Source organism: Mesorhizobium sp. P160187 (assembly GCF_057766425.1).
On record NZ_JBYMDX010000002.1, the window covers coordinates 173015 to 286128 of the forward strand.

Below are 113114 nucleotides of genomic sequence, written 5' to 3' on the forward strand. Positions count from 1 at the left end.
TCATCGACGCTGGTTTCGCCGAACCTACTGTCAACGATTTCCGTAAGGAACTGCAAAAGGCCAACCGCGAGGAGGTAGCGCTGCTCGAGGGTTCGGCACGCCAGACGCTTGCGGCGACAATCGGCGCGGAAATGGCCGAGGGCATGGTCGCCAGTGCCAAGGGCCGTCAGGCAGCGCTCGATTCCGGCGACCTCATCCCCTCGCATCTCAGGGGCCGCCGCTCGACTTAGGTGTGAGCTTTAACAGGCTGCTGCAAAAGTCGCATTTGGCTTTGTTTTATGATTCACTTTCGTCTGCTTAGTTGGCTTTTGACCGCTTTGTAAGCTTTGTACACTTGTCGTTTCGCAATTCGAAACGGCTTGTCTGTCGTATTCTCCGAAGTCATCCTCTCTTTCCAGTTGTTCCACAATACGACCACCTGATACGACCCCTTTGCTCCGGCCCATTACAGCGCCTTCAACGCTCATACGGGCCGGTCCGCCCCAGTCTCCTGCATCGGTACTCTCGCCTTGCGATTTGGCCCGCTTGAGCTTCTCCCTTTGCATCAGGAGCCTGGTTCCTGCATTTCCGCGTGAAAGCCTGTGGCCGACTCTCGCCCCCTCAACGCCGGTCGCCGCCCGCCCTGTCATCAGGCCCCGGCGGGCTTGTTCCAGGATGACGAGACGGTCCTGGTTTCGGCGACACTTACGTTCATAACGAGGCGTCTTCGAAGGGTTCACTTTCGTTCGTCTTTCGGACAGCCACCTGCTCGGATCTCGTCCAAACTTTTCATCCAACGCTCACCACCACGGCTCTTTACCGCAGCAGCTTGGACTGTTTGAGACCTGCTCCTGAAAGCCGTTCCCGGAGGGCCGTCCCCCATCATTCACACAGCTTTACGCTTCGGTCTCAGTTCATGTTGAACTCCTTCTGCTACTCTGCAGCACACTCTCGTCGATGAACACGAGCTTCGCCGGATCGAGATCGGGCTGGCCGTCGAACCAGTCCCGGAGCCGCTTCAGGACGTCGGGGCGTCCTGCTCTAGTGCGTGCGCACACTTTTTTTGAATGTCCAGCCGTGGCCGCGAAGCCAGCGCTCAAGGCGCTGCGGCTGATCCGCACCGAATGCTCGGCGCTGAGCCGCTCGTTAAGCGTGATGTCCTTGCGCTCCTCGATCAGCCCGACGATGAAGGCTTCATGCGCATCGGGGCTGGAGGCGCGGCGGCGGCCCTGCGGGCGTGGCGCCAGTTCGCCGATCTTCGCCCGCGCAATCCAGCGGATCGCGCTGGACACTCCCACGCCTAACCGCGCCGCTTGCCGCCCCGATATGCCCTCGTCCGAAGCCTTCAAGACTCGCGACCGAAAATCCCGGCTCAATGTTCTTCCCATCGTCCGCCTCAATGGAGGTGGATGTTGAATCAGCACAAAACGCACCCGTCACATCACAATCGATTCATCGATCACAGGACGTGCTCTAGTACTACTGTTGCGGATGCCCATGCCGTTTGTAGTGACAGATGGTGGCGCAGCCTGATGTCGTCGTCGCCATAACGGCCAGGCGATGATGACGGGCTGGATTGGGGCGAGGAGATAGTGGATCTCGGGGACGCTCGGGACGAGCTTATATGGCGATGCCATCCGTGCCCAGGACCGAGCCTCGCAATGATCAAGTCCGAAATCATCCTTGGCGTGCTCAAAACACTCCTCGACCGCCCAGCGTAGGCCGGCCACTGCCGCCAATTCGGCCAAGGAGGAACCGGGCGGAGCGAAGACCATGTAGTAGGCTTTTTCTCCGGATGTCGATCGCTTGCGGCGGACCAATGCTCAAAGCCGCCTTTTGAGGTCCAAGGGCGGCGGATGTGTGCCCAGTTGTAGCGCCGAGGCCCTTTGGCACCTTCACCTGCCGTATGACAGACCCAGTCCTCTGGCGCGAGCTCGCTGGCCAGTTCCTCGGGCGAGGTTCCCTCAAACCGACGATCCCCTCCACGGCGCATGAAGTGAGCGCCTCGAACCGCCAAAACATAGGGCTGCTCGCGAGCTTCCAGCATCCGGCGAAGGCTGCTGTCCGCCCCGTAGACAGCGTCGCCCAGAACGTAAGCGCACGGGACGCCGGCATCGAGCGCCGCCACGACCATGGCGCGCGCCATCTTTGGCTTGGTCGCAAATTCGACCGTCTCCAGATCGACGCCTTGGCACATCGCGCCCGATCCTTTGTCCAGCTCTCCGGCAGGTAAAGGCGACGATCAACCAGCGCTTGGCCGTAGCGGCTCGCGTAAGCCAAGAACACGCCGATCTGGCTGTTCTCAATCCGTCTCGCCGTTCCCGAGTACGCGCGAGGCCTGCGGAGCGATCGCCCTTATTCACAAATCCTGTCTCGTCGACGATCAGGACGCCATTCTCTGGCCGGTTCGTCGGTTCGGTTCTTCGGCCGCCCAAGCGGCCGAGCGGGGCTGAGATCCGCTCCCACCTGCGCCGCCTCGTGCGGGCGATCGGAGCAATTGGCCGAACACCCGGATCCTGATCTGGGCCGACGGACATTATTGTAGTCCACCGGTCATCGACTGGTGCCGCGCCAACAGTGTCGACTTCATCCTCGGCCTGGCGCTCACCACGCCGCGGCGCAAGCTGTCTCGGATCTGGAAGCCGGCACGCTGGTGCGTTTTGAGGCGTCGGCGAAAACGAAAAGGGCCACCGCTTCAAGGAGTTCATTCACAGCGCCGCCAGTTGGAGCCGCGTCGAGCGCACTATCGCGCGGGTCGAGGTCGGCGCCCAAGGTGCCGATACCCGCTTCGTCGTCACCTAGGCCAAGGCGCTCTACGAGGATGCCTACTGCCGGCGCGCCGCTGCCGAGAACCACATCAAGTCGTGGAAGACGCATCTTTCCGCCGACCGCACATCCTGCACCAGACCGACGGCCAACCGGAGCTTGCGGGCCGCGGTGCCGAGGCGCTCGAGCTTTGCCGTCGCCCAATTCGACACGCTGCGACTGCGCCTCATCAAAATCGCCGCGCGGGTGGTCGAGATGAAACCAGATCCGCCTGCACCTGCCGACATTGTGCCCCGATCAGCGTATTCTGCGCATCGTCCTCGATCGCACCCCCCCAACTCGCGACATAAAGATGGGGCGCAGACGCCCCGAACCGAACCCGCCGACTGCAAACCTGCAGACCCCGCCCGCCATCACGACGGATCACCGCCGGCGCCTGACGAGGCTTGCCAAAAACACCGCAGCGGCGGCCAGATCGCCGCTTTAGGCCACCAAAGCTCATCGCCGTGCATCAAGGCGGCTAGACTAGTTCGTCCTGGTGGAATAAAGAGCGCTTTCCGGCGAAGACGGGATCACCCGCGCGCACAGGACCCAGTCCTTCACAGCCTTTGCCTCAGAAGCGAGGTCGACCGAACGGTTGCTGACGACGAAGAATGCATACCCAGTTTCCCAGTTAGCGGCAAGCGCGGGGACAAGCAATCCTTCGCTCAGCGGATAGTCAATGATGTGCGTCCATCCCAACGCAATTCCCTGCCCTGCGATGGCTGCTTGCACCACCAGGCTGTAATCGTTGAGACGGAGGCCCTCACCGCCGTCTTCGAATTCAACTCCAAAATGGGCAAACCATTCCTTCCATGCCGGCCGCGGCCGGTGAGGCTCATCCAAGTGAATGAGTGTCCGCCTGGTGAGATCTAGCAAATCACGCGGCAGGCCGCATTGCGTCAGGTAGGTGGGGCTGCAGACCGGGATAAGGTTCTCGCCGCCGAAACGGAACGCGCGGTAGTTTGGCCAATCGCCCAGCCCACGACGGATGCCTATTAGATAGGGGTCCGGCCCCAAATCGGTGTCGCGATCCGCCGTCTGGATGCGGATTTCGATTTCCGGATGCTGCGCCCGAAAAATGGGCAGTCGCGGGATTAGCCAGTGGCTGGCGAACGCTGTCGAAGACGACAAGACAACATGCTTGTCCTCAGTTGTACGCCTAACAGCCTCGGCCGATCGGGCAATATGGCCGAGACCCATCGCAACATCGCTGTAGAAGCGCTGGCCGGCTTCCGTCAAAGCGACCCGTTTGTGCTGCCGCACGAACAGGTGAAGGCCAAGGTCCCCCTCTAGGTATTTAATGGCCGAGCTCACAGCGGCTTGGCTGACGCGAAGCTCTTCGGCCGCCTTGTGAAACTCAGATGCCGCCCCGCGGCCTCAAAGGTGATCAGGCCGGTGGGGCTCGGAATGCTTAAACGAGGCATTGCATAACTTCCACTTATGCCAACATCAGAATAATTGCGGTTTACCCAGACGTTTTTACCAATCAAACTTATAGAAGGAAAAGAAAAAGGGAAGACGTAAAAGCATGTCCGAGCCAGAGGCGCCGACAACTCGAGCACGAGGCCGCTCGAACCGACGTACTCCAGCCGGGGGGCACGAGGCAGCGGCTGTCCTCGCCGGCGTCGAGCGTCGCATTCGGCCCTACGATTTGCTTTCCGAGGAAGGCCTGCTGTCAATCGAAGACGCCGCCGCAGTGATTTTGGAAGAAATTGGCATTGAATTCCGCGACGATCCGGAATCGTTAGACCTGTGGCGGGCCGCAGGCGCCCAGGTCGATGGCGAGTTGGTGCGCTTTCCACGAGGGATGCTTGGCCCGATTCTGAAAAGTGCACCGTCGACTTTCACGCAGCATGCCCGAAACCCGGCGCGTTCCCTGAGAATCGGCGGCCCGCACGTCGTGTTTGCGCCAGCCTACGGGTCACCTTTCGTGCGGGATCTGGACGGTGGACGCCGATACGGTGCGCTCGTCGATTTTCAAAACTTCGTCAAACTCGCCTATTCCATCCCTTGGCTGCACCATTCGGGCGGAACGGTATGCGAGCCAGTCGACATTCCGGTGAACAAGCGGCACCTCGATATGGTGTCCGCCCATCTGCGCTATTCGGACAAGCCTTTCATGGGCTCGGTCACTTCGGTGGAACGGGCCGAAGACTCGATCGAGATGGCCCGCATCGTCTTTGGCCGAGAGTTCGTCGACCAGAACTGTGTCATCCTTGCAAATATCAATGCCAACTCTCCGCTTGTTTTCGACACTACCATGACAGGCGCGCTCAAGGTCTATGCCCGTGCCAACCAGGGGGCGGTGATCGTGCCTTTCATCCTGGGCGGCGCAATGGGTCCGGTCACAACGCCCGGCGCCATCGCCCAGTCGCTTGCCGAGACCATGGTGGGCTGCGCCCTGACCCAGCTCGTGCGCCCTGGTGCCCCCACCATCTTCGGGAACTTTCTGTCATCGACCGACCTGCGTACTGGGTCACCAACCTTCGGCACGCCGGAACCGGCTTTGGGATCGCTGGTTGTGGGCCAGCTCGCCCGGCGGCTGGGCCTGCCGCTGCGTTGCTCGGGAGCGTTCACGTCGTCAAAGTTGGCTGACGCCCAAGCTATGGTGGAAAGCGCGGTCGCCATGCAGGCCGCGGTCCAGTGCGGCGCCAATTTCATCCTGCATTCGGCAGGTTGGCTCGAAGGCGGGCTGACTATGGGCTTCGAGAAGCTGATCCTGGATGCCGACTTCTGCAGTGCTCTGCATGTCTACATGGCAGGCCTCTCCGTCAATCCCAATCAGCTGGCACTCGACGCTTTCCGCGAGGTAGGGCCGGGGAAGCATTTCTTCGGATGCGGCCACACAATAGCGAACTACCGAACGGCGTTCTGGGAATCGGAAGTTGCTGATAACAACAGCTTCGAACAATGGCGCGACGCGGGGGAAAAAGATGCCCTGGTGCGCGCGAACGCGCGCTGGAAGAAGCTGCTTGCAGAGTACGAGGCGCCCCCTCTTGATCCGGCCATCGACAATGAGCTGGCCGATTTTTGCGCGCGGAAGAAGTCCCAGCAAACGGACCAGTGGTACTGAGGGAAGACATCATGGAATTGCATGCAAAAGTCGTAGTCATCGGCGGCGGAGTCGTCGGCTGCTCCATCCTTTATCATCTGGCGAAACTGGGATGGCACGATGTCGTGCTGCTGGAGCGTAGCGAGCTCACCTCGGGGTCGTCGTGGCATGCCGCGGGGGTCATCCACACCATCAACTCCGACCCGAATATCGCCCGGCTGCAGGGCTACACCATCAACCTGTACAAGGAACTCGAAGAGCTTACCGGCCAGTCCTGCGGCATCCACCGGCCCGGCGGCATTTACCTTGCATCCACGCCCGAGCGGCTCGACTATCTCAAACAGGAGCGCGCCAAGGCCCGCTATATGGGCCTCGAGACGGATTTTATCTCGCTTGAGCACGCCCGTGACCTCAACCCGCTGATCGATCCCTCCAAATATCTGGGGGCGCTGTTCGAACCGATGGACGGACACGTCGATCCGTCAGGAGTGACGCACGCCTACGCCAAGGGCGCCCGCCATTACGGCGCGAAAGTTCATCGCAATACGCCCGTGCTCGAAACAAATCCCCGGCCTGATGGAGGCTGGGACGTCGTGACCCCGACCGGAACGATCCACGCCGAGATTGTCGTCAATGCGGCTGGCCTTTGGGCGCGCGAGGTGGGGAGGCTCGCCGGCATTGATCTGCCCGTGCAGCCCATGGAACACCATTACCTGATCACCGAAACGATCCCCGAAGTCCGCGACCACGGCAAGGAAGTTGCCGTCACAGTCGACTACGAAGGTAATGCCTACACACGGCAGGAGCATGACGGGCTTTTGCTCGGGACATACGAGTCGAACTGCGTACCTTGGGCGGTGGCTGGAACACCGCTCGATTTCGGGCATGAGCTGCTGCAGGACGATCTGGGACGAGTCACCGAACGCTTGGAAATGGCGTTTGACCGCATGCCGGCGCTCGGCCGCGCCGGAGTAAAAAAGGTCATCAATGGGCCCTTCACCTTTGGTCCCGACGGCAACCCCCTCATAGGTCCCGTCCCAGGCCTCAGGAATTACTGGACGGCGGTCGGCGTCATGGCCGGGTTCTGCCAAGGGGGCGGTGTCGGGCTCTGCATGGCAGAGTGGATGGTACATGGCGAACCGTCGATTGATGTTTGGGGGATGGACATAGCGAGGTTTGGCGAGTTCGCGACACGTGACTGGGGCACGATTAAGTCGGCCGAAAACTATTCGCGCCGGTTCATCCTGACCTATCCTAACGAGACTCTGCCGGCAGGACGCAAGCAGAAGACTACCGCTCTTTATGACCGGCTCGTTGGCAAGGGAGCGGTCATGGGCGCGTCCTACGGCCTCGAACATGCACTCTGGTTCGCGCGATCACCTGTCGAAGCGGTCGAGACCCCGACCTTCCGCCGCTCGAATGCCTTCAGTCATGTGGCGGAAGAGGTTCGCGCAGTTCGCGAAGCTGTAGGCTTCATCGAAATCGCAAACTATTCCAAGCATGAGATCAGTGGACCGGGGGCGGAAGCCTTCCTCGACCGGATGCTGGCAAACCGCTTGCCGCAGCACGGCCGCATCGCGCTGACGCCGATGCTGACGCCGAAGGGCAAGCTTTACGGTGATCTGACGGTCGCCCGGCTCGACAACGAGACCTTCTACCTGTTCGGATCCGGCGCAGCCCAGAACGTGCATCGACGGTGGTTCGAGATGCACGTTCCGCCAGACGGCGTCGCGTATCGGAACCGAACTGACAAATTTCACGGAATAGCAATTGCCGGTCCGCGCAGCCGCGAGCTCTTGGCGCGGCTGACCCGAGCCGATGTCACGAATACAACACTGAAGTTTCGCGATATCCGGAATATGGTCGTCGGGAATATCCCGGCCATGGTCGCTCGCGTCTCCTTCTCGGGCGAACTCGGGTATGAGATCTACTGCGCGCCCCATTTTCAGCTCGCCTTGTACGAAGCTCTGGAGCGGGAGGGCGCGGATCTGGGGCTTCGCGCCTATGGCGGACGTGCATTGATGTCCATGCGGTTGGAAAAAAACTGGGGTGTCTGGACGACGGACTTTCGCCCCGATTTTACCGCCGCGGAATCTGGCCTCGACTCCTATGTCGCATTTGATAAGCAGGCCGACTTCGTTGGCAAGGCGGCAGCGCAGGCTGAGCGCCAGCATGGACCGAACAAGAAGCTGGTAACGCTAGTGGTCAAGACGGAAGACCTTGACTGCGTCGCTGACGAGCCGATTTTCCACGACGGCGTATGTGTCGGTTACGTCACTTCCGGTGGCTTCGGCCATACCGTCGGGAAGAGCCTCGCAATGGGTTACGTGCCGGCGGCTCTCGCCGGTGACGGCACGAAACTACAAGTCGAACTTCTCGGTCATTTCTACGACGCCGAGGTCACGGCCCAAGCCCTGTATGACCCGGACGGTACAAAAATGCGGGCCTAAATCAGGATGTCGAAACATCAAACTTGGCAGCGGCGCTTACTATCTCAGCCCCAAGGCCCGGCGACAGGGAAGCCGTCGCGTTGACCTTCCTCAACTCCAGAGCAACAGAACATGCAGATCCGATCGATTACGGCGACCCCGGTCAATATCCCGCTCGAAGCGCCAATGTGGTGGACCGGCGGTCTGTATCCCGGCACCTCCAAGACGATCGTCCAGGTCTTTACTGACGAGGGCATTGTCGGATTTGGCGAGGCGCCAAGCACCGATGTGGTCGAGATGATTACCGCCATGGGCGAGGCCCTGACAGGTCTTGACCCGCTCGACATCGCGGCCTGCGAGCGGGTTTGCGTTCCACCCTGGCAGATTGTTCAGAATACGGATGATTCCCGGGTGGTGAAGGCGTTCGGCGCGATTGAGATCGCGCTTTGGGATATCCGCGGCAAGGCATGGAATCAACCGCTCTACCAACTTCTGGGCGGCAAGGTGCGCAGCAAGATTCCCTTCACCGAGTATTTCGGCTTCCGACCGGGCCGCGAGCAAACCGCGGAAGCCGTAGCCGACTATTGCGTGCGGATGAGAGAAGAGCATGGCAGCACGTTCTTTGAAGGCAAGCTCATCTTGGGCGACCCGGACCTTGAGATCGAGACGGTGAAGGCGCTCCGCGAGAAACTCGGCTGGAAAGCCATGTTGCGTCTCGACTCGAACATGCAATGGTCGTTGACGACCGCGCGGCGTGTGCTCCGGGAACTCGAACCATTCAACATCCGCAACTACGAAGATCCGGTCGCTACATTTGAGGAAATGGCGGCACTTCGACAGCATTCAGCCATTCCTTTTTCGACGCATGTTCCAGATATTCGCCGTGCGGTCGCACTCGGCGCGCCAGATTTTATCGTCACCAATTTTGCGGTGCTCGGCGGCATCGGCCGGGCAATCCGCTTTATCGGGGCCTGCGAGGCAATGGGGGTCGGCTTCTGGTGCTATTCGGGCGACGCTGGAGTCTGCACGGCCGCATATCTGCACGTCTCAGCGGCAACCCAGTGGATCAGCGAGCCGAGCCAGTCTCTGTTCCGCTGGCAGGTGGGGGATGTCATCGAAGGCGGACCATTCCGTCAAATCAACAACGTGATTCCTGTCCCCGAGGGTCCCGGTCTAGGAGTCACTATCGACGAGGCGGCGCTCCGTCACTGGAGTAGCCATTTCGCCGATCATGGTCCGATCGATCATTTCAATGACCCGCTATCTCCCATCCGACACCGCAGGATACCGCTAAACTAGTTCCCGTGCATAGTGTGCTGCAGCAAGCATAAGGAGGTTCAATGTTGAACTGACAACATGATGAGAAGCTGCGTGAAAGATGAGGGTACCCCTCGGGATCGGCTTTCAGGAGCGGGTCTCAACCAGCCCAAGCTGCTGTGGTAGAAGAGCCATGATGGTTAGGTGTTTGATCCCAGGCTTTGATGGCGCATACTTTTCGTCCGAATCAAAGGATGCGCTATGGGCCAGGTTCTTCATGGGAGCGCCACGACGACAGAGGCGATCCGTCGAGCGATACAGCATAGTCAAGAGAGCCTGAGGGCGCTGGCGAAGCGCTACGGCATCAATCAGAAGACGGTTAGGAAGTGGAGGAACCGGACGTCGGCCGCCGATCTTCCGACTGGCCCCAGAGATCCGAAGTCGACAGTGCTATCGACTGAGGAAGAGGCGGTCATCGTCGCCTTTCGGCGTTATACGCTGCTGCCACTGGACGATTGCCTCTATGCTCTCCAACCGACGATCCCGCATCTGTCGCGGTCATCCTTGCATCGCTGCCTGCAGCGTCACGGGATAGGCAGGTTGCCGGATGTCGAGGGCGACAAGCCGGCAAGGAAGAAGTTCAAGGCCTATCCAATCGGCTACTTCCATATCGACGTCGCCGAGGTCCGAACCGAGCAGGGCAAGCTGCATATGTTCGTGGCCATAGATCGGACCTCGAAGTTCGCTTTCGTCGAGCTGCACGAGAAGGCAACGACAGCGGTCTCCGCCGATTTCCTGCGCCATCTTCTTGATGCTGTCCCTTACAAGATCCACACAGTGCTTACCGACAACGGCATTCAGTTCACGACCCCAGGTGCCGGCGGCTCGGCCGTTCCGCTGATCAAGGAAGCCATGGCGGCGGGAGAAATCATATGGGCGCACGCCTTCGAACATACTTGCGCCAAGGCCGATATCGACCACCGAACGACAAAGCCAAGGCACCCATGGACCAACGGCCAGGTCGAACGCATGAACCGCACGATCAAGGATGCGACCGTCAAACGCTTCTACTACGAGAGCCATGACCAACTGCGCCAGCATCTCGCCGATTTCGTCTTAGCCTATAATTTCGGCCGTCGACTGAAGACCCTCAAGGGCCTCACGCCCTTTGAATACATCTGCAAAATCTGGACAAAAGAGCCCGAACGATTCAGGCTCGATCCAACCCATCAAACCTTGGGACTAAACAGTTAGGGTTGGGTCAAAAGCCGCGGACATGATCTGGGGCAGCTGACTGGTGACGATCGTGGCCCGGCGTTGTTGCCGTCGCGGGAGTGGTTGGAATTGGGAGTCGGCGTAGTCTCCGGGGTGATTAACCTCGAATCATCCGGCGTTGGAGCGCCGGACAGGAGACCACGCCTGACAAAGGACTAACATGAATGCCGAAGCCGTTCATCCTGGGGATGAGGCGACGAACTATCTTTTCGACAACTGGTTTGATCTGATCGAAGTTGGCCTGCGCGAGCGGGTGCGCGGCTTCATCGAAACGATGCTCGAGACGGAGCTGGAAGCGGTGCTTGCCCGTCCCCGTTACGGCCGGCAACGGACCGACCGCGGTGATGAGGGAGCAAGCCAACTGAAGGTTGCCGGTCTTGGCGAACAGGTCGCCGAGCTTCTTTAACTGGGCCGTCTGCTCCGGATAGCGATCAAACATCGTGACGATCCGGTCGCCATCGTGCGCAGCTGCACGTAGAACATCCGTTAGGCGAAGGGCGACACGCAGTTCTCGCGCCCGTTTGCCGGGAGCCCAGGCCTCGGGTGCCAGGTCGGCTCTGAGCAGAAGTGCCAGCACCTCGCATCGATCTTATCCGTATTGATCTTGGCGTCGGCGATTGCCTTGAGGTCCTCCCTTCCATGCGGTCCGATGGAACCGCAAACACCGCTTGCTAAATGCGCTGCCAGACAATCTAAGAGACCTGTGCGCGGGTGTCTCTGGACTGGTGTGTTGATCTGTGAGTCTCCAATCAGTACAATGGATTGAGGGATGCGATGCCACCTCGGCGCATTTTTCAGCAAAAGCTTGATTTTGATGTTGATCGCGGCCAGCATTCGTCTTTGGATGCGCTTGCCAGACTGATTGACTGGGTGCCGATCGATCAGGCCCATTGTGTGGTTTCCTGCTCTGCGAAGGGCGAGTCTGCCTGGGCGCCAGAGGCCTTGTCCAAGGCGATGTTGCTGTCGATCTGGTACAACTTGTCCGACGTCAGCGTGTCAAGGCGCTGGACGACAGAGATCGTTCCCACGGTTCTGCGGGCTTTCGGTTCAAGAGCCAACACCTGAGCGAACGGCTTTCGTGCGTTTTCGAAGGGCCCTTGTGGCCCATGGTCTGACAAGACGCTGTTCGACGAGATCACCCGCCAGCTCAAGGCCAAGGCGATTCAAATGAAGGCCGGTACACTTGTCGATGCGGCAATCATCGCCTCGGCCAGTGAGGATGACGAAGAGGGCCATTGGGTCAAGCATAAGGGCCGACCAGCGGTCCATGGCTTCAAGGCCCATGTCGGTGCCGACACCCAATGCAGCTCTGGTCGAGGAGATCGCCATCACGCCCGCCAACATCGACGACGGCAAGGCTTGTCCCGATGCTCTGCCTGACAACCCCGCCGAGATGCTTGCCTATTCGCGGCAACCATTTTGGCGACGCGGTGCGTGCCAAGGGTGGGACGTCACGCATCGTCGCCTCCGGTATGTGGAGACGGGATGAAGCCGAAACACTGGCACGGCTTGGGGCCTGGAACCCAACTAATCCACTGCATTCGTGGCCGGATCGAAGATTTTCGGAACCTGGAAACGAAGCTCCTTCGCCGGATGCGATGGCTTGCAAAGGCAGGCGTTCAAATTAGCCACACCGCCATCGCATGCGATATGAAACGCAGCTTGAAGGTCATCGTCATCCCTATGGCTGGACAGCAGCAAAAACACCCTTGACGCTTGCACGAGAGCGTCAGAAGACACAGCCGACGACGTCGGCGCTGATATCAGTGTGCCCTTTACCCTGGAAGCCGAAAAGAACAAACAAAAGCAACGCATAATGCTTCCGCGCACAGGCCTCTTAAGACGGCTGGGAGGGTTCCGCTGGGAGCTTGGTCGAGCTTGGCGACACGCGCTGGTGCGTCGAAGCCAGTGACGCCGCATGCCTCGGGACTGTTTCCAAAAGCTGCTGCGCAAATATCTGCCACCGTGCCGACTGACGACATCCGCATCCAGATGCTCGGCTCACCGACACAACTCACGATAGGAGCCGTAAGCGGCAATGCCGCACATACGAACTGACGCGGGGCGATGGGCAACGATCGTTCCTACCGGGACCAAAAGAATGACGGCACGTACTTCATTGGAAAGGGGATAAAATTGCAAACAACCCAATTCCACGAAATCTGCATTGCAGCGAAGGCAGTATTTAGACGGACATCGTTCCTCGGCCAGCGCTAGGTTTAGCCCTTGGATATTTCTCTAGGGAGATCGCTCTTGATGCGATTATTTGCTGCAACGCTTGGTACTGAAACTCATAGCTTTTCCCCGATGCCGACCGGCATTGCAGATTTCAAAGAGGGAGCCTTTCTTCGTCCCGGCGAGCTTCCCGAAGAGGCGCCAATCTGGTGTGCCGAGCCCTTGTGGGTCGCTCGCCGTAGGGCGGAGGCTGACGGCTTCACTTTGATCCAAGGTAGTTGTTTCTTTGCTGAAGCTGCGGGCCCGACAAATCGCCAAGATTACGAGTTCATGCGCGATGAGATCCTAGATCAGGTTAAAGAAGCGCTGCCTTTGGACGGCGTACTGCTAGGTCTTCACGGCGCAATGATCGCATATGGCTATGACGACGTGGAAGGCGACCTGCTAGAACGGGTCCGATCACTTGTAGGTCCCAAGTGCGTCATTGGGGTTGAGCTGGATTCGCATTGCCACTTGACCATAAAGCGCGTCAACGTCGCGGATATCATAATTCTTTACAAGGAATACCCGCATATCGATCAGGTCGAGCGTGCTCACGAGCTACTCGACTTGGTTCTGCGAACCATCCGAGGAGAAATCGAACCGGTAATGTCATTGTTCGATTGCCGGCAACTTCATTGGTATTTGTCAGAGACACCGCGGATGCGAAAACTTATAGATCGGATCCAGGATATGGAGGGCAAAGGCGGTGTACTGTCCGTTTCCCTTGGTCATGGGTTTGCGCTTTCAGACGTACCTGAGATGGGGAGCAGAGTCCTTGTCGTTACGGACAACGATAAAGCAACAGGAGATTTGCTTGCGAAGGAAATTGGCGTGGAATTTATTTCCATGCGAGCAGATGCGCCCGATGCACCGATGTCAATTGCCGATGGCGTCACCTCTGCGATTTCTATGGTGGGTGCTCCCGTTGTCATAGTAGATGACCACGACAACGCCGGTGGCGGAGCTAGTTCAGACAACACAGATGTTTTGAAATATCTCATTGAAAATCGAGTGGAAGGCGCTGCTCTAGGTCCGTTGTGGGATCCTATCGCTGTGCGCCTCTGCTTTCAAGCGGGCGTGGGTGCCAGCTTTCCTCTGCGTATTGGTGGAAAAATCGGTATTATTTCAGGAGTGCCCATTGACGCGAATGTGTCGGTAATTGGACTGAAGCGGAAATGCTGGCAATATAGTGGCCCCACCCGAGCCTCGCTCGGCGACTGTGCCGCAGTGCGCATTGGTGGAGTAGATGTCGTGCTATCCAATGAACGAACGCAAGCGCTCGGTCTAGAGTTGTTCACCAACGTGGATATTGATCCCCTGTTGAAGAAGATCATCGTGCTAAAAACGAGCACCGCGTTTCTGCCGGCGTATGGTCCAATCTCTCAGAAGGTGATTTATGTTGCCAGTAGCGGATTGTTAGGCATGGGGGTCAAGGACCTTCCATACAAGGCTGTGAACCGGCCTATTTGGCCGTTAGACTATAACGCCACTCCGACCCTTCTTATCTAGAGCACGTCCGGTAATCGGTGAACTCGATTGTGATGTGACTGCTGCGTTTTGTGCTGGTTCAACATCCACCTCGATGGAGGTGGACGGTGGGAGGAGCATGGAGTGAGGATCTTCGGTCGCGGGTCTTGAAGGTCGGCGTGAGAGTGTCCAGCGCGATCCGCTCGATTGAGCGGGCAAAGATCGGCGAATTGGCGCCACGCCCGCACCAATGCCGGGATAGAGGTCGACCTGCGTGTGGCGACATGGGATTGTCAGGAATTCCGTGCGGGCGGGCGGTTGAACATTACGGCATTTTCTAGTCTTTCTCCGATCGGTTCAAGATCCGGTAGAGCAACTTGGTTGCCGCATCGCCTCTATTGAGTTCGTAACCGGTATGATCATGAGGGTGCCATCTGGTCCCCTGCTAGAGATGAGCGATTTTCGGCGTATGGTGCGACCATCCGGGACAGGGGCACCGGGAGCGCGCCAAGTGCGGGCAGGCCGATGTATTCGATGAGCTGCGAGCTCGCGTTAGTAGCTGGCCGCCCCTGCGACCTGCGAGGTTGCGCCGAGAGCGCGTATCCGTAGGTGTCGCGTCGCCGCCGGCTCCCGAGCGTTTGAGGAGGAGCGGATGAGACGAGTGATTGGAATGGACATCCACCGCACCTTTGCCGAGGTGGTGGTTTGGGAAGACGGCCAGCTGCGCCGTCACGGACGGGTCGATATGACCCGCTCGGGACTGAAAGGGTTCGGCCGCAGTTTGCGACGGACCGAGGAGGTTGTCGTCGAGGCCACGGGCAACGCCATGGCGGTGGTGCGGGTTCCGTCGCCCTTCGTCGGCCGGGTGATTGTCACCAATCCGATGCAGGTGAAGGCGATCGCCCATGCCAGGATCAAGACGGACAAGATCGATGCCGGGGTTCTGGCGCAGCTCCATGCCAGCGGCTTTCTGCCGGAGGTGTGGGTTCCCGACGAGCGGACCGAGCGGCTTCGCCGTCTCGTCGCGCGGCGCAATCAGGTCGTGCGGCATTGCACGCGCGTGAAGAACGAGGTGCATGGCATCCTGCAGGCGCACCTCGTGCCGAAGTGCCCGCATGCCGATCTGTTCAACAATCGCGGTCGCGCCTGGCTTGAGCGGCAGGTGCTTCCCGACGACGAGCGGGCTGCTATCGCTCGCCACTTCCGCGAGATCGACCGCCTGGCCGAGGATCTGACTGACCTCGATCGCGACATCTCCCGGGAAGCGGTTGATGATGTACAAGTCCCGCGGCTTTAGCAGGCTGTTGAAGAAGTCCATTTGCGGGCGATGAAGTCTGCTTCGTCGCCGCGTTGGAAGCAGATTTGTCCGTTGATAGAGCCGTCTGGCTGGATTTCAGCCCAGCCAGTGCCTTGGGCCTCGTCCATTTCGTCATTGCCTTGCCAGGAGAAGGCGACGTTGTTGCCGTGGCCCGCGCCGAAGATCTGCCCCGTAACGCAGCCGAAGGCGAATTCGCCGGAGCCATCGGCCGCGAATTCAATGTAGGCTGGCTCCATCATGTCGAGATAGTCCTCGACATAGTCGGGCATCTCAACGATCCGCCAGCGGGCCACGATGCTCATGCCGGGGCCGCCAGCAGCTTGGGCAGGCGGATCAGATTGTAGGCCGCCAAGTTCAAGGTGAAGGCAGCATTCACACGGGCGCATCCTCGCAGCTTAACCTTGGCCATGCCGGCCGAGGCCTTGATCCAACCGAACACCTCTTCGATCCGCTTGCGGCAGCGCTGGCTGACATCATAGCCCGGATGGCGTTTCGTGCGGTCATCGATCGCCGTCACGCGAGGCTTGCCGGTTTTGCTCAGATGGCCGTCGATGGCGATGTGCGGTGTGACCTTGCGCTCACGCAGATCCTTGACGAACTGGCGGATATCATAGGCTTTGTCGGCGCCCAGCGTGATGCGCCGCCGCGACGGTCTGCGGTCCAACATGGCGAGCGCGGCATCACGCTCACCCGTGCCTGTCGCCTGGGTAATGCCGCCATCGACCGCCAGCCCATGACGGTTCTCCATTAGCGCATGCCCCAAGTAGCACAGCCTCGCCGGCTGACCATCGCCCTTCTTGTAGAGCCGCGCTTCGGGGTCGCTCGTGCTTTGGTGTGTGTCGTTAGAGCGCTTCTCCTTATGGAAGCCCCGTTCGGCGTTGCGGCCAGCACCGTCCGGGCCGTTGTCGCCGCCATCCTTGCGGCGGAAACTCTTGATCGAAGCCCAAGCCTCGATCAGCGTGCCGTCCACCGAGAAGTGATCCGACGACAAAAGCCGCTTCACCCTTGGCTGCGCTAGCACCGCGCGCAGAAACTTTGCCGCGATCTCACCTTCCAACAGCCGATCCCGGTTCTTGGTGAAGCTCGAATGATCCCAGGCCGGCTCGTCAACACCAAGCCCTACGAACCAGCGGAACAGAAGATCGAACTCCATCCGCTCCATTAATTGACGCTCCGAGCGAATGCCGTAGAAGGCCTGCAACAGCATCGCACGCAGCAACCGTTCCGGCGCGATCGACGGGCGGCCGAGCCCAGGCGGATAAAGCACCGCAAAATCGCCGTGCATCTCCACAAGAGCCGTGTTGACGATCTCTCGGATCGTCCGAAGCGGATGATCTCGCCGCACCCGCGCCTCAAGGTCGACATACGAAAACAGCGAACCTGTCCGCTCGTCCAATCCGCGCATCCGCAAATCCCCATTCTTCCGGGGAGCAGTGAATCACGCCACTAACGCCTGCGCTAGCACTTCTTCAACAGCCTGTTAGACGATCACCGGCGTCAACGCCATCGGCGCGAGCGGTATCATCGCCGCCGTCGGGGACATCCGGCGGTTCTGCGAACCACAGAAGCTGGTGAGCTACTTCGGCCTCAATCCGCGTGTGCGCCAATCCGGTCTTGGCATCGCCCAATATGGCCGGATCAGCAAACATGGGCGTTCCATGCCCGCGCCACGCCGGTCGAGGCCGCCTGGGCGGCGGCGAGGCGCCCGGACCGCTCAGGCTTTCTTCCTGCGCATCCGCAACAAGCGTGGTCATCAGGTCGCAGCCGTGGCGGTCGCCCGCAAGCTCGCCGTGCTGATCTGGCATCTGCTGACAAAGGAGCAGGACTACTTCTGGGCTCGCCCGGCGCTGGTGGCGGCAAAGCAGAGGCTGCTCGCTCTCAAGGCCGGCGCGCCGGGCGAGCGCGGTGTCCGTCGCCGCGGTTCGGCTTGCGCCTACAAGGTGAAGGAGTTGCGAACAGCGAGAAAGCCGCGGCCGAGAATGCCGAGCGTGCCTACGAGTTGATGGTTCGGTACCAGGCGCGAACGCACTCGATAAATTGTCTGGAGTTCAACTGCTCCTGGCTCTCGAGTTCGACGAAGCGCGTTGACGGTCGTGGTGGCGGCCTCGGCGATCTTCGGGCGAGCATCGTCTGGGATAATGCGGCCATGGAAAGCTTCTTCTCTCGCTCAAGACAGTGCGCACAGTTTACAGGACCCGAGATGCCGCCGGGGTCGATGTCTCGACTAGTTTAGATCGAGCGCTTCTACAATCCCCGACGGCACTCGACACTGGGCTATCTGAGTTCGAGCAACGAGCCATGTTAGCTGCTGCGGCGCCGATCGGCGTCTCTCATAGGCCGCCCAGCGTTGCTCCCGAGTGCATGTGCAGGTTTTGTTCTGGCCCGGATACGAGGCTAAATGGCTTGAGACATCGAGTGGCTTGGGTGTCGGGGGACGAGCCGCCGATTGCGTTCCAGAGCGCCAAGACATTTCAGACCACGCGGCTTGGTGCGCCTCGCATTTCAGCAGCCGTCCCGTTTTGACGCAAATTTTCTCACCCAAGTGGTAGCATTCCCAGTATGTCGCCGCCAATTGTGGCATCGGCAGACGCAACAATTGGCGAATCAACCGCCAATGGCTCTAAAAGGGGAATTGAAAGATGACGATTTCTCGACGCAATCTCTTCAAGGCGGGTATCGCCGTCGGAACGGCTTTATCGTTCCCGCCGGTCTTGCGGGCACAGACATCGCCAAGCGCCGACCGGACAGTCCACATGGTGAAGGGTGATTTGACCATCTTCGATCCGGTTGTGACCACGAGCAACTTAACCTTGGACCATGCCTTAGCCGTTTACGATACGCTGTTCTCAAACGACTCCACGTTCGTGCCGCAACCTCAGATGGTGGGAAAGTGGGGCGTTTCGGATGACAAGAAGACCTATACGTTCGAGTTGAGGGATGGCTTAGGCTGGCACGACGGCGCCTCTGTCACGGCGGCCGATTGTGTTGCGTCGATCCATCGTTGGGGGGAAGTCAAACCCGGTGGGCAATTACTCATGACGCGTGCAAGTGACATTTCCAAAAAGGACGAGAGGTCGTTCAAGATAGTTTTAAAGGAGCCTCTCGGGTTACTTCCCACTATTTTGTCTCAAGATCTGTATATAATGCGAGAAAAAGATGCCTCTACACCGGCAACCGACCCAGTGAACGCGAACATCGGATCAGGGCCTTTTGTCTTCAATCATGCCCTGGCGAAGCCCGGGGTCAGTGTTGTCTATGACCGGAATGAAAACTATGTGCCACGCAGCGAGTCATCTAACGGATTCGCTGGCGGGAAGATCGCAAAGGTCGGTCGCATCATCTGGGATGTTATCGCCGACCAGCAGACCGCTTTGGCGGCTTTGCAGGCGGGCGAGATTGACTACCTTGAGGCGCCACCCGCCGATCTTTACCCTGTCATAGACAGTGATCCGAATTTGGCGCTGCAAGTTCTCAATGCATCTGGCTGGGCTTATTTCCTGCGTATGAATTGTCTGCAAAAGCCGTTCGACAATGTCAAAATGCGCCAAGCAGTGCTTCACCTTGTAGATCAGGAAGCTTTTCTTCAGGTTATTTCCCCCGGCCCTCAATTCGCGAGTACCGTCAAGTCATTCTTTGGCGGCGGTAACCCCGTATCTAATGACGAAAATACCGGATGGTTCAAAAAGGGAGGCAATCCGGAGAAGGCGAAGCAACTCCTTAGCGAGGCTGGTTATACAGGCGAGAAGGTTATCATTCTGCAGCCGACAGACTGGGCAGAGGCAAGCAACACCTCGCAAGTTTTGGCGTCCGAGTTGCGGAAGATCGGCGTTAATGCTGAGCTTGCCGCGATGGATTGGGGTACGCTCGTCACACGCCGGGCAAATAAAGGCCCAGTCAACGAAGGTGGCTGGAGCATCTTTATTACAAGTGAGTCCGACTTCTCGCGGGGGGATCCGATAGGTACAGCTGATCTCTCCATGAATGGGGAGAAAGGTTATTTCGGTTGGCCGAGCAGCGACGAATATGAGGTTCTTCGCGCGAAATGGGCCGTTGTCCAAACGATGGAGGAGCGCAAAACGCTCGCAGGCAAAATGCAGCAAATTGCTTGGGATCTCGTTCCTGAGGTCCTTCTAGGGCGGGTTGTTGCCCCAATCGCACGCCGCCAGACGCTTAACGGCCTTATCGGCATGCCGGATTATGTTCCGATGTGGAACATGCAGAAAGCCTCTGCCTGATGGGTGCGTACATCCTTCGCAGATTGGTTTCGACCATCGCCGTCATGGCGATGGTCGGGATCTTCGTCTTCCTGCTTCTCAGGCTGGCGCCAGGCGATCCAGCGGCGATCATCGCCGGCAAGTCGGCCACGGCGGAGATAGTCGCCGGCATCCGCGAAAAGCTGGGCCTGAACGATCCCATGCCGGTTCAGTTCATACGTTGGGTGCGCGACATGCTCAGCGGCGATTTCGGCACCTCGATCTTTGCCGGACGACCGGTTCTCGAGCTCATGTCGCAGCGGCTTGAGCCGACTCTATCCCTATCGATCTTGACGATGGTCCTCTCGGTGACGGTGGGGGTCTCATTCGGCATCGTTGCCGCGTGGCGAACAGGCGGGCTCGTCGACCGCCTCCTCGCCGCCTTTTCGGCACTTGGTTATTCCGTCCCTGTCTTTGTCATCGGTTATTTTTTCATATATTTCTTCGCCATCAGGATGCATTGGCTGCCGGTCCAGGGATACGTCCCGATCGATGGTGGCCTCGGCCCTTGGTTTGTGCACCTGATCCTGCCAACCGTAGCGTTGGGGCTCGGCTACATTGCGTTCATCGCGCGGGTTACGCGGGCGAGCATGCTTGAGGTGTTGTCGGAAGACTACATGCGAACGGCCGCCGCCAAAGGCGCTTCATCCTATGCCATGCTTTTTCACCATGCCTTGAAGAATGCCGGCGTCCCGATCCTGACCGTAATCGGCATAAGCTTCGCCTATCTGATCGGCGGGGTTGTCCTCACCGAAACGGTGTTCAACATACCCGGTATCGGTCGTCTGGTCGTCGATGCGATCAACAATCGCGACTATCCCATAATCCAGAGCGTACTCATCCTGACTTCGGGTCTGTACGTCCTTATCAATCTCGCGGTCGATCTGGCCTATACGCTTGTCGATCCACGGATCCGGTACTGATATGAGCCTCATCTTCGCACCAGTTGAATCCGTGCCGATGCGTCGGCTCCAGCTATCCGACCTTCCACGCCTGGCAAGGCGGCACCCGCTGGTCCTGGTCGGCGGCGGCCTGTTGGCGCTCCTGATCATTCTGGCGCTCGCCGCCCCCCTTTATGCCGGAGATCCGGTGAACATGGATCCATTCAAGCGCCTCCAGCCGCCTTCCGCCGAGATGTGGTTCGGGAGCGACAATCTGGGCCGGGACGTGTTTGCCCGAACGATCTTCGGTGCCCGAATATCCCTCATGGTCGGATTGCTGTCGGCGGCATGCGCGGCTCTTGCCGGGGCTCTGATCGGTGTTATCGCCGGCTACAGCCGCAGCTTCGACAACGTCGCCATGAGGGTCATGGACGGCCTGATGTCGATCCCGACCATTCTGCTGGCGATTGCGCTCATTTCTCTGACAGGTCCCGGCATCGGCATCCTCATCGTCGCGATCGCGATCCCCGAGACGCCAGCCGTCGCGCGGCTTGTTCGTTCGGTGGTTTTGGGTGTTCGCGAGCGTCCCTATGTGGAGGCCGCGATCTGCGGCGGTGCGCGCCTGCCCAAGGTGCTGTGGCGGCATATCCTGCCGAGTACCATTCCTGCGCTGATGGTCCAGGGCGCTACTGTATGCGCCAGTGCGATCCTGACGGAGGCGGGGCTGAGCTTCCTCGGCGTGGGCGTGCCGCCAGAGATTCCGAGTTGGGGCAACATGATCGCCAGTTCGCGCCTATACCTCGCCATCGCCCCATTGACGATCTTCGCCCCCGGAATCTGCCTTGCCGTCGCGGTGCTTGCCGTCAACCTGCTCGGCGACGGCCTGCGCGACCTGTTCGACCCCCGCGCGAAGCGGAGGCGCTGACATGCAGATGCATCAAACCATAGGGAACGATGTGCTTCTCGACGTTCGAAACCTTGAGACCCACTTTTACGGCGAAGAAAGTGTCACGCGCGCCCTGGGCGGCGTCAGCTTCCAGGTCATGAAAGGCGAGACGCTCGGCGTCGTGGGCGAGTCGGGCTGCGGGAAGAGCGTCACCGCTCTCTCCGTCCTTCGCCTGCTGCCGAAGCTGAGCGCCAGGACCGTCGGCGGCGAGGTTCGCTTCCACGGGCGCGACCTGCTTGAGCTGTCCGATCAGGAGATGCGAAAGGTCCGCGGCGACCAGATCGCCATGATCTTCCAGGAGCCGATGACGAGCCTGAACCCGGTCTATACGGTCGGTCACCAGATCGCCGAGGCGGTTCAGATCCACACCAAGGCCTCGCGGTCCGTTGCCATGGCAAAGGCCGAGGAGATGCTGCGTCTCGTCCGCATCGCGGACCCCGAGCGTCGCGTCAGCAACTATCCTCATGAAATGTCGGGTGGCATGCGCCAGCGCGCAATGATCGCCATGGCTCTTGCCTGCTCACCGGAACTGTTGATTGCCGACGAGCCGACGACCGCGCTTGACGTCACCATCCAGGCACAGATCTTGCGTCTGATCGTGGATCTGAAAGAGCGCACGGGAACGGCTGTCATGTTCATTACACACGATCTGGGTGTTGTGGCGGAGACATGCCAACGCGTGATTGTCATGTATGCTGGCCGCATAGTCGAGCAAGCGAACGTGATAGATTTGTTTGCTCGCCCGGCGCATCCCTATACTCAGGGTCTCATGCGATCGGTGCCTGACCGGCGGCGTGGCCGACAGCGCAGCCTTCCGGAAATCCCCGGCATCGTGCCGAGCCTGCGCGAACCCATTATGGGCTGCAGCTTTGCTCCTCGCTGCCCGTTCGCGATCGATATTTGCCGCGAGAAGACACCCATCCTAAGTGATGTCAGGCCGGGTCACGCTGCGGCTTGCTGGCGCGCCGAAGAGGTGATAGCCGCATGAACGGTCCTCTGCTGAAAGTCGAGAGTCTGACGAAGCATTACCCGCTCGGTGCGGGAATCTTCAAGAAAAGCATCCCGATGATCCGGGCGGTGGAGGATGTATCCTTTTCCGTCGAGGCGGGCGAGACGCTCTGTATCGTCGGCGAATCCGGTTGTGGCAAGTCGACAGTGGCGCGGCTCCTGATGCGGCTCGTGGAGCCGACGGGCGGGCGCGTGCTGATCGATGGGACCGATATTGCCGGTTTCAAGAAGGACGCGCTTCACGCGTGGCGTCGTCGGATGCAGATGGTCTTTCAGGATCCCTACTCGTCACTCAACCCGCGCCTCACCGCCGAACAGATCATCACTGAACCCGTCGAGAATTTCGAGCGCCTCAGCCGCAAGCAACGCCAGGCACTTGCCGCGGATCTTCTCCGAAAGGTCGGAATGTCGCCCGAGATGATGAACAGGCTGCCATCCGAATTGTCGGGCGGTCAGCGCCAGCGGCTCGGCATCGCACGCGCCCTGTCGCTTAAGCCCTCGCTCATAATCGCCGACGAAGCAGTCTCAGCCCTTGACGTATCCGTGCAGGCACAGATCTTGAATCTGCTTCTGGATCTCCAGCAGCAGATGGGCATTGCCTTCGTCTTCATCTCGCATGACCTTAGCGTCGTGGAGCATATCGCGCATCGCGTCGCGGTCATGTATCTGGGGCGGATCGTCGAGCTTGCGCCGTGCGACGCGCTCTTTGCCAAGCCAGTTCATCCTTATACCGAGGCGCTGATCGCGGCAGCTCCGGTTCCGGATCCGACGCAGGTTCGGCTGGACGCACCGGTCGAGGGCGAAGTGCCAAGCCCCATCAATCCGCCGAGCGGATGCACGTTTCATCCGCGCTGTCCGCTCGCGGTCGAGCGTTGCCGCATCGACGTGCCGCCTTTGGTGCCGATGGCCGACGGACGGATCGTAGCCTGTCATGTGCGCGCTCCAGCTACAGACATCCCGAGACACCTGGCTGAAGCGAGCGATTATCCGCCTACTAGCGTGGCTCGGTTCTGATCCGGCATCGCGTACCGGCGTTTCGGCGGTGAAATGCAAAGGTTAGTATTCGGGCGGCAACAGAGCGCGCTCCCGGCGTCCGGTCGTGTCCATAAGACTTCGAGGTTTTGTTATGTCGCCAAAAACGGTCGGAATTATCGGCGGGCTCGGTCCCATGGCCACCGTCGCCTTCATGAATTCGGTTCTGGAGCATACGCCGATAAAGAGCAATCGCGACCATCTGCACATGATCGTCGACTGCAATCCTAAGGTTCCTGATATTAACGCGGCCATCCTCGGCACCGGGCCGAGTGCGGCCGCTGCACTTGCCGCGGGCGGTAGGCGCCTCGAAACAGCTGGGGCCGATTTAGTAGTTATGGTTTGCAATGCTGCTCACGTTTATGAGGACGAATTGCGACGGGCAGTTGCGGTTCCCTTCATCAGCATGATCGAGGAGACAGTGAGAACAATCCGATCCGATACGCCGCAGTGCAGGCGTGTAGGATTGCTGGCGACAGACGGCTGCCTTAGGTCTAACCTTTATCAGGAACGTCTTGCCAGTGTTGACCTAATCCCGGTTTTACAAACGGACGATGAGCTTGGCCGGTTGATGCTCGCTCTCAGCCGGATCACCGCTGGCGACATAAGTCACGCAATCCGATTCGAGATCCTGGGCCTCATCGATGCGTTGGCAGAGCGGGGAGCGGAAACCGTCGTCCTCGCCTGCTCGGAAATCGCCCTTGTCGGCCTGGATGCAGGAATCGATGTACCGGTGATTGATCCTTGCCTTGTGTTGGCTAAGACGACCGTTCGTACGGCGCTAGGCGGATAATAACGCCGCGCCGCTTGTTAGTCTAAATATTCCCTCCGAAAAGCCATGTTCCCCGCGGTCACGAGCTGCAGCCCCATGGGCGCCGCGCCGTCACATGCTATGAGGAAAGCGCAAGGATTGCGCAATGGGTTTTAAAAGGTCGGTAGCTGGCAATATAGGGCGGATCATCCTCCGTGGCGAGTGGATGAGGTGCCCGTTTCTCCTTCGGTCGTCATGGAGGAGAAACGGGTGCGTCGGCGCCTCTGTGCTTGGTATTTGGGATGTATTTGGGGTGAGGCAGTACCGACTCAAATGCGCATGTCGCGATCAAGTGGGAAGATTGGCCGCGGCACATTCTGATAGGGCAGTTTTTCCCAATTCGGTGTGGTGAGAGCGCCACTATCGCAAACAATGACTTTGCCGGCAATTGCCTCGAAGGCAGCGCGGAAATGCTGCATTGACTTCAGGCCGACTACAGTCTTAGCGGCGGGATCAATCCCAAATGCACGAAATTGCTGCAGGTCCAGTATTTGAGCTGGCTCGCTCACCACGAGAATGTCGATTCCCTTGACGCGCAAGACTGCAGTTCGACCCCATGAAAAACTCAATCCGCCTTGCATCTCGCCGTCGCAAGTATAGGAACCATTGCTGATCAGGCAAATCTCGCCTTCGATTTCCAAGGGCCCCCCTCCGAAGCGCGGATCGAACTTACCGCCCAGCTTTACCTGCACACGGTCGCCCACTGTGTGGCCATGCAGCTTCTTAGCTGTTTCTGCATCAACCATTGGTCCAAAGGCCGCGTCGGTAATTCCGGCGTCCATCAACGCGTTCAACAGATTTGTCGAATCGCCATAGCCACCACCACCGGGATTGTCAGCATAGTCTGCTATGATTAGGGGGCCTGCACCCCGCCCGTAAGCCTTTGCGAAATCCGCCGCCTCCTCGACCGAGATATAGGAATTCAAAACTTCAAAACGCTTTTGCCATATATCATCGGCGATCGCCTCAGCGAAGGCGCGGTGCTTGGCCTCGTTGCCCTCATAGGTTATCGTGACCGTCGGTCCGATCTCGCGAATATCGGCTTCGGCGAACCCGGTATTGATGCTGACTGCGAAGACACCAGGCTCTTTCTCATAGGCAATGGATTTGGCTATCCTATCGACCATCGGACCGACATCGGTGCGGCCGCAATTCACTTCTTCCAACATTGGACGGTGTACCCGCAATGTGCGTGGTCGAATTTCTCCCTTCATAGTGCGGTGAAGAATCGCGCTGGCATGCCGACCGCACTCGCGCATATCTAAATGGGGATAAGTCTTGTAAGACACGATTATATTGGCAAGCTCACACATCTTCCGCGTCACGTTTCCATGGTGATCGAGCACGATTGCAATAGGCATGTCCGGTCCGACCACTGCACGCAGCCGCTCCAGCAACTCGCCTTCTCCGTCCTCGCAAAACTCGGTGACCATGGCGCCATGTAGCGCAAGCAGGATGCCATCCAACTTCTCCCTGTGTTGACCGGCGGCTTTTACGATGGCTCCGCCCAAGCGATCAAAAGCATCACGAGTTACGGCACCGGCCGGTTCGGCGGCAGCGCTCAGAACATGCGTTTGCTTCCAACCGAAGTCGCGCGCGCAGTCGCAAAAGCCGGCCAGCTCGGTATTAACTTGGCCGCGCTCCTTGATGGCGTCGTCGCCGAGATAGACGAAGTACCTCTTGAATGCCTCGTAGCCGGTGGGGTTCTTGTTAAAGGTATTGGTCTCGTGGCTGAACTCGGCGGTAAGAACACGGTATGACATGATGAAGCCCTTGTTCGCATATTCCAAATTACCGAGCGCAGCTCTAATAGATGCGCTCGAATTCCGAAGGTTAAGGTCGTCCCCTACCGCTTAAGTATCGTCGAACAGATTTGGCTCCTGCCAGGTGCATTTCGAGAACGATGGTCTCGCTCGCCCGAAGGTCTCGGGGCCCCGGCATGAGCAGTCCGTCGAGGCTCGCCGCCGCAGGTTCGAACTCCCCCGCCGGCGATTGCAGCTGCGCGGCTACCGGCGATTGTTCGCTTGGGCCCTGAGGCGAACCACACTGGCCTTCCCGGAGTCGGGCTAGCTATAGGGTGGTATGCTATCTGCAAGTCACGCGCTCTTTGAATCAAACGATCCGGCTTAACGAAATGGCAGAGCAGATTTTGCGACTTCTTTGCAATAAAGGCACCATTCGCCCCACCTCACAGCGCCTCCGGCATGACGCAGCTTCGACCGCATGCTCTAGAGCAGTCGACAATCATCGGCTCCAGATGATTGCGGCGGCGAGAGACATGAAACATAGCGGATGGTCTGCAATCGAAGCGTGTGCGAAGCGCCGGAAGAGTTCAGCTTGTTGAAATATCGTTCGACGAGATAACGCCGCTTATAGACCGATGCGCTGAACGGGAAGCTGCCTGTCCGGGTTTCCTCGACGGGATGTCGCCCATGTCTTGCGCTCTGCCGCCAGCACTCGAATGACATTGCTGTCGTTGGCGCAGTCCGCGAGCAGGATCGCATCGGGCTGGAGAGCGTGCTGGCAAAGGCGGAAGGAGCTGTCGATCATGATGATCTCGCCGTCATATTAGCGGTCGTCAAGCTGTATTCAATTTCTTGTTTGCAGAATCCGATTGATGCGTTTTTATCAACTCGAGCACTCTTTTGAAGCGCGTTTTGCGTGTGCAGCGTCTCTTTGGTCACATTCTATGCGCAGAGACTGCGATTACTTCTGCGCGGCCAACTTGCACGTCTGGGCGGAAAAATTTGGCTTAAGTCTGCCGGTGTGGACAGGCTGGTAATTTATATCGCGTCCGAGTTAGGGGAATTGTACCGACACTCTACGTGCCGACCTTCGAAGGCTGAAGAGCCTTCAACGCGGGGCTGCAGGATGACCGGGTGCCTGGACCGGCCAACCCAACACGGATTGAAGGATTGAGAAATGACACTTGCAGCAACCGAACCCACAATGGATTTGCCGGTCGTCGAGGAGCGTCACCGAGACCGCCGGCGATACCCCAACGGTGTGGCTTTCATGGACGGACAGTATCTGCCGATGTCCGAAGCCAAGATTTCCGTTCTGGACTGGGGTTTTCTACACTCCGACGTTACTTACGATACCGTCCACGTATGGGACGGTCGATTCTTTAGGCTCGACCAGCACCTCGACCGCTTCTTCCAGAGCATGAAGCGGCTGCGCATGAAACTGCCCTATGATCGGGCCGAGATTGCGGCAATCCTTGCGAACTGTGTCTCCCTATCGGGACATAACTCCGCTTATGTTGACATGATCTGCACGCGTGGTGCATCGTCAACTTTTAGCCGTGACCCCCGCGAAGCCGAGAACCGCTTCATAGCTTTCGCGTTGCCGTTCGGGTCGGTCGCCAACAAGGAGCAACTCGAGCGCGGCCTGCACATCGCAATTAGCGACACTGTGCGCATTCCCCCGACCTCGATTGACCCGGCGATCAAGAATTGCCACTGGCTGGACCTTGTGCAGGGGTTGTTCGAGGCATACGATTATGGCGCGGAAACAGCGTTAGTCGTCGATACTAACGGCAACATTGCTGAGGGGCCCGGCTTCAATGTGTTCGCCGTCAAGGATGGCCGTCTCAGGACCCCGGCACACAGCGTCCTACCCGGCATAACGCGCCAGACTGTTTTCGACCTCTGCAGTGAACTTGGCATGTCCGCCATGGCCGACGATGTCGGGCCCGGCGAGATTAAAGCTGCGGACGAGGTGTTCATCACCTCAACCGCCGGCGGGATCATGCCGGTGACGCGAATCGATGCCGCATTGATCGGAGACGGAAAAGTCGGATCTGTCACGCGGGAATTGACTAGCCTTTATTGGAAGAAGCACACCGATCCTAGCTGGTCTACTTTAATTTCGGCCTTAGTTTAATGCAAGATTTTCACACGTTGCTGATGCCGGCTCCTGTCCGCCTCAGGGAGGCAAATAAAAGGCGATCAACGCAGATGAACTGCTAGGAAGAAAAACAGGTAGTTTCTTCCATGGTCTTTAGAGAGCGTCGCAGGGGCGGGTCACTGGTTGAAACGATGGGACGTGGGCCGGCCCGTGCATGGGACGAAACGACATCTGTGCCGTATCAGTCGCTGCCGTCTCTGCCAGATCGCGCTATAGCAACGCTTCCTCGAAGGGCTTCAGGCCGAATTGCGCTCCGACGCATACCGACCTAGATAACAGCGCCGTCGAAGCACGTATCGCCCTCCCAAGGCGCATGGCCCGGCACGGAGCTCAGTCTCCGGCCGGGCCTTCAACCCTGAATGGCTGCGCATTGGCCGGCCCGTCTTGGCTCCTTTGTGAGGGGCCAGAACTCACTGCAGTTTAGCTATGCAAAATGCTTTTCATAGATTTGTAGAGCAGATCGCAGACAGCGCTGACGCGACGGGCCTGCGCAACGCTCTGGGCGAGATTGCCTCTTCGCTCGACTTGCCGTCTTTTGCCTATCTTTTCCCTTTGCCTGGCAAGGGCCGCAAGGTGCGCCTGATTTCCACCTACCCTCAATCCTGGACATCTCACTACCTTCACAGTCGGTATGAAAAGATTGACCCGGTAATTCATCAAGCGCGTGGTGGTCAGGAACCATTCAACTGGGATGCGCACGGTGCTGATCTCGAACTATCGACGCAGCAGCGACAATTGATGGATGAGGCGACGCAGTTTGGCATTCGCTGGGGCTTCACGATCCCGATCCATGACAGCACCGGTAGTTTTGCAGCACTGACCTTCGCCTCCGATGAAAGGCGACCACCGTTCTTTCGCGTGATTAATCGATACGACCGCGCGCTCGAACTCATCGCGATCTTCTTCCATCTTCATGCCTGTCGCAAGCTGGCCGACGGCAGGACCGTGGATGGCGTTACCCTATCTCGAAGGGAAATGGAGTGTCTGAAGTGGGCGGCTCGGGGCAAGACGGCGTGGGAAATCGGCCGCATCTTGGGAATCAGTCGGAGCACCGCAGCCTATCATCGGGATAACGCCAGGAAGAAGCTTGGCGTGAAGACGGCTATTCAGGCAGCTGTTCGGCTTGCACTGTCGCGGCCATCTCTCTTCACCTGATCTCCAAAACCTGGGCACATACACAGGTTGTTTCAACTCCGGCCTTTGCCTTCAATCGCAGGTGCTATCCATGCGAGGAGAAGGCCATCATGTTGCAGTTGATCACGCCGGGTTGTTACGCTGAGTTCAGCGATGAGCTCGAACAGATGCATCGCTTGCGGTATCGCGTTTTCAGGGATCGACTTGATTGGGACGTTTCGTTCAGCGGGGGCTTTGAGGTCGATCCGTTCGATGCGCTTCGTCCCCACTACCTATTGCTGGGTGAGCCCGACGGACGCATCGACGGCTGCGTGCGCCTGTTGCCGACTACAGGACCGACGATGCTGCGTGATAGCTTCTTCGCTCTTCTTGCCGGCTGTCCAGCGCCGGAAGATCCGCGTGTTTGGGAAAGCAGCCGTTTTGCGCTTGATCTGCCGCCTTCCGCGCCCAAACAGGCGGGCATCGCAATTGGCACCTACGAGCTGTTTGCCGGAATGGTCGAGTTTGGTTTGTCACGCGGCCTGCGCAGCATCGTCACCGTAACCGATTTGCGAATAGAGCGGATCTTGCGTCGCGCCGGCTGGCCACTCGAACGGCTGTCCGATCCGCAAACAATTGGCAACACTCGTGCCGTTGCCGGATATCTCGACGTCTCGACAGAGAGCTTGGAAGCCCTTCGCCGCAATGGCGGGCTCAAGGGCCCGGTCCTGTGGACCCCGGTCATGAAGATCGCCTGAGCTTCGGGATCCAATCTTCCTTGGAAATGGTGCAATGAACGAGACGAGACTTGGCCGTGCGTGGCCAGACTGGCAAGATGATGACTCCTACGGCTATGTCGAGCAGCTGACCAGCCGAGGCTGGGCCTGGGAATTCCTCAGGCGCAATCCGGACTTCCAAAAGGATCTGGCGAACGCGCTACGCGGTGCCGAACGCACGAACGCCCGGTCCATGGACATTATCAGCCTGGCTTCGAATACTGTTGATCTCTCGCGCTGGGGACTTCTGTTTTGCGAGCTCAAAAGGAACTGATGCGAGCGTTTTTTGGTGCCCCTGCCAATGTCCGCATGTTTTGCCCGTTGTGGCCGAAACGGCGGCGCGGCCGCGCGGGGTCGACTTGCTTGATCTCGCCCGGCACTCCTGCCGCATCTCCATGCTCGTCACGCGGGACGGGCATCAGCACATGCTGGTCGAGGACAGTGGCAGGAGCTTGCAGCTGGCTGCTTCCGGCGTCAGCATCCTCGAACCTGTGCGATTGACATCCTCGGTCCTCTGGTCGCCAGAGGAACTGAAGCAGCGCCTGAACGCGTTGGAATGTCTGAACAGCCTCTGTTGGACCGGCAGGCTGCAATCAGGATTCTTTCCGACCGAGCCCCGTAGCTCGCGGTTGCGCCGAGTCTTGCATGCCCTCGACGGCTTCATCGCTGGCGTATCACACCGCGAAATCGGCCTTGCTCTCTTCGGCAGAGCCCGTGTCGAGCAGGACTGGGCCGACCCCGGTGACCATCTTCGAGACAGCGTCCGCCGTGCAGTCAGACGCGGGCGCTCGCTAATGAACGGTGGTTATAAGGGTCTTCTTCTATAACGCCACCATCAGGCCTTTTGACGGCCAGAGAACAGCTCCTTGTAGCCCGCCACGACCAGCCAGTGGGCGCGCGCGAGATGGCTGCGAACCGCCCTTTGGGCGCGCGCGGGCTCTTGCACCGGATCGATTCCCAATATCGCCTGGGCCATCTCTTCTTCGCTGGCATTACCGGCGCATGCATCTAAGAGCTTCAAATATGTCGTGAAGTGCTCATCGTCGTAAGCGGTCAGGCTCTCCGCCCATGGGACTTCGTCGGCAACAGCAGGTTTGAGCAATCTGTCTACCATGTCATCTCTCGCCGTAAGACCTATCCCGCGCCGCGCAGATCTTCGACCGCACAATATCCTAAAATGGGATAATCCGAAACTGGGATTAGTCCATGAGCCGGTTCCTTCTTGGCCCGGTTCGTCTGATGCCGAAATCACTTCGATCAGCTCGCCAGCGCCGGCTGCTACAACGGCTGATTGCGGCACGCAAAACCAAAGGGGCCACCCAGACCCAGGTTGCTGATATGTTGGGCCGCCCACAATCCTTCGTGGCCAAGTACGAGGGTGGTGAACGTCGGCTGGACGTCATTGAGTTTCTCGACGTCGCCGAGGCTCTCGGTATCGATCCTTGCGAGCTTCTGGCACAATTGCGTCGCGCTCATGACCTGTAGATGCGTGCGCTCTGTTGGCTGCCAAACTTCACGATTCCCGTCCTTGAGTTCACGGCTCAGGGGATTTGCCCTCGCGAAATGATGCCGTGCAGCCGCTCGCCCTTTGTTGTCTCTGATCTTTGTAGAGAATACTCCGTGGTGAAATGCTCGACAAGAGGGTGGCTTCTCGTGCATGGAAATCCGAGAGGTCTTTGCCCGCAATCTGCGTAGGCATCGCCAAAAAAAGAAATTGTCGCAGGAAGCGCTGGCGCATGAGGCTGGCGTTGACCGAACATATGTCAGCGCACTTGAGCGCTCGGTCTATGCCGCCAGCATTGATACGGTGGCGAAACTCGCCAGAGTCCTCGGAGTCGATCCGGCCGATCTACTCAACCCTCATTCTGAATAAATCCGGAAGCGGGGACGAAAACGCGGTTGATGAGACTCGGCCAGGAGGTTTTCCAGGCATTCATGCTCCGACAGGAACGCCCGCGCCTGACGACGTACACCTGGTGCTCGTGAACCGAGCCCGCTTTACTTCGGCAAGCTCAGGCGGTCTCGGCCCGCCCCTTGGCGTGGGCAGCCCTTTGGGCTGCGACGGCCGCCGCCCTTGCGGGCGGCGCGGTTTGTCTGTTGGCTTTCCCGGAAGCGGGACAATGGCTTCTTCAAGGGTCGCCCGTTCAGGGCCGGCGGAAAAAGGGCGCACAAGGCGCGTCCTCATTTCGATCGACTATCAGCAGCTGCCTTCACCTTTCGTTGTTAGAAGCGGTAGGTGACACCTGCGCCTATCAACCAGGGATCGAGCTCCGCCTTTCCCGTCTGCTTCGCGCCGTCCACAGTGACGTCGAAGTCTGGCTTGAGGAAAAGCTTCTTCACGTCGAAATTGACGCCCCAATGCTGATCCACCATGTAGTCGAACCCGACCTGCAGCGCGGTGCCGAACGTGTTATCAACCTTGAGAGCATCGGCACTGCCGGCATGCTGGTTATAGAATATCGTGTAGTTCACGCCGGCGCCGACATAGGGCTTGAAAGCGCCGAACTTGGTAAAATGATACTGCAATGTGAGCGTGGGCGGCAGCAGCCAAACCTTGCCGACATTGCCCAGCGCGCCGATCGCTCCTTGGCCCTCAATGTTGGCATAGGTGGTGCCAAGGATAAGCTCCGTGGCGATGTTGTCCGTGAAGTAATAGGAGATATCGAGTTCCGGCGTCACAGTGTTCGAATACGAAAGGCCGGAGCCGGGCTCTGCATTGACGTAGCCCGAATCCTCAGTAATGACCCCCAACGCGCGCAGGCGGACCTGCCAAGGATTTGGCCATTCCGTGACCGCGGCTCCAGCCTGCGGGACGCTCGCGGCTTGCGCAAGCTCGGCCGTCAAGGCCTGCTGTCCCATCAGAATCAGGACGATGGCCGCTGTTACGCCCCGCGCCACGCCCATTCGCTTTCTCGCCATGATATTCTCTCCTTGCTCTTCAGAAATGATGCACTGAACTACGAAAACTCTTGCAAATTGCGGATTGGCGGAGCGCTCATGCGCAGTGTGCGCGGGACCGCGCACATACTATTTGCGCCGTGCTCGCAATCATCGACCTGTACTCACTTAGAAGTGAGCGGGATAACCAAAGGCCTGCAGCTTTGCGACCATGTTACGCGCGTGGCCCGGGTAGGCGCGTTCGGCCACGCTTCGTGGTGGCGAGCAGGATCTGCGTAGGCGGCAATGGTGGTCCCGGCCCCACAGTGAGGGCGGATTTCCGGCCGTTTTGCCAGAATTGTAGAGGTACTGACCGCGCCGCACGAACACGGGAACCTTGTCAGGACGTTCGAAGATCGCTGTCAGCGCGTCGTGGTGGGGATTGAACTGTGTTCCACCGAACTGCCCCAGGGTCCTGGCCGACTGGCTGGCGGCCCAGGCAAGTGTCTGTTCTCCTTCGACATCTTCGAGCCAAAGATAGGGATCATCGTCCGGGGCATTCAGCGTTGGTTTGAAATCAAATACGGTCATCTCCGGATAACGTGAAGTATGGTGTCGAATGGAAAATAACCGCAACGTCCTGTCGGCTCGTAAAGGCCCGGTTTCGCAGCTGCGACTGCATGTTCGGCGGGCTCGATCATGGCATGATTTCTCCTCAGTCCTTGCCGCAGCGCGTTTGCGGATAGTCTTGCACGTGTCGTGCCAAACGAGAAAATCATTTCACAACAGTGACATGGCTCTGACTGCCGTGTGCCTCATGTCGACTTTGTCGCAGACCCGACAACGAGTGCAGCCGTGACCGCCCTGATAGAACCTCCTGTGCGAGCTCGGTGGGCACTGCGGAATAGCAGTGAAGCTCACCGCGAACTGGCCGAGCTTCGGATCGACATCGGCGACGGGGCGATTGACGACCACGACGTTGCCGGTGTCGGGCACGGCACGGCCTGAGGAGCTCCGCGGCGGCGATCATCGAATGACTGCGTTTACGAGGGCTCCCATTCCTGGCCGGCCGGTAGGCGCCAAAGACTGCTGCCTCATCCCTCCGCCTGGATTGAGCCGCAGGGATGGAATGGCGTCGTGCTTTGGATCGGCAGAATGGTCAACCAATTCTGTCCGGCTATCGGTACAGAGATTCATTGATGCGCTTAGGCCGGGCATGCGTCCATCCGCGACCACCTGAGCATGAGCATCGATCCTTCACCAACATAGAGAATTGCTTCCCGATGAGAGAGGCCTCGCGGCGGACATGAGTTTGCGTCACAGTTCATGATCACGGCCTCCGAGGATGTCGGGATCGAGCAAGTGCAACGGCATTTGATAGGCGAAGGATCTGGCAGCTTTTGCAACCGCCGACCTCGGTGGGAGAAGGCATATCGCAACCGGCAGAGACACCAGATTGTGACTGTCCGTTCATGAGGCTGGTCTCCATAGAGAAGTATTCTGATGCAGAAGGTGCCCGATTAGCTATTCGGAAAAAGGCGACATCTGGAGTGCGCCCCTGCGGGTGGACAGAGATCAGGCCCCTGATTTGCCAGTGTGCCGGATGTGTTGATCCTCGAACTGCTTTGGGCTGAGATATCCCAGCGCCGAATGGAGCCTGCGTTTGTTGTAGACCTCGTCGATGAAGTGGGGAAGGTGTGCTGCGACTTCCTCGAAGGTTTCGAGCACCATCGGGTAGATCGCCTCGACCTGCAGCGTTTTCATGAAGCTCTCTGCCTTGGCATTGTCATAAGGGTTGCCCCTGCGGCCCATCGAGCCCGCCAGACCATGGCTGGCGAGAAGCTGCCGGTAGGCCTTCGGCGGCACTGGGAGCCTCGATCGGAGTGATGAACGCAGCCTGGCGGCGGCATTCTGCGCTCGACTGCGGCGCTTAAGGCAGCCATCGTCAGGCGGGCGTCGATGGATCGGCCAATGGCGTAGCCGACGATCATGCGCGACCACGCGTCGAGAACGACGGCGACATAAACGAAGCGGGGGGGCAGCGCGACATAGGTGATGTCGGCCACCCAAAGCTGGTTCGGACCCGTCGGGACGAATTCCTTCGCCAGGTTGGAGAAGATCGGGCTGTCATGATTGCTGTCGGTGGTGGCGACGAATCGGCGCCTCATCCTGGGCACCAGATCATGCTCGACCATCAGGCGGCGGATTTTCTTGTGGTTCACGACCACGCCTTGCTGACGCAGCGCCGCACCCACGCGGCGATAGCCGTAGAACTCGAACTCGTCGCAGATCGAGACCATCGCCTCGACGATGGCGGTGTCGTCGGCTGGCCTTTCGGGACGGTCATAGAAGCTGGAACGCGCCATACCCATCAGCCGGCAGCCTTTGGCGACACTGAGACCACGGGGCCGGTGATGACGGACGTAATCCCGCTTTTCGGCCGCGGAGCGCTTTTCAGAGCCCCCTTTAGAAACTCCAGTTCCAGAGCCTGCTTGCCGACAAGTCGCTCAAGCGCGGCAATCCGCGCCTCGTATTCCGTGATCAGAGCTGCCGAGGCCACATCTTCGTCAGGCCGCCTGCTTCATACTTGCCAACCCAGATCCGGATCAGTGTGCGGGTGATGTCGTGCCGTTGCGCCAAGCTGTGAAACGTATCGCCCGACAGATATTCCTGAACAACCTGACGCTTGAACGTGATGCTGTAACTGCGGTGTCTTGCCATGGCTCTCTCTCCGAAAACCCGACAGCACTGGTAAATCCCTCAAACCCAATCTGTCCACCCGCAGGGGCGCACTCCAATCCGAAGTGCAAATCGGGCGCCTCCCTGAAGCGTCCCCCTCAATGTCGGATTTCGGACAGGATCGTAAATCCGCCAAGCCATTGTTTAATAAAGTTCCTTCTCTGGCACGGCCCATGCATGGGACTCTGCGAACGCATCAGCGAGACGTCGTCCATGATCATGCGCACCGAAAATGCCGTCGCCGTAGTGAACACCGCGCTCTCGCCTGCAATTAGTGGGAAGACTCTATAGGAGGAAGCAGTGGAGTTATCTTGCGTTGGGATCGGTGCTGGCCCGTCCAATTTGAGCCTTGCGTGTCAGCTATACGAGCAAGTTGGGAAAGGGGCGGTGTTCCTGGATCGGCAGGTCGACTTCCGCTGGCATCCAGGCAGTGCATTCGATTCCTCGGAGCTCCAGGTCAGCCACTTCAAGGATCTGGTCACTCTAGTGAATCCGCGATCAGCCTACACTTTCGTAAACTTCCTGCACGAGAACGGCCGTCTGTATCACTTCCTGAACGCACAGTTCGGAGCCGTGCTCAGAGTGGAGTTCGAACAATACCTGAACTGGGTCTTCCACAGGAACCCACTTGTGCGTGGCGGCGAGACAGTGCGCGAAATCCGCTTTGACGGCGAGTTTCGGGTGCGGACGGATAAGGCGGTTCTCGGCGCCAGAGACGTCGTGGTCGGCATTGGCAAGCAGGCGCAAATTCCGCCTCAGTTCCAGGGTTGGACTGGACGCAACCTGTTCCACTCATCTGTTTTACTGCACATCCACCCTGAGGTGCGGAGAAAGCATGTCTGCGTGGTCGGCGGAGGACAATCGGGAGCCGAGGTGATGTTGCATCTTATCGGCCTGCCGAAAGAACGGCGGCCTGCCTCGATCACTTGGGTCTCGCAGCGCGAAAACTATCTGCCTCTGGACAACAGCCCGTTCACAAACGAGTTGTTCATGCCCTGCTTTTCGGATCGTTTCGCGGCGATGAGCGAGTCGCAGCGTAAGCTGCTCCTGCGGCGTTTCGTGCTTGCCTCGGACGGCATTTCAGAAAGCACGTTGCGCGCGATCTATCAGGCGCTCTACCGCCACTCATTTTTCGAGCCAAACCGATCCGACATCACACTGCGGCCGGGCTGCACCGTCTCGCACTGCATCAACGCCGGCGCGGGTCACAGGCTGACCCTGCAGCACCGCATGGTCGAGGTCGAAGAAGTCACGGCGGATATCGTCATGCTGGCCACCGGTTACGAGAACGCGATGCCAGACTTCTTGGAACCCATCGCGCACCGGCTGGAGCATATCGACAATGAATTAGCTATTCGCGAGGATTTTTCGGTGAGCTGGGACGGACCGCGTGACAGACGCATCTTCGTACAAAACGCGAGCCTCGGGCAGCGCGGCCTGGCCGATCCGAACCTAAGCCTGCTGGCCTGGCGCGCGCGCCGCATCCTCGATAGCCTTCTTGGGCGCGCGCCATGCGCGAACCCCGAGCATCCTGGCTTCATCAGCCATACGTCGGTCGAGAGCTGGCCCGCCCCCGTAGCCGAAGAAATGGGCAGCGGGATATGACTCGTAAACTTCTGATCATCGGTGGCATCCTGGGAATGATGTCCGCCTCCGCTGCGAAGGCCGGAGGCTTCTCCGAAATCATCGTGACCGAACAAGTTCTTGGACCACGCGGCGCATCGCATTATTCTGGGGGCGTGCATTTCCCCTACGGTTGTCAAGGTCGTACCAGGTCCCGCACTCGAAAGAGCGCCGTGGTCTTGGGGGCCATGGCTGGGTCGGCGGTCAGCGGATGGTGCCGGCCTTTAGCGATGCGTGTCGTGGCTGGACCGGGTGAAGCGGTTGATCCGGCCCAGTTTACCGAAGCCCTGGACCCGGCCGAGCATGACATAGGCAGTCTCGCGCCGAGCTTCACCGGACAAAATCCGTCGGAGCGGAACGCACTTAGCATCGCCGTCCCACATGCGTGGGCGTCTTCGTGGACCCCAACTAGCCAGCGCGCGACTACCCTAATTGGGGTCCGACCAACCAGTCTTTCCAACAGGGGGCTTTTCGCATGTTGACTGATACACAAAGAGACAAGTGGCAGAAAGACGGATACGTCAGGCTCGAAAGCTTCTTTGCGCCAGCGGCTCAGGAAGATATCTCTAATTTTGTCGAAGATGTGTCACGCTGGGATGTCAGCGATGATAAATGGCTCATGTGGTTCGAGAAGACGACGGACAATCGAAAGATCATCTCCAAGATCGAGAATTTTCTCGACTTCCATGATCCATTGTGTCGTTTGCTCTTAGAAGATCAGCGCATAAAGTCAGCAGTCGATGATTTGCTTGGAGAAGATTCGCGCAGGCTCAAGGAGTTGCTGATTTTCCACTACCCCGACAGCGGCGGCTATCTGCCGCATCAGGACATTTATCACATTCCACACAAACTCCCCGACCGGATGGTCCATGCCGTGGTTGCCATAGGTATCGACGACTCCGACCCGGAAAACGGCGGGCTTTTCTTCAGCCCCGACAACCACAAAAAGGGGATCTTTCCCATGGATGCCGGTGGGGTGATCTATCCTCAAGTCGCCGAAACGTTCTCCTGGGAACCCGTAGTATGGAAGGCTGGCGACATCTTCATCTTCGACGATTACGCACCGCACTACTCACGACCGAACAAAAGCAATCGTTCTCGGCGGACACTCTACTTGGTGTTCCAGCGTGCCTCAACCGGTGGGCCGACCCGCGCTGAATATAACGTGCTTAAGCGCGCCCTTAACCCGCCCGAGGGCAAAGTGGCCGATCTCGACAATCTCAAGCCCCCAAATGGGATCTTCTATCGCGATTGAGCTCACGCAGCCAGGCGGAGGCATGCACACGAAACTGATCGACCGCTCAAAAAATGCGCGGACGGTATGGCGGTCTGATTTGCGAGCGCGGAGCATCGGACGCTTTGGCACGTGGATTGTGGAGGTGGTCGCAGGCGGTCTTCTGTGTGCCTACAGCCCGACTAGCGCCCCCCTTTGGTCGCCCGCCTCCCGGCCCAGAGCTGCACTATCCTGGCCGGGCCGCCAACGGGTCGGACTGCCGTTTCTCTCCATGAAGTGCACTTGAGGCTGTTCGTTGGCAGCCGAAGGTCCGTCCCACTCTTCAACAGCTTAGGTTCGTTGTCATGCGCAAATACACGTTTTCTCGAACGGAGCTGTCGCGAGCGTTCGGTATCGACACGGCCACGCTCGGAACGGGCAGCGCTCGCACGGGGTTTTCGTTCGGAAAGGTTGGACCCGGGGTCACATCCGAGCCCCATCGGCACGACGAAATCGAGGCCTTCGTGGTCCTGTCTGGTGCGGGCAAGGTCACCACCGACCTTGGAGAAATCTCGGTCGAGGCCGGCGACGTCGTCCTGTTCCATCCTTTTGAAGCGCATGTGCTGCGCAATGACGGGAACAAAGACCTGGATTTCGTCGATGTCTACTGGCGAGACGGCGAGGCCGCCCTTGATGCCGCTGCAAAGACCACGGCTCCACGCGGGCCGACCTTCGTCTTCTCCGCGCCGCCAACGCCAAATGGCGATCTGCATCTGGGGCATCTTTCTGGCCCCTATTTCGGCGCCGACGTCTATACCCGTTTCCTGCGCATGAAAGGAGTCGAGGCGTATCACCTGACCGGAAGCGACGATTACCAGAGCTACGTCGCGACACGCGCCGCTACCGATCAATGGACGCCTGCAAACGTGGCGCGCTACTACTCCGATGAGATTCGCGCCACGCTTGCACTTCTCGATTGTGACGTCCACAGCTTCCAAGCCACAATGGGCGATGACGGTTACCGCGAATTTCAAGCTGCGTGTTTCCGAACTCTTCTGAGCAGCACGGCGGTAGATCTGCGCCAGAGCCCTGCGCTTTTCGATGCTGTGACAGGCCACTATCTTTATGAGCCGGATGTTAGAGGCCTCTGTCCCGATTGCGGCGGCTCCGCCGCCGGCAACATCTGCGAGGAATGCGGCGCCCCAAACCTTTGCCACGACCTGGGTGCAGCGCGGTCACGGGAGTCTGCCGAAGCGCCGCTGGTCGGCTCCCTCCGCCGTCCGGAACTTGCCCTGGACCGCTGCTACGACAATATCGACCGGCATCTAAGGGCATCAGGCGTTCCGCTACGCATCTTGGATGTCTTCGCGCGCCTACGCCAACGCGGCGAATTTTCAGTACCCATTACCCACCCCTCGGACTGGGGCCTGCCGGCCGAAGGGTTCCCGGGGCAAGTGATCTGGGTCTGGCCGGAGATGGCCTTCGGTTTTCTTTACAACATCCAGGCGCTCGGCCGCTCGCTGGGTCGCGACTGGAAGGCGGAGGTGCCCGGCAGCGATTGGCAGATTGTCCATTTCTTCGGCTTCGACAATTCGTTCTACCACGCGCTACTCTACCCCGCTCTTTACGCCGAGGTCTTCTCCCACTGGACGCCGCGTATCCACTATCACGTCAACGAGTTCTACCTGCTCGACGGCAAGAAGTTTTCAACCAGCTGCCGCCACGCGGTCTGGGGCAAGGACGTTCTGAGCCCAAAGACAGTCGACGTCGTGCGCCTCCATTTGGGCCTGACACGCCCGGAAGGGGAGCGGACGGATTTCACGCTGGACGGGCTGCGCCGCACCGAGAAGGAGGTCTTCCAAGGGATTTGGCTGAACTGGCTTGATGCGTTGGACCAGGAAATCAAGCAGGATTTTGCCGGCCGTGTACCCGATGCAGGCGACTGGAGCCCAGTCGACCGCGCCTTCTTTGCTCGAATAGAGATCTATCGCGCGGCGATGGAGCGGGCATATTCGGACGAAGGCTTCTCGGTCCGGCGCGCGGCCACTCAGGTCTGCGAATTCGTGCGGGATTGCGTGATGTACCGTCGGGCGCGAAACTATGCGGCGGCGCGACGTTTCTATCCCGCCCGCAATCGGACTTCGCTAGCTCTTCAGACGGCGGCCGCTGCGATCCTGGCACTGACACTCGCTCCGCTGATGCCCCGATTCGCCAGAACGCTGGCGCGAGGCATCGATGGCGTCTCAATCGAAACATGGCCCCGGTCCGTCCAGCGCCTTGCGCCCGGGACGCGCTGTGATCTCGGACCCGTGTTGGTGTTCTACGCCAAATCCGGCAATCCTCATCTTGATGAGGAGGAAGCACTATGAGCCCAAAGATGCATCGGTGAGCTATCCCAATCTCGACCAGATGCGAGGCAATCAAAGCCGATATGCCAAATATCTTGACTCGCTGCCGCTGGCGACCGAAGCCGCTATCAAACGATAAAGACCAGATTAGCGGACCTGAACCAACGCGTCGTCGACAACCCTGACCTGCGCCTTGGAGGACCGGCCGGCCGATCGCTTCCCAGCCCTTGCTGTTCGTGCCGCAAATGCTGTGTGGGCTCGACTGCGCTGACCATCCTCTTCGGCATCGGGATTTCCGTCCTCCAGCCGGCAAAGGCTGTCATGCGGTTCGACCCGCTTGGTCAAACTGGCGCCCTGGATCGTGCGCCGATCACCAATGCGAATGCCTGCCTGATGGTATCTTCGGTTCTGTCCGAGCCTGTACCGGCGCGGCCGTCGGCCGAAGAACAACTGAGCTACTGACAATCGGAATATGGCAGGTCAAATTCTGCCCACGAAAACCAGCGTTCACGAAGCTATGGTTCACAACCATACCTGCGCAACGACAGCCCGTCGCCTGTAGATAGTCGGCGAGGGCCACTAAATCGCAAGCGTATCCTCCGTACATTGCGCGCCGTCTTCGCCGACATGCAGACGCTTGTCTCGTCGAGAGGCGCTCCTCAGGATTGCGTGTTGCTCGGGTACGGAGCCGCCCCTCAGTTCCCGATCGATTCCTACAATTCACATATTTGGAGATCGCTCGCTAGGTTACCCCGTCTGTGAACCCTTCAAGCCGATGCTTCAGATGCCGCCCATGCAGAGATATTTCATTTCGAGGTAGTCCTCGAGGCCATGGCGGGATCCCTCCCGCCCGATCCCGGACTGTTTTATCCCACCGAACGGCGCCGCTTCCGAAGACATCCGGCCGGTATTTACCCCGACCATTCCATATTCCAAGGCCTCGGCGACACGCCAGACACGCTTCAGGTTAGAGGCATAAAAATAGGCCGCGAGGCCGTAGATCGTTTCATTGGCATCACGCACGACCTGATCGGCATCTTTGAAGCGAATAATGGGTGCGAGCGGCCCGAATGTCTCTTCGCGCGCGACGGTCATCTCGCTGGTGACACCGGTCAGGACCGTTGGTTGGAAAAACGTGCCATTCGTGCCGATGCGTTTGCCCCCGCATCGAATTGCGCCGCCTTTAGCTACGGCATCGGCAATATGGGATTCAATCTTGGCCAAAGCTTTCTTGTCGATGAGGGGTCCTATGTCCACTCCGAGCGCGAAACCGTCACCAACTTGAAGTTGGCGAGCTCGTTCAACGAATTTCTCGACGAACTCGTCGTGAACGCCCGACTGGAGGTAAAGGCGGTTCGCTGAAACGCAGGTCTGGCCGGCATTGCGGTACTTCGCCTGGATGGCACCGTCCACCGCCGCATCGATATCGGCGTCATCGAAAACGATGAAAGGTGCATTGCCGCCGAGCTCTAGGCTGACTTTTTTGATCTGGTCTGAGCACTGGCGCATGAGCAAGCGCCCGATCTCAGTAGACCCGGTGAAGCTGATCTTGCGGACCTTGGGATTTGTGCAAAGTTCGCGGCCGACCGCGTCACCTTCGGATGCGTAGATCAGGTTGACGACGCCTTCGGGAAAGCCTGCCTGATGGGCGAGGGCGAACATTGCTCCAGCCACCAGCGGCGTCTGTTCAGCGGGCTTGAGGACGATCGTGCAGCCCGCCGCCAGGGCTGGCGAGATTTTGCGCGCCACCATCGACGCCGGGAAATTCCATGGTGTTATCGTGCCGACGACCCCGATGGGCTGCTTGATCACCAGCATTCGGCGGTCCGTCGATGGTGCGGAGATCGTCTCGCCATAGACGCGATTTGCCTCCTCGGCGTACCATTGCAGATACGCCGCAGCATGCGATATCTCCGACTTGGCCTCGGCAAGCGGCTTGCCCATCTCCGCGGTGAGAATTGCAGCGAGATCGTCGGCGTGGTCGATGATCAACTGATGCCATCGCCATAGAACGTCGCTGCGCTCACGTGCGGTAAACCCTGCCCATCCAGGCTGCGCGACATAGGCCTTGTCGATCGCAACGCATGTCTCCTCGACATCCATGTCGGGTAGTTCTGCCAGCACTTCGCCGGTCGACGGGTTGAGGACCTTGAAAGTCCGCTCGCTCATCCGCGTGCCAAGTACCGGCAGGCGATCAATCGGTCCAAACAGGTCAGGGAATCTCAGGTGACGGATCATCGGCAGGCACAGAGGCAATATCCGATTCCTCCTCAACGCAGCAGGTGTCCATAGCAGGTGCGGTGTGTATTCCGGACGTAAGGTTCCTTATAGGGCCTCGGCCATACAGCTAGCAGACCACGGTACCCAAGTGGGAGGGAGAATATCTGAATTCGCTACAAGACGCCGAGCGGTTCTACTAGTCGGGCTCGGCGGTCGGTTGCGCGGTGGCAGGTCCGGCCCGTGCGCAACCTTTCCATAGGTCTTCGCTGTCAGCGTTCACTGTCTCAGCCTCTGCGTCGCCGGCCACCACCAGCACGGCGTTGTTCGGTATTCGTTGGAGATCGTGAATGCGTCGGTGCCGTTCAGCTTCTCCATCTCCTGCCTCCAGCCGTTGACCGGAATGCGGTAGGGCTGATTGGCCGCAACGTCGCGTTGACCTCCTCGTCCACCAGACCTGAGGGTCCGCCTCTCTGCGCCAACGGCGCTCCTCCAGGATCACGTTTCGCTCGGTCTCGATATCATCGTCGTTCAGAATGAGGTTGAACATGCGATCGGCCTCGAAGCCCATCATCTCGCCCAAAGCGATTTATAAGCAATGAGGGCGGTATTGTAGCCGCTGACTGAGACGGCTCCGTCGAACTCGCTGTCGGCGCGGTTGGGCGTCGCCCTAAAGATCAGACGCTCGAGGGAAGGGGCAAGTTCGGGTTTGCCCGGTGGCTCGTCGGCGCTGCGGACCTTGTGCCAGATCATATCAGTGACGATTTGCGCGGAGTCATGTCGACTGTTCCATGCCATCATCGAGCAGGAAATCCGTACTCTTGCCGCCGTCGGTGGCGGCCATAGCCGGAGCGGTCGTCGCCAGGGCCAGGGCGGTGGCAGTGAACGCCTTGCGCAGCCAGGGGGCGATCGATTGCTCCGGTTGGAAAGGCAAGTTTCGAGGCAGTGATTTGTTCCTCATTTTCATGAACGGGCTGCGTCTTCGATCCCCGTGGGAGGATCGCGGGCAGGCCGAGCCAGATGAATCATACGGCCAGGGCTCACTCGAGCCTCATCTTGGGATGGGCCCAGAGACCGGCGGCGGTGTTCTTGGGGGATGGTCATTGGAGGGATTTTCCTTGATCCGCGACACCTTGCGGACGACCACGCCCAACTCTCGGCTATGACTCGGACAGGCCTAATGGCCTGCCCACGTTGCATTGTAGAAGAAGGAACAAGTATATGACGACTGGAACGGTAAAGTGGTTCAACAGCACCAAGGGGTTTGGATTTATCCAGCCTGACAATGGCGGTCCGGATGTTTTCGTCCACATTTCCGCTGTCGAACGCGCGGGCCTCTCGACCCTCGCTGACGGCCAGAAGATCAACTATGAGATCGAGCAGGATCGCCGCACTGGCAAGTCCTCCGCTGGCAGCCTCAGCAAAGCTGGTTGAAATTTTCTCCTGCGAAGTCGCAAGAGTGGGCGTGTAGGCCCGGAAGTGCTCACTGCCGCTCGATAGGGCAGCAGATTGCTGCATGGGTCGCGAATTCCTCATGAAACAAGTTGTTGGAAAGGAAGGCGGGGTTGACCCCCCCCGCCTTTTTTATGCGACGCCCAGATTAGCCGACGGCTGCAACGCTGCAGAAGGAATTTCAATTGCCGCAATCAAGCCGCGACCTTCTTGCGAGTTCGCTTCGTTGGCACCGGCGCTTCCGGCTCTTTCGGCGCTTTCGGTTTGCGGCCGAGCCCCATCGTTTTGGCCAATGACGAACGCTTCGCGGCGTAGTTCGGCGCCACCATGGGATAATCCACAGGCAGGCCCCATTTGGCCCGATATTCACCCGGCGTCAGCCCATAGTGGGTCGACAGATGGCGCTTTAAAGATTTGAATTTCCTCCCGTCCTCAAGGGAGATAATGTAGTCCTGTGTCACCGACTTCCTGATCGGGACTGCGGGCGTAAGGGCAACCGGCTCTTGTGCAGAGACACCTCCGGCCGTCGCTCTCAGAGCCGCATGCACTTGGCCGATGAGGGCAGGGAGATCCCCCACCGGGATCGGATTGTTGGAGACGTAGGCCGACACGACATCGGCGGCAAGCCCAATGAGGGTGTCGACGTTTTTTCCGGCTTCTTCTGTCATGAAACTCTCCAGGCGGTGAAACATAGTCAGCGAAGCGTCGCTTCATAGGGCCGGTTGCCGCTGAAAGCAACAATGTCTCTGACTGCGTTATTGCCAATGCTCGTCCAGAAGCGACATCGATGCGCCAAATTTCGCGTCGTGACCGCTGAGCCACTCGTTGTTGGCGACCCTGCCGAGGTGCGTGGCGCGTGCCGCTCTAACTGTGCGCTGAAGTTGCTAGTAGCCTCGAGGCCAAGCGCGCTATTTTTGTCTCGCTTTGCTTCTTTGGACTGTGAAATCGAGCGATAGTAAATCGCTTGATGGTGGGCGTCAGGGACGATGGAACAAACGTTCATTGGCAATGGCCAAAGATGTAAGTTCATCGCCGGTGAGCCGCTCTGCAAGGGGGCTGGGAACCGCCGCTGATAAACCAAGGACATCAATGAATTTCGAGGCGTTTCTTAGCCTGTCCTGGAGAGACGGCAATGGCTGCGGATGACACCTGTTCCACGATATCAAACAGCGCGGCGACACGGGCAGCTTCTCGAATCTGGAGCGGCTTCTCGCACGCTGGCGCCGCGCCGAGAGGCCGGGCGAGGACAGTGAGTCGCCTGCTTCAACCATAAGCATCAACCAGCCAGCGACGCGTCCTCATACGGAATCCCTTGACCGGCCGTGTGAACTCGCCGGTACTCGCCCCGGCCCTCTGCACGAAGCTCGGGATGTGCTGACGATCAACCAGGCCACAAAGGTCGACGTCCTGAAGCAGGGATCACATGAGTTTGCCACTATGCGCAGGCTTGCCATTCCGCGGCATTTTGCGGGGCCTGTGAATTCGGCAAGCTCGACACTTCGTGGCGTCAACTCCGGGCTCGTCGCCATCACGCGTTTCGGTCTGGTCCTACGCCGTAACGTTGACGCCGTTCGCGATGCCATTGAAATGCCGTGGAAAAACGGCCAGGCGGAAGGGCTGATCAACCGCCTGAAGACGATCAAACGTACCATTAGGCAGAGCGGGCTGCGAGCTCCTTAGGCACGCATGCTGCCACTCAGCCGGCCCGATCACCACACGAAGCGAGGAAGAACCTAGTCAAGTGCAAAGCGGCAATTGTGCCTCGACAGCAGGTCCCGGAAGGTTTATGCTGCCCAATGTTACCGCAATCCGGAATGGCGATTGAGTACCTTCACGAGTGAAGGGAGTGGAACTGCTTTGTCGGCCAAATTGTTGACGGAACGCCCGGCGCCCATTGTTGCTACATGTCTAGATTCTTGGGGCGTTTTGGATGATGCAATCCACCAACTCACTCCAAAGGGCAGTGGAATCTGGAACAATGTCGCTTTTGTACGCACGACATCATTCGTGCCCGATTGGCATATTGTCTTTAACTCTGCTTCTCTTTTTGGGCTGCCTGTTGATATCGAGGCGAGCCCAAACAGGATAATTTTTGCAATCGGCGAACCGCCGACGAAAGCTCATCGTGCATTTCATGAAGGGCAGGGGAAAAATACTATCGTCCTGACGTCTGACGCAGAGCTGGTTGCTCGGCAGAATGCAGCGCGCCGATTCGTTTTGTCTCCACCGATCACTCGGTCTTGGTCTGTAAACAAGACATATGACCAACTTCTGGTCAGCGAAGTCGTGGATAAGCCACTTCGGCTCTCATGGATTACCAGTAACATCGCCCTGCTTAAAGGACATCGGTATCGGCTGGCGTTTCTGGAACGGCTAAGAATGGAGCTCGATTTTGACCTGTTCGGCCGAGGTTTTCGGCTGATTGGAGATAAATGGAACGCACTCGCACCTTATCGTTACAGTATAGCTTTCGAGAATACTCGTGCTGATTACTATTTTACAGAGAAGCTTATGGACTGCTTCGTCGCTGAAACAATGCCGATCTATTACGGCAGCCCGGCAATCACGAGGTTCTTCCCTTCGGACTCTATGGTTCTGATTGACCCAGAGGACAAGAACGTAATCCAAAAAATTCAAGAAATCATCGACTCGGACCTCTGGAAGGAACGTCGCGGCGCAATAAGAGAGGCGAAGCGGTTGGTCCTCGAGAAATACAATACGTTTGCTTATCTCGCGGGCTTCATCGAAAGCGTTCAGGATAAACCCTTACCGCCGGAAATTATACACATCGATTCGCCTGAAGTTGATTTTGCAATAGACGAATGAAGTACTCCAACGCGCGCTTCGCGTGCCCGGCGGTTGGTGGTCTGGCGAGATCGGTACGGAACGCTCGGCGGAGAATGCCTGCTGCGCAGACGGGCCGGCACGGGCGCACGAGGTCATGCGCCCCCGGCTGCCGCTGATCAGACGAACTGGGGAAGGCCAGGAACGGAATTGAGGACCTCGTCCACGAGTTCGTCGCCGGCATGTTCCTTGGCGCAGGCGATCGTCTCGTTGGCGAGGCCGGCGATCTTTGCCATGCTGAGACCCTCACTCATCAATTGCTGGCCGAGCCCCATAAGGCCGCCACCCTCTGGGTCGTCGCCATGATACTTCGCTACTAATTCCGAAGCTCCCGGAATGGCCTCGATCATGCGCGCAACGGGACCGTCGGCCGCGTGGCTTTGCAGGAAACCCAGCATTAACCCAACGCCCTTCTCTGCGAGAGCCGGGCCGATGCCGGCACCAGTGGCGATGCGCGGTAAGAATTCTTCCATGCAGGGTCTCTCTCTCTCTTTAATGAGGTTTACACGGGGCCGGTCCGGCGCCCAGCGCCCTTGGCCGAACCACAATTGAACTCCACAAAAATAGGCCGGCGGAGGTGCTATTGCGCGTAAAACCGCCTCTGTCAACGCAAGCTGCGTCGGACGTGCGTGTTTCGCAAACCGAAGATCATTCCAATTCACATCATTAATGGCAACCGCACAGTTTGCGGTGGCTCGCCTATGGGCTAATGCCCCGCGTCCCGTCAAATGATGACGACAACGTGGTCATCGCCTAGGATCTGTGGATCAAGGTGTGAGGCAGTTACAGCTGGTGGACCTGCTCAAGCGCCGCGCCGGCACAAGGGCTAGATTGGCGATACTGCGCGTATTGGCCATGTCTTTCCTCGCGTGATGGGATGTTCGTAGAAGCGGAGCTATATGCCGGTGTGACGATCGACAAGGCGGACCGGCTATTCCGATAGGACATTCCATACTGTCGCATAGACCGTCGCTGCTTAGGTATTGAAACCGCCATCGCTGGTGACATCACAATTTGCAGTCGGCGGGTGTCCACGCAATCAGCAGGTCAGGAGGAACGAATGAACCCTGAGGTTTCAGAAGCTCACTTTTCGCAAGCCGTGCAGCGCACATCGTGCAAGTGATTGCCAGTCTTGCGGATGCTATCGACTTTCTCAACGATGGAGGGAAGATCGCAGTGACCGAATCTACGAAGCCGCCCCCAGGGCGTGCTTTGATGCATACAACGTTTGCGAGCAGGGATACTCCTCCTCCCTGAAGTCCAATCGAGAAGAGCGATCAGTTCCAAGAGGGTTCCAGCTCAGCCGCGAAAACCGGTGTCAGACCCCGATCCTCTCCCTCAGCTGATCTAGCTCAGGGCGTTCATGAGCCGCAGATCGCATAGTGGCTGCGTGCACGACGCAGGAAGACCATTTATGAAAATCCTATTCAGAACGATGGCTGTCACCTTGCTGGCACCCACCGCCTTTGCTGCGGATTCGATCCCCACCGACCTCAGAGATACGGCATTGGCCACCTTCAGGGCTTTGCCATCCACCACGCCGACAGTCGCCAACAACCCGGTCACCCCGGAAAAGATCGCTCTCGGCAAGGCACTGTTCTTCGATCCACGCGTCTCGGCGTCAGGCGTTTTGTCGTGTAACTCGTGCCACAACCTGGCCACCGGCGGCGACGACAATCACGAAACCTCGATCGGCCATGGCTGGCAGAAGGGACAGCGCAACGCGCCGACTGTACTGAACGCTGTCTTCAACATCGCCCAGTTCTGGGATGGTCGTGCCGCAGACCTGAAGGCTCAGGCGAAGGGACCGGTCCAAGCCGGCATCGAAATGGCCAATACACCGGGCCAAGTCATCGCCACGCTCAAGTCCATGCCGCAATATGTCGAGTGGTTCGATGCAGCTTTTCCGGCTGAAGCCGATCGGGTCACCTTCGACAACTTCGCCAAGGCAATCGAAGCCTTCGAGGCGACACTGGTCACACCGGCCCCGTTCGACAGCTTCCTGAATGGTGATGAGGTTGCCATGACTTCCGACCAGAAACAGGGCCTGGCGCTTTTCATGGACAAAGGCTGCTCGTCCTGCCATGCCGGCATCAACGTTGGTGGGGAAGCCTATTACCCATTCGGCCTCGTGGAACAGCCCAGCGCCGAGATCCTGCCGGACAAAGACAGGGGACGATTCGCGGTCACCAACACAGCCGATGACTACTATGTTTTCCGTGTGGCGCCGCTGCGCAACGTTGCACTCACCGCGCCATACTTTCATTCGGGCAAGGTTTGGGATCTGAAACAGGCCGTCGCCATCATGGGGACCACCCAGCTTGGCGTAGTACTGGCGGACGAAGAAGTTGACCTGCTTGTTGCCTTCCTCAACTCGCTGACCGGAGAGGCACCCGAGGTCGCCTATCCCATCTTACCCTCCGAAACGGCGACAACGCCCCGGCCTGTAACGCAGATCTCAGGAAAATAAAGGGCCAACTGGCTGCGGACGTCGCAATCGAAAATGAATGCGGCTTTTACTTGGGCCACACGAATTGCCACGTCCATCTCCGAATTGGCGGGAGGCTAGCAATACCCGAAACCTGCCACTTCGCGTACCCATCCGGTGAAGACCGCAGGTAGCTCAAGCCTGTTCCTAAAAGTTTGATCGGAGCGCCACGACTAGTTCTGCGACTCTATCGCACAGTTTCGGCATCTTGCGATCGGACAGCGCCATGTCCTCTGTGGCGATTTTGAAGAGATAGCCGGCGATGTCTTTTGCCGTCGCGTTTTCGTGGATCAGCATCCCGAGCACGACGTCGGCATAGTCGTCATATTCGTCCTTAGCTTCGGGAATGCCAGATATGCCGATCGGATCCCAATCGCGAAGCAATACATCGCGAACAAGAGCTCGGTTTTTGTCAGGCTGATCTCTGTCGGTTTTGTGAGCCATCAGAGCCTACGCAGCAACGGCTTTTACTGACGATGCCACCCAATTCCAGGGGAGCAATTGCTCCAGCCTGGAGATCGGCATGTCGGCGATGTGGGCGAGAACATCGGCCAGCCAGGCCTGCGGATCGACGTCGTTGAGCTTTGCGGTGGTGATCAGGGTTGCCATGAAGGCGGCCCGATCACAACCAAGCTTTCCTGCCGAGAGCGAAACCACGCAACGCCCGTTCGGCGGCGTTGTTGGTGAGACAAATCCGGCCGTCGCCGAGGAAGGACGTGAAGCCATCCCAGCGCTTCAGTATGTAGTCGATAGGCTCGGCAACCGGAGAACTGCGCGACAGTTTGGCCCTCTCGGTTCGCAGCCAGGCCTCAAGTTCGGTGGCGAGAAGACGGCTTTCCTGCCGGCGTCGTTGCAGCCGTTCGTCGGCGGCAAGCCCGTTGATCCCGCGCTCGATGTCAAACAGCGCGTCGATGCGCTTGACGGCCTCGAGCGCGATCGGTGAGATCGGCGCGGCGTTCTTGCCGCGTTTGGCATTGGCGGCGATGTCGGCAAGCACGAAGAATTTACGACGCGCATGTGCCTTATCTGTTGCACAAGATAAGGCACATTATCCAGGGCGAAGTTTTATCTGGAGTTCTGCCGCTCAGAAGCTGGGTTCTGGCGAAAAAGCCGGCGGTGTTTGTCGACATAAAATCAGAGCGACTGGAGGAAAGAAAGCAGGTCTGGCTTCGGCTTCCATGGTTTGGTCTCGACGGGCTCGAGATCGGCATGTTTCCAAGGTCTGCAGCGCATCACGCTTCATCTTCAGGTTAGTGGCTATGTAGCGGCTCGTGGTCGCAATGCTGGCGTGGCCGAGATAGTCGCGGATTACGGTCGCGTCAGTGCCCGACTGCAGCAGCGCGGCGGCGCAACTGTGGCGCAAAACGTGCGGCGTAACACGATCACGTGCCAGGGTCGGCCGATCCTGGGCTGCTGCTGAGACATGCTTGGTCAGAATGTAGGCCACTCCGTCGCGGGTCAGGGGCTGACCGTGACGGTTGACGAAAACATGCCGCTGATCCTCAGCTGTCATGCCGTGCAGGCGGCGCAGTGCATCGGCCGTTTGTGACCATATCGGCACGAGCCGTTCCTTGCGACCCTTGCCCCGTAGACGAACCTGCCGTGGTGGCATCAGTTGCAGATCACTCCATAGCAGGCCGGTCACCTCGCTGACCCGTGCGCCGCAATTGTAGAGAAAAAGCAGCAGCGTATAGTCGCGCCAGCCTTGGCGGGTCCGTCGATCGGGGGCCTCGATGATGGCCGAATATCGGGAGCTTCAAGGTAGTGGCCAGGTCGAAGTCGCGCCCGCTTCGATGGCAGCGCCAGCACCTGTGTGTAACGGACCGCATGGTCAAGGTCGTTGCGCAGAAGGTGCTTGAAGAAGCTGCGCAGCGCGGCACGGCGGCAGTTGCGTGTGGCGGCGGAATTGGACCTTGTGGTCTCGAGATGATCCAAAAACGCAGCGATCATATTGGCGTCGAGATCGTTCAGCCTGAGCGCGGCGACCTCGCGGTTCTGACGCTGGGCCGCAAACAACAGCAGCAGCTTGAGCGTATCGCGATAGGCGCGGATCGTGTGCGGGCTCGCGCCGCGCTGACGGGGCAGATAGGTGGTGAAGAAGGATTCGACGAGGGCGAAGAGCGCCTGTGACGCGGCCGCCGAGATAGGCTACAGCAAGGGCACTTGGCGTGTATATCGACGCCTTCCTGTGCCCACATCGTGAGGCGGTGGACCGCGAAGGCATGACGGAACTGCGTATTCCAATGAGACCGGACAGTGATTCCGAAACGAAACCGGACGCTTATGGAGTGCACCCCCAGACTGAGACAAGGAAAATCGCGGACAGTTTCCCCGCAAGGAGAGGAAACTGGGGCATGGCCGGACGGCAAAGAGTTATTGATGATGACCAAAAGCTGGAGCTTCTCCGGCGCATGGAGGCGGGCGAAACCGTCAGCAAGTTGGCAGATGAGGTCGGTATCAGTCGGCAACGACTTTACGAGTGGCGTGATCATCTGAGGCTTCATGGTAATCTGAAGTCACGTCGGCGCGGCCGGCCGGCCAGGACAGCAGGAGTTGATGGGGCCGCGCAGCTGCAGAGTGCAGTCGATGTGCCGTCACCTCAGGAAAGGCACTGAGCAAGGCCAGGCGCCGGATCAGGGAACTGGAGCAGAAGGTCGGGCAGCAGCAGCTCGATCTCGATTTTTTTTCGCGAAGCCTTGCGGCACTTCGAGGAAGATCGGCGTCGGAGCAGCGCTCCGGCGAAACGGGATCTTCAAAGTCATCGAAAAGATGATGACCGGCCTTTCGCAAGGCGAATTCAACATCGACAGAATGTGCTGGCTCGCTGGTGTCAGCCGCGCGAGCTATTACCGTCACTGGCTGGATTCGGCCCCTCGTCGGGCCGAGACGGGTTTGCGCGATCTCATTCAGAACCTGGCTCTCGGCAACATACACTACGGCTATCGCCGAATTGGAGCCCTGCTGAGGCGCGAGGGGTGGCAAGTCAATCACAAATGCGTTCTACGGATCATGCGTGAAGACAATCTGTTGTGCCTGCGCGCTAGACCCTTTGTGCCTGTGACGACCAACTCCCGGCATGGTTGGCAAGTAGTGCCGAACCTCGCGAGGGGAATGATCCTCAATGGCGTAAACCAGCTATGGGTTGCCGATATCACCTTCCTGCATCTGGCCGAGGAGTTTGCCTTCCTTGCCGTTGTCCTTGACGCGTTTAGCCGCAAGGTCGTCGGATGGGCGTTGGATACGCATCTTAGAGCAAGCCTTGCCATCGAGGCTCTCGAGATGGCGATCGCTGATCGCCAGCCCGTACCCGGGAGCCTCATCCATCATTCCGACCGCGGGGTTCAATACGCGTGCGGGGCCTACTCCGAACTTCTGCATCGCTGCGGCATCCAGGCAAGCATGAGCCGTGTCGGCAATCCTTACGACAATGCGAAGGCGGAGAGCTTCATGAAAACCCTGAAACAGGAAGAGGTGCAAGGTCTCGCCTATAAGGATGCAGATGATGCCCGCAAGCACATCGGTGCTTTCATAGAGACCGTTTACAACACGCAGCGCCTACATTCGGCGCTCGACTACCTCAGTCCGGAGGAATACGAACAGAAGCATTCACGCGGGCGACAGATGGAAAAGGCTGCATAGCTTAACACGGGAGGTGTCCGCGATTTTCCTTGTCTCAGTCTGGGGGTGCACTCCAACGGAGTCCGGTTAATCGTCGGAATTTGCACGTCCACGTCGTCCTCGACAATTACGCCGCCCACAAGCACCCGAAGGTGCGTGCCTGGCTCAACCGCCATCAGCGCTTCACCTTCCACTTCACGCCGACCTCGTGCTCGTGGCTCAACGCGGTCGAGGGCTTCTTGCAGGCGGCCATCAACCGCTTGGACCGCCGACCCCGACAAGATTATTGCCGCCGTCAAACGTGGGCACCAAGTGTTAGATTCCATCCACCTATATGAGGTGGATAGGGCCCAGCAAACGAGCCGCGTCGCGTGGTTGAGCCCGGAACCTGGAGCTGAAATCTATGAGGATGCAGAACATATCCTTATCTTGGCAGAGCTAACCAGGAACGCCGTGTCACCCGAGCCATCAAGCGCCAGATGCGCCGCCGCGCCGCGATCGAGCCCGCGATCGGCCACATCAAGGCCGAGCACCGGATGGGCCGCAACTATCTCGCCGGCGAGCAGGGCGATGCCTTCAACGTCCCTCTTATTGCTCCCGACTAATTCTCTGATTGGGTCGGTGAGTCAAGCTTTTCCTGCCCTTTCCGTGTCGTCTCTTCTGCACTGTGCCTAAGGTGGTGCCCTCCGCGATCCAATTCTTGTCCGTTGTTGGAAGTCAGACAAACTGTGCCGTAGCAAACAGATAGAATCAGACGCGAAAAGCCAACTTACTGAATCGGAACCGTTTTAGTGTTGGCATAGCTCTTGCGCTTCTAATCGAGACGATCACCTAAAAACAGAGCCATTCGATGCACAGACAATTTCGATTGAGAGAATGACCACCTCGACATCGCAAACGATCGATAGAAAATACTTCTTTCGGATTCCATTCTCCGAGTAAAAGAGGTGCATTCACCAAAGAATCCAAACGTCATATCTCGGTTTGCCGGCGAGCCGGCCTGTAGTCGGGGACTTTTCGGGGGCCGATCATAGATGACTTATCTCCGAAAAGCGAAAGGTAAGCCTCGATGTCGGGTTTGGCATTTTTGGGAATTTCCCCCTGTTCGCAGTCAGAACGCACTAGACAATCCGAAAAATGTCACTGCTGGATGGCGGATGTGGTTTCGGAAACAACTCGGATCGGTCTCAACAACCAAGCGAATATGGCGTTCCACATCTTGGCGCTCGCCATGCGGGCCACGGACTTGGAAGCGGAGGAGGATGTCTCCGGTCTTCACGACTGCCCGTGCAATATAACCAAGCTGACAATAACCATGCGGAGATGCACCATGAACAATGTCCAGCGCGAAAATGATGATGCGTACACAGACTTTGGTGTTTATTGGAGTGACGTATATGACGAATACGCGGAACTAAACAAAACTGCAGAGACTGCGAAGGCCGTGGCATTCCTAGCAGGACTTGTCGGGGGGGGTGCAGCGTTAGAACTCGGATGTGGAAACGGACATATTGCGTTGCCGCTGGCCAAGGTGGGACCGCAAGTCCATGGTCTCGATAATTCCGCTCGCATGCTTTCGTTACTTGAGAAAAAAAATGGTCAACGCTTGGTGCAAACTTATCACGGCGATATGGTAAACTTTGATATTGGAAAGCGGTTCGATCTGGTTTATTGTGTCAATAATTCGTTCACGCATATGCTTTCCGTAGATATGCAGCTGGCATGCCTAAAGTCAGCAAAGAACGCACTGGCAGATAATGGATGTTTTGTTATTCATCTAAATTACCCAAACACGACAGATTTTACCGGGACTGGAAAGTATGGCGATCAAAGGACGACGGTTTTTCACGTAGATGAAGATCGAACATTAGTTAGATTTACTAGGCACAATCGTAATGAACAGCTGTTTGTTTCGCAAGATCTTTGGATTACGCCCCGGGGTGTGCGCACACTGCCTACCAAACTTAGATATGTATATCCATCCGAACTAGAACTTCTCACTCGTTTCGTCGGCTTTGAACTAGTTGAGCGTTGGGGCGATTGGGAGCGGCGGCCAGTTGACACCTCATCCTGGAGCCACGTGTCGGTCTATCGAAAGACTGATTAAAGTCTCGCTCTCTCAGCTCGACTTTGTACGTTTAGGTGGCGAAGCACAGGGCTTGCGCCATTCGCAGGATGCGCTCTGGCGGGATATTTTGTCGTTCCCGGTTTGGCGGGGAGTGTTGATTAGTTCGGCCTGAAAAATAGCTTGAAGCCTTGTGTTGCAGGGTTCCCAAGGGGTTTGAAGTATTGGAAAATGCCGGAAATCGAATCCGATCCTGTACCTTTCCGGTGTTTTCGCGATGCTGCCATCCCGTCCGTCACGCAACAGGAATGACCTCTTCCGCGAACGTCTGGACGCGATCATCAACATGAGGCACCCCCTGGTTCGGCTTTCAGGTCTGATGCCATGGGCACGGTTCGATGAGACGTTCGGCCGCTTCTACCGTCCGGTCGGCAGGCCGGCCAAGCCGACGCGGTTGATGGTCGGGCTGCATTACCTCAAGCACGTCCATGCCCTGTCGGACGAGGAGGTGGTGGATCGCTGGGTGGAGAATGCCTACTGGCAGTATTTCTGCGGCTTCGAGTTCTTCCAGCACGAGGCGCCGATCGACGCCAGCACGATGACGCGCTGGCGCAAGCGGATCGGGCCGGAGGGGCTTGAGGAAATGCTGAAGGCGAGCGTCGAGGTTGCACTCGACACCGGGACGGCCAAGCCGAACTCGCTAGAGCGGATCACCATCGACACCACGGTGCAGCCGAAGGCGATCGCCCATCCGACCGACAGCCGGCTTTACCTGAAGGCCATCCAGATACTGGTTCGCCAGGCGAAGCGGCATGGCGTCGTGCTCAGGCAGAGCCACACCCGACTCGCCAATGCCGCGGCGGTTCGCGCCGGCCGCTATGCCCACGCCCGGCAGTTCCGCCGGATGCGACGCGAACTGAAGCGCCTGCGCACCTATCTCGGACGCGTGTTCCGCGACATCAGCCGCAAGATCGCCGGCAATGCCAAACTCGAGGTCAGGTTTGCTCGATTGTTCGGGCTGGTCGAGCGGCTGCTGGTCCAGAAGCCGAAGGACAAGAACAAGCTCTATTCACTGCATGCGCCCGAGGTGGTCTGTATCTCGAAAGGCAAAGCCCGTACGCCCTACGAGTTTGGCTGCAAGGTCGGGATCGCAACGACGAACCGGGAAGGCCTCGTGCTGGCCGCCAAATCCTTCGAGGGTAATCCGTATGACGGCCATACGCTCGCCGCGACCGTCGATCAGGCGGTGGAGATCGGCGGCGTCGACCCGGACCGCATCTATGTCGACAAGGGCTATCGCGGCCACGACTACAAAGGCTCGGGCTCGGTGATGATCGCCGGCATCGGCGCGGCCTGACGGCCACCATGAAGCGGGAACTGAAGCGACGATCGGCCATCGAGGCCACCATCGGCCATATGAAAACCGATGGGAGGCTGGACCGGAACTTCCTTCTCGGCCATGTTCGCGACGCCATCAATGCGCTGCTCGTGGCCGCAGGCCACAATCTGCGCCTCATCCTCGCCACGCTGGCGCTTTGGCGTGCGCTCATCCTGCTGGCGCTTGCTGCTTCAGCCGCGAAACCGGATACTTCCCCCGTCTCCGCGACCATGCCGTGTCAATGGCTTAACCGTTGTTCAGGGCGGACTGATTAATGTCGCCGATCCAGATTGCGAGGCGGACGGCGCCGATGGCATCGCTGAACGTGAGGCTGGTTTTTCGGTACCACGCTGCTGCGTATGGGGCGGTGGTGCTGGTGAGCAGATCGCAGGCCCATAGCGATACGAGGCTGTAGAGCCCGAGCAATGCCGGGGTGGTTCGTGCAATGGCCTTGTCGGACCATTGCCGCTGGGTCTCAACGCCAAGGTGGACACGGGTCCAGCGGCGGACGAACAGGGCGATGACGTCGGCGGGCTCGAGGGTGGTGTCGATGCTGAAGAAGGCTTTAGGGGGGCGTTTGCCATCGGGATCCCGGACCAGCACCCAGCGGATCGGCATTACCGGGGTACCGGGCCTGTACCACAAGGCGGTATCAGACCTGATCTCGAGCGTCTTGCCGTCGACATGGCCATACCAGGCGGACACGATGATCCTGGCCCAAATTGTGGCGGGGTTGGACAGGAGTGTCTTGAGCTTTGGTAGCGCTGGACCTTTTTGCGCTGGCCGGCCGAGGGTGCGCGTGGTCTGCTTTGGCGGTGGCGCAAACAGGCTGGCATCCAGTCGCAGCCGGCTGATGAGCGTTGCCCTGGCAGTGATGGCATGGGCCAGTTCATGGACGGCAAAGCTGACTACTCGTCGGAGCTCTTGAAGGCGGGTGACCCGGCTTGACGTTTGGCTGCACTGATACGCGACGACGATGCCGGCCTTGAGCAATGGATCGAGGACGCCACAGACAGCGAACTGGTTTCCCTTGCAGCATGTCGGCCGTGACATTGCGGCTGTTCGGGCCGCACGCAAGGGACTGTCAGGAATTCCGTGTGCGGGTGGGCGGTTGAACATTATGCCGCCATGGCTTTGATGAAGCGCTCGCCGAAGATGACGGCAAACTGGGCCTTGGCCATGGACCACTCACGTGGCGGCATTTTCCACTCTTTTTCGGATCGGTTCAAGATCAGATAGAGCAGCTTGGTGGCGGCGTCGTCGCTTGGCAAGTGGCCCCTGGCCCTGACCGCTCGCCTGAGCTTCGAGTTCAGCGCCTCGATCGCGTTTGTGGTGTAGACGATCCGGCGGACTTCGTCAGGGAACGCAAAGAATGGGATGACCTCGCCCCAGGCGCGCCGCCAGCTCTGACCGATGGCGGGATAACGCTGGCCCCGGGGGCCGGCCTCGAACGTCGTCAGCGCCACTTCGGCGGCCTTGGCATCGACGGCGCGGTAGATGTCCTTAAGCGCTGTCGCCAGCCCTTTGCGGTCTTTCCAGGAGACGAAGTCCATGGAGTTGCGCAGCAGGTGGACGATGCAGGTCTGAACGATCGCCTCCGGGAACACGGCGGTGATCGCGTCGGGGAAGCCTTTCAGGCCATCGACGACGGCCAGCAGAATATCATCGACGCCGCGGTTCTTGAGTTCGTTCATCACACGCAGCCAGAACTTGGCGCCTTCATTCTGCTCGAGCCACAGGCCGAGTACCTCCTTGGCGCCATCGGCGCGGACGCCTGTTGATGGCTTTTCAAAAGCGCGTCTGTGGCGCGACGATCTGGATGAGAAGCCGCTCTCAACTTGATTGTCGCGCTGCAGCAACCAAGGGAACGCCGCACCTGCGCCAAATATGCAGAAGATCCCAATCTGGATTGTTGCCGCGCGCAGCCGTTCGCCGTGCTAGGTATAAATCTGCTGCCACCTCCATCGTGCCGATGAGCCACGACCGTTACCGTTAGCCCCACGAATCCCAATCGACATGACAATGTCGCGGTTCCGTCATCACCCATGGCCACCGTTCCTACCCAAGGATTGTCCCACGCATCGCAAACCTCTCCTAAGCCATGTCGCAAGACGTCTTTAACACGTGTCTTAGGCCATCACGACGATAGTCGGCAGGCGGCTACTTCGGTTGTGTCGGGACCTGACAAGACCTTGCAGTAGCGAACAGGCAGAATCGGGTACGCAAAGCCACTTTATTGAATCAGAACCACATTCCGCGTTGGCACAGATGTTGCGCTTCGAATCGTGACGTTCACTCGGACGAGTAACGTATGGAACAAGAGAAGAACTCACGAACCCCAGACAGGAGCCCCAAATGACTGACGACTTCATCTACGGCGAGGATTGGGCTTCCATGTATGAAAAATTTACCGTCATGCGAGGTAAGAGTGATGAGGTCGACGAGACCGTCGCCTTTCTTGAACGATTTTCCACCGGAGGCAGTGCTCTTGAACTTGGCGTTGGCGACGGACGCGTCGCGGTGCCGTTGAGCGAGCGCAGCATCAGGGTCGAAGGTATCGACAATTCGGACAGCATGCTGAAACTTCTCGCCAAGCGCACCGATCTGATCAAGTTTTGGAAGGCGGACATTGCTAATTTCAGGTCGGAGCAACGCTACAGCCTCGTGTATTGCGTTTGGAACACGTTCACGCTGGTCGTCACGCGCGAAGCGCAAATAGCTTGCCTCCGATCTGCCGTGGCGACGTTAGACGATGGAGGGATTCTGGTGATAGATGTGGGCGTGCCACCCTTGGATGGTCTCGTCAGCGGCCAGAAAACTAGTACTCTGCTCGTGGATCATGAGAATACGGTCATCAATGCGGCCGTCCACGATCCACTAACTCAGACCTTCGTTTCAACCCTCCTCTGGTTTTCTGCTACATCGGTCAGACGTTTACCGCATCGCGTTCGTTACGTTTATCATCAGGAACTTGATACCATGGCCGAATGCGTAGGGCTGGAGCTTGCTGAGCGTTGGGGGGATTGGGCGGGAGGTGCGTTCACCCAAGGGTCCAGACGTCACATCTCAGTTTACCGCCGAGTCGGGGGCAATTCACGGGCTGGATCGACCGGGATGGGCGCGAACGTCGCCTGACGGTCGAGACGTCGAAGGCTCGCTTGCGTCCGCGTCTCGGCTGACCGAACTGGGCCTAGCGTCATGATGATCATGCGCCAGGCCTGTCGCCTCTCGCTTTTCGGAGGAGGCCTCATCGCAGGTTCGTGGCCCCTGTGCCGCGCAGTTGCGGCCAGGGGTTTCTCAAGACTCGTTCGAAGAACAGCTCCTCCCGGAACGATGGAGAACTGTGATGTCCGAAGAAACCTGCATTCTGACGACCAAGGATTTGACAATCCTCGAAATCATGCTCAAGCGCTGCCTGGGCATTGACGAGCGGTTGGCTCCCCTGCTGCGGAGAAAGATCAGTTCCGCGCAGGTCGTGTTTCTTGAGGACGTTCCGGAAAACGTCGCAACGCTAAGCAGCCGCGTCACTTTCAGCGTTGACGGGCGAGATTCAGACACCCGGATCATCTCGCATGACCGGATGACCTCGCCGATCGGTATGTTCCTCCCGATTACCTCTCCGCGAGGCTTGGCACTTCTGGGGCTCGCCGAAGGCCAGGAGGTCCGATTGCCTAACCATGACGGCGTAGAGGAGCGGATCGTGCTTGAGAATGTGCACTACCAGCCCGAAGCAGCGAAGCGCGCGAAAGAAGCAGCAACCAACCTGGCTGCCACCGGACGGGACAGGCCATTTCTGCGCCTGGTGACCGGAAGGGCGCTTCGCAAGCCGGAGCCGCTGGTGGTTCCACCGGACGGGGTGGATGATCCCGGCCCCTCGGCCGCCTGAGCTTAGTCAGCCAACCCGGCACGAGGCGGAGGAGGTATGTTCCTGACTTTCCCGGGCTCGTGTACAGGGGAGTGTCGGTCGTCGCGGCGAATTCCACCAGCGCGGTCCGGTCTTCCGCGGCGAACTCGCGGCGATCGACCAAAGCAGGCTGCTGTCGCTCGGTTCGTGCATGAGTGCCGAGGTCACGGTGGTCTCCAGCCGCACCATGACCCGCACGGCCGCACCACCGCGCCAACTTTCCAGCCTAGCTTGCCGCTCGCTCGACAGCCTCCTTGGTCGGCGGCCTGGAATGGCGCGATAATGCCGCGCAGCCAAGAAGCGCGTCCGCAAGATCCAGTTCACGTGTGGTCGACCCAATCGTGTCCATCTTTACAGTGGAGGCTTACCCACTTCAGCGCAAGCCATTGTACACGCTGCAAAATGCGCTCGCTTATGGACGGAAACTAACTAGCTGTTCAGAGCACGCATGCTGCCGCTCGACTAATCTCACCACCACACAACACACAAAGTGAATAAGAATCCTTTATTGCTGCAATTCGTTGACTATCCAGTCCATAATTCGCTTTGCATCAGGTGAGGGCTCCACCGCTTTATGCATGACAGCATAAAAGCTCATGCCTGTCCGCCATTTCATATCAGATGCTTCGACTAGCAAACGCTGTTTGACGGCGTGCTCAACGATATGCCTCCACCCGAGAGCCACGCCCTGGCCGCCGATCGCTGCTTGCACTACAAGGCTATATTCGTTGAGCCGCAACCCCTCGCCATGATCCGTATAGGCTACGTGGAAGTGGTTGAACCAGTCCTGCCATGTGGGGCGCGGTCGATGAGGTTCCTCTAGGTGGATGAGCGTGCGTTCCGATCGTTCTTCGAGCCAGCCAGGGTGTTGGTTGAGATAAGCCGGACTGCAAACAGCTACGATGACCTCCTCCGTTGCCCTTACGGCCCGGTAGTCGGACCAATCCCCGTTGCCTCGCCTGATGCCTACGAGCGTTGGGTCTCGTCCGATCTCCACGTCGCGATCCGACGTGAGAAGCCGGATGTCGATCTGCGGGTATTGAGATCGGATCGCAGGGATTCGCGGGATCATCCAGTGGCTCGCAAAAGCCGTGGATGAATCGACTGTGACACGGTCGGACGCCGTGAGACGCAGCGTGTCCGCTGATCGTGCAATCTGCTGAAGTGCGCTAGCCACGTCTGCATGGAACTGTCGGCCACTCTCCGTGAGTTCCACCAGTCTATGCCAGCGGTGAAAAAGCGCTGTGCCTAGATCGCTCTCCAAGAGCTTTACGCTGTAGCTGATAGCGGCCTGCGTGAGGCCAAGCTCTTCCGCTGCCTCCGTGAAGCTTCCCAACCTTGCCGCTGCTTCGAACGACAAGAGAGCGTTTGGGTTTGGAAGGCGGCGACGAAGATTTCGCATAAGTCACACTTGTACAGCTATCAGGTTTTTTGTGGTTTACCGCTGACTTTGACGCCTCTATTAGTGTCTGCAGTTGAAGATCAGGCAGCGCGTCATGTCAAGGCAGCTTATGTCAAGAGTTCGACCAAGGACGGATCGGGGGGGATGCCGCCGAGGCGGTAGGGCACGCGGAGAGGCCCTCGCGGGCCGACAAGTATCGCCAAGCATGTCTACTGACCGACGCCACGGGAGGAACCGCAACGGCCGCGTCTTAAGGCGAGCAGCTTCAGCCACTGCCTCTATCAGATAGTATTTCCAAACACTTTCGTCGCATTAATGGCCTTAGCTGTCTTTGCAATGGTCTAAAATACTTATCGTTGTTGACGCTGTCTTTTGCCATTAGAATCACTTATGGATCTTCAATCATGTTTATAGAGTTTTGCGTCGTTATTTTCTTGACATCTTGCGCAGATCGAGAACTGTGTTGCGACAATCATTAACGTCGAGCGACAGCAGTGGACTTCGGTAAAGTACAACCGACAGGGCGGATCAGCGATCCGCCCTGTCGGCCTGCCGAAATATGAGGCTTGCGATCATCGTAAATCGTGTCGGATCAGCCAACATCAAAGCAGGACGGTTTCGAGCAGGAAAAGTCATAAAAAGGGGGGATTGATCATGAACAACTTCGTAACTGGTGTGAGCCGTCGGAGCTTTCTCAAAATCGGCGCCGCGCTCGGAGGGGGTATCGTTGCCGCCGGCATGCCCTTGTCGCAAGCAATTTGGGCAGCCGAAGGTAAGGTGCTAAAGGCGCGCGGCGCGCGTGACATAGCCAAGCTGGATCCGGGCTTCTACCAGGGTGGCCCCGATGTCGATGTGATGAATTGCATCTATTCGAAGCTCACGCACTACAAGCCCGGCTCAGAATGGGGCTGGGAGCTCGAGGCGGCAGAAAAAGTCGAGCAGGTCGATCCAACGCATATCCGCTTCCGCCTGAAGAAAGGCATCAAGTTCACAGGCGGTCACGGCGAGCTGACCGCCAGGGACGTCAAGTTCTCGTTCGAGCGCGTGATCAAGCATAATTCGGCGGACAAAGGTGATTGGGGCCCGCTCGATCATGTCGAATTGGAAGATGACTATACTGGTGTGATCGTGCTCAAGACACCGTTCGTGCCGCTCTGGAACATCGCGCTCCCTTATGGGGCTGGCCACATCGTTTCCGAGGATGCGGTGATGAAGGCAACCAAGGACGGCGGTGATTTCGGCATGAAGCCGCCCGCCTTCTCCGGTCCCTACGTGCTCGCCGACTGGAAGGCGAACCAGTATCTGCTCTTGACGCGCAATCCGGACTGGTCAGGCCCGAAGCCCGGCTTTGACGAAATCCGCATTCTGCCGATCGCCGATCTCAAGACGGCGGAACGCGCCTATCAGGCGGGCGACATTGATTTCACCAGCATCAGTCTGGATTCGCTCGCGACGTTCAAGAGCAATTCGCTCGCCGACACCAAGGTTAAGGAACATCCGTCGCTCCGTTTCGCTTGGATCGGCATGAATATGGATCACCCCAAGCTGAAGGACATCAATGTCCGCAAGGCGATCCAATGGGCGATCAATGTGCCGCAGATCCTGGAGGCTGCCTATTCGGGCCAGGCCGATGTCGCGACGGGCATCATTGCTCCGGGAGTTGTCGGGCACCGCGATAAGGCGCTCGTTCCACCGGAAGGCGATCTCGCAAAGGCCAAGGACTTCTTGGAAAAGGCCGGTGTTAGCGATCTGACCTTGACCATCGATTGCACGAATGTGAGCACTTTTTCGACAATAGCCGTGATCGTGCAGGCGCAATTGTCGCAGATCGGCATCAAAGTCGAGATCAATGCTCAGGATCGCGGCTCGTTCTCTACAGTTGGCAAGGAGTCTGAGGGCGAACGCTGGAAGGATCTGCAACTCATCATAAATGATTATTCCAGCTTGCCTGACCCCTCTTATGCAACTTCTTCGTTCGTCCAAGACCAGGTTGGCGTGTGGAACTGGGAGCGCTTCCGCAGCCAGCGTTTCGATGAGCTCTACGCCAAGGGGCTCACGACCGAGGACCAGGAGGCGCGCGCGAAGCTCTACTACGAGATGCAGGATCTCATGGAGGATTCCGGTGCCTACCGTTTCCTGACCCATGGGGGTAATCCAGTCATGTACCGCACCTCGCAAACGCAGGCTGCAACCCGCCCGGATGGAATCCCGTTGTATCTCGAGTTTTCGCCGGCTTAATTTAGCAGCGCGGCGGAGTAACAACATGTGGTTCTATTTTCTCAAACGGATCGCGCTCGCGGTCGCAATCATTGTGATCGCGGTGACGCTTCTGTTCCTGATGATCCATGCCGTGCCGGGCGATCCTGCCGCGATTCTGCTCGGCCCGCGCGCGACGCCCGAGATGAAAGCGCAGCTCCATCACCAGATGGGGCTCGACAAGCCGCTTGTCGTGCAGATTGCCATCTTCTTCGGCGGGCTGCTCCACGGCAATCTCGGTTACGACGTGTTCAGCCAGAGAGCTGTTGCCGATATCGTCTTCGAGCAAGCGCCCTATACGATCGAACTGATCCTAGTCTCAATCTCATGGGCGGTCGCGGTCGCAGTGCCGCTCGGCTGTTACTCGGCCGTGCGGAGAAGCTCCGTGATCGATCAGGTAGCTGGCGTCCTGACGATCGCAACGATCGCAATTCCTTCCTTTGTTATGGCCGTCTACGCCCTGTTGATTTTTGCCGTGACTCTGCGTTGGTTACCGGCGATCGGAGCCGGCAATGGTTTCTGGGAAGGGCTTATCCATCTCATCCTGCCAGCCTTTGCCATAGGAAGTGGCTGGGTCGGCTACATTTCCCGATTGGTGCGTGCATCTATGCTAGAGATTCTGGGGGAAAACCACATACGCATGGCCCGCTCCTTCGGGATCTCGGAATGGCGCATCGTTGCACGCTACGCGCTGCCGCTCGCGATCCTGCCGACCGTGACAATACTCGGCGTCGGAATAGCGTCGCTACTTTCGTCCGCTGTCTTTACCGAGGTGGTCTTCGCGAGACCTGGTATCGGCGCGCTAATTGTGGAGGCGGTCAATACGCGCAACTATCCGATAGTGATGGGCACCGTGCTCATCACTAGTTTCCTTGTCGTCGTCGCTACGACGCTCTCCGACCTGGTCGCTGCAGCGCTCGATCCTCGAACCCGCGAGAACCTCTAGCATGACGAGCATTGAAGTTATCCATCCTGAAGCCAATGGGGGAGAGGGCCTCGGCGCCTTTCGTAGCTTCCTACGGCGATTGCGCAACAACCGTCTGGGCGTGCTCGGAGCAGCGCTCGTCGTGCTTGTGGTGGCAAGTGCGCTATTTGCACCGCTCATCATCACGCAGGACCCGATCCGGATCATGGTCGGGCCGCGCCTAGCGGGCCCTTCGCTGGAATTTCTTCTGGGCACGGACCATCTCGGTCGCGACACGTTTTCGCGCGTCATGATGGGCGGCCGGATCCCGCTCCTTGTCGCTTTCGCCTCTCTTGGCAGTTCGCTGGCGGTCGGTCTTTTGCTTGGCCTGATCGCAGGCATAGGGCCGCGCTGGCTCGACAATTTGCTCCTGCTTGTCTTCGATACGAAGCGCTCCATTCCAAGCATCATTTTCGCGCTGGCAATGATCGCGCTTCTCGGACCCAGTCTGGCCACTCTCATTTTCGTCATCGCAATAGGGTCGGTGCCGATCTACGGACGTGTAGTCCGCACCCAGACACGGGCCCTGCGCAGCAGTGAGTACATTGAAGCGGAGCGCAGCATGGGCGCGAGTACGACGCGTATCCTCGCCGTGCACGTACTGCCTAACGTCATCGGCCCGCTTCTGATCCTGGTGAGCATGGACGTGCCGACCGTCATTGCCGTAGAGGCAGGTCTCAGTTTTCTCGGCTTAGGCGTTCGCCCGCCGACTCCTGATTGGGGAGTGATACTCAGCGATGGCTATAGCTCCATCAATCAGTCGCCGTGGCCGGTCATAGCCGGCGGCATCCCAATCGTTCTCGCAACGCTCGGCTTCACATTCCTGGGTGAGGCGTTGCGCGACATATTCGATCCTAAGCTGCGGAAAGACCTATGAGACACGACGACCCGAGACCGCCGCTCTCATCCAATCGGCCGCTTCTTGAGATTCGTGACCTAAATCTCGATTTCGGTACGCCTTGTGGGCGCGTCCACGCCCTACGCAATGTGTCGTTCGATGTCCCGGCCGCACAGGTGGTTGGCATCGTCGGCGAAAGCGGATCTGGAAAATCGACGCTCGCCTATACGGTGATGGGCCTGCTTCCCGAAAATGCACATGTGACAACAGGCAGCATCCTGTTTGAAGGTAAAGACCTGCTCAAAATGCCTGCGCAGGCGCGTCGTAGCCTGCTCGGCGATCGTCTTTCGATGATTTTCCAGGACCCGATGACCGCACTTAATCCGGTGCGGACTATCGAGAGCCAGATGATCGATATCCAGCACCACGACCAAGGAACCCGCAGCGAAAAGCGCGCTCGCGCCCTCGAGATGCTTCACCGGGTCGGAATTCCCGATCCCCACAGCCGGATCAGCGCCTATCCTCATCACTTCTCTGGCGGCATGCGTCAGCGCGTTTGCATCGCCATGGCGCTTATTGTGAAACCGGCGCTCCTGGTCGCCGACGAGCCAACCACCGCGCTTGATGCAACACTGGAAGTGCAGATCATCCATCTTCTCAAGGAACTGCAGAAGGAGATCGGTTGCTCTGTGCTGTTCGTTTCCCATCATCTGGGCGCGGTGGCTGAGTTGTGCGACAGGGTCGCCGTGATGTATGCGGGCGAAGTAGTGGAGGAGGGGGCGGTACGGGACATCTTCCACAATCCTGCTCACCCCTACACGCGCGCGCTGCTTGATTGCGATCCCGGGCGTATCAAAAAAAGCACACGCACTTTGCCAACCATACCCGGTGAGGTGCCCAGTCTTCTCGGCAGCAAGAAAGGATGTATCTTCCGCACCCGGTGTCCCCAGGCATTCAATCGCTGTGTGCAAGAGAACCCTGTCGAGTACCGCAGCGGGCTGGACCACGTTGCCCGATGCCATCTCGTCGACAAAGAGCGGTTGGTTTCGGCATGAGCGCGCTGCTTCGGGTTGAGGACCTGCGGGTCCGCTTCCGCACTATGGGTCCGCTGAAGGCGCTCGCATCCGGGACGAAAGCACCTTTCATCGACGCGGTATGCGGTGTCTCGTTTGAAATCCGCAAGGGCGAGACTCTGGCCCTTGTCGGTGAAAGCGGCTCAGGCAAATCCACCATCGCGCGCACGATTATCGGCTTGCAGCGGGCTGTGAGCGGCAGCATCCGCTTCGACGGACACGAAATTGAGGAACTCACCGGGGTCGAACGCAAGCCCTATTTGCGGCGCATGGCGATGATGTTCCAGGATCCCGTCGGATCACTGTCGCCGAGGCTGACGGTGCGATCGCTCCTGACAGAGCCGTTTCTGATCCATGGACTAAGGGAGCGCGATGCCGGAGGCGAAGCCGAGCGCCTGCTTCGGATGGTCGGCTTGCCGGCGGATTTTGCTCGCCGCTATCCCCATCAGCTTTCCGGAGGTCAGGCCAGGCGCGTTGGTATTGCGCGTGCTCTTGCGCTGAAGCCGGACTTGATTATTGCCGACGAGCCGACCGCAGGCCTCGACGTCTCAGTCCAGGGCGAGGTGCTCAATCTGCTCGCGCAGCTTCAGGAAGAACTCGGCATGGCGATCCTCATCATAACGCACAATCTTAACGTTGTGCGCCACATGACCGATCGCATGGCGATCATGTATCTTGGCCGCTTTATTGAGGTCGGGTCGACCGAGCGCATCTTTGACCACCCGCGTCATCCCTACACGGAGGCGCTGCTTGCGGCCAATCCGGAGCCCGACCCTGACGCGGTGCTGAACCGGATAGAGCTCAAGGGTGAGGTGCCGAGCCTATTGCGGCGGCCATCCGGCTGCGAGTTCCACACCCGTTGTCGTTACGTGCAGGATATCTGCAGCCGCGTCTTCCCCGAACCTTCAACAAACCCGGATGACGTGCAGCACAGCTTCAGATGCCATTTCCCGTTGAAGAGCGAAGCCGCGCTGCCGTTGCAGGAGCGACCGGTGTCTGTTGCCCCAAAGCTGACGGGAGCGATTCAAGATCGCGCCTACGCTCAGGTAACGGCTGTCGCTCGCAAAGCGCCGTCAGGCACTACGGGCGGCTCTCTTCGCAAAATCTCTGCCCAGACCAAGAAATGATCATCAGTTCGACCGTGGTCTCTGGGTGGCCTTAAGGCGGTCAACGTCAACTTCGCTACTGGAGGAGCTCTTATCATGTCTTCGTCGTTCACCCTCACCATGACCGGGCAGTCTCTCATTCGGCACGACATTCGGCACGTATCGGATGAGGGCTTGGCCGCAATCAAAAAATTGATTCAGCAAGCCGATGTTTCGTTCACAAACTTGGAGACGACTATTCTTGGCCGGCACGGAGGTGGGCCACTGAAAGGCTCGCACTTTCTTTGCGCACCGGCTGTCGTGCTGGATTCATTAAAGGATATAGGCTTCAATGCACTGGCGCTTTCCAACAACCATTCATTCGATCTCGGCCCTTCAGGAGTCTTGTCCACGCTTGAGGAAGTAGAGGGGCGCGGGTTTCTTCATGCGGGTATCGGTGCCGATGCCACGGCCGCACACCAGGCAGGGATCAAGGAATTCGGCGCAAGAAAAGTTGCCCTCGTTGCGATGGATGCCGGTCCCGGACCGGCCATAATGTACGCTGAAAATGCGACAGAGACCCGTCCCGCTCGACCGGGAGTAAACAAGCTCGACGTCTCGCGGGTTTTTGAGGTAGACGACAAAACCTTCGTAAGCTTGGGCGCCATTCAGGAAACCTTTCAGAGCAACCCTTGGGAGCTCGGCAGCTATGCTCAGCCGAACGACCCGCCCAAACTCGCATCATCCGACGAGATCGACTTTTACGGGACCGTTTTTCGTAGAGCGACGGGAAACTGCCGCAGGATCGTTATCGACGGGGCCAGCCTGCAAGCTCAGTTCACCACGATCCGTAATGCCGCATCAGGCGGTGCGTTTGTCCTCGTCTATCTTCATCACCACCATGGGGAAACGAGTTGGCGCGAGGTTCCCGGATGGGTCCAGTCTTTTGCGCGATCCTGCGTCGAGGCGGGTGCAAACGCGTTCGTCAGTCACGGCGAACCGGCGCTGCAGCCGATCGAAATTTATCGTGGAGCACCGATTTTTTTCGGGCTGGGGAATTTCCTGTTTCATGCGAGGAAAGTTATGACCGATTGGATTACACCTGATGTCTGGAAAAGCGTCGTCGCGACGTGCAGGTTCGATGGCAAGAACCAGTTGCAGTCGATCGATCTCGTTCCAATCGTAATCGGCGGAGAACAGCGGCTTGCCAGCAGCAACGACTATCACGAGCGCCTTGTACCCGTGCTCGCTTCAAAGGGACTGGCTCACTCTATGCTCGAAGACCTAGCTCAACGTTCGGAAAAGTATGGAACCAGAATTCTATTGCCGGAAGGCCGCGTAAATAGCCCGACGACAAATTGAAGCCATCGGTCGGACTTTGGAATCTGGAGGGTTATGTGAGGTCGCATCGGTCGTCGTGGTGAGCTCGAGCGACCTCACATAAGCCGGATTGAAGTAAGGCGCGGGTTGTTAGCCGCTGTTATGGAGATAGTAGGCACGCTGTTTGACAGCGATAGCGAATTCGTCGCGTGCGGGGGCGGCTCGACCGAATTTTGGCTTGATCTGGCGACCTTCGCGAGCAGCTTGCCGGACGATCGGCGGCGATTTTTGCGCTCTCAATGCACACTGTCGGTCTTTCGGTGTGGCCAGGGCCAAGCGGTGCCCCGCGCCCGGCGCGGCGCTTGGTTTTGCGAGCATATCGGAGGGGGTGCGGATTGTCAGAGTTCATGAAGTATCGCACCTGAAAGATGATGGCCGGGGCGGCGAAACAGGCGCAACGGTGATTCAGTCCTGCGCATGGGCCGCCGGCAGTCCGGGCATTCGTGGGATTGCCCGCGCTGGATTTGCCAGGCTCGGGTTTCTCGCCTGCTGGTGATGGTTGGTCGAGAATCTGCCTGCAGAGACCGATCCGATCCCGTCGGTGGCTATTGGCGAGAAAGCCGAAGTGGCACATGCGGTGGAAGCCGTCAGGGAGCACGTGCATAAGAAAAACGCCGGATGAACTCGTGCGGGTCAAGCCGCATGATCTTCTCGCGGTCGCGACCATTGCCACGGTAATCCTTCCATCGGAAAGCAACATGGCCGTCATCAACCTCGACGATGCGGCTGTTGGCGATGGCAACACGATGGGTATAGCGGCCGAGATAGGCGAGCGCCTGATCCGGGCCGCCGTGCGGCGCGGCAATGAACGTGAGAGCGCGTCTCTCCCAGATTGATGAGGTGGAACGGGGTTGTGTGCGTCAAGTTCTGCAAAATGGGGCGGCCATGATGCTGGTCATGCGGCTTGGCGCAGAGCGAGCTTCTTGTGCTCGCCCAGGTCGTCCATATTGATGTATCGGTTGGCCTCCATCCAGTTTTCATTGGTCTCGACGGCCAACGCCCTGACCAGGCGCAGGCAGCTTTCGGTGTTGGGGAAGATGCGCACGACATAGGTGCGCCGGCGGATTTCCTCGTTGAGCCGCTCCAGCATGTTGGTGGATTTGAGATGCTTGTGGTGCTGTCTCGGCAGCCTGAAGAAGGTCAGGGTTTGTTCGATGGCATCCTCGGCCCAGCCTGTCAGGCGCGGATAGCGTGCCGACCATTTGGCAAGCCATGCGGCAAGATCAGCCCTGGCCTCTGCGAGATCGCGCCGGTTCGTAGAGCCAGCGCAATTCCTGCAGGCAGTCGTCGCCGTGCTTCCTCGGCAGATGATCGAGCGCGTTCCTGAGGAAGTGCACGTAGCAGCGTTGCCAGGCGGCTTCGGGGATCACCTCGCCGATCGCTGCCACCAGGCCGGCGTGATCGTCGGACAACCAACTCGACGCCCTTGAGGCCGCGCGCCTTGAGGCTGACGAGGAAGTCCCTCCAGGCCGAGCGGCTCTCGCGATTGGCCATCTCCACGGCCAGGATCTGGCGCCTTCCGTCCCAGTCGATACCGACCGCGATCAGCACCGCCTGGCTCATGACAACACCGGCTTCACGCACCTTCTCGTAGCGCGCCTCGAGGATGAGGTAAGGAAACGGCTCTTGAAGGGGGCGCCTGGCAAAGGCAGCGAGGCTCTCGTCCAGCCGCTTGTTGATGGCCGAGATCGACGAGGCCGAGAAGGCATGGCCGCACAGTTCTTCCGTGATCGCCTTCACCTTGCGGGTCGACACGCCCTGGATATACATCTCGGCCAGTGTCGCCACCAAGGCCCGCTCGGAACGCTGGTAGCGCTCGAACAGCTCGGTGGAGAAGCGCCCGGCCCGGTCCTGCGGAACCCGCAGCTCGAGCTTGCCGACCCGCGTCACAAGGGTACGGCCGTAATAGCCCGAGCGATAGCCAAGCCGTTCGGGCGTGCGCTCGCTCTTCGAGGCACCCAGCGCCTCGTCCATCTCGGCCTCAAGCACCTCCTGCATCACCGCACGGAGCACTTCGTGCAATCCATCCGGGTTCGAAAGCAAAATGTCTTTGACGGCAGCGCTGGCGGTCTTAACTTCAGTCTTGGTCATGGTGGCGTTCCTTCGCGGGAATCAGGTGACGTGAACAATCACCAGCCTGCCATGACCGCCCCCTCTCAGCGAATTTGCAGAACTCTCAGTACACTACCTGGAACGGCCCGCTCCGACAGCATCAAAGTGCTAACGTGGTCGTTGTTTCAACGCCACCAAGGAGGGACCTTTGCGTGACCCAGATTAACACCATCGGGCTAGATTTCGCCAAGCAGGTTTTTCGAGTTCACGGCGCAGACGCCGAAGGCGCGCCGCTGTTCACCAGGCGGTTGCGCCGGGCCGAAGTGCTGCCCTTCGTCGAGAAGCGGCCAACCTGTCTCGTCGGTCTCGAGGCCTGCGGCGGGGCACATTACTGGGCGCGTGAGATCGCAGCCCTTGGTCACGAAGTGCGGTTGATTCCGCCGGCCTATGTAAGCCCTTTGTAAAGCGCGGCAAATCCGATGCGGCCGACGCCGAGGCGATCAGCGAGGCGGTAACCCGCAAGACCATACGCTTTGTGCCGATCAAGTCGGCTGAGCAACAGGCGGCGGCGATGGTGCTGAGGACGCCGCGCAGCTTCTGCGCCAAAGAACACAAGTGATTAGTGATTAACGCCTTGCGCGCTCATATGTCCGAATTGGGCATCATCGCGGCTGCCGGCCCGGCGAAGGTGGCGGCATTAGCCGCGATCGTGCGTGACCCGATGGATGCTCGCCTGCCTGCGGCGGGGGCGGTTCGCCCTGACGGCCCTGTCGACCAGTTAGACACTCTGAGCGAACAGGTCGAACGACTTGAGCGCGAGATCGTCACCGAGCACCGAGGCAAAGCATGACGAAGACATGCGCCCACTGACCACGATCCCAGGCGTCGACGCGATCACAGCGGCGACCGTCCAGGCGCTGGTTCCCGATCCGGACGGGTTCAGGTCAGGTCGTCACCTTGCCGCTTGGCTTGGGCTGACGCCGAGGTCGCATTCGAGCGGCGGCAAAAAAGCTGTTGGGCGGCATCTCGAAGATGGGCAACAACACGGGCGCCATAACGGAGCGACGGAGCATACGGCGCTTCACTCGTTGTCGGATCTTCGACGATGTTGGATATGAGACATGGCGATAACTGGGGTTATCGCATTGTTCTGAACGATTTTTCATTTGGCACGACACATGCATCGCCATCCACAAATTCGGTGCAGCGCGGATGCGGCAGTTTTCAAGTAACCGGTGTTCTCCAACCACGGCCCTTGATTTGTCGTTCCGGCACACTGAGCGGCAATTAGAGATACAGCCGCACCGTGCTCTCGGCGGGAAGCGGTCACGACCATAGAGCCTGTAACGGGCAGTCATCGGTCTTGGTGGCCGGTTCGTCGTATCGGGTGAGAGTTGGTTGTAGCACCAGCATTGGCGGAATTGTTGTGATGGATAGTAGCATAGAACGCTGACCTGAACCCCAACGCAGCAATAGTAGCGATTCTTCTAGAACAACAGTGTCATGCACGCACTGCCGAAGGTTGTAAGTCGAGCAATTTCCCGGAGCAAGTGAAATGGAACAGCAGATGCGAGACTTTTTCATGGAGTGCGATAAGGCACCGCGTTTGAACGAAATGGCCGAATTTTTTTCGGCAACTGCTGCTGGGCGATCAGGAGTCCCGACCAAAATGCCGCGCATTGATCCTCGCCTTTTCCACGGGGATGTGGCGCTGGCACGTTTCAACAATGTGCATCGCCAAATCTGGGGCCGTTTCGGCCCTCATTATTATAGCAGTATTCCTTATCGTCTTGAAGAGGACATTCGCCTTGGCGATGCATTTTTACGATATGGATGCATAACGGGGAGCGATGACAAGCCGGCTCGATTCTATATACTGGGCTTGGCCGAAGGCATACTCGCTCGATCTGTAGCCAAGCTAGGCAACGGCAAGATTCAGACCCTATCGTGTAGTCCGACTAGGGAAAACGAGGAGAGCTTCTTTCTTCACGGACGACCCGCGCACGCGACGTTCTTCCTCGGCCCATTCCATCATTTGACACGGAGCCGAATGGCGGCGACGCCGGGGCTTGGGCATTTTTTGGGCGGATTCGACATCATCATGGAGGATACTACCTTTCAAATGTATTCGCCCAACCGAACGGCGCAGATTGGCTTTGTGAAACGCCATTTGAAAGACGATGGAGTATTTCTCTTCTTAGAAAAATTCAAGCAAGCGGATACCCAGGAATACCTTCGTCGCGAGCTGCAGAAAGATCACGGATATAAAGCGCGTTTCTTCAATCCAGATGATATCAAAAGGAAAAATGAGGTCATACTCAAACAGATGAACCTAAACGAGACGACGCTTGATAATATGTCAGCAGCATTGGCTGCCTATTTCAAATATGGCTGCGTGACATGGAACTCCGGCAATTTTTACACGCTTGCTGCCAGCAACAGCGCGGACAATCTGCGGTGCCTAATTTCGGCGATGGCCCCGCCCTGCATTCCAAATGAATATGTCTACATAGAAGCTCCCGCGCCTCTGACGGGATTGGCGTTTGATCTATCACCATTCCGAAGCTTGGGACCATCCACTATATGAGTGAAGCCGTTCAAGGGGCGACGCTTCCTGCCGTGGATCGTTTACGCTGGGCGCCTTCTTGCCAGGTACCCTCGCGTCAGCATCGGTTGCTCTGGCGCAGTCAGCCGACGATTGGCTATAGCGTATGATACCAGCGGATGTCGGTGCTCGCCGACCGGAATCTGCATTGATGCCAATCTCCAGCGCATAATGCCGTTATTCTTCATTGGGCGGATGAAGGGCAGTTCGAACCCTGACAATGGGATCGGATTTGTTGTGTATGGACCAATCGCATTGGCCCATGTTGAAACTGGTGTCTGTGGCCCCGGTGCTTTGGCGTCATCATGGTCGGAGGCATGGGCAGCCGATAATCATTCGTTGACCACGTAAACCTGATTCAAGAACCACGGGACGATGCAATGAAATCGTTGACTCCAAACTCCGTAGCCGAAGCGTTGGTGTGGCTTATGCCGTACATTTCACAGTACGCGACACTCCCAATGCGTGCGTATGCGCATGCCGTTTATGACGCAAAACCAGCCGCTGCCGATCCTGTCCGAATGCATGCTCTGAAGCAGATGGAAATGCTACTTGCAGATCGCGCCTCACGTGTCGGCTATGATCATAAACAGATCGAAAAACTCGGTAAACAGCTTCGCAGTCGGCCGGTCATTCAGACCGGCCCACATTGTCATCTGATTATTCAACCCGATGCGTTCTACACGCATATCTTTAGTGCCATGGGGCTGCGCTCTCATGAAGATAACTGGTATGTGTCCTATTCGGCCTCGACCGTAAAATTCACCGAAAGCGCCAAGAAAGGTCCTGGTTGGCTACGGGTGGGTGACCAAACCCTTAATGTGTTCGGATTATCACGCAGCAAAATGGATCCATTCAGTATTTGCGGACATCATGCGCCACAGCGCTTTGCTCTGACGAGTCCCGAAAAGACGACCGCCGCGAACCAATTGATTGAGCAATTGCAGCGGGCCTTGCCGGATGGCGAGTTTTGTTCGGCCGCCGATGCTATCAAGGCAGCCAATCAGAGCCTCTGGCACCGCTTCTTTGCATCGAACCTACAGTTGCTGCAAATCGACGATCTGGACATGGCGGACCTTGTTGCCCAGCATCTTCGAGATCCGTCCTCGTGGCTTTCGTCGACGCTGTTTGGGCGAGGCTCTTTTGCGAAAAGCCTGCTTACTCATTTGAGGTCGTTTGGTTGCGGCCAATGGGCCGGCTGGGCGAAGATGACAACCGACTTTTTTTGGCATTTTTCAGGGGGGCGCATCTATCCATTGCGATTGCACGATGGCCTGTATTTGAACGCTGGCAGGACCTTCTCGCTACGATGCGCACCAGACGCACTTCTCCAATCTTTGAATGAGCGTGAGATCATACCCAGTCTGTTCCTGTCATTCTTGGTGATGTCCATACTTCCTGGACTGCGGGCGCTCGGCGGCAGTCGCCAGATCGTCTATTATCCAATTATGCGCCATGCCTTCTTGTCTACCCTCTCCGACTTTCCGTCACCTGCAAATCGAAGCTTAGCCGCCTCGTTGGGGTCCGACGAAGAGGCAGGTATGTGGGGGCATCGTACGATCTCGCCTGGGCCTATCGATCCGTTCAGTCTGATTGCGAAATCGGATGGGAGCTGTCTTGAGCAGTTGATCGACTGCTATAGGGAAAAGCCTTTGAGCGAGGCATGGGGCAGTCTACCCGCATTCATCGGCGATCCCCTGTGGCAAACGCTGTGCGAGCGGCTTGCTCTGGCAAGAGATCGTCCCATTTGGCTCCCTAGTGATCGGTAGTCAGATCGCCGAGTAACTTCCTGTTTCCCTTTTACAGTAAGCGGTCAGCCGATAACGTCAGGCCTAAAGTTCCAAGGCATGAGCATTTCGATTTCGGATGCCGGCCAGCCTTGAGCGATGCGGGTCAAGGTCTGCGAGAGCCAGTCGCGGATCGACGCTGTTCATTTTGCAGGTTTGCAGCAAGGTGGCTACCGTCGCCCAGGTTCGTCCACCGCCTTGGCTGCCGGCGAATAGACTATTCTTTCGCGTGATCGTCTGGGGCCTGATTGCACGCTCGACGATATTGGAGTCGATCTCGATGCGACCGTCCATCAGAAAGCGTTCCAGCGCCTCCCGCCGAGTGAGCGCGTAGCGGATCGCCTCAGCGGTCTTGGATTTTCCGGAGACCTTGCCCAGTTCCGCTTCCCATAGATCGAAGAGGCTCGCGACAATGGCCACGGACTTTTCCTGACGGAGCGCGGCGCGGCTTCCGGCATCCTTGCCGCGAACCTCGTCCTCGACCTTCCACAATTCGGTCAATGGCGATGATCGTTACCGTCGCGGCCTGTGAGACCCCGCTGATGTGCAGGTCGTAGAATTGCGCCGCAGGTGAGCCTTATCTTGTGCAACAGATAAGGCGCATTATCCACGGCGAAGTTTTATCTGGAGTCTTTGGCGGCGCATGCTGCATTGGGGAGAGGTTCAGGGGTGGCAGTATCCGGATAAAAGCTGCGGCAAGATCGTAGGGGCTGGCGAGCGAGGTGACGGGTTTGCAGATACCGCTGCGTACATCGTCGACGATGGAGGATTATGTCACCGCCCAGGAGTGGCGCCGTGCGTGTCTGCGTGCTGCCCGCTTCACCCGCACGGCGGCTGTTCGCTTCGACGCCACGGCAGCTATACGCGGCTGACCAGCTCCGGCGTGCGCGTCGCTCGCTGGTATTGCCCGCAAGGGCGGATGACGTTCAGCCTATTGCCGGATTTCCTCGCTGCCCGCCTCCCTGGGCTGCTTGCAACGATCGAGCGCGCGGTCGCGGTGACGGCATCGACAAGAAGCATGGAAGTAGCCGCGGATGTGCTCCGCGGACCGGAGGTCGACCTGCCTGGAGCGATGCGCTGGCTTCGGCGGCGAGTCATAGCGGTGCGCCGGTCGATGACGGCCGTCAAGTGGGTGACACCATTGTTAGCGCCGGACGGTACTGGAGCGCGCTGCGATCGGAGATGACACACCGATCATGCCCAAGCTGCGCCGCGCCCTGCCATTATCGGCGCTGAACTGTATTCCCGCTCCCCTGGGTTTCGCTCGGGTACCGCTCGGTGACGCCTGGTCCATGCGTTGGGTGCCCGGAGTGATGCGGGACGCGGATTCTCGGGCGGCATCACGAGGTAGCTGTCGCCAACACGAAGTGGGGCCTGACCGCATTATCGTGGCCAGCTACGCTGGTTCGGCCAAGGTGATAGGATCCCCATGCAGACCGACCCACGCCCACCACCGAGGATATCTACCGCGTCTGGCGCGCCGACCGCCGCCTGAGCCCTGGCGCTGCGCTGGTCTACATGCGCAGGATCAGGTCGTTTCGCTCCTATTGCGCCGAACACGGGCTGATCGAGCGCGAAGAGCTCACCCTCGAACGCGCAAATCGCTTCATAGGCTGGTATGCGCGGCGGCAGAATCTCGATCCGCAGTCGCTGGGCCTTTTCCGGAGTGCTCTGCAGTCGCTCAACCGAGTCTATCATGGCATGGGGTTGGCGCCTCCCGATTGGCGGTCGCCGCGGCCAGCAAAGCCGCCGGCAACGCCTTTGCTTGCCGAGTACGCCGACTACCTGCTCCGGCATCGGGGCAACCCGCAGGTGACCGTGCACAAGAAGTTGCAGCACATCGGCAAATTTCAGGGTCACCTGATACAAGCCGGTGAAGGCTGGCTGTCGATAGGCTTGACTGATGTCGACGCTTTTCTTGTCTCTTACGCTCAACGATATTCCGGGTCGCACGTCAGCGATGTTGCGTGCAGTATTCGCTGTTTCCTGCGTTTTTTTCTGCATTGGAGCGGGCGCATTCCCGTCGATCTCAGCGAAGCCGTGATCGCGCCGGTGCAGCCGCGCCTTGAGCGACCGCGGCGGGCGCTCGCCTGGGAGAATGTGCAGCGGCTGCTGAAGGCGGTGGATCGGTCGACACCAATGGGTCTGCGCGATTACGCGCTCCTGTTGATGATGAGCACTCACGGCCTTGGAGCGGGTGAGGCTATCCGCTTGCGGTTCGACGACATCGATTGGGAAGCCGGCACACTATCGGTCGTCCGGCCAAAGACGGGGACAGCCTTCACCCTGCCACTCCTGCCGGCCGTGGCCAAGGCGGTGGCGCATTATCTGCGCGATGGACGGCCCAGCGGCACGCCGACCCGTCATCTGTTCGTGCAGATGAAGGTACCGTTCGGCCCCTTCGCCGCTTCAAGCGCGATACGCCACATCATCGCAAAGCATGCCAGGGCCGCCGGGATTTCGGGCACGTTCCTCGGCAGCCACGTTCTGCGCCATTCCCACGCGGCACGCCAGATCGATCTCGGCACGCTGCCGCGTGTGGTATCCGAGCTTCTCGGGCATCGCGATCCAGAGTCGCTCTCTGCCTATGTGCGGATCGCAACGGAGACGTTGCGTGATGTCGCATTGCCGGTGCCGGCATGACCACCATCGTCACCCTTTCCGAGCTGGAGCGCGACGCGGAGAGCTTTCTGCGGTTCAAACGCGCCATGGGCCATCCGTATAAGCGTGGCGCCTTCGAGATCGACCGTTTCCTCCGCTTTGTCCGGCAGCATTGGGGCGAAGAAGACCCCATCCCTCTGGCGGAGGCTCTCCAGCGCTGGTGTGGGCGGCACCCCGGCCGCAAGGCCGTCACGCTTGCCAACGAGTTCGGCGTCATTCGGCAGCTCTGCCTTTTCCGTCGGCGACGCGATCCTACCAGCTATGTGCCCGAGCATAGCTGGGCGCTGTGAAGGAGTCGACCTTCTTTCCCTATATTTTCAGCCAGGACGAGATCCTCCGAATCCTTGCCGTCGCCTCGGCGCATCAGGGGGCACTTCATATGGGCCTCAATGCTGCGCAGGCTTATTCTTGTGCTTTATTGCACCGGCCTGCGGCTCGGAGAAGCCGCGCGCCTCAAGATGACCGATGTCGATCTCGAACGCGGCACTTTGACGATCCACGACAGCAAGCGGCGCACGCGCATCGTGCCCATGCAGGATGACCTTGTCGGAGAGTTGCGGTGCTACATCGACGATCGGCGTCAGATACTCATCGACCGGCACTGCGCGAATCCGGAAGCCCTGTTCGTTCGCGGCAACGGCTCGCCTCTTACGACCCCTTCCGCATCCGATGCTATCCGCCGGATTCTTCGTCGCCTAGGTATCAAATCCGCACAAGGACGGGTTGGCGCCCGACCCTACGAGTTCCGTCATGCCTTCGCGGTCCACCGCCTCACGATGTGGGCACAGGAAGGCGTCGATATACACGCCAAGTTGCCCTTGCTGTCAGCCTATCTCGGCCATCAGAACCTCTTTGGCACTGAGGTCTACCTGAAGGCGACACCACAACTGCTGGAGTTGGCCAGTACCCGGTTCGAACAGCATCTGCGATGCGCCCGCCAACCCCAATGAGCCAGGCCGCGTCACAGGCGCTCTTCGCCCTCGTCGAATCCTTCTTCACCACCTATCTGCCCCGTCAGCGCGGCGCGAGCCCGCACACGATCCGCGCCTATCGCGATACGCTCAAGCTGCTGCTGTTGTTTGCGGCCCAGCGTCAGAACCGCGAGGTCGCCGCGCTCAGGCTGAACGATCTCGACGCCAATATGATCGCTGCGTTTTTGGATCATCTCGAGACCACAAGGTCCAATTCCGCCGCCACACGCAACTGCCGCCGTGCCGCGCTGCGCAGCTTCTTCAAGCACCTTCTGCGCAACGACCTTGACCATGCGGTCCGTTACACACAGGTGCTGGCGCTGCCATCGAAGCGGGCGCGACTTCGACCTGGCCACTACCTTGAAGCTCCCGATATTCGGCCATCATCGAGGCCCCCGATCGACGGACCCGCCAAGGCTGGCGCGACTATACGCTGCTGCTTTTTCTCTACAATTGCGGCGCACGGGTCAGCGAGGTGACCGGCCTGCTATGGAGTGATCTGCAACTGATGCCACCACGGCAGGTTCGTCTACGGGGCAAGGGTCGCAAGGAACGGCTCGTGCCGATATGGTCACAAACGGCCGATGCACTGCGCCGCCTGCACGGCACTATTCCGAGATCGCCGGACTCCTCAACCAACAAGGATATCGCCCGGGCGAGGCCGCGCGCCGCGGTCGCCACGACGCCCGTTCACGGCCTTGCGGGTGGCCTATCTCGTTCACCAGTACAAGCTGCGCTCACGCCATGACCGCCTGCGGGAACGTGGAATGCTGACAAATCAGGAAGCGGCCGCGCGTCTCAATATCCACGAGCACACCGTCACCAGATGGGCCAAACACCGCCTCATCACCAGCCATGCCTACAACGGGCACTATTTCCTGTACGAAATCCCAGATTCAGATCTGCCGCAAAAGCAATGCAGCCGATGGAACCGTCTCGTTGATCGGGCAGCCGCACGCGTGCAAAATGCCGGCCAGGCAAAACTATCAGCTGAAGATGAAAGGGGTGTAGTATGAACGCAGATCGTTCGTGAACAGGCAAGCACCTTGGCCGTCGTGCCAGATCACCTTGATCAAGCCACCCTGCCGCCCGCGGAAACAGAACAGATGACCGCTGTGCGGATCGTGCTTCAAGGTCTCCTGCACCATCAGCGAAAGACCCGGAAAACCTTTCCGCATATCCGTATAGCCAGTGGCGAGCCACACCTTCACACCGCTCGGGACCGGGATCATCGCCGCTCCAGAACATCGAGGATCCGGCCGAGCGCCTCGCTGTCGATATCACTCTCGACCCGCAGGCGGCGGCCGCCGCCAAGCTCGATCGTCACCATGCTGCTCTTCTTGCGCGACCGGGAGATCGGCGATGGCGTCGCCGGCGGTTGCGGCGCTGGCAGCGCCTCGACGACTTCCACGGGAACGAGCTGCGGCACGGACGGCGCGGAGATCTGGCAGAGTTCCTTGCGCCACCGGAAAAGCTGGCTCACATGGATGCCAGCCGACCGTGCAATCTCCGAAACACTGGCTCCAGGCTCAAACGTCGCCGCGACCAACCGCTCCTTCTCCTCGCGAGACCATCGCCGACCGCCCGACCGATGTGATCACCTCGATCTGATGCTTCGTCATAGGGCTACTCCTAGTGCTTGCACTAGGACTTGCAGCCTTCAGCCTACCTCAGCAAGGCGGCCGTCACCGTGGGGATACCACTTCGCCCGTAGTCTGCGCGAATCAACTGGGGAAGCGGACAGCCGCGCAGCATCATGTATTGTCGCCGCCTGAGCGAACGCGCCAAGCAGTCGACTTGGAGAAACGACGTGTGTACGATTTGTTCGAGGCGCGGGGCCTGTATGTTCCCAAGGGCCAATACTATAGCGTAGTGTCACATTCATATTTCTGCGGGATGAGGACACGTGCCGAAGGCAAATCGCACATTTTCGCCGAGTGGCTTATTTCCAAGAGTGTGATCGGTTTGGCATATTCCCGGCCGCCGGCCGCCGGCCGCCGGCCGGCAACTCCCCACACGGTGAGGAAGAGAAGCCTCACGCCTGCACTTTCTGCCGGAGCGCGCGTGCTGCAGCGACCATGTTAATGAGGGCAGGGCGGACCTCCTCCCATTTGCGTGTTCTGAGGCCACAGTCCGGGTTTATCCACAGTTGGCCGTCGGACAGTCGCTCGCGGGCAAGCATGACTAAGTCCGAAATCTCACCGACTTCCGGGACGCGTGGTGAGTGAATATCATAGACGCCGGGACCAATTTCGTTCGGATATTTGGAGCTCGTGAAGGCGTCCAACAGTTCCATCTTCGAGCGCGACGTCTCAATCGAAATGACATCCGCATCCATTCCAGCGATCGCGTGAATGATCTCGTTGGACTCCGAATAGCACATGGGGGTATGAATTTGAGTCGCGTCCTTTACACCCGTTGAAGCGATCCGGAAGCATTCGACAGCCCAGTCGAGATAGACTTTCCAGTCAGATTGGCGCAGTGGCAATCCTTCGCGAAACGCGGCCTCATCGATCTGGACCATCCTTGCGCCGGACCTTTCGAGATCCGTCACTTCGTCGCGGATGGCGAGCGCGATCTGGCGGCAGGCTTCGAAGCGGGGTACGTCGTCGCGAACAAAAGACCAGTTGAGAATGGTGACTGGGCCTGTGAGCATTCCCTTCACGGGCTTTTCCGTAAGCGACTGGGCGAATTGCCACCAGCGCACTGTCATCGGATTGCGCCTCGATACGTCGCCGAATATGATGGGGGGACGCACGTAGCGCGACCCATAGCTTTGTACCCAGGCATGCTGGGTGAGCGCGAAGCCGGACAACTGCTCGCCGAAATGCTGTACCATGTCATTTCGCTCGAACTCACCGTGCACCAGCACGTCCAGCCCGATCTCTTCCTGCCAGCGAATTGCAGCCTCGATCTCCTTCTTCAGGAACGTCTCGTAGTCGACATAGCTCAGCTGGCCTTTCGCATGAGCGGCCCGCGCCTTGCGTACCTGCGGCGTCTGCGGGAAGGACCCGATGGTCGTCGTCGGGAACGGCGGCAGCCCGAGTAAGCCGGCTTGGACTCTGGAGCGCTCGCCAAAAGCGCTCTCTCGTCGCTTCGCGCTGTCCTCAATGCTAGCGATCCGCCCCTGAACAAGCGGGTCATGGATCCTCGTGGATGTCACGCGCGTGGCGGCAGCCTCGGCAGACGCTTTCAACGCGCCAGCCACCGCATCTCTGCCTTGGGACAGGGCCCGGGCCAGCAACACCAGCTCGTCGGTCTTCTGGGCCGCGAAGGCGAGCCACGACGTGATGTCCGCCTCGAGTTCCGTCTCCATGCGCAGGTCGATCGGCACATGCAGCATCGAGCAAGAAGGCGCGATCTCGACGCGGTCCAAGGGCCAGCCGGCGACGATCGGTTTGATGCGGTCGAGAATGGCGGGCAGGTTCGCACGCCAGACGTTGCGGCCGTCGATCAAGCCAAGCGAGAGCACCAGATCCTTCGGAGCGAGCCGACCCACCGTTTCCAGCTGCTCGGGAGCGCGCACGAGATCAATATGCAGCCCGGCCATGGGCAGAGAAACCGCGGTTTCGAGATTGTCTCCCAGCGGCCCGAAATACGTAGCCAGCATGATCTTCAGCTCGGGCGCGGCTTTCGACAGCTGGCCATAGGCGAACTCGAACGCAGCTCGTTCGTTGGAGTTCAGATCGAGGACAAGCGCTGGCTCGTCGATCTGCACCCAGTCGGCTCCCGACAGCTTCAGCCTCTGCAGGAGTTGCTCGTAAACGGGCAGCAGCCGCGGTAGGAGCGCGATGGGATCGAACCCTTCGGCAGGCGATTTCGCCAGCTTGAGGAAGGTGATGGGTCCAAGGATGACTGGGCGTGTGTGAATGCCGAGAGCTTTGGCCTCGAGGAAGTAATCGACGGGTCTCGTCGACGAGAGGGCGAACGTCTGATCATCATCCAGTTCCGGCACAATGTAGTGGTAGTTTGTGTCAAACCACTTGGTCATTTCCATCGCGGTTACACCGGGCCCATGGGCCGCCTCCTGGTGACCAGCGTGTGCACAATCCTCCGTCTGACCCTGGTTGCCGCGCGCCATTGCGAAGTAGATGTCAAGTGGGACCTCGCCGCTATTCCAGCCGTAACGGGAGGGAATGGCGCCGACCATGGCTGCGGTGTCGAGCACATGGTCGTAAAGCGAGAAGTCGTTAGACGGAATTTTCGACACGCCGCGATCGCGCTGCTCTTCCCAGCTAGCGGCACGGAGCGCCTTATACGTCGTGAGAAGGTCGCCAGCGGACGATGTTCCGGACCAGTAGCTTTCAAGCGCGAATTTCAGTTCTCGCCGACGACCGAAGCGCGGCACGCCGAGCGTTGCTACAGGAATTTGCTGAGAGACAGTCATGCATACCCCGATGATTGGGGCGTCGGTGACAAGGAAGGCGCTAGCAGGCCGGCACCAACGCCGGGTTGCAGCGGCCACCGAGACACCCCGCCCGTGGACGTAGTTCGCCGTGGCAGGTCTCCTGGCTCGCGGGGTCCTAGCCTCTACCCGCCTTCCCGAGGGTATTCGCCTCAGTGACATGAGTGGGGTTGGCTCGCCGCTAACAGTTGCGGGGGCAGCGCCGGCATCGCACCGGCTTCCCTCTTAGCTTCGCTGCGGCAGCGCCGCACGCGAGAACCACGACACGCAGACAATCACAACAATCCGCTCTCTTGTCATGACGCATAACGAAACGTTTATGTCGTTATGTGATCGCGCTTTTACGCTTGTCTAACATTGTGAAATATTCAGTCGCCCATTGCCGGCGCTGCTCCGCTGCCACCATTGTCCAACTAATGGATCCCTGTCGGGCTGCGACATCCCTCGCAGGTCGCCGATGAAGGATTTCGGACAAGACTTCAAGCGGGTGACAACGTCGTTAGAATGCAGAAGATCGCATTAGTGGTGATGTTTAACGATGCGGCCGCAAGCCGTGCGTGCGTGGCAGAAGCCGTTTTCTCGGAGTGAGCGCCAAACCCTGGTCCGAGGGGAAATGGCACGCCAGTCGTCATCACGGGTGACTAGGCAATCGTGATGACTGCGCTCGGCGGCAAGAGACCACACTTACGGAGCCTGGCCCAAGGGTCTGATGCAAAGCCCGACTGTGGTCCCGATAAGCCGCTTAAGCCGCATTCAGGCGGTAAGTATAAGTATCTCTCTCTCCAAGCGCTCGGCATTGAGGGATGCGCAAATGCAGGCAAAGCTCGCGTGCTTCATCTTCTGCATCATACGATCGGCATGACCCAGTTTTTATCCAGTGCACGCGTCAGCGCGGTGTGCAATTCTGGCTCGGTCCGATACGAAGGCATTTGGGCCTCGCTGATCCAGCCCAAGCCAACATAGTGGAAGTGATCCGCAGGGACCGTAACCCGGCTGCTGTCCAGTTGCCGAACGAAGTCCGCTGACCAATGGTGGATTGTATACGCTTCAAGTTTGTCCATCATCCTCCGCCAGCGTTGGATGCGTTCTTCGCGCGGCATGCTGGCCGCTCTTGAGATCGCGGTAGCTATGTAGCCTCGGATTTACCAGCAGGGCGTCCTCGCCGAAGTCTTCGGCCGCGCCGGCAAACTTCGATAACACCAGAAGGCCAGGGTCGCTCGGATCTTGTGCAGCAATGTATTCTTTCGCCACAAGATTCATGCCATCGCGCAACGGCGTCACAACGCAAACACGCGCGGCTCTGTAAAGACCCGCGATCTCAGCTTGGGTGAACGACCTGTTCTCATAGATAATCGGCATCTACTCGTCCGTGCCATGCCGGTTGTTGACTTGATTGACGAGTCTTTCGACGTCGCGCCGATATTCGCTGTACGCTTGGATGTCGGCACGTGAGGGAGTTGCGATTTGCAAGAGCGAGACACGTTGCGGCTCGACTGCCAGCAGATCGAAAGCTTTAATCCGATTGTCGATGCCCTTGGTGTGGTCGAGCCGATCGACGCCGATAAGTAGCTTTGCTCTACCAAGTTTCAACTGCGAAATGTAGGCTTTCTGCGCCTCAAGCGAACCTGCGGCACACTGTTCGAATTGCTTCGGATCGATACCTATAGGAAACTATTGGCATTGCGTCTGGCCATGGTCCGAGAAAACGACCCCGTCCTTGCTCTCCAGACCCAAATGAGATTGGACACAGGCGAGGAAATTGCTCACATCACGGTCGGTCTGGAAACCGAGCAGATCATACTCGAGCATACATTTCATTAGCTCGCCAGAATTGGGCACGCGCTCCATCATGTCAGACTCCGGCCACGGCGTATGCAGGAAATGGCCGATCGGCCTGTCAATGCCGAGTTTGTGCAAATCAGCGCCGAGCGGCAGGAAATGATAGTCATGAACCCAGTAGACTGCGTTATTTCACAATTCGGACACCGCGCGCGCCATGAAGGCATTGACGTCGCGATAACTTTTATAATCCACTTCCGAGCCTGAGATCCGGTCGGGCAGCGAGTGGAGCGCCGGCCACAATATTGAATTTGCGAAACCTTGATAGTACCGAGGATAGTCCGCTGCCGGCCCATCGAGCCACCCGATTTGACCTTTGCCACGCTGCACGAGGGGCACCTGTTGCTTATTGCCGTCGCCAAGATGTTCGGAAAAACCTACCCAGACCGCGCCGGAACGCTCCACAACGCACTCCAGGGCCGCCGAAAGCCCGCCTGTCTTGGGCTGATCAGAATTGACGGTCGCACCGCGGTTGGAAATTGCGATAAGACTCCTATGTGGCTGCTGGGCCGCCGTGTTGAAGCGCTGGTCTGCGGCTGAGACAACAGGACGGGACGGGCCAACTTCGATTTGTTGTTCTCGCTCCTGTGGCAAGTCTCTCAGGGGTTGTTCAAAAGCGATTGGTTCGTGAACAGCCCGGTTTGCCATGTGAGGTTCCGGCGCGGCGAGTTGGCGTTGTTCAATGCATCCATTTCAAGCCTCGGTTGAATATTTCCCCCAGATGGAGCAACTGGAATTCCAAATTGGCACACCCCCTGCTGACGAGAATCTGACGAGCGTCGGAGCCAGTGGCGACGGATTGTCGCGTTTCGGCTTCGGCGCCCTCAAGAACCTGCTTATCGCGAAAAATAGCTGGCGACGCGATCGAGCGGACCGTGCTTGCGGTAATTGTCGATTGTTCGGATAAGAGATACACCCAGTAGGTGCCAGCACCTGTTGAAATGAACTGAAACTATGTCGCTGCCGCCAAGGCTGCCCGGCCCGTGATGCGATTCTGCGTCTGCCGAAGAGCTTTGACACGGAGATCGGAGAGGGCGGGATAGTCCCTTTCCGCCCGTCAGGGTCCGTTTTATCGCAATCCCTTCCTCGTTGCCCTCAACGATCCCAAAATCGTGGAAGCCAGACCGCGATGCCTAGGTTCGGATGTGTGAAATACCAGCTAGGCGAGCACTTCCTAATATCCGCGGAATGCCGGGCTTCACATCAGGCGCCTCGTCGAGATTGACGAAGATGAAGTCTTGCTGCCAATTCCGCTGGTCCCATACCAATGGCTAACCAGTCTGCCCGCATTCGGCATCGTGGGACGTGATCGCAAGTCAAGTGCTCCGACGGACGCCGCGAGTTCTCCGTTACCTCAGGAACCTTACTGGCCTTCCCCAAGCTGAGCTTCTGGAAAATGCTGGTGACGATCTGGATGACGGTGAATGCCGTCATGGCAAGCACGCCTTGCACCGCTCCTCCAGCGAGCTTCACGGCAGCAGCATGGGTCAGTTCTCCGAAGCGAATGGCTGTCGCTATCAGCGAGCTTTGACACAGTTCCGCCACTGCGGTTATCGCGTCAGTAGGGCGGCTGGTTAGTTGCCCGCGCATCTACAGCAACCCAGCCCATTCCGCCTCGCGGCGCAAATTCTGCCTTGGCCTTGGGCCGATCTGCTGGATCACCAGGCCGGCCGCCAGCGAGCCGAGATCGCCGCAATCCTTCAGGCTGCGCCCGCTCGTATAGCCATAGAGGAAACCGGCGGCGTAGAGGTCGCCGGCGCCGGTGGTGTCGACCAGCTCGCGGATCGCCGTTGCCTGGATGGTGACGGTCTCCTCGCCACGCACGATCACCGAGCCTTTTTCGGACCGGGTGACGGCGGCAATCTTGCAGTCCTTGCGGATCTGAGCCAGCGCCTCGTCGAAGGATTTTGTCTGGTAGAGCGACTTGATCTCGTGGCTGTTGGCAAAGACGATGTCGACAGTGCCCGAGCGCATCAGCTCGAGGAACTCGTCCCGGTAGCGGTCGACGCAGAACGAATCCGACAAAGTCATCGACACTTCGCGTCCGGCCTCGTGTGCGAGCTTCGCCGTCTGCCGGATCGCCTCCTTGGCGCGCGGCGGATCCCACAAATAGCCCTCGAAATAGGTAACCTTGGCGCCTGACGCCTTGTCGGCCTCGACGTCTTCCGGCCCGAGTTCGATGCAGGCGCCGAGATAGGTGTTCATCGAACGCTCGCCATCGGGGGTGACGAAGATCATCGATCGCGCTGTCGGCGGCTGGCCCTCAAGCGGCCTGGTGTCGAAGGCAACGCCCTGGGCATGGATGTCATGCGCGTAGATTTCGCCGAGCGGATCGTTCGACACCTTGCCGAAGAACGCGGCGCGGCCGTCGAAGCTGGCGATGCCGGCGGCGGTATTGCCGGCGCTGCCGCCGGAGGCCTCGATCGCCGGCCCCATGCGGCTGTAGAGCAGCTCGGCGCGCTTGGTATCGATGAGGTTCATCGCACCCTTGATGATGCCGTTGGTCTCGAGAAAAGCGTCGTCGCACTGGGCGATGATGTCGACAATGGCATTGCCGATGCAAAGCACGTCATAATCGGGCATCAATGTCTCCGCCAAAAAACCCGAACCGGCTTCTCGTCACGCCTGCCAGGCGCGGGTCCGCGGTGGGAATGGGCTTTCCGCTTGTCATCCGTTCGCCGGTCTCACGGGGCGGCGAGTCCTGCCTCGCGACGCAATTCGTCTGCCCTGTCTGTCTTCTCCCAGGTGAAATCAGGCTCTTCACGGCCGAAATGGCCATAGGTCGCTGTATTGCGGTATATAGGGCGTAAGAGATCGAGCATCTTGATAATGCCTTTCGGTCTGAGATCGAACAACTCAAGAATGAGGCGCTCGATCCTGCTTTCCTCAACCCTGGCTGTCCCGAACGTGTTGACCATGACGGAAACCGGACTGGCCACGCCGATTGCGTAAGCAAGCTGCACCTCGCACACGTCTGCAAGTCCGCTAGCGACGATGTTCTTTGCGACATAGCGGGCCGCATAGGCAGCTGAGCGGTCAACCTTGGACGGGTCCTTGCCCGAGAAGGCGCCGCCGCCATGACGACCCATCCCGCCATAGGAATCGACGATGATCTTGCGTCCAGTGAGACCGCAGTCGCCGCGCGGCCCGCCCACTACGAATCGCCCCGTCGGATTGACCAGAATTCTGATATCCTTGGTGTCCAGGTGGGTCGGCAGGACAGGCTTTATGATTTCCTCAATGACGCCCTCGCGGACAGTCTCTTGCGAGACCTGCTCGTCATGTTGCGTCGACACGACGATGGTATCCAGAGCGACAGGGCGCAACCCCTCATAGCGCACTGAGACTTGGGATTTCATGTCAGGACGCAACCAGCCAAGCTGTTGTGCCTTCCGGACATACGCCTGCCGTTTCGTCAAGCGATGAGCGAGCTGGATCGGCAAAGGCATCAGGGTATCGGTTTCGCGGCATGCGTAGCCGAACATGAGGCCCTGATCTCCCGCTCCCTGCTGGAGGTCTTGCCCTCTTCCCTCGTCAACGCCTTGGCTGATGTCGGGCGACTGCTCGGTGAGGGCATGAACGACGGAGCAACGCCGGCCGTCAAAGCCGACGGCCTCGTCGTCGTACCCAATGTCGAGAATCGTATCACGCGCAACTTGGCTATAATCGACCTGGGCATCGCTGGTAATCTCGCCAGCCAGAACGACTATCCCTGATTTTACCAACGCTTCACAGGCGACGCGCGCCTTGGGATCTGTGCGGAGGATGGCATCGAGGATGGCATCCGAGATGTTGTCAGCCAACTTATCCGGGTGCCCCGCGCCAACCGATTCGGAAGAGAACACGAACTGCCTAGCCATGAATACCTCGCTTCGGATGTTGTATGTGGTATGGGCATTTTGCTTGGCCCACCTTACTTGTCGGAGATGCCCGGGACCTCGAACGCAGTGCACAAGTCGGCAACGTCTCTTCGCACACCGGCATGGAGATCTTCGTCGTCTGGCCGCTGGAGGACGGAGTCAACGAAGCCAGCAATTTGCTCCATTTCCACATCGCGCATGCCCATTGACGTCACTGCTGGCGCCCCCAGGCGAATTCCGCTTGTGACCGCCGGATCCCGCGGGTCGCCCGGCACCATATTAAAGTTGGTGATGATTCCTGCCTTTGCTAGTCGCTCGGCATAGGCCTTGCCCGATAGTGGCCGATTGCGAAGATCAAGGATCAGCATGTGATTGTCCGTCCCCCCGGTAACCAGGTCATAACCTCGCTCAAGCAGTGCAACTGCCAGAGCCTTGGCATTCTTGACCGTCTGTTGGCCGTAGCTTCGGAAGGACGGGTTCGCGGCTTCGTGCAAGGCAACCGCTAGCGCAGCGATGGCATTCATGTGAGGCCCGCCTTGCAGGTGAGGGAAGACCGCCCGGTCTATTCGTCTGGCGAGATTGTATTTGCTCTTTGTATGATACAGGGCCTGATAGCGATCTTCGTTCCTTGACAAAATGAAGCCACCGCGGGGACCGCGGATCGACTTATGGGACGTGCTGCTGACCACGTCGCAATGGCCCACGGGATTCGGGTGCGCTCCCGCGGCAATCAGGCCGCTGATGTGCGCAATGTCGGCTACGAGATAGGAGTTCGCTTCCAGGGCAATTTCTGCCATTGCCGCGTAGTCAAAGACACGCGGGTAAGCAGTTCCGCCGACCCAGATGAGCCGCGGCCGTTCCCGCTTGGCTGTCTCGCGCAAGCGGTCATAGTCAATCTGCTGTGTCGTTTCATCCAACCCATAGGGGACGCGTTGATAGTCAGTACCGGAAAAGTTGATGGCCCAACCATGAGTCAGATGGCCCCCTTCCGGAAGGGGCAAGCCCATGACTTTGTCACCGGGACTCAAAAGCGCACGATAGACAGCCTGGTTGGCCGGCGAGCCGGAATAAGGCTGGACGTTGGCATGCTCGCTGCCAAATAGTGTTTTCAAGCGCTCAATGGCTAGCTTCTCAAGCTCATCAACGATCTCGTTTCCAGCGTAGTAGCGCGCACCGGGGTACCCCTCGGCGTACTTGTTCGTGAAAATCGAGCCGTTCGCTTCCAGCACGGCCGAGGACGCAAAGTTCTCTGAGGCGATGAGCTTGAAGGTCGTCCGCTCCTGCCGCTCCTGTCTCAGAAGCAGCTCGTGGACGCGGCAATCAACCGCGGCCAAGGAAGACCGCCCGTGGGTGTCCGGCTGTGCGATCGCGCCGTCTGCGGAGTTGTCCATCGTAGCTTCGCGCTCCAATTGGATTGACCTATTTCACGATCAAGCACGCGGTCCCTTTCGGCCGCGTGTCTCGTACCGCTTCGAGCCGCTGCAGGTCCTGTTTATGATAGCCGTCGCGATGGGGCAGGAGATCGACCAATAATTGAACCAGCCCGCCGTCGTTGGATCCTGCGTTGAGATGGTACGAGCGCCACGGAGGCTGTTCGTTGCAGCAAAGAAAGTCGGCTCTGGCGAGCAGCCGGACGTGTCGCGCAACCCGCTCTCGACACACGCTCAGAATCTCCGCTAGCTCGCAGACAGTTAGGTCCGCATGCGCACAAAGGCCCAGGATTCGAAGGCGGTCAGGATGCGCTGCCATGCGTAGGCGACTAACCAGTGTCATCATGGCTCAGGACCAAGTCCTACCGAATTTCTCATTCGCGTCCTCCACAGAAGTCGCAGCTTTTGAAGGTTGTCCAACGACCGGACAAATCTCGGTGGCTGTGGCGACTGCCGATATCGCCCTGTCGAACAACAAAGGGCGTTCTTTTGCCTTTAGCCGAAATTGCAAGCAGTTCGGCCAGTCGAAGACAAGCGGGGCCACGGTTTGGAACCACTGACCTCAGACGTTGCAATAAGCCTACCATTCACAGCGAGCCGGAGTTGCTAAGAGTCTATGAATTTCCTTGAAGGATCTGTTGCAACGTTTGCCCGGCCTGGCCTGCTCCCGGTTTGCAGCGGTCATGGTCAGGCGATCCATCGCCTCTGCGAGCACGATCAGGAATTTGCCCTGCATCGCATCGCTGATCAGCTCCTGAAGGCCGGGACGCAACAGCGACCCGCCGCAGATCGCGCGGTGGGTATTGCTGTCGACGACTGTCCAGCCTTGCTTTTCAGCACGCAAGCAAGCGAGCGCCAAGCGCGACCTTCATGAGGCGGCCCCTTACTCCGGGACGCGGTTACTCAACTGACAATCACCGAGACGCCTCGATCGAGGATCAGTTGCGGCTCTGCTTCTCGCGTCTGGCTATCCGTTTCGGCTTGAACGAAATCCCGTGCGGCCTGTCGTGCCAGCAGCCGGACCAGATTGACGAAGCGTCGATCGGGCTTCGGCGACGCAGACACAGCCGATTCGCGGGCCGCGCCGGCGACCACACGAAGCTTTTCGGCTGTTGCCGTTTCGGCGCGCTATGATCGCGTTCCTGTCCTGACGCGAAATACTCCGTTTCGCGACAATGATGCCAAGTCAGTGCTTCGACAAGCTGGAATTCTATCAATAACGCGCGTCGCGCAGGAACCAGTGCTGGCCGATGACGGGGCACCTTGTGCTCCGAAGAAGCCATGGCTATATATCCGGATAGAGAACGGAGGCACGCGATGGGCAACACTGCACAGAAGAGAGCCATCGAGAATTATCGCTCTCGCCTGGCTGAGCGCGGCATCGCGCGGTTCGAGATCCAGGCGTTCGACGCAGACCGCGATCTACTGCGAACTCTTGCCCGAAAATTAACGGAGAGCGGGCCGGATGCCCGACAGCTTCGTCGGACCATACAGCAAGCCGTGGCGGGTGAGCCACCGAAAGCGGGCAGCATTCTCGCCGCGTTGCGTCGCTCGCCTCTGGTTGGCTCCAATCTCGACCTCAGCCGGCCGCGCGAAGAGGGGCGCAAGATCGACCTGTGACGCGCTACCTTCTTGATACCAATATCATCAGCAACGTCATAAAGCCGGAGCCTTCGGGCTCGTTGCTGGCCTGGATGGGCGCGCAGAAGGACGAAGACCTCTTCATTGCTTCGCTTACTGTCGCCGAAATTCGCCGAGGCATCCTAGAGAAGCCGAAGGGGAAAAAGCGCAGCAGCCTTGAAACTTGGTTCGAGGGCTCCGAAGGCCCGCAAGCGCTGTTCGCTGGCCGCGTGCTATCGTTCGACGAGAAAGCTGGCCTCGTGTGGGCGCGGCTGATGGCCAACGGCAAAGCCAGAGGCCGTTCGCGGAGCGCCCTAGACACAATCATTGCCGCTGTAGCCGAAGCCAACGAGTGTGTCGTAGTGACCGATAATGAAAAGGACTTCGAGGACGTTCAGATAATCAACCCGCTCCGTAGCTCTGGAAGCCAAGCGGGTGATGATAGCTCCAACGGTCCGGCCGATACAATTTGAGGATTTCAGCGCACGGAGTCCGAACGTCTCGTGTTCGCCTACCTTTAGCGATGGCTGGATTGATCTTGCTTAGTTCGGCCAGGGCGTCTCTTCCAGTTCCGCTTTAATGCCATCCCGGTTCATCTAGTCAGCTCGACACTCGATCTCGCCTTCGAAGGCCTTTCGCCAAACGCCGCTGTAGTTGATCCCGCGTGCGGCTGGGGGGCCCTCATCGAGGCTTTCTCGCGACTGGTCTGGCGCGCTACCAATGGCAAGTTCGCCCGCCGGGAACTTGTCGGTCTGTACTCCCAGCTCTGGGCGTCTACATCAACTGCGGAGCTCTTGCCATAGCCGTGTTCTGCCTTTAGCTGGCAGCTCTCGAGCTCGACGAGCAGCCGATCAGCGACACCCGCGACCCTCAAGTTCGACCCGGTTGACTCGATAACACCCTATTGGCAGTTTCAGTCCGGGAGGATCTGCCCACTCCGATCAAAAGCCGATCTTTCGACCCCGTGGTTGGGAATTCTCCATGAACCTTCGTGAAGAAGGAATGCAGCGTCGAAAGCCGAAGCGCTTCCGATACATCGACGCCTCTTCCGAGACGGAGCCCCGTTTAGGCATTCCTGCCACTCTATTTAGCCGACCCCCGTGGCCGCGTTGCCGATCGGTGCGCACTGGTCGCCTACATCGCCCCGGCAGGTGAAGATCGTCTCTGCTGACGCTCGTTGAGCAATTCACGCCGCCTCCGGCTGGCGCTTGATCAGCGTCAGCGTCAACCAGCGCGCGGTCAGCGCCGGCTTTTTCGCGCCCTCGATCTCAATCGTCACGCCCAGCGCCGTCTGCACCCAGCCCGACGGCCTGACCTTGACGTCGGCCAGTACGAAACGGGTGCGGATGCGAGATCCGGTTTTCACCGGCGCCAGGAAGCGCAGCGATTCGAAGCCATAGTTGACACCCATCTTGCTGTTTTCGAGCGGCCGCATGGTCTCGAAAGTCATCGCCGACAAAAGCGAAAGCGACAGGAAGCCATGTGCGATGGTGCCGCCGAACGGCGTCTCGCGCTTGGCGCGCTCCGGATCGCAGTGGATGAACTGGCGGTCATCGGTGGCCTCGGCGAACTGGTCGATCATCCGCTGCGAGACCACCCGCCACGGCGACACGCCGACTTCCTTGCCGACGCCGGCCAGAAGCTCGTTGAGACTGATCGGTTCCAAGCTAATGTCCTCCATTTCAACTGTCCGAAGCGCGAGCGGCTTCATTCCGAACAGTGTCAGCCCATGCTGACTGCCGGCCATCCATCGGCAGGATGGCGCCGGTGAGATGACTGCCGTCACGGCTGCACGAATAGAACGTTCCGCCGGCAATCTCATTCGGCGCACCGATGCGGCCGATCCGAACATGGCCGCAGACGGGCTGGCTTGTACCTCGTTCGCGGTGCGCGTCCTACAGGCCACCGAAAACAGCTCGTCTTGCTACCGGTGATCATTCCGCCGGCGCGGCTATGCGGTATTGTCGCACATTGATAAAATCAATTGTCTGGATAGTAACCATCCGTCTTTCGAATTTGGAGGAGTCCAGCAGACGGGGTGGCTTGTGGTCCTTGTTGAAGTGCGCCGGCCTCATTCACCAGTAGCACTGAGCCGGCAAGAAGCGCCAGTTCAATGACATTGGGTGACACGGCAAAGCGGCATCAGATGCTACTTCATGATGCGGGATGGCGCTTGCTTCAAGCACCGCTCGGCCTGACGTGGAGGCCAGCACCGGATCCGGATTGTCGGTATGCGGGGATATTCGCGCAGCACAGCGGCAACCGCAGCGACGATCGATCTCAGCCGTTGCGAGCATGCCGATCTTGGTGGCGGCCACTCTGTTAGGCTGAAGCGTAGCGCGCATCTGATCCGCCACCAGACCGGGTTGCGTAACTTGGATTTCCTGGCGTGTTCATGGGTTTGCACCGTCAGCGCGCTGACAGCAAGGCAGGTGCGCACGCTTATGGAAGCGATCGTCTCGATCTCACGGGCAATTCCAGCCCCACCGCTGGAGCCTGACCCGACAGCAACGAGCACATGCGGTCCTCGCCTCGGCGCCATTGCTCTGTCTTTCGATCCTTCTCGCGTGCGCGCTTCTGGGGCGTCGTTCAGCGCAAAGTTGGTGACCACGGCTGCGCTTTCCGCGCCAGCCTCGAAAAACGCCTTCGAGACGGTCAGGTTGAGGCCGCCGATCGAGACCAATGGGATCGGCGCGATGGGCCGAGCGCCACATACTCCGGTTCGGCCACTGGCGCCGTTTCCAGTTCGGTGTGATCGTGGATCGACAGGCCGAGCTTCAATCCGACGTATTTCATCGTCAGCATCGGCGGCAGCCGAATCTTTTGACCAAGATGGACGAAGTCGCAGCCTTCCTCGATTGCCGTGCGCCAATTGTCGTTGACTCACTTGGCAACCATGGACCGCGCAGGCGTCGTTCGCGCGGCGGATTTCCGTCTGCAGTCCTTTCTCGTCCATATCCTTTATCCGGAGCTGCACCAGACTCACGCCGAGCGGCACCAGCCGGTCAATCGAGCCGGCACGTCCACGACTTCATGAGAAGACGGCCCTGCCGATCGTCGATGGGTAGCGCGGTCGAGCATTCCCGAGCTGAAAGCGTCACCACCGGCATCGACCGCTTTGCCGAACGCACGCGCCATGCCGACCGGATCGGCCGCCCTCGGGACCGCCGTGGAGCACGGCGTCAAACCCGAGCTCCATGACGGTCGCCGCGTACGACGGCCGTCCGAGCCGTGCATCCACAATCAACGGGATGTAGGGCGAATGTCCGCGCATCAACTGGACCTCGGAGCTCAACGCGTCATCGCATTAGAATGAGCGTTCGAAACGCAGGATACCGCCGACACTGCTCTTCTTGTTGGCATTGGTCCAGTTCACTTCGGAAGCTTTCACCTTTCCGACGGCGGAGCCTCCGAAGCGGCCATAGTCGAGTTCAGCCGTAACTGTGAAATCTGGAAGGAACGCATAGGCGACGTTCGCAGCGACACCATAGTTCTTGAGCTGATCACCCGAGAGCTGAAGGTTGAACGAAGCTGACTCGGTGAGCTCGTAAGCGGCGCCAGCCCAGAAAGCCCAGTTCCCGCCCCAAGGTTTATAGAAACCGCGACCATGAGCGTCTACCGAATTCGTCGAGCCGTAGTTGAGCTGGCCATGGGAAGCGTAGCCGAACATTCCGGATAGCAACAGTTCGTTGGTGACATTGATGTCGACACGGACCTTGGCGGCCACCGATTCGTAGTTGCTATCATAAGCTGCAACGCCGGTGATCGCTCCCCAGCCATGTGCGTATTTCAAGCCGCCTACCATGTGGGGAGCGTAGCTGTCGATTGTGCCGACCACGTCCGAGCCTTGTTCCAGCGAAACCACGGCCGAAAAGCCGTTCCCTGCGTCCAAGTAGTACTGAACCACATTGGTATCGAAAGCGCCGTACGGAGCCGGCGTCTGGTTCAGTACATCACCCGCGCAGCCAATAAACATGTCGAAAGCCGACCGGTCCTTACCAACTCGCAGGCCACCAAGCTGAATCCAGGCGACAGTCAGGCTGCTGCCTCCGTTCAAGGCATAGGACCGAGAACTGTCCGAAACCGATGTCTGGTGGCTGCCGAAGTTCACGCGGGTTTCGGTGTAGGTCTTCAACGTCCCGCGTTCGGTCTCCTGGCCGGTCCAGGTTTTTAATGTGAAGCGTGTGTTGTTTTGCCACGCGCTCTGATGCTCACCAGTCCTCACATCCGAGGTTCTTGAGTGGTCAAACAATCCGACGTTGTAACGGACAGAGCCGCCGATTCGCAGGCAGGTCTCGGTGCCTGAAATGTAGACGTAGCCCGAGCCGTAGACGTTGCAGATCTTGACGTACTCAGTCGGGTCAGGCTCGGCGGCGGTGGTGACGGCGCGAGCGTTGGAAACGGCAATCAGTGCCGCAGTTGAGCCGAGGAGGAGGCTCCTAATGGTCATTGTCGATCTCCGCTTTATAATAAAGTGATGGACGAGAGTGGTTCTGTGAACAACTTTGAAACGCGCGCAGTTTTGCTGCGCCGTCAGCTAAGCCCTGAAGGAAGGCCAAGAATGTAATCTGGTCATTGTTGTCGAATATTTGGTTTTAGCTGCCGATAAGATAATTGCGGCCGAAATGGAGGTATGCAAAATTTTGTACAATCATCACAGTCAACTCAGCTGGTAGAGGTAGGCGTCACAAAGGGTCCTGCATCCGACCGCAAATGACGTGCCAGCCTGACGACCAGCTGCGGCTTGAAGCTCAATTGTGCGGGCGACCTTGGTTCGCACTTCCTGTTTTTTGCCTTGCGGATCCACCCAAGCACGAACGGCAAACGTTTCGGCTACAGTTCGACTGTTCGCTTCGCGACAGTTTCGTTCATGGGACAGCATTGTTTGTGGTGAGCCCGACGATGAGGCATCATGCGGCGGCACCGCTCGGCACCACGCCCTCATTTTGGCGAGCTGATGGTCAACAACTACGCGCTGCAGCCTTGCACCAAAGCCAGTAGGGCGCCTGCCTTGCCATTGCGGCGGACAGGACTGTCGCGCCGAGCAGGTTCTCGTCCTGAAAGCGGCGCGCCACAGCTAATGCATCTTGCCAGCAATTCAAACGACGAGCTCATCGACATGGCAGAGTTCACTAAGGGGACCGGCACTATCTGGCGAGCAAAATCTGGTCCCAAGCCCGTATGTCTCGCCCATTGCGGCAGCTGCGCTCAGCAGAATCTCCGAGGCGCAGGTGAAGGGAAGGGATGGGATAGTCGAACAAAAGGGGCGTGTGAGGGTCTGACGGATCACCATCATCAGTTGGTGACCAGGTGCTCAGACCATCGCTGTCCAGCCTAAGACTGAACGGCGCCCATTGCTAAAAAGATCTAGATTCGAGCCCAAACGGAACGGACTGACATAGCGCAAGGACCCAGGCGGGCGCGGTGGGTAGGGTTGGTTGTTATCAGTATGGGATTGTGCCTTTGCAGACCACGAAATATCGAGAGGCCCGGCTGCCTTGGTACACTATCTATCCCACTGTGTCGGAGTTCTCTGCGGCGGTCGGGGCCGAGGCTTATCAGGAATGGCTCGGGAACTTGCCGGCTGATGATCCGGTGTCACTCTATCTGCACGTTCCGTTCTGCCGATCAGCGTGCTGGTATTGCGGCTTCCCCACAACCATCACCCGCCATGATGCGCCCATCCTCAACTATCTGGCGGCGCTGCGTGACGAGATCCGTCTGGTTTCGGAGCGAGTGCCGCAGACGCTGCCCGTGAGCGACATACATTTCGGCGGCGGAACGCCGTCTCTCATCGGACCCGCCGAGTTCCTCGCTTTGATGGAGTTCCTGCGACGCCGCTTCGCCATCTCGAAAACAGCTACGGTCGCCATCGAGATCGATCCACGCACGCTCACGCCCGAGATGGCGGAAGCCTTGGGAGCGGCCGGCGTGAACCGCGCGAGCCTGGGCGTACAGAGCTTCGATCCCATTGTTCAAAAAGCGGTCAACCGAATCCAGAGCGAGGCCCAGACATCGGCTGCCGTGGAAATGCTGCGCCGGCATGGAGTAAACCGGATCAACTTCGACCTCATCTACGGCCTGCCGCGTCAAACGGTGGAGTCGTGCGTCGAGACGGCGAGGGCGGCGGTCGCCATGCGCCCCGACCGGCTTGCCTTGTTCGGCTACTCGCACATCCCATCACAAATAAGGAATCAGCGCCTCATCGAGGCGGAATTTCTTCCCGACAGCGCTGCCCGCGCTGAACAGTATGCGGCTGTCGCGGTAACGCTGATTGCCGCCGGCTACCGAGAGATCGGGCTCGACCATTTCGCCTTGCCGCACGACGAGCTCGCGCTGGCACAGGAAACCGGTCGCCTGCGGCGTAACTCGTTGGGCTACTCGGCCGACACCTGCAGAACCCTGATCGGTTTCGGCGCGTCCGCTATCGGCCGCATGGGCGAAGGGTACGTCCAAAACGAAGTTACGCGGGATTCCTACATCCAGCGCATCGCATCTGGCAGACTGGCGACTTCGAAGGGCCATCGCCTCACAGACGACGACCGCGTGCGAGCCGCAATCATCGAGCGGCTAATGTGCGATTTCGAGGCTGACGTGCCGGCAATCTGTGTCGCCCACGGATCTGATCCGATCCGTCTTCGCGGTTCAGATGAGCGTTTGGCGATGCTGGCCAAGGACGGAATAGTGGACTTCGAAAACCGTTTTGTCCGCGTACGGCGGGAGCATCGCTTTGGGATTCGCGCTGTCGCTGCCGCATTCGATGCTTTCTCGACAAACAGGGCCTGATGTATACCCCCCGGTGAGGGCAAGCACACAACGCGGAAGCTAAAACAGGGAGTATCTATTGCCCCATAGAACGAGCCGCCTATCCCGTGGTGCTGGGTTGCGTCACAATAGGCACTCGGCCGCAGGATTTGCGGCGGCGTGCGCGCCAAAATCTTGACTCGACTATCGCGAGGGCAAGATCTATGAGACTGGGCTGGCGCTGCTATGGCTGACGCTGCATGCCCGCTATTGGCCTGAAAGGGCCGCGTGGTCGAGCATGGCGTCGGCAGGGATCGCCTCAGCCGCGTTTCTCGTCCTGCTCAGATGACGCCTCAGAGACATCCATACCGCTGAAGGCCAGCAAATTTGTAGGTCGAGGCCACCTTTTGTCCTGGTTCCTACCCAACTGTTCCGCTGCTGAGCGAAATCCTTCAACTCCAAATCGGCCGAGCGTTTTTCCTCCTGTTGCGTTGGTGCGTAAGTTCGAAAGAGATCCTCGGGGACTGCACCTACAAGGTGTCGATCATGTTCGGCACACAAGGACAGGGCGGCATTGCTGCCGCCCTGTCCGCTGTGAGTTGATAGGGGCTGGATTAAAAATCCATACCGCCCATCCCGCCCATGCCGCCCATGCCGCCGCCGCCCATGCCGCCAGGCATGCCGCCGCCAGCCGACTCCTTCTTGGGAGCCTCCGCGATCATGGCTTCGGTGGTGACGAGCAGGCCGGCGACCGAAGCCGCGTCCTGGAGAGCGGTGCGAACGACCTTGACCGGGTCGACGATGCCCATGGCGATCATGTCGCCATACTCGCCGGTCTGGGCGTTGTAGCCGTAGGTCGCGCCCTTGTTGTCGAGGATCTTGCCGGCGACGATCGAAGCTTCAGCACCTGCGTTCGAAGCGATCTGACGGGCCGGAGCCTGCAGTGCACGACGAACGATGTTGATGCCGGCAGCCTGGTCGGCATTGACGCCGGCAACCTTGATGTTGGCCGAAGCGCGCAGGAGAGCGACGCCGCCGCCTGCAACGATGCCTTCTTCCACGGCCGCACGGGTCGCGTTGAGGGCGTCATCGACGCGGTCCTTCTTTTCCTTGACTTCGACTTCCGTCGCGCCGCCGACGCGGATCACCGCAACGCCGCCGGCGAGCTTCGCCAGACGTTCCTGCAGCTTCTCCTTGTCGTAGTCCGACGTGGTCTCTTCGATCTGCTGCTTGATCTGGGCAACGCGGCCCTGGATCTCGTCCTTCTTGCCGGCGCCGTCGACGATGGTGGTGTTCTCCTTGGAGATCGACACCTTCTTGGCGCGGCCGAGCATGTTGAGGCCGACATTCTCGAGCTTGATGCCGAGGTCTTCCGAGATGACCTGGCCACCGGTGAGGATGGCGATGTCTTCCAGCATGGCCTTGCGGCGATCACCGAAGCCCGGCGCCTTGACGGCGGCGATCTTCAGGCCACCACGCAGCTTGTTGACGACCAGCGTGGCCAGAGCCTCGCCTTCGACGTCTTCCGAGATGATGAGCAGCGGCTTGGAGGTCTGCACGACGGCTTCGAGAACCGGCAGCATGGCCTGGAGGTTGGACAGCTTCTTCTCGTGCAGGAGGATGTAGACGTCCTCGAGCTCGGCAACCATCTTGTCGGCGTTGGTGACGAAGTAGGGCGAGAGATAGCCGCGGTCGAACTGCATGCCTTCGACGACTTCCAGCTCGGTCTCGGCGGTCTTGGCTTCTTCAACCGTGATGACGCCTTCGTTGCCGACCTTCTGCATCGCTTCGGCGATCATCTTGCCGACCGACTCGTCGCCATTGCCGGCGATCGTGCCGACCTGGGCAACTTCCTCGGAGGTCTTGATCTTCTTGGCAGCGTTGCCGAGAGCCGCGACGACTTCGGTCACGGCCAGGTCGATGCCGCGCTTCAGGTCCATCGGGTTCATGCCGGCGGCAACCGCCTTGTTACCTTCCTGGACGATCGACTGCGCCAGGACGGTCGCGGTCGTGGTGCCATCACCGGCGATGTCGTTGGTCTTCGAAGCAACTTCGCGGATCATCTGCGCGCCCATGTTTTCGAACTTGTCGGAAAGTTCGATTTCCTTGGCGACGGTGACGCCGTCCTTGGTGATGCGCGGTGCGCCGAACGACTTGTCGATGACGACGTTGCGGCCCTTGGGACCGAGCGTGACCTTCACCGCGTCGGCGAGGATGTTGATGCCGTGAAGCATGCGCTCGCGGGCATCGCGGGAGAATTTTACGTCTTTAGCAGCCATTTTTAGCTCCTGGCAGGGGCTTGCGATCAAGCCCGAAATTCAGTTGACGGTGAGGCCGATAATCAGCCGATGATGCCCATAATGTCGGATTCCTTCATGATCAGAAGGTCTTCGCCATTGAGCTTGACTTCGGTGCCCGACCACTTGCCGAACAGGATGCGGTCGCCGGCCTTGACGTCCAGCGGGACCAGCTTGCCGGCTTCGTCGCGAGCACCTGAACCGACGGCGATGATCTCCCCTTCCTGCGGCTTTTCCTTCGCCGTATCCGGGATGATGATCCCGCCGGCGGTCTTGGATTCGGATTCGACCCGGCGTACGACCACGCGGTCATGCAGCGGCCGGAAATTCGACTTTGCCATTTTTGGATTTCCTTGGTGCGGATGTTGAACGGTGCTCCGTTGCCGGAGCATGCCTAGCACTCAGCCGAAGCGAGTGCTAACGCGGCAATGAGATAAGCCGCAGGCTCCTGCTAGTCAAGACGGAAGAGCAAAGAGCAAAGAGAAAAGAGAAGACAGCAAAGAGCAGCCAGAAAAGAGCGTGTAAGCATCGAGCCTTTTATGTGAACAATGTCGGGTATCCGACATATATGAGGCGGCTCACCCTTTGTAATTGAGCTTTATTCAGATGGTACGGTTGGTGCAACGGGTGTTGCATTTGAATTCATCCAGAGGCTCGCACGGGTCGTGCTGCGTCAGCTTGGTCATGTCGAGCTTCAGAAGGCCATTTTGGCATTGGTTCTGTTGCACCTATTGCCATTCATGACCAGTCCTGCGCGCGTGAGCCGGCCGACTAGATTCCAACCACGAGAGCGCCGCCGCTGAGACCCGCACCGGCCGCCGCCAGAAGGATTTTCTCTCCTGGCTGGAATGGCTTCATCTGGTTGGCGAGCGAGAGCGACAGCGGGACCGTCGCGGCCGAAGAGTTGCCGTATTCGGCAATCGTCTTGACAATTGCTTGGTCAGCAATGCCGAGGTTTCTTCCGACCGCGCCGAAAATCCGAGTATTGGCCTGATGCGGCACAAACCGGCCGACATTGTGTGGCCGCACTCCCGCAGCGGCTAGCGCGGTTGTCGAGCAATCGGTCATCATCTCGACGGCCTTTGCGAATATTTCGGGCCCGTCGGTCATCGTCATCCGGGTCTGCCCGAGGTCGAGGTCGCCATGGAACGGCGTGTTGCTTCCTCCTGCGGGAATCTGGATCAGCCCGTAGCGCGAGCCGTCCGAAGCCACCGAGGCACCGAGAATGCCCCGATCAGCATCATCGCACTGACCGATCACCAGGGCGCCGGCGGCATCGGCGAACAAGACTGAGCTCGCGCGCTCGGCTGGATTGATGCGGCGGCTGAGAATGTTGGCGGCGATGACCAGCGCTGGTTTGCCATGCAGGCGGGTGAACCCGTCCGCAAACATGAGCGCATAGATGAAGCCAGCGCAGGCGCCGGTCAGATCGACCGCGCCTGCGCGGCCAAGGCCAAGCTTATGTGCGACCAGCGGCGCGCTGGGCGGCAGAAGATGGTCGGGCGTCGAGGTGGCAAGCAACAGCAGACCGATGTCGTGGCGCGCAATACCGGCGTTCACCAGCGCCATGTCGCCAGCCCGGGTGGCAAGACCCGACAGCGTGTCTTCGTCCGTTGCCCAGAAGCGCGAACGGATTCCGGTACGCCTTTCGATCCAGCCCGGCTCGAGGCCGAGATTGCTCTCGATCTCGGCATTGGCCACCTTGCGCCCAGGCACGTGATGGCCAAGTCCGAGAATGCGCGACGACTTGCTCATGGCCTGGACCCGAAGCGTTCCCCGGCCTCCTCGATGGCGTCATAGACTCGTTCGAGCTCGTCGTCTGCGATGCAATAGGGTGGCAGAAGGTAGAGGACATTGCCGAGCGGGCGCACAAGCAGGCCGCGCTCGAGGAAGAAAGCGCGCAGCTTCGGACCAATCTCGGCGAGATAACCTGCGGAACCGGTTCGCAGGTCGAGCGCCGCGATCGTTCCCGTGGCTCGACAGCCCGCAAAATATGGATTGTCCCGAAAGCGTTGCAGCCCGACGGCCTGCATCACGCTCAAGGCCGTGATCCGCTCGGCCACTGGCTCGTCGCGCCAGATCTCGACATTGGCGAGTGCTGCCGCACAGGCAATCGGATTGGCGGTGTAGGAGCTCGAATGGAAAAACGTCTTCTTCCGGTCCTCGGAATAGTGCGCCCGGAAGATGGCATCGGTGACAAGCGTTACGGCCAGCGGGATGGTGCCGCCGGTCAACCCTTTGGAGGTGCACAGGATATCTGGAGAAATCGATGCCCGCTCGCAGGCGAACATGGTTCCGGTGCGTCCCCAGCCAGTCATCACCTCGTCGGCGATCAGCAGCGTGCCGGAGGCCTCAGTGATCTTCTTCAATTCGGCCAGAACCGATGCTGGATACATCAGCATGCCGCCGGCGCCCAGCACCAGCGGCTCGACGATCAAGGCTGCGGCTCGTCGATCGCGGGTCACAGCCTCGAAACGATCCAGCGTCTCCTGCTCGTGCCCCGCGGCCGGAAAGGGGATGATGTCGACCTCGAACAGCAAGGGTTCGTAGGCGGCGTTGAACACGCCACGCGCACCGACGCTCATCGTTCCGATCGTGTCACCATGATAGCTGTGCTCCATGACGACGATGCGCGAGCGCGGCGCGCCGATGTTGCGGAAATAACCGAGCGCCATCTTCAGCGCGACTTCGACTGAGGTCGAGCCACTGTCGGAATAGAACACCCAGTCGAGTCCAGCGGGAGCGAGGCCGACAAGCGCCTTGGCCAAGCGCTCTGCCGGCTCGTGCGTGAAGCCCGCAAAGATAATCTGGTCGAGGCTCGACGCGGTTGTCTCGATTGCCTTCATGATGCGGGGATGGCGGTGGCCATGTGTGACGACCCACCAGGAGGAGATGGCGTCCAGGATGCGGGCGCCGTCGGCCCTGTGGAGATAGGCGCCCTCAGTCAGGACGATTTCTGGGATCGCAGGCTCGAGCGCGTGCTGGGTGAAGGGATGCCACACATGAGACTGCGACATCAGTCACCTCCAGCAATCGAGGCGAAGGCGAAGCCGGCAACCATTGCGTCCCTCAGTGTTTTGCCCGTCAGCACATCCAGGTGCGGCAGCCTGCCGAGCTGCGGCGCACCGCTGAATTCCACGATGGTCCGTTGCGTATCGGCCATCTCATCGCCGATGAAAGCGATGCCCGCCAACGGGATGGAGCGGGCGCGGAGCGCCTCGACCGAGAGCAAGGTGTGGTTGATGGTGCCGAGCGTGGTGCGGGCGCACAGAATAACTGGCAGCCGCCATTCAGCGAAGATGTCGATGAACCTTGTGCGCCGGTTGAGCGGCACCATCAGGCCGCCGGAGCCTTCGATGACGAGCGGCGTCGGTAGGACGGGAAAAGCAAGATCGGCAGCCTTGATCGCCACGCCGTCGATCTCGGCCGAACGATGCGGCGACAGCGGGCTCCGCAAGCGGTAGGCTTCCGGCAGCACGCGCTCTGAGGGCAAGCCGGCAAGCCGCGCGACCACCTCGCTGTCGGTCTCGCCGTCGAGGCCCGATTGCACCGGTTTCCAGTAAAAGCCGTCCAGCAAACCGGCGAGCCCAGCCGCAAACACGGTCTTGCCAACTCCAGTATCCGTTCCGGTGATGACGATGCGTTGGGTCATATCGCCTCCGGTGATGTTTGGGCCAACACCTCGACCAGCGCCTCGACCATGGCGGAAATGTCGGCTTCGCCAATATTGAGCGTCAGTGAGATGCGCAGCCGCGACGTGCCCTCGGGCACGGTCGGAGGACGAACGCCGCGTATGTCGAAGCCGCGGGCCTGCAGGCGCGCCGACACTGCCATGGTGCGCCTGACATCGCCGATTACTAAGGGCTGGATCTGTGAGCCGCTTGGTGTCACACCCCAGCGATTGACCAACCGGCCGGCGCTGGCGACGCGTTCATGCAGCTGAACACGCCGCATAGGCTCGTCGGCCAGCATTGCGAGTGCCTCGCGCGCCACGACCGCCATCAGTGGCGATGGCGCGGTCGCGTAGATGAATGGCCGGCAACGGTTGATCAGATATTCGCACAGTGCCCTCGGCCCGGTCACGAGCCCACCAGATGCGCCGAGCGCCTTGCCGCAGGTGTGGAGCACTATGATGTTGTCGCGGCCCTCGAAAGCGGCGGCAAGCCCCCGGCCGTCCGGTCCCCAGACGCCGGTGGCATGCGCCTCATCAATGACGATGAATGCGCCGTGCCGATCGGCAAGCGCGACCAGGCTCTCCAAAGGCGCGCAGTCGCCATCCATGCTGTAAAGGCTTTCCACCGCGATCCAGACGCATCCCATGCCGCCTGCGACGCGCCAACGTGTAATCGCATCCTCGACAGCGGTGGCGTCGTTGTGCGCGGCCAGCACGAACTGTGCGCGTCCGGCCTGCGCACCCTCATGCATGCTGGCATGGGCGAGCTCATCGAGGACCAAAAGATCGCCCTTCTGCGGCAGGGCGCTCAGCAGAGCGAAGTTGGCGATGTAGCCGCTTCCGAAGAACAGCGCGCGGTCGGCTCCAAAGAATGCCGCCGCGTCTGCCTCGAGCTGCTCGTGTTCCGGTGCATTGCCGCGCAACAGCCGCGACCCGGTGGCGCCAACCGGCGTGCCCCGCGCAATCGCCGCCACAACCGCATCGCCAAGTCTTCTGGACGCGGCCAGCCCGAGATAGTCGTTCGACGAGAAGTCCAGCCCGGCGCGGGGCGAAAGCGTCCGCAGCCGGTCCTTGCGCGCTAGGCCCTGCAAGGTCGCATCATAACGGGCAAGCGGCGCCCCGTTCATTGCGCCTCGAGTTCCATCGGATCGATGCCAAGGCGCCGGAACAGCAGGGTATCCTTGTCCTCACCGGGATTGTCCGCCGTCAGCAGCGTGTCGCCGAAGAAGATTGAGTTGGCGCCGGCAAAAAAGCACAGCGCCTGCATCTCGTCGGTCATCGCGGTGCGGCCGGCGGACAGACGGACATGCGATTTCGGCATCATGATGCGCGCCAGCGCGATCACGCGCACGAATTCGATCGGCTCAATGGGCTTGGCGTCTGCAAGCGGCGTACCGGCGATCGGGATCAGCATGTTGATTGGAACGCTTTGCGGATGTTCCGGCAGATTGGCCAGCGTCACCAGCATGTCGATCCGGTCCACCGGCTCCTCGCCCATGCCGACAATGCCTCCACAGCAGACCTTGATGCCGGATTTGCGAACGTGCTCAAGCGTCTCAAGCCGCTCGGCAAAGCTCCGCGTACCGATGATCTCGCTATAGTAGCGTTCTGACGTGTCGATGTTATGGTTGTAGTAGTCGAGACCCGCCTGCTTCAGTCGAGCGGCTTGCTCAAGATCGAGCATGCCGAGTGTCATGCAGGTCTCCAGGCCCAGCGCCTTGACGCCTTCGACCATCGCCACCACGGCATCCATGTCGCGCGCCTTGGGGTTTCGCCAGGCCGCGCCCATGCAATAACGGGTGGCGCCGGCATCACGCGCCTTGGTCGCTTCGGCGATGACGCGCCTGACATCCATCAGCTTGGACGCCTCCAACCCGGTTTCGTGACGCGCCGACTGGCTGCAATAGCCACAATCCTCCGGGCATCCTCCGGTCTTGATGCTGAGCAGCCGGCTGAGCTGGACCTTGTTTGGATCGAAATTCTGCCGGTGCACCGTTTGCGCCAGGAAGAGGAGATTGTTGAAGGGGGCATGGTAAAGTGCCTGAGCCTTCTCCAAGGTCCACGCTCCAGGGTCAGGCGGGTCAGGGGATTGAGCCTGTGGCGATGTCTGCGTTGAACTTGCCGTTTGCATCTCCATGCTGTTCCTCCGGTCTGCCTTGCGGGTCTTTGCTATCTGACTATGATGATCGGAAAGGACAGTTGACCCGATCCTGTTCGTTACTCAGACAATCATGAGCCCCGATGGTCGAGGCCGATATCCAGGATCGGCGCGCTGTGGATGAGTCGGCCGACCGAAATCAGATCAACGCCGGTCGCGGCAACCGCTCGCGCTGTATGCGACGTGATCCCGCCAGAAGCCTCGGTGATAGCGCGGCCACCGACCATTGCGACGGCGCGGCGAAGATCGGGGAGGGACATGTTGTCGAGCAGAACCGCATCGGGAGCGAAGCCAAGTACCTCCTCCAACTGGGCCAGAGTATCGACTTCGACTTCGATCTTGACGAGATGACCGGCCGCTCTTCGTGCTCGCTCGAGCGCTGGCCGGACGCCGCCTGCGATGGCGATGTGGTTGTCCTTGATCAAAATTGCATCGTCCAGGCCGAAGCGGTGATTGGACCCGCCACCTGCGCGCACGGCATACTTTTCGACTGCCCGCAATCCGGGCGTTGTCTTGCGGGTGCAGACGATCTTCGCGCCATATCCACGAACCGCAGCGACGATCGATGCCGTTGCTGTGGCGATGCCGCTCAGATGGCACAAAAAATTGAGTGCCGTCCTTTCCGCTGTGAGAATGGCTCGGGCCGGGCCAACCACTGATGCAATGACCTCTCCATCCACGACATTGCAGCCGTCTGCCCGCTCCACGGAGATTTCGACACCAGGATCAATCATGCCGAAAGCGAGCATCGCCAGATCGATGCCGGCGACAACTCCGGACTGTCGCGCCACCAACACGGTTCCCGCTTGGTATTCCTTCGGGACGATGGCGTCCGTGGTCAAGTCGCCGGCTCTGCCAAGGTCTTCAAGAAGAGATGCCCGGACAAGCGGCTCAAGCAGGACCGTGGGGAGCGGTGAGAGCATCATCACTTTGCACCTTCGGAGCTTGGCGAGTGTCCGAGTGCCCGCGCAGCCGCCAAGGCGGCTTCGAGCGTGATTTCGGACCGTCGGGCGGCAGTCGCATGATGAGGAAAATCTGTCCGGTAATGAGCGCCGCGGCTTTCTTCGCGCAACAAGGCGGCAACAGCAATCATTAGCCCGACAGCCGCCGGATCCGAGACCGCATCCTTGCTTTCGGCGAGCGGCAATAAGGCACGCGCGGCTGCTTTCAACCCTTGACCATCCCGGACGATGCCGAGTGCGCGCGACAGAAAAACGCGCACGGCTATCGGAGCGGGCGGTGGGTAAACGTTCGCAAACGCAGGCCTTGTTCTGCGCGCAGGCGTTCCGGCGACGCTTTCAGCGACCCAGCGGGCGCACACGATTGCCTCGGTCAAGGAATTGCTGGCGAGCCTGTTGGCGCCATGCAGTCCTGTCGAAGCGACTTCGCCGCAGGCCCACAGCCCCTTGACGGAGGTCCTGCCCGAGCAGTCCACGGCAACGCCACCCATGTGGTAGTGTTGGGCCGGACGAATAGGGATGAGATCGCGCGCGGGATTGATTCCCGCTCCAAGGCAGGCTGATGCGATTGTCGGGAAATGTCGAGCGAATGCCGGGCCTGGCCGTTGTCGGGCATCGAGAAAAACATGGTGGCCGTCCGCAAGATGGTTCCACACGGCGCGGGCCAAGACATCGCGAGGCGCAAGTTCCGCCCCTGGCACGCTCTGGAGAAAAGCCTGGCCGGTTTCATCGATCAGGGCAGCACCTTCGCCTCGCACAGCCTCGCTGACCAGCGCCATAGGCCGTTCTGGGCCGTCAAGGGCGGTCGGGTGGAACTGGATGAATTCGAGGTCGGCTAGGACAGCTCCAGCGCGGGCCGCAAGCGCAAGGCCTTGTCCGCAACTGCCCCAAGGGTTCGTGGTGTCGAGAAACAGTCCCCCGATGCCACCGGTGGCGAGGACGACCCGCCGTGAGCCGAAGAAGAAAGGTGCGATCGAACAGCTCGCCCAGACGCCTCGGATCGCATTCTCTCGCACGGCGAGCCGGCGCGCTTCCACGCCCTCCACGACAACTATCGACGGAGTGGAACGCACAGCCGCGATCAGCGCACGCATGATCTCACGCCCGGTGCCGTCCCCATGCGCATGAACGATGCGACGTCGGCTGTGTGCGGCCTCCAATCCGAGGCACAGTGATCCTTCCGGCGTGCGGTCAAAGCGAACCCCAAAGCCCGCAAGCCCCTCTATGGCCTTGGGCGCGGCTTGGAGGATGCGGCTCGCCACGTCTCTGTCGCAGAGACCATCCCCTGCGGCAACCGTATCGGCCAGGTGCATTGCCGGATCGTCGTCTTCGCCGAAACTTGCAGCCAGGCCCCCCTGGGCCCAGTTGCTCGAGTTGTCAGCTCCCAGCAGCGACCTTGACAGAAGAAGCACCGGCTCCGGCGACAGTTGAAGCGCGGTCATCAGTCCGGCGATGCCGCCGCCGATGATGATGGGCCGCCCGAAGAAGCTGCGGAGGTCGGCGCTCAAACTGCCAGCATCCGTTCGACCGCTAGCCGCGCGCGCCCGGCGATCCCGGGTTCGACGGTTACGACATGGTGGTTCTGCTCGAGCGCCGTGCGGATGTTGGCAAGCGTGATCCGCTTCATATGCGGGCACAAATTGCAGGGCCGGATGAACTCGACCTTTGGGTGCGCTAACGCGACGTTGTCGCTCATTGAGCATTCCGTCATCAGCACGACACGTGGCGGCCTTTGCCTTTCGACATAGTCGGACATGGCAGCCGTCGAGCCGGAAAAATCTGCTTCAGCCACGACGTCGGGCGGGCATTCGGGATGGGCGAGCACGACCACGCCGGGATGGCTTTCGCGCAACTCGCGGATGTCGGCCGGTGTAAAGCGCTCATGCACCTCGCAACGCCCTTTCCAGGGGATGATCTGCACATCTGTCTGGGCGGCGATATTCTGGGCCAGATATTCGTCCGGCAACATGATCACCCGGGGAACCCCAAGGGATTCGACGACCGCCTTGGCGTTGCCGGATGTACAGCAGATATCCGACTCGGCCTTCACTTCGGCGGACGTATTTACATAAGTGATGATCGGAACGCCGGGATAACGCTGGCGCATCAAGCGCACGTCTTCTGCCGTGATTGAGTCCGCCAACGAGCAACCGGCGCTGAGATCCGGAATGAGCACGGTCTTGCCCGGATTAAGGAGCTTGGCCGTTTCGGCCATGAAATGGACGCCGGCCAGCACGATGACTTGCGCCTCGACCGTCGCAGCCGTGCGGGCTAGTGCCAAGCTGTCGCCGACGATGTCGGCCACGCAGTGGAAGATCTCGGGTGTCTGATAGTTGTGCGCCAGAATGATCGCGTTGCGCTCGCGCTTCAGCGCAAGGATCGCCTCGATATCCTCGGCGAAAGCCGGCCATTCGATCGGCGGGATCACTCGTCGGACGCGCTCGTAGAGCAACGCGGCCGTAGGCAGCATGGCGCCCATAGACCCCCTCCCGCTTATACTCTAACTGAAAATAACCAGCATATACTTGCTGTGAGTATAAGGGATGTCAACCCCGCGCCAGCGGCAATTTTGTCCCGGCGATGAGCCTATCGTCGAGAACGGCGTGGCGGAAACGGAAAAGCTTCGCTGGCCGGCCGCCGGTCTCAGTGGTGGCCTCTCCGGTCTCCTCGACCAGCTCCTGCTGTTCGATCAGTCGGCGAAAGTTCGGCTTGTGGATGAGCCTGCCGGCGAGCGCCTCCACGGTTCGCTGCAGCTGCAAAAGCGTGAAGACCGGCGGCATCAGCTCAAAGACGACTGGGCGGTATTTGATCTTGGAGCGCAGCCGCGCAATGCCGGTCGCCACGATGCGGCGATGATCGGCGACCATGGACTTGCTGGGCACCAGCGGCGGGGGTCCTGCGTCCCGCCCTCTTACGGCCTCTTGGACCAGGCCTGCTTCGTAGACTAACTCATAGCGTTGAAGCGTGAGTTCCTCGTTCCAAAGGCGGTCGTCGAAGCCAAAGGCTATCGTCGCCCGCTGCCAGCGTTCACGTCGCGTGGCCGAATCGCCAACGCCGTTTGCCCATTCGATCAGGCGCGGCCGCAGAACGTCCAGCACGACCGCAGGCGTGCCGGAGCGGTGGTCCTCCCATGGAAAATATTCATACCAACTCTGCCATCCGCACTTGGGCGAGCCCGCTGCCTGTTCCTTGCGCGTCAATGCGAGATAGCTGATGGAGATGACGCGCTGCTGGCGCTCGGCGCCGATGCGATCCCGATCCGCGAACGTGTAGAGTTGCTCAATGTACCCCAGCCGATGGCCGGTTTGCTGCTCGACCCACCCCCTCAAGCCGGATTGCAGCGATCGGTGCTCAAGCGCAAAGGGACCGGAGGGCAAGGTGTCCGCCTGGCCGATGGTGAGGACACAGGGTTGACTGCCGTTTACGGCGACCACAAAGGCGATCAAGTCCACTTTGACGTTGTCGGCCTTGCCGGCGGCTCTGTCTTTCCTGAGTCCTATTGCCTGATCGTCCATTATTTGGCCAGCTCGGGGGCACCTTAATCGATTTAGTGTAAGCGTGCCAATTGGCACGTCAACACCCCGCAGCTGCATGGCCATTTTTTTGCTCTTCGCACCTGCACAAAAATGTGCCAAAGGCGACAGCCGCAGCTGGTAACGTAGGGGAAGGAGGGTCCCATGAGCGCTTATGGTGACACCAGGGCGATCACACCGCCGGATATTCGTTCGCGCAAAGGTGGGACGCCGCTCGTCTGCCTT

The 113114-nt window shown here is 59.2% G+C and carries 102 protein-coding genes, 21 pseudogenes and 1 riboswitch (2 of these 124 running past the window's edge); of the genes and pseudogenes, 66 read left to right on the forward strand and 57 right to left on the reverse strand.

What is annotated here, in order from left to right; genetic code table 11:
- Positions 1-230 carry the 3' end of a class I SAM-dependent methyltransferase gene (locus tag AC3CCE_RS02045; RefSeq protein ID WP_352627371.1) on the forward strand. 484 nt of this gene lie to the left of the window's left edge, so the window shows 230 of its 714 coding nt (coding positions 485-714); its start codon lies beyond the left edge, outside the window; the stop codon is at positions 228-230.
- 9 nt (positions 231-239) lie between these two features.
- Here AC3CCE_RS02045 and AC3CCE_RS02050 read toward each other — a convergent pair whose 3' ends face one another.
- From AC3CCE_RS02050 to AC3CCE_RS02060, 3 genes and pseudogenes are all read right to left on the reverse strand, one after another.
- Complete coding sequence (locus tag AC3CCE_RS02050; RefSeq protein ID WP_352448064.1) at positions 240-545, reverse strand: hypothetical protein; 306 nt, start codon at positions 543-545, stop codon at positions 240-242.
- A 369-nt stretch (positions 546-914) separates the two neighbouring features.
- Positions 915-1367 (reverse strand): annotated as a pseudogene (locus AC3CCE_RS02055) (transposase); the annotation flags it as partial.
- A gap of 215 nt (positions 1368-1582) precedes the next feature.
- Positions 1583-2378, reverse strand: a pseudogene (locus AC3CCE_RS02060) (IS701 family transposase); the annotation flags it as partial.
- Position 2379: 1 nt separating this feature from the next.
- Between AC3CCE_RS02060 and AC3CCE_RS02065 the strand changes: the two are divergent.
- A pseudogene (locus tag AC3CCE_RS02065) lies at positions 2380-3079 on the forward strand (transposase); the annotation flags it as partial.
- 191 nt (positions 3080-3270) lie between these two features.
- On the opposite strand, the gene AC3CCE_RS02070 reads toward AC3CCE_RS02065, so the two are convergent.
- Both AC3CCE_RS02070 and AC3CCE_RS02075 read right to left on the reverse strand, forming a co-directional pair.
- Positions 3271-3987, reverse strand: a complete 717-nt coding sequence (locus tag AC3CCE_RS02070) for a LysR substrate-binding domain-containing protein (RefSeq protein WP_352627379.1) — start codon at positions 3985-3987, stop codon at positions 3271-3273.
- Positions 3988-4020: 33 nt separating this feature from the next.
- Positions 4021-4134: pseudogene (locus AC3CCE_RS02075) on the reverse strand (LysR family transcriptional regulator); the annotation flags it as partial.
- Between the two features lie 181 nt (positions 4135-4315).
- Here AC3CCE_RS02075 and AC3CCE_RS02080 point away from each other — a divergent pair.
- The 5 genes from AC3CCE_RS02080 (at position 4316) to AC3CCE_RS02100 (ending at position 11206) form a co-directional block, all read left to right on the forward strand.
- Positions 4316-5860 carry a trimethylamine methyltransferase family protein gene (locus AC3CCE_RS02080; RefSeq protein WP_352627369.1) on the forward strand — a complete coding sequence of 515 codons (1545 nt, stop codon included), beginning with the start codon at positions 4316-4318 and terminating at the stop codon, positions 5858-5860.
- An 11-nt stretch (positions 5861-5871) separates the two neighbouring features.
- Entirely contained in the window at positions 5872-8289 is a 2418-nt protein-coding gene (locus tag AC3CCE_RS02085; protein ID WP_352448061.1) for a GcvT family protein, read from the forward strand.
- A 111-nt stretch (positions 8290-8400) separates the two neighbouring features.
- Positions 8401-9567, forward strand: a complete 1167-nt coding sequence (locus AC3CCE_RS02090) for a mandelate racemase/muconate lactonizing enzyme family protein (RefSeq protein ID WP_352448060.1) — start codon at positions 8401-8403, stop codon at positions 9565-9567.
- A gap of 219 nt (positions 9568-9786) precedes the next feature.
- Positions 9787-10779 carry an IS481 family transposase gene (locus AC3CCE_RS02095; RefSeq protein WP_023697158.1) on the forward strand — a complete coding sequence of 331 codons (993 nt, stop codon included), beginning with the start codon at positions 9787-9789 and terminating at the stop codon, positions 10777-10779.
- A 181-nt stretch (positions 10780-10960) separates the two neighbouring features.
- Positions 10961-11206: a hypothetical protein gene (locus AC3CCE_RS02100; protein WP_352627479.1), complete on the forward strand. Its 246-nt coding sequence runs from the start codon at positions 10961-10963 to the stop codon at positions 11204-11206.
- Here AC3CCE_RS02100 and AC3CCE_RS02105 read toward each other — a convergent pair.
- Positions 11156-11427, reverse strand: a pseudogene (locus AC3CCE_RS02105) (IS110 family RNA-guided transposase); the annotation flags it as partial. The gene AC3CCE_RS02100 and the pseudogene AC3CCE_RS02105 overlap by 51 nt on opposite strands.
- A 147-nt stretch (positions 11428-11574) precedes the next feature.
- Here AC3CCE_RS02105 and AC3CCE_RS02110 point away from each other — a divergent pair.
- From AC3CCE_RS02110 to AC3CCE_RS02130, 5 genes and pseudogenes are all read left to right on the forward strand, one after another.
- The gene (locus tag AC3CCE_RS02110; RefSeq protein WP_488377077.1) at positions 11575-11865 is read left to right on the forward strand and encodes a transposase; all 291 of its coding nucleotides are present in this window, start codon (positions 11575-11577) and stop codon (positions 11863-11865) included.
- A 217-nt stretch (positions 11866-12082) separates the two neighbouring features.
- Positions 12083-12289, forward strand: coding sequence for a hypothetical protein (locus AC3CCE_RS02115; protein WP_488377078.1), 207 nt, complete (start codon positions 12083-12085; stop codon positions 12287-12289).
- Entirely contained in the window at positions 12286-12513 is a 228-nt protein-coding gene (locus AC3CCE_RS02120) for a hypothetical protein (RefSeq protein WP_352448058.1), read from the forward strand. Before AC3CCE_RS02115 ends, AC3CCE_RS02120 begins: the two co-directional genes overlap by 4 nt.
- Positions 12514-13056: 543 nt before the next feature.
- Positions 13057-14526, forward strand: coding sequence for a M81 family metallopeptidase (locus AC3CCE_RS02125; RefSeq protein WP_352448069.1), 1470 nt, complete (start codon positions 13057-13059; stop codon positions 14524-14526).
- A 610-nt stretch (positions 14527-15136) separates the two neighbouring features.
- Positions 15137-15778, forward strand: a pseudogene (locus AC3CCE_RS02130) (IS110 family transposase); the annotation flags it as partial.
- Here AC3CCE_RS02130 and AC3CCE_RS02135 read toward each other — a convergent pair.
- Both AC3CCE_RS02135 and AC3CCE_RS02140 read right to left on the reverse strand, forming a co-directional pair.
- Entirely contained in the window at positions 15778-16104 is a 327-nt protein-coding gene (locus AC3CCE_RS02135; RefSeq protein ID WP_352627330.1) for a hypothetical protein, read from the reverse strand. The pseudogene AC3CCE_RS02130 and the gene AC3CCE_RS02135 overlap by 1 nt on opposite strands.
- Positions 16101-17207: an IS5 family transposase gene (locus AC3CCE_RS02140; RefSeq protein WP_488377079.1), complete on the reverse strand. Its 1107-nt coding sequence runs from the start codon at positions 17205-17207 to the stop codon at positions 16101-16103. Before AC3CCE_RS02140 ends, AC3CCE_RS02135 begins: the two co-directional genes overlap by 4 nt.
- A gap of 136 nt (positions 17208-17343) precedes the next feature.
- Between AC3CCE_RS02140 and AC3CCE_RS02145 the strand changes: the two are divergent.
- From AC3CCE_RS02145 to cuyB, 9 genes and pseudogenes are all read left to right on the forward strand, one after another.
- A pseudogene (locus tag AC3CCE_RS02145) lies at positions 17344-17400 on the forward strand (hypothetical protein); the annotation flags it as partial.
- A gap of 60 nt (positions 17401-17460) precedes the next feature.
- On the forward strand, positions 17461-17805 hold the full coding sequence (locus tag AC3CCE_RS02150; RefSeq protein ID WP_488377080.1) for a hypothetical protein: 345 nt from the start codon (positions 17461-17463) through the stop codon (positions 17803-17805).
- Between the two features lie 113 nt (positions 17806-17918).
- A pseudogene (locus AC3CCE_RS02155) lies at positions 17919-18107 on the forward strand (hypothetical protein); the annotation flags it as partial.
- A 334-nt stretch (positions 18108-18441) separates the two neighbouring features.
- A complete protein-coding gene (locus AC3CCE_RS02160; RefSeq protein ID WP_352627265.1) occupies positions 18442-20037 on the forward strand; it encodes an ABC transporter substrate-binding protein in 1596 nt (531 codons plus the stop codon).
- Complete coding sequence (locus AC3CCE_RS02165; RefSeq protein ID WP_352448054.1) at positions 20037-20978, forward strand: ABC transporter permease; 942 nt, start codon at positions 20037-20039, stop codon at positions 20976-20978. Before AC3CCE_RS02160 ends, AC3CCE_RS02165 begins: the two co-directional genes overlap by 1 nt.
- A gap of 1 nt (position 20979) precedes the next feature.
- Positions 20980-21861 (forward strand): ABC transporter permease, encoded by an 882-nt coding sequence (locus AC3CCE_RS02170; RefSeq protein WP_352448053.1) that lies wholly within the window; start codon positions 20980-20982, stop codon positions 21859-21861.
- Between the two features lies 1 nt (position 21862).
- Positions 21863-22870, forward strand: a complete 1008-nt coding sequence (locus AC3CCE_RS02175) for an ABC transporter ATP-binding protein (RefSeq protein ID WP_352448052.1) — start codon at positions 21863-21865, stop codon at positions 22868-22870.
- On the forward strand, positions 22867-23904 hold the full coding sequence (locus tag AC3CCE_RS02180) for an ABC transporter ATP-binding protein (protein WP_352627262.1): 1038 nt from the start codon (positions 22867-22869) through the stop codon (positions 23902-23904). The genes AC3CCE_RS02175 and AC3CCE_RS02180 overlap by 4 nt, the downstream gene beginning before the upstream one ends.
- Positions 23905-24016: 112 nt before the next feature.
- The gene (cuyB, locus tag AC3CCE_RS02185; protein ID WP_352627268.1) at positions 24017-24715 is read left to right on the forward strand and encodes a cysteate racemase; all 699 of its coding nucleotides are present in this window, start codon (positions 24017-24019) and stop codon (positions 24713-24715) included.
- A gap of 287 nt (positions 24716-25002) precedes the next feature.
- Here the strand turns inward: cuyB and AC3CCE_RS02190 are convergent, their stop codons facing one another.
- Both AC3CCE_RS02190 and AC3CCE_RS02195 read right to left on the reverse strand, forming a co-directional pair.
- Complete coding sequence (locus tag AC3CCE_RS02190) at positions 25003-26496, reverse strand: M81 family metallopeptidase (protein WP_352448049.1); 1494 nt, start codon at positions 26494-26496, stop codon at positions 25003-25005.
- A gap of 607 nt (positions 26497-27103) precedes the next feature.
- Entirely contained in the window at positions 27104-27283 is a 180-nt protein-coding gene (locus AC3CCE_RS02195) for a hypothetical protein (RefSeq protein ID WP_352448048.1), read from the reverse strand.
- A 372-nt stretch (positions 27284-27655) separates the two neighbouring features.
- On the opposite strand from AC3CCE_RS02195, the gene AC3CCE_RS02200 reads away from it, so the two are divergent.
- From AC3CCE_RS02200 to AC3CCE_RS02220, 5 genes are all read left to right on the forward strand, one after another.
- Positions 27656-28618: an aminotransferase class IV gene (locus tag AC3CCE_RS02200; RefSeq protein ID WP_352448047.1), complete on the forward strand. Its 963-nt coding sequence runs from the start codon at positions 27656-27658 to the stop codon at positions 28616-28618.
- Between the two features lie 450 nt (positions 28619-29068).
- Positions 29069-29797, forward strand: a complete 729-nt coding sequence (locus AC3CCE_RS02205; RefSeq protein ID WP_352448046.1) for a LuxR family transcriptional regulator — start codon at positions 29069-29071, stop codon at positions 29795-29797.
- Between the two features lie 89 nt (positions 29798-29886).
- Positions 29887-30513: an acyl-homoserine-lactone synthase gene (locus AC3CCE_RS02210; RefSeq protein WP_352627259.1), complete on the forward strand. Its 627-nt coding sequence runs from the start codon at positions 29887-29889 to the stop codon at positions 30511-30513.
- A gap of 34 nt (positions 30514-30547) precedes the next feature.
- Positions 30548-30805, forward strand: a complete 258-nt coding sequence (locus AC3CCE_RS02215) for a transcriptional regulator domain-containing protein (protein ID WP_352448044.1) — start codon at positions 30548-30550, stop codon at positions 30803-30805.
- Between the two features lie 151 nt (positions 30806-30956).
- Complete coding sequence (locus AC3CCE_RS02220; protein WP_488377090.1) at positions 30957-31358, forward strand: DUF2285 domain-containing protein; 402 nt, start codon at positions 30957-30959, stop codon at positions 31356-31358.
- An 8-nt stretch (positions 31359-31366) separates the two neighbouring features.
- Here the strand turns inward: AC3CCE_RS02220 and AC3CCE_RS02225 are convergent, their stop codons facing one another.
- A complete protein-coding gene (locus AC3CCE_RS02225) occupies positions 31367-31645 on the reverse strand; it encodes a DNA -binding domain-containing protein (protein ID WP_023671869.1) in 279 nt (92 codons plus the stop codon).
- A gap of 92 nt (positions 31646-31737) precedes the next feature.
- Between AC3CCE_RS02225 and AC3CCE_RS02230 the strand changes: the two genes are divergently transcribed.
- Positions 31738-32016 carry a helix-turn-helix domain-containing protein gene (locus tag AC3CCE_RS02230; RefSeq protein WP_348528084.1) on the forward strand — a complete coding sequence of 93 codons (279 nt, stop codon included), beginning with the start codon at positions 31738-31740 and terminating at the stop codon, positions 32014-32016.
- Positions 32017-32188: 172 nt separating this feature from the next.
- On the forward strand, positions 32189-32404 hold the full coding sequence (locus AC3CCE_RS02235) for a helix-turn-helix domain-containing protein (RefSeq protein ID WP_023707814.1): 216 nt from the start codon (positions 32189-32191) through the stop codon (positions 32402-32404).
- 350 nt (positions 32405-32754) lie between these two features.
- Here the strand turns inward: AC3CCE_RS02235 and AC3CCE_RS02240 are convergent, their stop codons facing one another.
- The 5 genes and pseudogenes from AC3CCE_RS02240 to AC3CCE_RS02260 all read right to left on the reverse strand — a co-directional run bounded on the left by AC3CCE_RS02240 (position 32755) and on the right by AC3CCE_RS02260 (position 36129).
- Positions 32755-33450 carry an OmpW/AlkL family protein gene (locus AC3CCE_RS02240; protein WP_488377081.1) on the reverse strand — a complete coding sequence of 232 codons (696 nt, stop codon included), beginning with the start codon at positions 33448-33450 and terminating at the stop codon, positions 32755-32757.
- 147 nt (positions 33451-33597) lie between these two features.
- Positions 33598-33999 carry a hypothetical protein gene (locus AC3CCE_RS02245; protein WP_352627256.1) on the reverse strand — a complete coding sequence of 134 codons (402 nt, stop codon included), beginning with the start codon at positions 33997-33999 and terminating at the stop codon, positions 33598-33600.
- A 984-nt stretch (positions 34000-34983) separates the two neighbouring features.
- On the reverse strand, positions 34984-35172 hold the full coding sequence (locus tag AC3CCE_RS02250; protein ID WP_352627254.1) for an IS3 family transposase: 189 nt from the start codon (positions 35170-35172) through the stop codon (positions 34984-34986).
- Positions 35169-35792 (reverse strand): annotated as a pseudogene (locus tag AC3CCE_RS02255) (IS3 family transposase); the annotation flags it as partial. The pseudogene AC3CCE_RS02255 and the gene AC3CCE_RS02250, both read right to left, overlap by 4 nt.
- Before the next feature lie 157 nt (positions 35793-35949).
- Positions 35950-36129, reverse strand: coding sequence for a transposase (locus AC3CCE_RS02260; protein ID WP_352627252.1), 180 nt, complete (start codon positions 36127-36129; stop codon positions 35950-35952).
- A gap of 318 nt (positions 36130-36447) precedes the next feature.
- Between AC3CCE_RS02260 and AC3CCE_RS02265 the strand changes: the two genes are divergently transcribed.
- The 4 genes from AC3CCE_RS02265 (at position 36448) to AC3CCE_RS02280 (ending at position 41793) form a co-directional block, all read left to right on the forward strand.
- Positions 36448-37752 (forward strand): lysine N(6)-hydroxylase/L-ornithine N(5)-oxygenase family protein, encoded by a 1305-nt coding sequence (locus AC3CCE_RS02265; protein ID WP_352627250.1) that lies wholly within the window; start codon positions 36448-36450, stop codon positions 37750-37752.
- A 493-nt stretch (positions 37753-38245) separates the two neighbouring features.
- The gene (locus AC3CCE_RS02270) at positions 38246-39025 is read left to right on the forward strand and encodes a phytanoyl-CoA dioxygenase family protein (RefSeq protein WP_352448037.1); all 780 of its coding nucleotides are present in this window, start codon (positions 38246-38248) and stop codon (positions 39023-39025) included.
- A 323-nt stretch (positions 39026-39348) separates the two neighbouring features.
- Positions 39349-41352, forward strand: coding sequence for a class I tRNA ligase family protein (locus AC3CCE_RS02275; RefSeq protein ID WP_352448036.1), 2004 nt, complete (start codon positions 39349-39351; stop codon positions 41350-41352).
- Between the two features lie 231 nt (positions 41353-41583).
- A complete protein-coding gene (locus tag AC3CCE_RS02280; protein WP_352627247.1) occupies positions 41584-41793 on the forward strand; it encodes a hypothetical protein in 210 nt (69 codons plus the stop codon).
- A gap of 318 nt (positions 41794-42111) precedes the next feature.
- Here AC3CCE_RS02280 and AC3CCE_RS02285 read toward each other — a convergent pair whose 3' ends face one another.
- The 3 genes from AC3CCE_RS02285 to AC3CCE_RS02295 form a co-directional block, all read right to left on the reverse strand.
- The gene (locus AC3CCE_RS02285) at positions 42112-43569 is read right to left on the reverse strand and encodes an NAD-dependent succinate-semialdehyde dehydrogenase (protein ID WP_352627245.1); all 1458 of its coding nucleotides are present in this window, start codon (positions 43567-43569) and stop codon (positions 42112-42114) included.
- Between the two features lie 549 nt (positions 43570-44118).
- Positions 44119-44349, reverse strand: coding sequence for a hypothetical protein (locus AC3CCE_RS02290; protein ID WP_352448033.1), 231 nt, complete (start codon positions 44347-44349; stop codon positions 44119-44121).
- Entirely contained in the window at positions 44324-44515 is a 192-nt protein-coding gene (locus AC3CCE_RS02295; protein ID WP_352627240.1) for a hypothetical protein, read from the reverse strand. The genes AC3CCE_RS02290 and AC3CCE_RS02295 overlap by 26 nt, the downstream gene beginning before the upstream one ends.
- Positions 44516-44769: 254 nt before the next feature.
- Here AC3CCE_RS02295 and AC3CCE_RS02300 point away from each other — a divergent pair, with 254 nt between their 5' ends.
- Positions 44770-44982, forward strand: a complete 213-nt coding sequence (locus tag AC3CCE_RS02300; protein WP_023671852.1) for a cold-shock protein — start codon at positions 44770-44772, stop codon at positions 44980-44982.
- A gap of 212 nt (positions 44983-45194) precedes the next feature.
- On the opposite strand, the gene AC3CCE_RS02305 is transcribed toward AC3CCE_RS02300, so the two are convergent.
- Entirely contained in the window at positions 45195-45668 is a 474-nt protein-coding gene (locus AC3CCE_RS02305; RefSeq protein WP_352627238.1) for a Ros/MucR family transcriptional regulator, read from the reverse strand.
- Between the two features lie 703 nt (positions 45669-46371).
- Between AC3CCE_RS02305 and AC3CCE_RS02310 the strand changes: the two genes are divergently transcribed.
- Both AC3CCE_RS02310 and AC3CCE_RS02315 read left to right on the forward strand, forming a co-directional pair.
- Positions 46372-46680: a hypothetical protein gene (locus tag AC3CCE_RS02310; RefSeq protein WP_352627236.1), complete on the forward strand. Its 309-nt coding sequence runs from the start codon at positions 46372-46374 to the stop codon at positions 46678-46680.
- Positions 46681-46821: 141 nt separating this feature from the next.
- Positions 46822-47826 (forward strand): glycosyltransferase family 10 domain-containing protein, encoded by a 1005-nt coding sequence (locus AC3CCE_RS02315; protein WP_352627234.1) that lies wholly within the window; start codon positions 46822-46824, stop codon positions 47824-47826.
- A gap of 137 nt (positions 47827-47963) precedes the next feature.
- Here AC3CCE_RS02315 and AC3CCE_RS02320 read toward each other — a convergent pair whose 3' ends face one another.
- On the reverse strand, positions 47964-48317 hold the full coding sequence (locus AC3CCE_RS02320; protein WP_023737108.1) for a hypothetical protein: 354 nt from the start codon (positions 48315-48317) through the stop codon (positions 47964-47966).
- Positions 48318-49258: 941 nt separating this feature from the next.
- Here AC3CCE_RS02320 and AC3CCE_RS02325 point away from each other — a divergent pair.
- Entirely contained in the window at positions 49259-50314 is a 1056-nt protein-coding gene (locus AC3CCE_RS02325; protein ID WP_352627232.1) for a cytochrome-c peroxidase, read from the forward strand.
- Positions 50315-50479: 165 nt separating this feature from the next.
- Here AC3CCE_RS02325 and AC3CCE_RS02330 read toward each other — a convergent pair whose 3' ends face one another.
- From AC3CCE_RS02330 to AC3CCE_RS02345, 4 genes and pseudogenes are all read right to left on the reverse strand, one after another.
- Positions 50480-50776: a hypothetical protein gene (locus tag AC3CCE_RS02330; RefSeq protein WP_352627230.1), complete on the reverse strand. Its 297-nt coding sequence runs from the start codon at positions 50774-50776 to the stop codon at positions 50480-50482.
- A 6-nt stretch (positions 50777-50782) separates the two neighbouring features.
- A pseudogene (locus tag AC3CCE_RS02335) lies at positions 50783-51353 on the reverse strand (IS66 family transposase); the annotation flags it as partial.
- Positions 51354-51416: 63 nt separating this feature from the next.
- Positions 51417-52070 carry a tyrosine-type recombinase/integrase gene (locus AC3CCE_RS02340; protein ID WP_488377091.1) on the reverse strand — a complete coding sequence of 218 codons (654 nt, stop codon included), beginning with the start codon at positions 52068-52070 and terminating at the stop codon, positions 51417-51419.
- Entirely contained in the window at positions 51974-52477 is a 504-nt protein-coding gene (locus AC3CCE_RS02345) for a site-specific integrase (protein ID WP_488377092.1), read from the reverse strand. The genes AC3CCE_RS02340 and AC3CCE_RS02345 overlap by 97 nt, the downstream gene beginning before the upstream one ends.
- 23 nt (positions 52478-52500) lie before the next feature.
- On the opposite strand from AC3CCE_RS02345, the gene AC3CCE_RS02350 reads away from it, so the two are divergent.
- The 6 genes and pseudogenes from AC3CCE_RS02350 to AC3CCE_RS02375 all read left to right on the forward strand — a co-directional run bounded on the left by AC3CCE_RS02350 (position 52501) and on the right by AC3CCE_RS02375 (position 57668).
- The gene (locus tag AC3CCE_RS02350) at positions 52501-52947 is read left to right on the forward strand and encodes a helix-turn-helix domain-containing protein (protein WP_352627364.1); all 447 of its coding nucleotides are present in this window, start codon (positions 52501-52503) and stop codon (positions 52945-52947) included.
- 157 nt (positions 52948-53104) lie between these two features.
- Positions 53105-53971, forward strand: coding sequence for an IS3 family transposase (locus AC3CCE_RS02355; RefSeq protein WP_352627362.1), 867 nt, complete (start codon positions 53105-53107; stop codon positions 53969-53971).
- Between the two features lie 86 nt (positions 53972-54057).
- A pseudogene (locus AC3CCE_RS02360) lies at positions 54058-54277 on the forward strand (transposase); the annotation flags it as partial.
- Between the two features lie 110 nt (positions 54278-54387).
- Positions 54388-54546 (forward strand): annotated as a pseudogene (locus AC3CCE_RS02365) (IS5/IS1182 family transposase); the annotation flags it as partial.
- Between the two features lie 734 nt (positions 54547-55280).
- On the forward strand, positions 55281-56057 hold the full coding sequence (locus AC3CCE_RS02370) for a class I SAM-dependent DNA methyltransferase (RefSeq protein WP_352448024.1): 777 nt from the start codon (positions 55281-55283) through the stop codon (positions 56055-56057).
- A gap of 235 nt (positions 56058-56292) precedes the next feature.
- A pseudogene (locus AC3CCE_RS02375) lies at positions 56293-57668 on the forward strand (IS5 family transposase).
- Here AC3CCE_RS02375 and AC3CCE_RS02380 read toward each other — a convergent pair.
- Both AC3CCE_RS02380 and AC3CCE_RS02385 read right to left on the reverse strand, forming a co-directional pair.
- A complete protein-coding gene (locus AC3CCE_RS02380; protein ID WP_352627360.1) occupies positions 57640-58386 on the reverse strand; it encodes a hypothetical protein in 747 nt (248 codons plus the stop codon). The pseudogene AC3CCE_RS02375 and the gene AC3CCE_RS02380 sit on opposite strands and share 29 nt — an antisense overlap.
- Positions 58387-58511: 125 nt before the next feature.
- Positions 58512-59168: pseudogene (locus tag AC3CCE_RS02385) on the reverse strand (IS256 family transposase); the annotation flags it as partial.
- 580 nt (positions 59169-59748) lie between these two features.
- On the opposite strand from AC3CCE_RS02385, the gene AC3CCE_RS02390 reads away from it, so the two are divergent.
- Positions 59749-60528, forward strand: a complete 780-nt coding sequence (locus AC3CCE_RS02390) for a class I SAM-dependent DNA methyltransferase (protein WP_352627358.1) — start codon at positions 59749-59751, stop codon at positions 60526-60528.
- Between the two features lie 211 nt (positions 60529-60739).
- Positions 60740-61279: a GreA/GreB family elongation factor gene (locus AC3CCE_RS02395; protein ID WP_352448021.1), complete on the forward strand. Its 540-nt coding sequence runs from the start codon at positions 60740-60742 to the stop codon at positions 61277-61279.
- 523 nt (positions 61280-61802) lie between these two features.
- Here the strand turns inward: AC3CCE_RS02395 and AC3CCE_RS02400 are convergent.
- Positions 61803-62657 (reverse strand): LysR substrate-binding domain-containing protein, encoded by an 855-nt coding sequence (locus AC3CCE_RS02400; protein WP_352627356.1) that lies wholly within the window; start codon positions 62655-62657, stop codon positions 61803-61805.
- 696 nt (positions 62658-63353) lie between these two features.
- Between AC3CCE_RS02400 and AC3CCE_RS02405 the strand changes: the two genes are divergently transcribed.
- The 6 genes from AC3CCE_RS02405 to AC3CCE_RS02430 all read left to right on the forward strand — a co-directional run bounded on the left by AC3CCE_RS02405 (position 63354) and on the right by AC3CCE_RS02430 (position 70277).
- Positions 63354-64937 carry an ABC transporter substrate-binding protein gene (locus AC3CCE_RS02405; RefSeq protein WP_352448019.1) on the forward strand — a complete coding sequence of 528 codons (1584 nt, stop codon included), beginning with the start codon at positions 63354-63356 and terminating at the stop codon, positions 64935-64937.
- Between the two features lie 25 nt (positions 64938-64962).
- Positions 64963-65901 carry an ABC transporter permease gene (locus AC3CCE_RS02410; RefSeq protein WP_352448018.1) on the forward strand — a complete coding sequence of 313 codons (939 nt, stop codon included), beginning with the start codon at positions 64963-64965 and terminating at the stop codon, positions 65899-65901.
- Position 65902: 1 nt separating this feature from the next.
- Positions 65903-66796 (forward strand): ABC transporter permease, encoded by an 894-nt coding sequence (locus tag AC3CCE_RS02415; RefSeq protein WP_352448017.1) that lies wholly within the window; start codon positions 65903-65905, stop codon positions 66794-66796.
- Positions 66793-67812, forward strand: a complete 1020-nt coding sequence (locus AC3CCE_RS02420) for an ABC transporter ATP-binding protein (RefSeq protein ID WP_352448016.1) — start codon at positions 66793-66795, stop codon at positions 67810-67812. The genes AC3CCE_RS02415 and AC3CCE_RS02420 overlap by 4 nt, the downstream gene beginning before the upstream one ends.
- Positions 67809-68957: an ABC transporter ATP-binding protein gene (locus AC3CCE_RS02425; protein WP_352448015.1), complete on the forward strand. Its 1149-nt coding sequence runs from the start codon at positions 67809-67811 to the stop codon at positions 68955-68957. The genes AC3CCE_RS02420 and AC3CCE_RS02425 overlap by 4 nt, the downstream gene beginning before the upstream one ends.
- A gap of 75 nt (positions 68958-69032) precedes the next feature.
- Positions 69033-70277: a CapA family protein gene (locus AC3CCE_RS02430; RefSeq protein WP_352448014.1), complete on the forward strand. Its 1245-nt coding sequence runs from the start codon at positions 69033-69035 to the stop codon at positions 70275-70277.
- 363 nt (positions 70278-70640) lie between these two features.
- Here AC3CCE_RS02430 and AC3CCE_RS02435 read toward each other — a convergent pair.
- Both AC3CCE_RS02435 and AC3CCE_RS02440 read right to left on the reverse strand, forming a co-directional pair.
- Positions 70641-71092 (reverse strand): annotated as a pseudogene (locus AC3CCE_RS02435) (transposase); the annotation flags it as partial.
- A 98-nt stretch (positions 71093-71190) separates the two neighbouring features.
- Positions 71191-72386: pseudogene (locus AC3CCE_RS02440) on the reverse strand (IS256 family transposase).
- A 173-nt stretch (positions 72387-72559) separates the two neighbouring features.
- On the opposite strand from AC3CCE_RS02440, the gene AC3CCE_RS02445 reads away from it, so the two are divergent.
- The 5 genes from AC3CCE_RS02445 (at position 72560) to AC3CCE_RS02465 (ending at position 76721) form a co-directional block, all read left to right on the forward strand.
- Positions 72560-72811 carry a hypothetical protein gene (locus AC3CCE_RS02445; RefSeq protein WP_352627468.1) on the forward strand — a complete coding sequence of 84 codons (252 nt, stop codon included), beginning with the start codon at positions 72560-72562 and terminating at the stop codon, positions 72809-72811.
- A 182-nt stretch (positions 72812-72993) separates the two neighbouring features.
- Positions 72994-73197: a hypothetical protein gene (locus tag AC3CCE_RS02450; protein WP_352447919.1), complete on the forward strand. Its 204-nt coding sequence runs from the start codon at positions 72994-72996 to the stop codon at positions 73195-73197.
- 7 nt (positions 73198-73204) lie between these two features.
- Complete coding sequence (locus AC3CCE_RS02455) at positions 73205-73465, forward strand: transposase (protein WP_352627466.1); 261 nt, start codon at positions 73205-73207, stop codon at positions 73463-73465.
- Between the two features lie 437 nt (positions 73466-73902).
- A complete protein-coding gene (locus tag AC3CCE_RS02460; RefSeq protein WP_352447917.1) occupies positions 73903-74934 on the forward strand; it encodes a class I SAM-dependent methyltransferase in 1032 nt (343 codons plus the stop codon).
- A 398-nt stretch (positions 74935-75332) separates the two neighbouring features.
- Entirely contained in the window at positions 75333-76721 is a 1389-nt protein-coding gene (locus tag AC3CCE_RS02465) for a hypothetical protein (RefSeq protein ID WP_352447916.1), read from the forward strand.
- Positions 76722-76765: 44 nt separating this feature from the next.
- Here the strand turns inward: AC3CCE_RS02465 and AC3CCE_RS02470 are convergent.
- Positions 76766-77301 (reverse strand): annotated as a pseudogene (locus AC3CCE_RS02470) (IS66 family transposase); the annotation flags it as partial.
- Between the two features lie 160 nt (positions 77302-77461).
- Here AC3CCE_RS02470 and AC3CCE_RS02475 point away from each other — a divergent pair.
- From AC3CCE_RS02475 to AC3CCE_RS02505, 7 genes are all read left to right on the forward strand, one after another.
- On the forward strand, positions 77462-77611 hold the full coding sequence (locus AC3CCE_RS02475) for a hypothetical protein (RefSeq protein ID WP_352447915.1): 150 nt from the start codon (positions 77462-77464) through the stop codon (positions 77609-77611).
- Between the two features lie 646 nt (positions 77612-78257).
- On the forward strand, positions 78258-79382 hold the full coding sequence (locus AC3CCE_RS02480; protein ID WP_352627463.1) for a site-specific integrase: 1125 nt from the start codon (positions 78258-78260) through the stop codon (positions 79380-79382).
- A complete protein-coding gene (locus AC3CCE_RS02485; RefSeq protein WP_352627461.1) occupies positions 79379-79690 on the forward strand; it encodes a hypothetical protein in 312 nt (103 codons plus the stop codon). The genes AC3CCE_RS02480 and AC3CCE_RS02485 overlap by 4 nt, the downstream gene beginning before the upstream one ends.
- A gap of 99 nt (positions 79691-79789) precedes the next feature.
- Positions 79790-80350: a tyrosine-type recombinase/integrase gene (locus AC3CCE_RS02490; RefSeq protein WP_352447912.1), complete on the forward strand. Its 561-nt coding sequence runs from the start codon at positions 79790-79792 to the stop codon at positions 80348-80350.
- Entirely contained in the window at positions 80347-80850 is a 504-nt protein-coding gene (locus tag AC3CCE_RS02495) for a site-specific integrase (RefSeq protein WP_488377082.1), read from the forward strand. The genes AC3CCE_RS02490 and AC3CCE_RS02495 overlap by 4 nt, the downstream gene beginning before the upstream one ends.
- Positions 80805-81119: a tyrosine-type recombinase/integrase gene (locus tag AC3CCE_RS02500; RefSeq protein ID WP_488377093.1), complete on the forward strand. Its 315-nt coding sequence runs from the start codon at positions 80805-80807 to the stop codon at positions 81117-81119. The genes AC3CCE_RS02495 and AC3CCE_RS02500 overlap by 46 nt, the downstream gene beginning before the upstream one ends.
- Positions 81076-81387 (forward strand): hypothetical protein, encoded by a 312-nt coding sequence (locus AC3CCE_RS02505; RefSeq protein WP_352627064.1) that lies wholly within the window; start codon positions 81076-81078, stop codon positions 81385-81387. Before AC3CCE_RS02500 ends, AC3CCE_RS02505 begins: the two co-directional genes overlap by 44 nt.
- On the opposite strand, the gene tnpB is transcribed toward AC3CCE_RS02505, so the two are convergent.
- From tnpB to AC3CCE_RS02555, 10 genes and pseudogenes are all read right to left on the reverse strand, one after another.
- Entirely contained in the window at positions 81358-81603 is a 246-nt protein-coding gene (tnpB, locus tag AC3CCE_RS02510; protein WP_352447907.1) for an IS66 family insertion sequence element accessory protein TnpB, read from the reverse strand. The genes AC3CCE_RS02505 and tnpB overlap by 30 nt on opposite strands.
- Positions 81600-81938: pseudogene (gene tnpA / locus AC3CCE_RS02515) on the reverse strand (IS66-like element accessory protein TnpA); the annotation flags it as partial. The gene tnpB and the pseudogene tnpA, both read right to left, overlap by 4 nt.
- A gap of 468 nt (positions 81939-82406) precedes the next feature.
- Positions 82407-84758, reverse strand: coding sequence for a 5-methyltetrahydropteroyltriglutamate--homocysteine S-methyltransferase (metE, locus tag AC3CCE_RS02520; RefSeq protein WP_352627067.1), 2352 nt, complete (start codon positions 84756-84758; stop codon positions 82407-82409).
- A gap of 94 nt (positions 84759-84852) precedes the next feature.
- Positions 84853-85054, reverse strand: a riboswitch (cobalamin riboswitch).
- A gap of 769 nt (positions 85055-85823) precedes the next feature.
- Positions 85824-86693: pseudogene (locus AC3CCE_RS02525) on the reverse strand (alpha,alpha-trehalose-phosphate synthase (UDP-forming)).
- A 54-nt stretch (positions 86694-86747) separates the two neighbouring features.
- On the reverse strand, positions 86748-87263 hold the full coding sequence (locus AC3CCE_RS02530) for a hypothetical protein (protein ID WP_352627071.1): 516 nt from the start codon (positions 87261-87263) through the stop codon (positions 86748-86750).
- A 942-nt stretch (positions 87264-88205) separates the two neighbouring features.
- Positions 88206-89198: an adenosine kinase gene (locus AC3CCE_RS02535; protein ID WP_352627073.1), complete on the reverse strand. Its 993-nt coding sequence runs from the start codon at positions 89196-89198 to the stop codon at positions 88206-88208.
- A 101-nt stretch (positions 89199-89299) separates the two neighbouring features.
- Positions 89300-90475, reverse strand: a complete 1176-nt coding sequence (metK, locus tag AC3CCE_RS02540; protein ID WP_023822894.1) for a methionine adenosyltransferase — start codon at positions 90473-90475, stop codon at positions 89300-89302.
- Positions 90476-90528: 53 nt separating this feature from the next.
- Complete coding sequence (locus AC3CCE_RS02545; RefSeq protein ID WP_352627076.1) at positions 90529-91866, reverse strand: serine hydroxymethyltransferase; 1338 nt, start codon at positions 91864-91866, stop codon at positions 90529-90531.
- A 619-nt stretch (positions 91867-92485) separates the two neighbouring features.
- Complete coding sequence (locus AC3CCE_RS02550) at positions 92486-92749, reverse strand: recombinase family protein (protein ID WP_352627079.1); 264 nt, start codon at positions 92747-92749, stop codon at positions 92486-92488.
- A gap of 59 nt (positions 92750-92808) precedes the next feature.
- Positions 92809-93000 carry a hypothetical protein gene (locus AC3CCE_RS02555; protein WP_352627081.1) on the reverse strand — a complete coding sequence of 64 codons (192 nt, stop codon included), beginning with the start codon at positions 92998-93000 and terminating at the stop codon, positions 92809-92811.
- A 222-nt stretch (positions 93001-93222) separates the two neighbouring features.
- On the opposite strand from AC3CCE_RS02555, the gene AC3CCE_RS02560 reads away from it, so the two are divergent.
- Both AC3CCE_RS02560 and AC3CCE_RS02565 read left to right on the forward strand, forming a co-directional pair.
- Entirely contained in the window at positions 93223-93525 is a 303-nt protein-coding gene (locus tag AC3CCE_RS02560) for a hypothetical protein (RefSeq protein WP_023671839.1), read from the forward strand.
- Positions 93522-93998 carry a type II toxin-antitoxin system VapC family toxin gene (locus AC3CCE_RS02565; RefSeq protein ID WP_352522156.1) on the forward strand — a complete coding sequence of 159 codons (477 nt, stop codon included), beginning with the start codon at positions 93522-93524 and terminating at the stop codon, positions 93996-93998. The genes AC3CCE_RS02560 and AC3CCE_RS02565 overlap by 4 nt, the downstream gene beginning before the upstream one ends.
- A 713-nt stretch (positions 93999-94711) precedes the next feature.
- Here AC3CCE_RS02565 and AC3CCE_RS02570 read toward each other — a convergent pair.
- The 5 genes and pseudogenes from AC3CCE_RS02570 to AC3CCE_RS02590 all read right to left on the reverse strand — a co-directional run bounded on the left by AC3CCE_RS02570 (position 94712) and on the right by AC3CCE_RS02590 (position 97975).
- A complete protein-coding gene (locus AC3CCE_RS02570; RefSeq protein ID WP_352627084.1) occupies positions 94712-95206 on the reverse strand; it encodes a MaoC family dehydratase in 495 nt (164 codons plus the stop codon).
- 394 nt (positions 95207-95600) lie between these two features.
- Positions 95601-95870 carry a hypothetical protein gene (locus tag AC3CCE_RS02575; protein ID WP_352627086.1) on the reverse strand — a complete coding sequence of 90 codons (270 nt, stop codon included), beginning with the start codon at positions 95868-95870 and terminating at the stop codon, positions 95601-95603.
- A gap of 190 nt (positions 95871-96060) precedes the next feature.
- Positions 96061-96535: pseudogene (locus tag AC3CCE_RS02580) on the reverse strand (thiamine phosphate synthase); the annotation flags it as partial.
- A 21-nt stretch (positions 96536-96556) separates the two neighbouring features.
- A pseudogene (locus AC3CCE_RS02585) lies at positions 96557-96814 on the reverse strand (thiazole synthase); the annotation flags it as partial.
- Between the two features lie 18 nt (positions 96815-96832).
- Complete coding sequence (locus AC3CCE_RS02590; protein WP_352627088.1) at positions 96833-97975, reverse strand: porin; 1143 nt, start codon at positions 97973-97975, stop codon at positions 96833-96835.
- Positions 97976-98988: 1013 nt separating this feature from the next.
- Between AC3CCE_RS02590 and hemN the strand changes: the two genes are divergently transcribed.
- Positions 98989-100311 (forward strand): oxygen-independent coproporphyrinogen III oxidase, encoded by a 1323-nt coding sequence (hemN, locus tag AC3CCE_RS02595; protein ID WP_352627090.1) that lies wholly within the window; start codon positions 98989-98991, stop codon positions 100309-100311.
- 572 nt (positions 100312-100883) lie between these two features.
- Here the strand turns inward: hemN and groL are convergent.
- From groL to AC3CCE_RS02650, 11 genes are all read right to left on the reverse strand, one after another.
- The gene (gene groL, locus AC3CCE_RS02600; protein ID WP_352627092.1) at positions 100884-102548 is read right to left on the reverse strand and encodes a chaperonin GroEL; all 1665 of its coding nucleotides are present in this window, start codon (positions 102546-102548) and stop codon (positions 100884-100886) included.
- Positions 102549-102610: 62 nt separating this feature from the next.
- Positions 102611-102907: a co-chaperone GroES gene (groES, locus tag AC3CCE_RS02605; protein ID WP_019863563.1), complete on the reverse strand. Its 297-nt coding sequence runs from the start codon at positions 102905-102907 to the stop codon at positions 102611-102613.
- Positions 102908-103337: 430 nt separating this feature from the next.
- A complete protein-coding gene (locus tag AC3CCE_RS02610; protein ID WP_352445627.1) occupies positions 103338-104321 on the reverse strand; it encodes a beta-ketoacyl-ACP synthase III in 984 nt (327 codons plus the stop codon).
- Complete coding sequence (locus tag AC3CCE_RS02615; protein ID WP_352627094.1) at positions 104318-105583, reverse strand: adenosylmethionine--8-amino-7-oxononanoate transaminase; 1266 nt, start codon at positions 105581-105583, stop codon at positions 104318-104320. Before AC3CCE_RS02615 ends, AC3CCE_RS02610 begins: the two co-directional genes overlap by 4 nt.
- Positions 105583-106218 carry a dethiobiotin synthase gene (bioD, locus tag AC3CCE_RS02620; RefSeq protein ID WP_352447895.1) on the reverse strand — a complete coding sequence of 212 codons (636 nt, stop codon included), beginning with the start codon at positions 106216-106218 and terminating at the stop codon, positions 105583-105585. Before bioD ends, AC3CCE_RS02615 begins: the two co-directional genes overlap by 1 nt.
- The gene (locus tag AC3CCE_RS02625) at positions 106215-107366 is read right to left on the reverse strand and encodes an 8-amino-7-oxononanoate synthase (RefSeq protein ID WP_352627097.1); all 1152 of its coding nucleotides are present in this window, start codon (positions 107364-107366) and stop codon (positions 106215-106217) included. The genes bioD and AC3CCE_RS02625 overlap by 4 nt, the downstream gene beginning before the upstream one ends.
- Positions 107363-108376: a biotin synthase BioB gene (bioB, locus tag AC3CCE_RS02630; RefSeq protein ID WP_031209003.1), complete on the reverse strand. Its 1014-nt coding sequence runs from the start codon at positions 108374-108376 to the stop codon at positions 107363-107365. Before bioB ends, AC3CCE_RS02625 begins: the two co-directional genes overlap by 4 nt.
- Positions 108377-108468: 92 nt before the next feature.
- Positions 108469-109323, reverse strand: a complete 855-nt coding sequence (gene nadC, locus AC3CCE_RS02635; protein WP_023807057.1) for a carboxylating nicotinate-nucleotide diphosphorylase — start codon at positions 109321-109323, stop codon at positions 108469-108471.
- Positions 109323-110864, reverse strand: coding sequence for an L-aspartate oxidase (locus AC3CCE_RS02640; RefSeq protein WP_352515373.1), 1542 nt, complete (start codon positions 110862-110864; stop codon positions 109323-109325). Before AC3CCE_RS02640 ends, nadC begins: the two co-directional genes overlap by 1 nt.
- The gene (gene nadA / locus AC3CCE_RS02645; protein ID WP_352627100.1) at positions 110861-111835 is read right to left on the reverse strand and encodes a quinolinate synthase NadA; all 975 of its coding nucleotides are present in this window, start codon (positions 111833-111835) and stop codon (positions 110861-110863) included. The genes AC3CCE_RS02640 and nadA overlap by 4 nt, the downstream gene beginning before the upstream one ends.
- A gap of 67 nt (positions 111836-111902) precedes the next feature.
- The gene (locus AC3CCE_RS02650) at positions 111903-112871 is read right to left on the reverse strand and encodes an NUDIX hydrolase (protein ID WP_023673634.1); all 969 of its coding nucleotides are present in this window, start codon (positions 112869-112871) and stop codon (positions 111903-111905) included.
- Between the two features lie 162 nt (positions 112872-113033).
- On the opposite strand from AC3CCE_RS02650, the gene panB reads away from it, so the two are divergent.
- On the forward strand, positions 113034-113114 hold the 5' portion of the coding sequence (gene panB / locus AC3CCE_RS02655; protein WP_023707031.1) for a 3-methyl-2-oxobutanoate hydroxymethyltransferase. 780 nt of this gene lie beyond the right edge of the window; 81 of the gene's 861 nt are visible here — the first part of the coding sequence; it begins with the start codon at positions 113034-113036; its stop codon lies beyond the right edge, outside the window.

What these genes read in the sequence shown, in the direction of transcription:
- AC3CCE_RS02290 (WP_352448033.1), bottom strand. Translation starts at nt 44,349, where the DNA reads ATGATGGCATGGAACAGTCGACATGACTCCGCGCAAATCGTCACTGAT.
- AC3CCE_RS02465 (WP_352447916.1), top strand. Translation starts at nt 75,333, where the DNA reads ATGAAATCGTTGACTCCAAACTCCGTAGCCGAAGCGTTGGTGTGGCTT.
- AC3CCE_RS02545 (WP_352627076.1), bottom strand. Translation starts at nt 91,866, where the DNA reads ATGGACAACTCCGCAGACGGCGCGATCGCACAGCCGGACACCCACGGG.
- AC3CCE_RS02295 (WP_352627240.1), bottom strand. Translation starts at nt 44,515, where the DNA reads ATGAAAATGAGGAACAAATCACTGCCTCGAAACTTGCCTTTCCAACCG.
- nadA (WP_352627100.1), bottom strand. Translation starts at nt 111,835, where the DNA reads ATGGGCGCCATGCTGCCTACGGCCGCGTTGCTCTACGAGCGCGTCCGA.
- AC3CCE_RS02150 (WP_488377080.1), top strand. Translation starts at nt 17,461, where the DNA reads ATGCCCGCGCCACGCCGGTCGAGGCCGCCTGGGCGGCGGCGAGGCGCC.
- metE (WP_352627067.1), bottom strand. Translation starts at nt 84,758, where the DNA reads ATGACTGTCTCTCAGCAAATTCCTGTAGCAACGCTCGGCGTGCCGCGC.
- AC3CCE_RS02245 (WP_352627256.1), bottom strand. Translation starts at nt 33,999, where the DNA reads ATGACCGTATTTGATTTCAAACCAACGCTGAATGCCCCGGACGATGAT.
- tnpB (WP_352447907.1), bottom strand. Translation starts at nt 81,603, where the DNA reads ATGATCCCGGTCCCGAGCGGTGTGAAGGTGTGGCTCGCCACTGGCTAT.
- AC3CCE_RS02495 (WP_488377082.1), top strand. Translation starts at nt 80,347, where the DNA reads ATGAGCCAGGCCGCGTCACAGGCGCTCTTCGCCCTCGTCGAATCCTTC.
- AC3CCE_RS02425 (WP_352448015.1), top strand. Translation starts at nt 67,809, where the DNA reads ATGAGCGCGCTGCTTCGGGTTGAGGACCTGCGGGTCCGCTTCCGCACT.
- AC3CCE_RS02490 (WP_352447912.1), top strand. Translation starts at nt 79,790, where the DNA reads ATGCTGCGCAGGCTTATTCTTGTGCTTTATTGCACCGGCCTGCGGCTC.
- AC3CCE_RS02570 (WP_352627084.1), bottom strand. Translation starts at nt 95,206, where the DNA reads ATGGAGGACATTAGCTTGGAACCGATCAGTCTCAACGAGCTTCTGGCC.
- AC3CCE_RS02300 (WP_023671852.1), top strand. Translation starts at nt 44,770, where the DNA reads ATGACGACTGGAACGGTAAAGTGGTTCAACAGCACCAAGGGGTTTGGA.
- AC3CCE_RS02190 (WP_352448049.1), bottom strand. Translation starts at nt 26,496, where the DNA reads ATGTCATACCGTGTTCTTACCGCCGAGTTCAGCCACGAGACCAATACC.
- AC3CCE_RS02080 (WP_352627369.1), top strand. Translation starts at nt 4,316, where the DNA reads ATGTCCGAGCCAGAGGCGCCGACAACTCGAGCACGAGGCCGCTCGAAC.
- AC3CCE_RS02325 (WP_352627232.1), top strand. Translation starts at nt 49,259, where the DNA reads ATGAAAATCCTATTCAGAACGATGGCTGTCACCTTGCTGGCACCCACC.
- AC3CCE_RS02405 (WP_352448019.1), top strand. Translation starts at nt 63,354, where the DNA reads ATGAACAACTTCGTAACTGGTGTGAGCCGTCGGAGCTTTCTCAAAATC.
- AC3CCE_RS02205 (WP_352448046.1), top strand. Translation starts at nt 29,069, where the DNA reads ATGCAAAATGCTTTTCATAGATTTGTAGAGCAGATCGCAGACAGCGCT.
- cuyB (WP_352627268.1), top strand. Translation starts at nt 24,017, where the DNA reads ATGTCGCCAAAAACGGTCGGAATTATCGGCGGGCTCGGTCCCATGGCC.
- AC3CCE_RS02090 (WP_352448060.1), top strand. Translation starts at nt 8,401, where the DNA reads ATGCAGATCCGATCGATTACGGCGACCCCGGTCAATATCCCGCTCGAA.
- AC3CCE_RS02455 (WP_352627466.1), top strand. Translation starts at nt 73,205, where the DNA reads ATGCGCCCACTGACCACGATCCCAGGCGTCGACGCGATCACAGCGGCG.
- AC3CCE_RS02430 (WP_352448014.1), top strand. Translation starts at nt 69,033, where the DNA reads ATGTCTTCGTCGTTCACCCTCACCATGACCGGGCAGTCTCTCATTCGG.
- AC3CCE_RS02275 (WP_352448036.1), top strand. Translation starts at nt 39,349, where the DNA reads ATGCGCAAATACACGTTTTCTCGAACGGAGCTGTCGCGAGCGTTCGGT.
- AC3CCE_RS02530 (WP_352627071.1), bottom strand. Translation starts at nt 87,263, where the DNA reads ATGGCAAACCGGGCTGTTCACGAACCAATCGCTTTTGAACAACCCCTG.
- AC3CCE_RS02590 (WP_352627088.1), bottom strand. Translation starts at nt 97,975, where the DNA reads ATGACCATTAGGAGCCTCCTCCTCGGCTCAACTGCGGCACTGATTGCC.
- AC3CCE_RS02160 (WP_352627265.1), top strand. Translation starts at nt 18,442, where the DNA reads ATGACGATTTCTCGACGCAATCTCTTCAAGGCGGGTATCGCCGTCGGA.
- bioB (WP_031209003.1), bottom strand. Translation starts at nt 108,376, where the DNA reads ATGGAGATGCAAACGGCAAGTTCAACGCAGACATCGCCACAGGCTCAA.
- AC3CCE_RS02625 (WP_352627097.1), bottom strand. Translation starts at nt 107,366, where the DNA reads ATGAACGGGGCGCCGCTTGCCCGTTATGATGCGACCTTGCAGGGCCTA.
- AC3CCE_RS02115 (WP_488377078.1), top strand. Translation starts at nt 12,083, where the DNA reads ATGTCGGTGCCGACACCCAATGCAGCTCTGGTCGAGGAGATCGCCATC.
- AC3CCE_RS02450 (WP_352447919.1), top strand. Translation starts at nt 72,994, where the DNA reads ATGTCCGAATTGGGCATCATCGCGGCTGCCGGCCCGGCGAAGGTGGCG.
- AC3CCE_RS02480 (WP_352627463.1), top strand. Translation starts at nt 78,258, where the DNA reads ATGCGCAGGATCAGGTCGTTTCGCTCCTATTGCGCCGAACACGGGCTG.
- AC3CCE_RS02175 (WP_352448052.1), top strand. Translation starts at nt 21,863, where the DNA reads ATGCAGATGCATCAAACCATAGGGAACGATGTGCTTCTCGACGTTCGA.
- AC3CCE_RS02460 (WP_352447917.1), top strand. Translation starts at nt 73,903, where the DNA reads ATGGAACAGCAGATGCGAGACTTTTTCATGGAGTGCGATAAGGCACCG.
- AC3CCE_RS02415 (WP_352448017.1), top strand. Translation starts at nt 65,903, where the DNA reads ATGACGAGCATTGAAGTTATCCATCCTGAAGCCAATGGGGGAGAGGGC.
- AC3CCE_RS02120 (WP_352448058.1), top strand. Translation starts at nt 12,286, where the DNA reads ATGAAGCCGAAACACTGGCACGGCTTGGGGCCTGGAACCCAACTAATC.
- AC3CCE_RS02235 (WP_023707814.1), top strand. Translation starts at nt 32,189, where the DNA reads ATGGAAATCCGAGAGGTCTTTGCCCGCAATCTGCGTAGGCATCGCCAA.
- AC3CCE_RS02140 (WP_488377079.1), bottom strand. Translation starts at nt 17,207, where the DNA reads ATGCGCGGATTGGACGAGCGGACAGGTTCGCTGTTTTCGTATGTCGAC.
- AC3CCE_RS02305 (WP_352627238.1), bottom strand. Translation starts at nt 45,668, where the DNA reads ATGACAGAAGAAGCCGGAAAAAACGTCGACACCCTCATTGGGCTTGCC.
- AC3CCE_RS02225 (WP_023671869.1), bottom strand. Translation starts at nt 31,645, where the DNA reads ATGGTAGACAGATTGCTCAAACCTGCTGTTGCCGACGAAGTCCCATGG.
- AC3CCE_RS02210 (WP_352627259.1), top strand. Translation starts at nt 29,887, where the DNA reads ATGTTGCAGTTGATCACGCCGGGTTGTTACGCTGAGTTCAGCGATGAG.
- AC3CCE_RS02370 (WP_352448024.1), top strand. Translation starts at nt 55,281, where the DNA reads ATGAACAATGTCCAGCGCGAAAATGATGATGCGTACACAGACTTTGGT.
- AC3CCE_RS02125 (WP_352448069.1), top strand. Translation starts at nt 13,057, where the DNA reads ATGCGATTATTTGCTGCAACGCTTGGTACTGAAACTCATAGCTTTTCC.
- AC3CCE_RS02330 (WP_352627230.1), bottom strand. Translation starts at nt 50,776, where the DNA reads ATGGCTCACAAAACCGACAGAGATCAGCCTGACAAAAACCGAGCTCTT.
- AC3CCE_RS02395 (WP_352448021.1), top strand. Translation starts at nt 60,740, where the DNA reads ATGTCCGAAGAAACCTGCATTCTGACGACCAAGGATTTGACAATCCTC.
- AC3CCE_RS02165 (WP_352448054.1), top strand. Translation starts at nt 20,037, where the DNA reads ATGGGTGCGTACATCCTTCGCAGATTGGTTTCGACCATCGCCGTCATG.
- AC3CCE_RS02320 (WP_023737108.1), bottom strand. Translation starts at nt 48,317, where the DNA reads ATGGAAGAATTCTTACCGCGCATCGCCACTGGTGCCGGCATCGGCCCG.
- AC3CCE_RS02270 (WP_352448037.1), top strand. Translation starts at nt 38,246, where the DNA reads ATGTTGACTGATACACAAAGAGACAAGTGGCAGAAAGACGGATACGTC.
- AC3CCE_RS02390 (WP_352627358.1), top strand. Translation starts at nt 59,749, where the DNA reads ATGACTGACGACTTCATCTACGGCGAGGATTGGGCTTCCATGTATGAA.
- AC3CCE_RS02100 (WP_352627479.1), top strand. Translation starts at nt 10,961, where the DNA reads ATGAATGCCGAAGCCGTTCATCCTGGGGATGAGGCGACGAACTATCTT.
- AC3CCE_RS02250 (WP_352627254.1), bottom strand. Translation starts at nt 35,172, where the DNA reads ATGAAAACGCTGCAGGTCGAGGCGATCTACCCGATGGTGCTCGAAACC.
- AC3CCE_RS02535 (WP_352627073.1), bottom strand. Translation starts at nt 89,198, where the DNA reads ATGCCCGATTATGACGTGCTTTGCATCGGCAATGCCATTGTCGACATC.
- AC3CCE_RS02085 (WP_352448061.1), top strand. Translation starts at nt 5,872, where the DNA reads ATGGAATTGCATGCAAAAGTCGTAGTCATCGGCGGCGGAGTCGTCGGC.
- AC3CCE_RS02170 (WP_352448053.1), top strand. Translation starts at nt 20,980, where the DNA reads ATGAGCCTCATCTTCGCACCAGTTGAATCCGTGCCGATGCGTCGGCTC.
- AC3CCE_RS02650 (WP_023673634.1), bottom strand. Translation starts at nt 112,871, where the DNA reads ATGGACGATCAGGCAATAGGACTCAGGAAAGACAGAGCCGCCGGCAAG.
- bioD (WP_352447895.1), bottom strand. Translation starts at nt 106,218, where the DNA reads ATGACCCAACGCATCGTCATCACCGGAACGGATACTGGAGTTGGCAAG.
- AC3CCE_RS02575 (WP_352627086.1), bottom strand. Translation starts at nt 95,870, where the DNA reads ATGCGCGCTACGCTTCAGCCTAACAGAGTGGCCGCCACCAAGATCGGC.
- AC3CCE_RS02200 (WP_352448047.1), top strand. Translation starts at nt 27,656, where the DNA reads ATGACACTTGCAGCAACCGAACCCACAATGGATTTGCCGGTCGTCGAG.
- groES (WP_019863563.1), bottom strand. Translation starts at nt 102,907, where the DNA reads ATGGCAAAGTCGAATTTCCGGCCGCTGCATGACCGCGTGGTCGTACGC.
- AC3CCE_RS02285 (WP_352627245.1), bottom strand. Translation starts at nt 43,569, where the DNA reads ATGATCCGTCACCTGAGATTCCCTGACCTGTTTGGACCGATTGATCGC.
- AC3CCE_RS02560 (WP_023671839.1), top strand. Translation starts at nt 93,223, where the DNA reads ATGGGCAACACTGCACAGAAGAGAGCCATCGAGAATTATCGCTCTCGC.
- AC3CCE_RS02610 (WP_352445627.1), bottom strand. Translation starts at nt 104,321, where the DNA reads ATGAGCAAGTCGTCGCGCATTCTCGGACTTGGCCATCACGTGCCTGGG.
- AC3CCE_RS02050 (WP_352448064.1), bottom strand. Translation starts at nt 545, where the DNA reads ATGCAAAGGGAGAAGCTCAAGCGGGCCAAATCGCAAGGCGAGAGTACC.
- metK (WP_023822894.1), bottom strand. Translation starts at nt 90,475, where the DNA reads ATGGCTAGGCAGTTCGTGTTCTCTTCCGAATCGGTTGGCGCGGGGCAC.
- groL (WP_352627092.1), bottom strand. Translation starts at nt 102,548, where the DNA reads ATGGCTGCTAAAGACGTAAAATTCTCCCGCGATGCCCGCGAGCGCATG.
- AC3CCE_RS02410 (WP_352448018.1), top strand. Translation starts at nt 64,963, where the DNA reads ATGTGGTTCTATTTTCTCAAACGGATCGCGCTCGCGGTCGCAATCATT.
- nadC (WP_023807057.1), bottom strand. Translation starts at nt 109,323, where the DNA reads ATGATGCTCTCACCGCTCCCCACGGTCCTGCTTGAGCCGCTTGTCCGG.
- AC3CCE_RS02240 (WP_488377081.1), bottom strand. Translation starts at nt 33,450, where the DNA reads ATGGCGAGAAAGCGAATGGGCGTGGCGCGGGGCGTAACAGCGGCCATC.
- AC3CCE_RS02135 (WP_352627330.1), bottom strand. Translation starts at nt 16,104, where the DNA reads ATGAGCATCGTGGCCCGCTGGCGGATCGTTGAGATGCCCGACTATGTC.
- AC3CCE_RS02260 (WP_352627252.1), bottom strand. Translation starts at nt 36,129, where the DNA reads ATGGCAAGACACCGCAGTTACAGCATCACGTTCAAGCGTCAGGTTGTT.
- AC3CCE_RS02195 (WP_352448048.1), bottom strand. Translation starts at nt 27,283, where the DNA reads ATGATCGACAGCTCCTTCCGCCTTTGCCAGCACGCTCTCCAGCCCGAT.
- AC3CCE_RS02180 (WP_352627262.1), top strand. Translation starts at nt 22,867, where the DNA reads ATGAACGGTCCTCTGCTGAAAGTCGAGAGTCTGACGAAGCATTACCCG.
- AC3CCE_RS02070 (WP_352627379.1), bottom strand. Translation starts at nt 3,987, where the DNA reads ATGGGTCTCGGCCATATTGCCCGATCGGCCGAGGCTGTTAGGCGTACA.
- AC3CCE_RS02615 (WP_352627094.1), bottom strand. Translation starts at nt 105,583, where the DNA reads ATGTCGCAGTCTCATGTGTGGCATCCCTTCACCCAGCACGCGCTCGAG.
- AC3CCE_RS02230 (WP_348528084.1), top strand. Translation starts at nt 31,738, where the DNA reads ATGAGCCGGTTCCTTCTTGGCCCGGTTCGTCTGATGCCGAAATCACTT.
- AC3CCE_RS02110 (WP_488377077.1), top strand. Translation starts at nt 11,575, where the DNA reads ATGCCACCTCGGCGCATTTTTCAGCAAAAGCTTGATTTTGATGTTGAT.
- AC3CCE_RS02215 (WP_352448044.1), top strand. Translation starts at nt 30,548, where the DNA reads ATGAACGAGACGAGACTTGGCCGTGCGTGGCCAGACTGGCAAGATGAT.
- AC3CCE_RS02420 (WP_352448016.1), top strand. Translation starts at nt 66,793, where the DNA reads ATGAGACACGACGACCCGAGACCGCCGCTCTCATCCAATCGGCCGCTT.
- AC3CCE_RS02355 (WP_352627362.1), top strand. Translation starts at nt 53,105, where the DNA reads ATGACCGGCCTTTCGCAAGGCGAATTCAACATCGACAGAATGTGCTGG.
- AC3CCE_RS02220 (WP_488377090.1), top strand. Translation starts at nt 30,957, where the DNA reads ATGCTGGTCGAGGACAGTGGCAGGAGCTTGCAGCTGGCTGCTTCCGGC.
- AC3CCE_RS02485 (WP_352627461.1), top strand. Translation starts at nt 79,379, where the DNA reads ATGACCACCATCGTCACCCTTTCCGAGCTGGAGCGCGACGCGGAGAGC.
- AC3CCE_RS02095 (WP_023697158.1), top strand. Translation starts at nt 9,787, where the DNA reads ATGGGCCAGGTTCTTCATGGGAGCGCCACGACGACAGAGGCGATCCGT.